100 protein-coding genes and 2 tRNA genes (2 of these 102 cut by a window edge) are annotated in these 115343 nt (G+C 71.4%); 30 read left to right on the top strand and 72 right to left on the bottom strand.

The genetic code is table 11. The features are described 5' to 3' along the window. The 4 genes from ACWDZ7_RS06950 to ACWDZ7_RS06965 form a co-directional block, all read left to right on the top strand. On the top strand, window positions 1-795 hold the 3' portion of the coding sequence (locus tag ACWDZ7_RS06950; protein WP_451795476.1) for a metal ABC transporter substrate-binding protein. Its footprint begins 213 nt before the window's first position; 795 of the gene's 1008 nt are visible here — the last part of the coding sequence; its start codon lies off the left edge, out of view; the stop codon is at window positions 793-795. 32 nt (window positions 796-827) lie between these two features. Beyond that, window positions 828-1622, top strand: a complete 795-nt coding sequence (locus ACWDZ7_RS06955; RefSeq protein ID WP_451795477.1) for a metal ABC transporter ATP-binding protein — start codon at window positions 828-830, stop codon at window positions 1620-1622. An 11-nt stretch (window positions 1623-1633) separates the two neighbouring features. Next, complete coding sequence (locus ACWDZ7_RS06960) at window positions 1634-2524, top strand: metal ABC transporter permease (RefSeq protein ID WP_451795479.1); 891 nt, start codon at window positions 1634-1636, stop codon at window positions 2522-2524. A 71-nt stretch (window positions 2525-2595) separates the two neighbouring features. After that, a complete protein-coding gene (locus tag ACWDZ7_RS06965) occupies window positions 2596-2997 on the top strand; it encodes a Fur family transcriptional regulator (protein ID WP_451795480.1) in 402 nt (133 codons plus the stop codon). A gap of 63 nt (window positions 2998-3060) precedes the next feature. Here the strand turns inward: ACWDZ7_RS06965 and ACWDZ7_RS06970 are convergent, their stop codons facing one another. The 6 genes from ACWDZ7_RS06970 to ACWDZ7_RS06995 are packed head-to-tail and all read right to left on the bottom strand — an operon-like array spanning window position 3061 to window position 5892. Continuing rightward, window positions 3061-3882 (bottom strand): isoprenyl transferase, encoded by an 822-nt coding sequence (locus tag ACWDZ7_RS06970; protein ID WP_451795481.1) that lies wholly within the window; start codon window positions 3880-3882, stop codon window positions 3061-3063. A 17-nt stretch (window positions 3883-3899) separates the two neighbouring features. Beyond that, window positions 3900-4649, bottom strand: a complete 750-nt coding sequence (gene recO / locus ACWDZ7_RS06975; protein WP_451795482.1) for a DNA repair protein RecO — start codon at window positions 4647-4649, stop codon at window positions 3900-3902. 27 nt (window positions 4650-4676) lie between these two features. After that, complete coding sequence (locus ACWDZ7_RS06980) at window positions 4677-5129, bottom strand: PIN domain-containing protein (RefSeq protein WP_451795483.1); 453 nt, start codon at window positions 5127-5129, stop codon at window positions 4677-4679. Then, window positions 5122-5394, bottom strand: coding sequence for a type II toxin-antitoxin system Phd/YefM family antitoxin (locus tag ACWDZ7_RS06985; protein WP_451795485.1), 273 nt, complete (start codon window positions 5392-5394; stop codon window positions 5122-5124). The genes ACWDZ7_RS06980 and ACWDZ7_RS06985 overlap by 8 nt, the downstream gene beginning before the upstream one ends. 46 nt (window positions 5395-5440) lie before the next feature. Then, entirely contained in the window at window positions 5441-5671 is a 231-nt protein-coding gene (locus ACWDZ7_RS06990; protein ID WP_451795934.1) for a hypothetical protein, read from the bottom strand. Continuing rightward, window positions 5668-5892 (bottom strand): hypothetical protein, encoded by a 225-nt coding sequence (locus ACWDZ7_RS06995; RefSeq protein ID WP_451795487.1) that lies wholly within the window; start codon window positions 5890-5892, stop codon window positions 5668-5670. Before ACWDZ7_RS06995 ends, ACWDZ7_RS06990 begins: the two co-directional genes overlap by 4 nt. A gap of 116 nt (window positions 5893-6008) precedes the next feature. On the opposite strand from ACWDZ7_RS06995, the gene ACWDZ7_RS07000 reads away from it, so the two are divergent. From ACWDZ7_RS07000 to ACWDZ7_RS07010, 3 genes are read left to right on the top strand one after another with little or no spacing between them, the layout of a single operon-like run. Then, complete coding sequence (locus ACWDZ7_RS07000) at window positions 6009-6842, top strand: helix-turn-helix domain-containing protein (protein WP_451795488.1); 834 nt, start codon at window positions 6009-6011, stop codon at window positions 6840-6842. Continuing rightward, complete coding sequence (locus ACWDZ7_RS07005) at window positions 6824-7114, top strand: DUF397 domain-containing protein (protein WP_451795490.1); 291 nt, start codon at window positions 6824-6826, stop codon at window positions 7112-7114. The genes ACWDZ7_RS07000 and ACWDZ7_RS07005 overlap by 19 nt, the downstream gene beginning before the upstream one ends. 21 nt (window positions 7115-7135) lie before the next feature. Further along, window positions 7136-7813: an AIM24 family protein gene (locus tag ACWDZ7_RS07010; protein WP_451513066.1), complete on the top strand. Its 678-nt coding sequence runs from the start codon at window positions 7136-7138 to the stop codon at window positions 7811-7813. 1 nt (window position 7814) lies between these two features. Here ACWDZ7_RS07010 and ACWDZ7_RS07015 read toward each other — a convergent pair whose 3' ends face one another. Continuing rightward, on the bottom strand, window positions 7815-9110 hold the full coding sequence (locus tag ACWDZ7_RS07015; RefSeq protein WP_451795491.1) for an aminotransferase class I/II-fold pyridoxal phosphate-dependent enzyme: 1296 nt from the start codon (window positions 9108-9110) through the stop codon (window positions 7815-7817). A 260-nt stretch (window positions 9111-9370) separates the two neighbouring features. On the opposite strand from ACWDZ7_RS07015, the gene ACWDZ7_RS07020 reads away from it, so the two are divergent. The 5 genes from ACWDZ7_RS07020 to ACWDZ7_RS07040 are packed head-to-tail and all read left to right on the top strand — an operon-like array spanning window position 9371 to window position 15956. Further along, window positions 9371-10990: an ABC transporter substrate-binding protein gene (locus ACWDZ7_RS07020; RefSeq protein WP_451795493.1), complete on the top strand. Its 1620-nt coding sequence runs from the start codon at window positions 9371-9373 to the stop codon at window positions 10988-10990. Between the two features lie 28 nt (window positions 10991-11018). Next, the gene (locus ACWDZ7_RS07025) at window positions 11019-11978 is read left to right on the top strand and encodes an ABC transporter permease (RefSeq protein WP_451795495.1); all 960 of its coding nucleotides are present in this window, start codon (window positions 11019-11021) and stop codon (window positions 11976-11978) included. After that, complete coding sequence (locus ACWDZ7_RS07030; protein WP_451795497.1) at window positions 11978-13996, top strand: dipeptide/oligopeptide/nickel ABC transporter permease/ATP-binding protein; 2019 nt, start codon at window positions 11978-11980, stop codon at window positions 13994-13996. The genes ACWDZ7_RS07025 and ACWDZ7_RS07030 overlap by 1 nt, the downstream gene beginning before the upstream one ends. After that, window positions 13993-15027, top strand: coding sequence for an oligopeptide/dipeptide ABC transporter ATP-binding protein (locus tag ACWDZ7_RS07035; RefSeq protein WP_451795499.1), 1035 nt, complete (start codon window positions 13993-13995; stop codon window positions 15025-15027). Before ACWDZ7_RS07030 ends, ACWDZ7_RS07035 begins: the two co-directional genes overlap by 4 nt. Beyond that, window positions 15024-15956 (top strand): dihydrodipicolinate synthase family protein, encoded by a 933-nt coding sequence (locus tag ACWDZ7_RS07040; protein WP_451795501.1) that lies wholly within the window; start codon window positions 15024-15026, stop codon window positions 15954-15956. The genes ACWDZ7_RS07035 and ACWDZ7_RS07040 overlap by 4 nt, the downstream gene beginning before the upstream one ends. A gap of 209 nt (window positions 15957-16165) precedes the next feature. Here ACWDZ7_RS07040 and ACWDZ7_RS07045 read toward each other — a convergent pair whose 3' ends face one another. After that, window positions 16166-17308: an NAD(P)/FAD-dependent oxidoreductase gene (locus ACWDZ7_RS07045; RefSeq protein WP_451795503.1), complete on the bottom strand. Its 1143-nt coding sequence runs from the start codon at window positions 17306-17308 to the stop codon at window positions 16166-16168. Window positions 17309-17676: 368 nt separating this feature from the next. On the opposite strand from ACWDZ7_RS07045, the gene ACWDZ7_RS07050 reads away from it, so the two are divergent. After that, window positions 17677-18426 carry a helix-turn-helix domain-containing protein gene (locus ACWDZ7_RS07050; RefSeq protein ID WP_451795505.1) on the top strand — a complete coding sequence of 250 codons (750 nt, stop codon included), beginning with the start codon at window positions 17677-17679 and terminating at the stop codon, window positions 18424-18426. Window positions 18427-18710: 284 nt separating this feature from the next. On the opposite strand, the gene ACWDZ7_RS07055 is transcribed toward ACWDZ7_RS07050, so the two are convergent. The 7 genes from ACWDZ7_RS07055 to leuA all read right to left on the bottom strand — a co-directional run bounded on the left by ACWDZ7_RS07055 (window position 18711) and on the right by leuA (window position 26907). Then, window positions 18711-19160, bottom strand: a complete 450-nt coding sequence (locus tag ACWDZ7_RS07055; protein ID WP_451795507.1) for an SRPBCC family protein — start codon at window positions 19158-19160, stop codon at window positions 18711-18713. 134 nt (window positions 19161-19294) lie between these two features. Next, the gene (locus ACWDZ7_RS07060; protein ID WP_451795509.1) at window positions 19295-19570 is read right to left on the bottom strand and encodes a hypothetical protein; all 276 of its coding nucleotides are present in this window, start codon (window positions 19568-19570) and stop codon (window positions 19295-19297) included. Between the two features lie 482 nt (window positions 19571-20052). After that, a complete protein-coding gene (locus tag ACWDZ7_RS07065; RefSeq protein ID WP_451795511.1) occupies window positions 20053-20721 on the bottom strand; it encodes a response regulator transcription factor in 669 nt (222 codons plus the stop codon). Further along, a complete protein-coding gene (locus tag ACWDZ7_RS07070) occupies window positions 20718-21959 on the bottom strand; it encodes a sensor histidine kinase (RefSeq protein ID WP_451795513.1) in 1242 nt (413 codons plus the stop codon). The genes ACWDZ7_RS07065 and ACWDZ7_RS07070 overlap by 4 nt, the downstream gene beginning before the upstream one ends. Before the next feature lie 62 nt (window positions 21960-22021). Further along, window positions 22022-24115 carry an MMPL family transporter gene (locus ACWDZ7_RS07075; RefSeq protein WP_451795515.1) on the bottom strand — a complete coding sequence of 698 codons (2094 nt, stop codon included), beginning with the start codon at window positions 24113-24115 and terminating at the stop codon, window positions 22022-22024. A 158-nt stretch (window positions 24116-24273) separates the two neighbouring features. Continuing rightward, on the bottom strand, window positions 24274-25005 hold the full coding sequence (locus tag ACWDZ7_RS07080; RefSeq protein ID WP_451795517.1) for a TerB family tellurite resistance protein: 732 nt from the start codon (window positions 25003-25005) through the stop codon (window positions 24274-24276). A gap of 171 nt (window positions 25006-25176) precedes the next feature. Continuing rightward, window positions 25177-26907: a 2-isopropylmalate synthase gene (gene leuA, locus ACWDZ7_RS07085; RefSeq protein WP_451795518.1), complete on the bottom strand. Its 1731-nt coding sequence runs from the start codon at window positions 26905-26907 to the stop codon at window positions 25177-25179. Window positions 26908-27197: 290 nt separating this feature from the next. Between leuA and ACWDZ7_RS07090 the strand changes: the two genes are divergently transcribed. The 4 genes from ACWDZ7_RS07090 (at window position 27198) to ACWDZ7_RS07105 (ending at window position 31289) form a co-directional block, all read left to right on the top strand. Next, entirely contained in the window at window positions 27198-28274 is a 1077-nt protein-coding gene (locus tag ACWDZ7_RS07090) for a M4 family metallopeptidase (RefSeq protein WP_451795520.1), read from the top strand. A 43-nt stretch (window positions 28275-28317) separates the two neighbouring features. After that, window positions 28318-28584 carry a protealysin inhibitor emfourin gene (locus tag ACWDZ7_RS07095; protein WP_451795522.1) on the top strand — a complete coding sequence of 89 codons (267 nt, stop codon included), beginning with the start codon at window positions 28318-28320 and terminating at the stop codon, window positions 28582-28584. A 117-nt stretch (window positions 28585-28701) separates the two neighbouring features. Next, the gene (locus tag ACWDZ7_RS07100) at window positions 28702-30054 is read left to right on the top strand and encodes a GH1 family beta-glucosidase (RefSeq protein ID WP_451795524.1); all 1353 of its coding nucleotides are present in this window, start codon (window positions 28702-28704) and stop codon (window positions 30052-30054) included. Then, window positions 30051-31289: an MFS transporter gene (locus tag ACWDZ7_RS07105; RefSeq protein ID WP_451795526.1), complete on the top strand. Its 1239-nt coding sequence runs from the start codon at window positions 30051-30053 to the stop codon at window positions 31287-31289. Before ACWDZ7_RS07100 ends, ACWDZ7_RS07105 begins: the two co-directional genes overlap by 4 nt. Here the strand turns inward: ACWDZ7_RS07105 and ACWDZ7_RS07110 are convergent. The 4 genes from ACWDZ7_RS07110 to ACWDZ7_RS07125 form a co-directional block, all read right to left on the bottom strand. After that, a complete protein-coding gene (locus ACWDZ7_RS07110) occupies window positions 31273-31920 on the bottom strand; it encodes a TetR/AcrR family transcriptional regulator (RefSeq protein ID WP_451795528.1) in 648 nt (215 codons plus the stop codon). The genes ACWDZ7_RS07105 and ACWDZ7_RS07110 overlap by 17 nt on opposite strands. Window positions 31921-32137: 217 nt before the next feature. Continuing rightward, complete coding sequence (gene era / locus ACWDZ7_RS07115; RefSeq protein ID WP_451795530.1) at window positions 32138-33100, bottom strand: GTPase Era; 963 nt, start codon at window positions 33098-33100, stop codon at window positions 32138-32140. Window positions 33101-33174: 74 nt separating this feature from the next. Continuing rightward, window positions 33175-33546, bottom strand: a complete 372-nt coding sequence (locus tag ACWDZ7_RS07120) for a cytidine deaminase (RefSeq protein ID WP_451795532.1) — start codon at window positions 33544-33546, stop codon at window positions 33175-33177. Between the two features lie 37 nt (window positions 33547-33583). Next, window positions 33584-34504, bottom strand: coding sequence for a helix-turn-helix transcriptional regulator (locus ACWDZ7_RS07125; RefSeq protein ID WP_451795534.1), 921 nt, complete (start codon window positions 34502-34504; stop codon window positions 33584-33586). A 93-nt stretch (window positions 34505-34597) separates the two neighbouring features. Here ACWDZ7_RS07125 and ACWDZ7_RS07130 point away from each other — a divergent pair, with 93 nt between their 5' ends. Then, on the top strand, window positions 34598-36019 hold the full coding sequence (locus ACWDZ7_RS07130; protein ID WP_451795536.1) for an MFS transporter: 1422 nt from the start codon (window positions 34598-34600) through the stop codon (window positions 36017-36019). Between the two features lie 88 nt (window positions 36020-36107). On the opposite strand, the gene ACWDZ7_RS07135 is transcribed toward ACWDZ7_RS07130, so the two are convergent. From ACWDZ7_RS07135 to hrcA, 16 genes are all read right to left on the bottom strand, one after another. Beyond that, the gene (locus tag ACWDZ7_RS07135; protein WP_451795538.1) at window positions 36108-36464 is read right to left on the bottom strand and encodes an MmcQ/YjbR family DNA-binding protein; all 357 of its coding nucleotides are present in this window, start codon (window positions 36462-36464) and stop codon (window positions 36108-36110) included. Further along, window positions 36461-37765: a hemolysin family protein gene (locus ACWDZ7_RS07140; protein ID WP_451795540.1), complete on the bottom strand. Its 1305-nt coding sequence runs from the start codon at window positions 37763-37765 to the stop codon at window positions 36461-36463. The genes ACWDZ7_RS07135 and ACWDZ7_RS07140 overlap by 4 nt, the downstream gene beginning before the upstream one ends. 4 nt (window positions 37766-37769) lie before the next feature. Continuing rightward, on the bottom strand, window positions 37770-38267 hold the full coding sequence (ybeY, locus tag ACWDZ7_RS07145) for an rRNA maturation RNase YbeY (protein WP_451795542.1): 498 nt from the start codon (window positions 38265-38267) through the stop codon (window positions 37770-37772). Window positions 38268-38279: 12 nt separating this feature from the next. After that, window positions 38280-39296, bottom strand: coding sequence for a PhoH family protein (locus ACWDZ7_RS07150; protein ID WP_451795544.1), 1017 nt, complete (start codon window positions 39294-39296; stop codon window positions 38280-38282). Window positions 39297-39436: 140 nt separating this feature from the next. After that, window positions 39437-40540, bottom strand: a complete 1104-nt coding sequence (locus ACWDZ7_RS07155) for a carbohydrate kinase family protein (protein ID WP_451513100.1) — start codon at window positions 40538-40540, stop codon at window positions 39437-39439. 107 nt (window positions 40541-40647) lie between these two features. Then, a complete protein-coding gene (locus ACWDZ7_RS07160; RefSeq protein WP_451795546.1) occupies window positions 40648-41952 on the bottom strand; it encodes a glucarate dehydratase family protein in 1305 nt (434 codons plus the stop codon). Between the two features lie 67 nt (window positions 41953-42019). Further along, window positions 42020-43204, bottom strand: a complete 1185-nt coding sequence (locus ACWDZ7_RS07165; RefSeq protein ID WP_451795547.1) for a macrolide family glycosyltransferase — start codon at window positions 43202-43204, stop codon at window positions 42020-42022. 184 nt (window positions 43205-43388) lie between these two features. Further along, the gene (locus tag ACWDZ7_RS07170; protein WP_451795548.1) at window positions 43389-44390 is read right to left on the bottom strand and encodes an adenosine deaminase; all 1002 of its coding nucleotides are present in this window, start codon (window positions 44388-44390) and stop codon (window positions 43389-43391) included. 38 nt (window positions 44391-44428) lie between these two features. Then, window positions 44429-45334: a ribonuclease Z gene (locus ACWDZ7_RS07175; RefSeq protein WP_451795550.1), complete on the bottom strand. Its 906-nt coding sequence runs from the start codon at window positions 45332-45334 to the stop codon at window positions 44429-44431. A 15-nt stretch (window positions 45335-45349) separates the two neighbouring features. Beyond that, complete coding sequence (locus ACWDZ7_RS07180; RefSeq protein WP_451513104.1) at window positions 45350-45703, bottom strand: histidine triad nucleotide-binding protein; 354 nt, start codon at window positions 45701-45703, stop codon at window positions 45350-45352. A 77-nt stretch (window positions 45704-45780) separates the two neighbouring features. Then, window positions 45781-48996, bottom strand: a complete 3216-nt coding sequence (locus ACWDZ7_RS07185; protein WP_451795552.1) for a S41 family peptidase — start codon at window positions 48994-48996, stop codon at window positions 45781-45783. An 82-nt stretch (window positions 48997-49078) separates the two neighbouring features. Then, the gene (locus ACWDZ7_RS07190; RefSeq protein WP_451795553.1) at window positions 49079-49657 is read right to left on the bottom strand and encodes a hypothetical protein; all 579 of its coding nucleotides are present in this window, start codon (window positions 49655-49657) and stop codon (window positions 49079-49081) included. A 103-nt stretch (window positions 49658-49760) separates the two neighbouring features. Continuing rightward, window positions 49761-50501: a 16S rRNA (uracil(1498)-N(3))-methyltransferase gene (locus ACWDZ7_RS07195; RefSeq protein ID WP_451795555.1), complete on the bottom strand. Its 741-nt coding sequence runs from the start codon at window positions 50499-50501 to the stop codon at window positions 49761-49763. After that, window positions 50498-51571 carry a nitronate monooxygenase gene (locus ACWDZ7_RS07200; RefSeq protein WP_451795556.1) on the bottom strand — a complete coding sequence of 358 codons (1074 nt, stop codon included), beginning with the start codon at window positions 51569-51571 and terminating at the stop codon, window positions 50498-50500. Before ACWDZ7_RS07200 ends, ACWDZ7_RS07195 begins: the two co-directional genes overlap by 4 nt. Before the next feature lie 188 nt (window positions 51572-51759). Continuing rightward, window positions 51760-52899: a molecular chaperone DnaJ gene (gene dnaJ, locus ACWDZ7_RS07205; RefSeq protein WP_451795558.1), complete on the bottom strand. Its 1140-nt coding sequence runs from the start codon at window positions 52897-52899 to the stop codon at window positions 51760-51762. Next, entirely contained in the window at window positions 52900-53916 is a 1017-nt protein-coding gene (gene hrcA / locus ACWDZ7_RS07210; protein ID WP_451513110.1) for a heat-inducible transcriptional repressor HrcA, read from the bottom strand. 207 nt (window positions 53917-54123) lie between these two features. Between hrcA and ACWDZ7_RS07215 the strand changes: the two genes are divergently transcribed. Together ACWDZ7_RS07215 and ACWDZ7_RS07220 are read left to right on the top strand one after the other, a co-directional pair. Next, window positions 54124-54864: an MBL fold metallo-hydrolase gene (locus tag ACWDZ7_RS07215; protein WP_451795924.1), complete on the top strand. Its 741-nt coding sequence runs from the start codon at window positions 54124-54126 to the stop codon at window positions 54862-54864. Between the two features lie 35 nt (window positions 54865-54899). Next, complete coding sequence (locus ACWDZ7_RS07220) at window positions 54900-55736, top strand: DUF3097 domain-containing protein (protein WP_451795559.1); 837 nt, start codon at window positions 54900-54902, stop codon at window positions 55734-55736. Window positions 55737-55903: 167 nt separating this feature from the next. On the opposite strand, the gene hemW is transcribed toward ACWDZ7_RS07220, so the two are convergent. Next, the gene (gene hemW / locus ACWDZ7_RS07225) at window positions 55904-57136 is read right to left on the bottom strand and encodes a radical SAM family heme chaperone HemW (protein ID WP_451795560.1); all 1233 of its coding nucleotides are present in this window, start codon (window positions 57134-57136) and stop codon (window positions 55904-55906) included. 76 nt (window positions 57137-57212) lie between these two features. After that, a complete protein-coding gene (locus ACWDZ7_RS07230) occupies window positions 57213-59147 on the bottom strand; it encodes a SpoIIE family protein phosphatase (protein ID WP_451795561.1) in 1935 nt (644 codons plus the stop codon). Between the two features lie 978 nt (window positions 59148-60125). Here ACWDZ7_RS07230 and ACWDZ7_RS07235 point away from each other — a divergent pair. Together ACWDZ7_RS07235 and ACWDZ7_RS07240 are read left to right on the top strand one after the other, a co-directional pair. Further along, window positions 60126-64169: a HAMP domain-containing protein gene (locus tag ACWDZ7_RS07235; RefSeq protein ID WP_451795925.1), complete on the top strand. Its 4044-nt coding sequence runs from the start codon at window positions 60126-60128 to the stop codon at window positions 64167-64169. A gap of 33 nt (window positions 64170-64202) precedes the next feature. Further along, window positions 64203-64787, top strand: a complete 585-nt coding sequence (locus tag ACWDZ7_RS07240; protein ID WP_451795562.1) for a response regulator — start codon at window positions 64203-64205, stop codon at window positions 64785-64787. Window positions 64788-64821: 34 nt separating this feature from the next. Here ACWDZ7_RS07240 and ACWDZ7_RS07245 read toward each other — a convergent pair whose 3' ends face one another. Continuing rightward, a complete protein-coding gene (locus ACWDZ7_RS07245; RefSeq protein ID WP_451795563.1) occupies window positions 64822-66711 on the bottom strand; it encodes an AMP-dependent synthetase/ligase in 1890 nt (629 codons plus the stop codon). A gap of 270 nt (window positions 66712-66981) precedes the next feature. Beyond that, the gene (gene lepA / locus ACWDZ7_RS07250) at window positions 66982-68853 is read right to left on the bottom strand and encodes a translation elongation factor 4 (RefSeq protein ID WP_451795565.1); all 1872 of its coding nucleotides are present in this window, start codon (window positions 68851-68853) and stop codon (window positions 66982-66984) included. A 217-nt stretch (window positions 68854-69070) separates the two neighbouring features. Between lepA and rpsT the strand changes: the two genes are divergently transcribed. Beyond that, the gene (gene rpsT / locus ACWDZ7_RS07255; RefSeq protein WP_451513118.1) at window positions 69071-69337 is read left to right on the top strand and encodes a 30S ribosomal protein S20; all 267 of its coding nucleotides are present in this window, start codon (window positions 69071-69073) and stop codon (window positions 69335-69337) included. Window positions 69338-69695: 358 nt separating this feature from the next. Here the strand turns inward: rpsT and holA are convergent, their stop codons facing one another. Next, the gene (gene holA, locus ACWDZ7_RS07260; protein ID WP_451795566.1) at window positions 69696-70682 is read right to left on the bottom strand and encodes a DNA polymerase III subunit delta; all 987 of its coding nucleotides are present in this window, start codon (window positions 70680-70682) and stop codon (window positions 69696-69698) included. A gap of 57 nt (window positions 70683-70739) precedes the next feature. Here holA and ACWDZ7_RS07265 point away from each other — a divergent pair, with 57 nt between their 5' ends. After that, on the top strand, window positions 70740-70985 hold the full coding sequence (locus tag ACWDZ7_RS07265) for a hypothetical protein (RefSeq protein WP_451513120.1): 246 nt from the start codon (window positions 70740-70742) through the stop codon (window positions 70983-70985). A 39-nt stretch (window positions 70986-71024) separates the two neighbouring features. On the opposite strand, the gene ACWDZ7_RS07270 is transcribed toward ACWDZ7_RS07265, so the two are convergent. The 6 genes from ACWDZ7_RS07270 to leuS all read right to left on the bottom strand — a co-directional run bounded on the left by ACWDZ7_RS07270 (window position 71025) and on the right by leuS (window position 80965). Continuing rightward, entirely contained in the window at window positions 71025-71909 is an 885-nt protein-coding gene (locus ACWDZ7_RS07270; protein ID WP_451513121.1) for a YceI family protein, read from the bottom strand. Between the two features lie 175 nt (window positions 71910-72084). Continuing rightward, window positions 72085-74949 carry a ComEC/Rec2 family competence protein gene (locus ACWDZ7_RS07275; protein WP_451795568.1) on the bottom strand — a complete coding sequence of 955 codons (2865 nt, stop codon included), beginning with the start codon at window positions 74947-74949 and terminating at the stop codon, window positions 72085-72087. Beyond that, window positions 74946-76109: a helix-hairpin-helix domain-containing protein gene (locus tag ACWDZ7_RS07280; protein ID WP_451795569.1), complete on the bottom strand. Its 1164-nt coding sequence runs from the start codon at window positions 76107-76109 to the stop codon at window positions 74946-74948. Before ACWDZ7_RS07280 ends, ACWDZ7_RS07275 begins: the two co-directional genes overlap by 4 nt. Window positions 76110-76215: 106 nt before the next feature. Beyond that, window positions 76216-77061 carry a DegV family protein gene (locus ACWDZ7_RS07285; RefSeq protein WP_451795570.1) on the bottom strand — a complete coding sequence of 282 codons (846 nt, stop codon included), beginning with the start codon at window positions 77059-77061 and terminating at the stop codon, window positions 76216-76218. 109 nt (window positions 77062-77170) lie between these two features. Further along, on the bottom strand, window positions 77171-77905 hold the full coding sequence (locus tag ACWDZ7_RS07290; protein WP_451795571.1) for a hypothetical protein: 735 nt from the start codon (window positions 77903-77905) through the stop codon (window positions 77171-77173). Window positions 77906-78064: 159 nt separating this feature from the next. Further along, window positions 78065-80965 carry a leucine--tRNA ligase gene (gene leuS / locus ACWDZ7_RS07295; protein WP_451795572.1) on the bottom strand — a complete coding sequence of 967 codons (2901 nt, stop codon included), beginning with the start codon at window positions 80963-80965 and terminating at the stop codon, window positions 78065-78067. 396 nt (window positions 80966-81361) lie between these two features. Between leuS and ACWDZ7_RS07300 the strand changes: the two genes are divergently transcribed. Further along, complete coding sequence (locus ACWDZ7_RS07300) at window positions 81362-82411, top strand: hypothetical protein (RefSeq protein WP_451795574.1); 1050 nt, start codon at window positions 81362-81364, stop codon at window positions 82409-82411. Continuing rightward, the gene (locus tag ACWDZ7_RS07305) at window positions 82408-84000 is read left to right on the top strand and encodes an NADH-ubiquinone oxidoreductase-F iron-sulfur binding region domain-containing protein (protein ID WP_451795576.1); all 1593 of its coding nucleotides are present in this window, start codon (window positions 82408-82410) and stop codon (window positions 83998-84000) included. The genes ACWDZ7_RS07300 and ACWDZ7_RS07305 overlap by 4 nt, the downstream gene beginning before the upstream one ends. 75 nt (window positions 84001-84075) lie before the next feature. Here ACWDZ7_RS07305 and ACWDZ7_RS07310 read toward each other — a convergent pair. Next, window positions 84076-84148, bottom strand: a tRNA-Ala gene (locus ACWDZ7_RS07310). Between the two features lie 122 nt (window positions 84149-84270). Here ACWDZ7_RS07310 and ACWDZ7_RS07315 point away from each other — a divergent pair. Then, window positions 84271-85527 carry a glycosyltransferase 87 family protein gene (locus ACWDZ7_RS07315; RefSeq protein WP_451795578.1) on the top strand — a complete coding sequence of 419 codons (1257 nt, stop codon included), beginning with the start codon at window positions 84271-84273 and terminating at the stop codon, window positions 85525-85527. Here the strand turns inward: ACWDZ7_RS07315 and ACWDZ7_RS07320 are convergent. The 3 genes from ACWDZ7_RS07320 to ACWDZ7_RS07330 form a co-directional block, all read right to left on the bottom strand. After that, complete coding sequence (locus tag ACWDZ7_RS07320) at window positions 85496-85729, bottom strand: hypothetical protein (protein ID WP_030783413.1); 234 nt, start codon at window positions 85727-85729, stop codon at window positions 85496-85498. The genes ACWDZ7_RS07315 and ACWDZ7_RS07320 overlap by 32 nt on opposite strands. 3 nt (window positions 85730-85732) lie before the next feature. Then, a complete protein-coding gene (locus ACWDZ7_RS07325; RefSeq protein WP_451513130.1) occupies window positions 85733-85915 on the bottom strand; it encodes a hypothetical protein in 183 nt (60 codons plus the stop codon). Window positions 85916-85985: 70 nt separating this feature from the next. After that, window positions 85986-87452 (bottom strand): MFS transporter, encoded by a 1467-nt coding sequence (locus tag ACWDZ7_RS07330; RefSeq protein WP_451795580.1) that lies wholly within the window; start codon window positions 87450-87452, stop codon window positions 85986-85988. A 94-nt stretch (window positions 87453-87546) separates the two neighbouring features. On the opposite strand from ACWDZ7_RS07330, the gene ACWDZ7_RS07335 reads away from it, so the two are divergent. Then, window positions 87547-88545 (top strand): helix-turn-helix transcriptional regulator, encoded by a 999-nt coding sequence (locus ACWDZ7_RS07335; RefSeq protein WP_451795582.1) that lies wholly within the window; start codon window positions 87547-87549, stop codon window positions 88543-88545. Here ACWDZ7_RS07335 and ACWDZ7_RS07340 read toward each other — a convergent pair. The 8 genes from ACWDZ7_RS07340 to ACWDZ7_RS07375 form a co-directional block, all read right to left on the bottom strand. Then, the gene (locus ACWDZ7_RS07340) at window positions 88490-89923 is read right to left on the bottom strand and encodes a phosphatase PAP2 family protein (protein ID WP_451795584.1); all 1434 of its coding nucleotides are present in this window, start codon (window positions 89921-89923) and stop codon (window positions 88490-88492) included. The genes ACWDZ7_RS07335 and ACWDZ7_RS07340 overlap by 56 nt on opposite strands. Before the next feature lie 156 nt (window positions 89924-90079). Next, a tRNA-Ala gene (locus tag ACWDZ7_RS07345) sits at window positions 90080-90152 on the bottom strand. A gap of 131 nt (window positions 90153-90283) precedes the next feature. Beyond that, window positions 90284-90925: a histidine phosphatase family protein gene (locus ACWDZ7_RS07350; RefSeq protein WP_451795586.1), complete on the bottom strand. Its 642-nt coding sequence runs from the start codon at window positions 90923-90925 to the stop codon at window positions 90284-90286. After that, complete coding sequence (gene rsfS, locus ACWDZ7_RS07355) at window positions 90922-91365, bottom strand: ribosome silencing factor (protein ID WP_451513144.1); 444 nt, start codon at window positions 91363-91365, stop codon at window positions 90922-90924. Before rsfS ends, ACWDZ7_RS07350 begins: the two co-directional genes overlap by 4 nt. A 99-nt stretch (window positions 91366-91464) precedes the next feature. Further along, window positions 91465-93177, bottom strand: a complete 1713-nt coding sequence (locus tag ACWDZ7_RS07360) for an LCP family protein (RefSeq protein WP_451795588.1) — start codon at window positions 93175-93177, stop codon at window positions 91465-91467. 16 nt (window positions 93178-93193) lie between these two features. Then, window positions 93194-93832 carry a nicotinate-nucleotide adenylyltransferase gene (nadD, locus tag ACWDZ7_RS07365; protein WP_451795590.1) on the bottom strand — a complete coding sequence of 213 codons (639 nt, stop codon included), beginning with the start codon at window positions 93830-93832 and terminating at the stop codon, window positions 93194-93196. A gap of 70 nt (window positions 93833-93902) precedes the next feature. Then, a complete protein-coding gene (locus tag ACWDZ7_RS07370; protein WP_451513147.1) occupies window positions 93903-94067 on the bottom strand; it encodes a hypothetical protein in 165 nt (54 codons plus the stop codon). Between the two features lie 86 nt (window positions 94068-94153). Next, window positions 94154-94393 (bottom strand): hypothetical protein, encoded by a 240-nt coding sequence (locus ACWDZ7_RS07375; RefSeq protein WP_451513230.1) that lies wholly within the window; start codon window positions 94391-94393, stop codon window positions 94154-94156. Window positions 94394-94492: 99 nt separating this feature from the next. Between ACWDZ7_RS07375 and ACWDZ7_RS07380 the strand changes: the two genes are divergently transcribed. Then, the gene (locus tag ACWDZ7_RS07380; RefSeq protein WP_451795592.1) at window positions 94493-95620 is read left to right on the top strand and encodes a M48 family metallopeptidase; all 1128 of its coding nucleotides are present in this window, start codon (window positions 94493-94495) and stop codon (window positions 95618-95620) included. A gap of 71 nt (window positions 95621-95691) precedes the next feature. On the opposite strand, the gene ACWDZ7_RS07385 is transcribed toward ACWDZ7_RS07380, so the two are convergent. The 5 genes from ACWDZ7_RS07385 to proB all read right to left on the bottom strand — a co-directional run bounded on the left by ACWDZ7_RS07385 (window position 95692) and on the right by proB (window position 100822). After that, window positions 95692-96819, bottom strand: a complete 1128-nt coding sequence (locus ACWDZ7_RS07385; protein ID WP_451795594.1) for an SCO2583 family membrane protein — start codon at window positions 96817-96819, stop codon at window positions 95692-95694. 66 nt (window positions 96820-96885) lie between these two features. Further along, window positions 96886-97509: an SCO2584 family spore wall biosynthesis protein gene (locus ACWDZ7_RS07390; RefSeq protein ID WP_451795596.1), complete on the bottom strand. Its 624-nt coding sequence runs from the start codon at window positions 97507-97509 to the stop codon at window positions 96886-96888. Window positions 97510-97575: 66 nt separating this feature from the next. After that, the gene (locus ACWDZ7_RS07395) at window positions 97576-98868 is read right to left on the bottom strand and encodes a glutamate-5-semialdehyde dehydrogenase (protein ID WP_451795597.1); all 1293 of its coding nucleotides are present in this window, start codon (window positions 98866-98868) and stop codon (window positions 97576-97578) included. A gap of 120 nt (window positions 98869-98988) precedes the next feature. Further along, window positions 98989-99468: a hypothetical protein gene (locus tag ACWDZ7_RS07400; RefSeq protein ID WP_451795926.1), complete on the bottom strand. Its 480-nt coding sequence runs from the start codon at window positions 99466-99468 to the stop codon at window positions 98989-98991. 226 nt (window positions 99469-99694) lie between these two features. After that, on the bottom strand, window positions 99695-100822 hold the full coding sequence (gene proB / locus ACWDZ7_RS07405) for a glutamate 5-kinase (protein WP_451795599.1): 1128 nt from the start codon (window positions 100820-100822) through the stop codon (window positions 99695-99697). 283 nt (window positions 100823-101105) lie between these two features. On the opposite strand from proB, the gene ACWDZ7_RS07410 reads away from it, so the two are divergent. Continuing rightward, on the top strand, window positions 101106-103196 hold the full coding sequence (locus ACWDZ7_RS07410; RefSeq protein WP_451795600.1) for a hypothetical protein: 2091 nt from the start codon (window positions 101106-101108) through the stop codon (window positions 103194-103196). 104 nt (window positions 103197-103300) lie between these two features. Here the strand turns inward: ACWDZ7_RS07410 and obgE are convergent, their stop codons facing one another. From obgE to ACWDZ7_RS07455, 9 genes are all read right to left on the bottom strand, one after another. Next, window positions 103301-104740, bottom strand: coding sequence for a GTPase ObgE (gene obgE, locus ACWDZ7_RS07415; RefSeq protein ID WP_451795601.1), 1440 nt, complete (start codon window positions 104738-104740; stop codon window positions 103301-103303). Window positions 104741-104846: 106 nt separating this feature from the next. Continuing rightward, window positions 104847-105101, bottom strand: a complete 255-nt coding sequence (gene rpmA, locus ACWDZ7_RS07420; protein WP_010986870.1) for a 50S ribosomal protein L27 — start codon at window positions 105099-105101, stop codon at window positions 104847-104849. 14 nt (window positions 105102-105115) lie between these two features. Next, window positions 105116-105436 carry a 50S ribosomal protein L21 gene (gene rplU / locus ACWDZ7_RS07425; protein WP_451513155.1) on the bottom strand — a complete coding sequence of 107 codons (321 nt, stop codon included), beginning with the start codon at window positions 105434-105436 and terminating at the stop codon, window positions 105116-105118. Between the two features lie 197 nt (window positions 105437-105633). Beyond that, window positions 105634-106986, bottom strand: coding sequence for a phospholipase D-like domain-containing protein (locus ACWDZ7_RS07430; RefSeq protein ID WP_451795603.1), 1353 nt, complete (start codon window positions 106984-106986; stop codon window positions 105634-105636). A gap of 224 nt (window positions 106987-107210) precedes the next feature. Next, window positions 107211-111872: an Rne/Rng family ribonuclease gene (locus tag ACWDZ7_RS07435; RefSeq protein ID WP_451795604.1), complete on the bottom strand. Its 4662-nt coding sequence runs from the start codon at window positions 111870-111872 to the stop codon at window positions 107211-107213. 236 nt (window positions 111873-112108) lie between these two features. Continuing rightward, window positions 112109-112927, bottom strand: a complete 819-nt coding sequence (locus ACWDZ7_RS07440; protein ID WP_451795605.1) for a TIGR03936 family radical SAM-associated protein — start codon at window positions 112925-112927, stop codon at window positions 112109-112111. 47 nt (window positions 112928-112974) lie between these two features. Continuing rightward, window positions 112975-114327, bottom strand: coding sequence for a hypothetical protein (locus tag ACWDZ7_RS07445; protein ID WP_451795606.1), 1353 nt, complete (start codon window positions 114325-114327; stop codon window positions 112975-112977). 6 nt (window positions 114328-114333) lie between these two features. After that, entirely contained in the window at window positions 114334-114882 is a 549-nt protein-coding gene (locus ACWDZ7_RS07450) for a GNAT family N-acetyltransferase (RefSeq protein ID WP_451795607.1), read from the bottom strand. 18 nt (window positions 114883-114900) lie between these two features. Next, window positions 114901-115343 carry the final stretch of a TIGR03960 family B12-binding radical SAM protein gene (locus ACWDZ7_RS07455; protein WP_451795608.1) on the bottom strand. The gene runs 1480 nt beyond the window's last position, so the window shows 443 of its 1923 coding nt (coding positions 1481-1923); its start codon lies off the right edge, out of view; the stop codon is at window positions 114901-114903.

Genomic DNA, 115343 nt, shown 5'->3' on the forward strand with positions numbered 1-115343 from the left:
CCGCACGACCTCGACGTCTCCGCCAAGCAGCGCGGGCAGCTTGAGGAGTCCGACGTCGCGGTGTACCTCAAGGGCCTCCAGCCCGCCGTGGACGACGCGATCGACCAGTCCGGCATCAAGACCAAGGTCGACGCCGCCTCCCTCACCAGCATGGAGAAGCACGGCGACGAGGTCGACGGGCACGGCCACGAGGAAGAGGGCCATGAGGAAGAGGGCCACGAAGGCCACGACCACGGGCACGGCCACGAGGGCTCCGACCCCCACATCTGGCTGGACCCGGTGAAGTACGCCGAGGTCGCCGAGGGCGTCGGCAAGGCCCTGGAGAAGGCCGACCCGGACAACGCGGCGACGTACGAGAAGAACACCGCGAAGCTCGTGAAGAACCTCGATGGCCTGAACAAGCGCTTCGAAGACGGCCTGAAGAACACCAAGGACGCCAAGGGCGCCAAGCCGGACTCCAGGGTCTTCATCACCACCCACGCCGCCTTCGGCTACCTCGCCGAGCGCTACGGCCTCATCGAGGAGGCCATCAGCGGCCTGGACCCCGAGGCCGAGCCGAGCGCCAAGCGCGTCAAGGACCTCCAGAAGATGGCGGAGGAGGACGGCGTCACCACGGTCTTCTACGAGACGCTCGTCAGCGACAAGACGGCCAGGACCCTGGCGAAGGACGCGAACCTCAAGACTGATGTACTCGACCCGATCGAGGGCATCACCGACAAGTCCAAGGGCGACGACTACATCCAGGTCATGGAGTCCAACCTCAAGGCCCTGCAGAAGGCCCTGGGCACCAAGTGACCCCACCCCCTGTGGCTACGGAGGCACGAGCCATGACCAAGTCCCCTGATTCGTCCCGTGACTCGGGTGAGCCCGTCATATCCCTGCGCAAGGTGACGGCCGAGCTCGGCTCGCGCCCCGTGCTGCGCGGCATCGACCTCACCGTGGGGCGCGGCGAGGTCGTCGCCCTGCTCGGCGCCAACGGCTCGGGCAAGTCCACCGCGGTGCGCACGGTCATCGGCCAGGTCCCCGTCACCGGCGGTGAGATCGACCTCTTCGGCACCCCGCGCCGCCGCTTCCGCGACTGGGCGCGCGTCGGGTACGTCCCGCAGCGCACCACCGCCGCGGGCGGCGTCCCCGCCACGATCAGCGAGGTCGTCGCCTCCGGGCGCCTGGCCCGCACCCGCTTCGGCGTGCTCCGCAAGGCCGACCGCGAGGCCGTGGCCCGCGCCATCGACCTGGTGGGCCTCGCCGACCGCGCCAAGGACTCCGTGGACGCGCTCTCCGGCGGCCAGCACCAGCGGGTGCTGATCGCCCGCGCGCTGGCCTCCGAGCCGGAGCTGCTGATCATGGACGAGCCGATGGCGGGCGTCGACCTGGCCAGCCAGGAGGTCCTCGCGGCCACCCTGCGCCGGCAGGTGGCGCAGGGCGCCTCCGTGCTGCTCGTCCTCCACGAACTGGGTCCCCTGGAGCCGCTGATCGACCGCGCCGTGGTCCTGCGCGACGGCTGCGTGACGCACGACGGGCCGCCCCCGCACGCGGTCGGCCAGCACGCCCTGCCGGGCCACGACCACGTACACCCGCACACCGCGGACGCGGAGCCGGTCCGTACCGGCCTGCTCACCTAAGGATCACGGCGATGGAAATCCTCGACTACGCCTTCATGCAGCGGGCGCTGCTCGCCGCCGTCCTGGTCGGCATCACCGCGCCCGCCGTCGGCATCTACCTCGTCCAGCGCCGCCAGGCCCTGATGGGCGACGGCATCGGCCACGTGGCGATGACCGGCGTGGGCCTCGGCTTCCTGCTCTCGGCGTCGCCGGTGTGGATGGCGACGGCGGTCGCGATCGTCGGCGCCGTCGCCATGGAGCTGATCCGCTGGTACGGCAGGACGCGCGGCGACATCGCCCTCGCGATGCTGTTCTACGGCGGTATGGCGGGCGGTGTGATGTTCATCAACCTCGCCCCCGGCGGGTCGAACGCGAACCTCCAGTCGTACCTCTTCGGCTCGCTCTCGACGGTCTCCGAGGAGGACGTCACGGCGATCTGCCTGCTCGCCGCCTTTGTGGTCCTGGTCACGGTCGGGCTGCGCCGGCAGCTCTTCGCGGTCAGCCAGGACGAGGAGTTCTCGCGCGTGACCGGTCTTCCGGTGCGGGCGCTGAACCTGCTGACGGCGGTGACCGCGGCGGTCACGGTCACCGTCGCCATGCGGGTCGTGGGGCTGCTCCTGGTCTCGGCGCTGATGGTGGTGCCGGTGGCGGCCGCCCAGCAGCTCACCCGGAGCTTCAGGGCGACGTTCGTGGTCTCGGTGGCGATCGGCGTCGCGGTGACGATCGGCGGCACGGCGACCTCGTACTACCAGGACGTGCCGCCCGGCGCGACGATCGTGCTGCTCACCATCGGCGTCTTCATCGCCCTGACGGTGCTCGCGACGCCGCTGGCCAGGCGCAGGGCGCGGGCCGCGGCCGCCGCGCGGGCGGCCGGTGACCCCGCGGAGTGCTCGGCCCCGGCGCAGCCGATGGCCAGGACCTGACCCTGGTCCCTGCCGACCTGGCACAATGGCCCGGCAGGCCCAGACCAGAGCGCAGACGCGAGGAGACAACCGTGGGAGCCCCGGTTCGAGGCAGGTCCACCCGCCAGCGTGCGGCGGTGGCCGCGGCACTCGACGACGTCGACGAGTTCCGCAGTGCGCAGGAGCTGCACGACATGCTCAAGCACAAGGGCGACTCGGTCGGACTGACCACGGTCTACCGCACACTCCAGTCGCTGGCGGACGCCGGTGAGGTCGACGCGCTGCGCACCAGCGAGGGCGAGACGGTCTACCGCCGCTGCTCGACCGGCGATCACCACCACCACCTGGTGTGCCGCGTCTGCGGCAAGGCGGTCGAGGTCGAGGGCCCGGCGGTGGAGACGTGGGCCGAGGCGATCGCCGCCGAGCACGGCTTCGTGAACGTGGCACACACGGTGGAGATCTTCGGGACGTGCGTGGACTGCGCGAGCAAGTAGCGGTACGTACGTGAGTGAGGGGGCCCGCGCCATGTCGGCGCGGGCCCCCTCACTGTCGTACGCCTAGCTCTCGGCGATCTGCTGCTCATTGGGGATCGCCCCGCCGAAGCGCCGGTCGCGCGAGGCGTATTCGAGGCAGGCCCGCCACAGGTCGCGGCGGTCGAAGTCCGGCCACAGCACGTCCTGGAAGACCATCTCGGCGTACGCGCTCTGCCAGAGCAGGTAGTTGGAGGTGCGCTGCTCGCCGCTCGGGCGCAGGAAGAGGTCCACGTCCGGCATGTCCGGGTAGTACAGGTACTTCGCGAAGGTCTTCTCGCTGACCCTGGACGGGTCGAGCCGGCCCGCCTTCACGTCCTCGGCGAGGGCCTGGGCGGCGTCCGCGATCTCGGCGCGGCCGCCGTAGTTCATGCAGAAGTACAGGGTCAGCTTGTCGTTGCCCTTGGTCTGCTCCTGGGAGATCTCCAGCTCCTTGGCGACCGACCGCCACAGCTTGGGCATGCGGCCCACCCAGCGCACCCGGATGCCCAGCTCGTCGAGCTGGTCGCGGGTCTTGCGGATGAAGTCGCGGTTGAAGTTCATCAGGAACTTCACCTCGTCCGGGGACCGCTTCCAGTTCTCGGTGGAGAAGGCGTAGAGGGAGATCGCCCCGACGCCCATCTCGATGCCGCCCTGCAACACGTCGAGGACGCGCTCCGCGCCGACCTTGTGCCCCTCGGTGCGCGGCAGCCCGCGCTCCTTGGCCCACCGTCCGTTCCCGTCCATGACGATCGCCACGTGCTTCGGCACCAGCTCGCCGGGGATCTTCGGTGGCCGGGCGCCCGTGGGGTGCGGCTCCGGGGTCTTGTACTCACGGCGGGACCGTCCGAGGATTCCGCGTCGTGCCATGGGGCTCTCTCTCCTACTCAGCTTTTCTCTACGTACCGCAGAGAGCGCAGGCCGCGCTCCAGGTGCCAGTGCAGATAGGCCGAAACCAGCCCACTGCCCTCGCGTGCGTGCCGTGCCTCGCACGCGTCCGCCGTCGCCCAGTCGCCGGTGAGCAGCGCGCCGAGCAGGGTGAGGGTCTCCGCCGACGGTACGACGCTGCCGGGCACCCGGCAGTCGACGCAGATGGAGCCGCCCGCCGCGACGGAGAAGAAGCGGTTGGGGCCCGGCAGGCCGCACTTGGCGCAGTCGGTGAAGCTGGGCGCGTAACCGTTCACGGCGAGGGAGCGCAGCAGGAAGGCGTCGAGGACGAGGTGCGGCGCGTGCTCCCCGCGGGCGAGGACGCGCAGCCCGCCCACCAGCAGCAGATACTGCTGCACGGCCAGCTCGCCCTCGTTGTCGGTGAACCGTTCCGCCGTCTCCAGCATGGCCGTCCCGGCGGTGTAACGGGCGTAGTCCGTCACGATCGCGCCACCGTACGGGGCGATGGTCTCACTCTGCGTACACAAGGGCAGCCCGCGCCCGACCAGTTCGCTGCCGCGCGCGAAGAACTGCACGTCGACGTGGGAGAACGGCTCAAGGCGCGCCCCGAACTTCGACTTCGTCCGCCGCACCCCGCGCGCCACCGCGCGTACGCGCCCGTGACCGCGCGTGAGCAGCGTGATGATCCGGTCCGCCTCACCCAGCTTCTGGGTGCGCAGCACGATGCCGTCGTCGCGGAACAGGCTCATGGGGCCATTCTCGCGTACGGGACGACGTCACAGGTCCTCGGGGAGCAACCGGAAGGCGCCATGCGCGGTCAAGGGCCGCATCATGCGGAAGTGGGCGTCACTGGTCAGCATGTCGGCCGTCTGGAAGGACGCCGCGAGGGTGACGTTCATGGCGTCCGCCAGCCCGACACCTCTGCCGCCCGCCGCGTCCGCGTAGCCGCGCATCACCGCCATGGCGCCCCGCAGGTGCGGAGAGACCTCCGGGATCTCAAAGCGGCGGGTCTCCGCCTGCCGGGCGATGAACTCAAGGGCGGTCATGGACGCCGCGGCCCCGACCCGCGCGGTCAGCAGATAGTCGAGTTCGGTGAGCACCATGGGCGAGACCACCAAGTGCCCTACGCGAGCGAGCGCGTCCTTGTGAGCCGCGTGACGCGGGTCCTTCGGCGTGAAGAGAAGGTAGAGGGCGTTGGTGTCCGCGATCGCCACGGGGATCTCAGACACCGGCCTCCCCCATCCCGCGCAACGTCTCCTCGATCTCGTCGTCCGTGAGCACCGGCCCGCCGAGGTCCGGCAGGTCGATCGGCCCCATCGGGTCGGTGCGGAACGGATAGGAAGGCCGCCCCAGACTTCCGCCCCTGGGCACGATGTCCCCTATGGGTACGCCGTCCTTGGTGATGGTCACCGTCTCGCCTGCCTCGACGCGGGCCATGACACGGGACGTCTGCTGGTTGAGCTCCCTCAGCGGTACCTCGTTGGCGCTCTGCATACCTTCAGCGTACTACGCGTTCTACACCCTGGCCCGCTGACCACCGTCAAGGCACCTCCCCCCGACTCCGGGCATTCGCGTACGCCGTCGCCGCGCGCAGCCGCTCCTCCGTGGTCGCCGCGCGGATCGCCTCCAGGGTGCAGTCCCACTCGCGTCCGCCCCCGTAGGGGCGCAGCTGGACGTAGGGCCCCTCGTACCCCATGACCTGACCGAGGCGCCCGTTGCGCGTGTCGATGACGTACGAGCCGACGGGGAGGTCGTGCAGGGGAAGGTTCACGACGCACCCCTCAGCGCGGCGGCCAGCCGTGCCGCCACGTCGACGGAACAACCACCCAATTCGATGCGCGGACACGGCGCCTCCCTGGCGATCGTCGCCGGATCGATCCGCAAGGACGGCAAGGCAATTCCCGCTCGCGCGAGTGCGGCGTGCAATTCCCTCAATGTTTCCTCCGCCTGTTCGACGCATACCACTGCGTGGCGCTCTGACTCCGCCTTCACGGTGACTCCCCTTCGCTTCCTGATTCCACTCTTCGCACACCTACGGTGACGCACTGCACCTAGACTCGGCAGGAGTCTGTCCTCTACAACTTCGGGGCAGTGAAAGGCGGTTGGCCATGGCCAATGGTTCACGACAGGCAGCGTGGGAGTTCTTCGGCGCGGAGCTGAAGCGGCGCCGTGAGGAGGCGGGGTTCACCCAGTCGGCACTAGGAGTTCGGGTTTTCGTCTCCGGTGGTTACATCGGTCAGTTCGAACAGGCAATTCGTAAGCCGCAGTTGGATGTGGCGCAGCGGATCGACGAGGTCCTGCAAACCGATGGCTTTTTCGAGCGGATGTGCCGGAAGCTGATCGATGACAAGCGGTATGCGGATTACTTCGCCGCGGTGGTGGAGCTTGAGGCACTGGCCACGCGAATCTGCGAGTTCGCTCCGACGCTGATTCCGGGCCTGTTGCAGACTGCCGAGTACGCCCGCGCGGTCACGCTCGCGGCCAACCCGTTCGTCACGGACGAATACGTCGAGGAGATCGTGACGGCCCGCCTTGAGCGGGCGCGCATCCTCAATGACGCTGCACGGCCCGAGTATTGGGTGGTGCTGCACGAGAACGCGCTGCGCATCCCGGTGGGCGGCCCAGGCGCGATGGCGCAGCAGCTCGACCACGTGGCGGCGCTGATGCGGGAGCGGCAGGTGCTGGTGCTGGTGCTTCCGTACGAGGCGGGGGCGCACGCCTCCATGGGCGGAATGTTGACGCTTCTGGACTTCGAGGACGCGCCCCCAACCGCCTATACAGAGACCTCGTTTTCGGGAACCCTCGTCGACGAACCGGTAGTGGTGAAGCGCGCACAGCGCGCCTACGATCTGCTCAGGGGCGTCGCGCTGTCGCCGGAGGCGTCCCTCGCCCTGGTCGAGTCGGCGGCTGAGGACTACAGACGATGCACGAGTACGACCTGAGCAACGCCCGCTGGCGCAAGAGCACCTACAGCAACGGCGAGGGCGGCAGCTGCGTCGAAGTCGCCTACGACTTCATCGGCGCCGCCCGCTGGCGCAAGAGCACCTACAGCGGCGGCGACGGCGGCGAGTCCTGCGTCGAGGTCGCCGACGGAGTCCCCGGCGTGGTCCCCGTACGGGACAGCAAGGTCCCCCAGGGCCCCGCCCTGGTGTTCGGCGCCCCCGCCTGGCAGGCGTTCATCACCGGTGAGGGGATACGCTTCCGCGCGCGGTAGGCCTGGGCCCAAGATACGGACATGAAGAGTGACCTGTTCTCCAGTGACCACATGGCGCAGCCGGCCCTCGCCCCCGGGATGACCCTGCAGAACGCCAAGTCGATCAAGTACGCGGTGAACGGCGAGATGCACGCCCGGCAGGGCGCGATGATCGCCTATCGGGGTGAGCTCCAGTTCGAGCGCAAGGGGCAGGGCGTCGGCGGCATGCTCAAGCGGGCCATGACCGGTGAGGGGCTGCCGCTGATGGCCGTGCGGGGCCAGGGCGAGGCCTGGTTCGCGCACGAGGCGCAGAACTGCTTCATCGTCGATATCGAGCCGGGCGACGTCCTCACGGTCAACGGCCGCAACGTCCTGTGCTTCGACGCGACCCTCTCGTACGAGATCAGGACCGTGAAGGGCGCGGGCGTGACCGGGGGCGGGCTGTTCAACAGCGTGTTCACGGGCTCGGGCCGCCTCGGCCTGGTCTGCGACGGGAACCCGCTGGTGATCCCCGTCTCCCCGCAGCAGCCCGTGTACGTCGACACGGACGCGGTGGTCGGCTGGACCGCCGACCTCGCCACGTCCCTGCACCGCTCGCAGTCCATCGGCTCGATGATCCGCGGCGGCTCGGGCGAGGCGGTGCAGCTGATGCTGCGGGGTGAGGGGCACGTCATCGTGCGGCCCAGCGAGGTGACGCCGCAGAAGGCGCAGCAGCACTGAGTCAGACGGTCCGGCGGGCCCGCTGCTCGTAGCCGGCGAGGCGGACGCAGACGGTCAGGCCGTGGATGGCCTGCTCCAGTTCCGCGAGGCCCGGGTAGCTGGGGGCGATGCGGATGACGGCGTCGCGCGGGTCGTCGCCGTAGGGGTGCGTGGCGCCGGCCGGGGTCAGCACGATGCCCGCCTCGGCGGCGCGGCGCACGACCTCCTTGGCGCAGCCGTCGGGGACCTGGAGGGTGACGAAGTAGCCGCCCTTGGGCGAGGTCCAGGTCGCGAGGCCGCTCCCGCCCAGCTCGGCGTCGAGGATCCGCGCGACCGCCTCGAACTTGGGCTGGAGCAGGGCGCGCTGGCGCTCCATGTGGGCGCGCACGCCGTCGGCGTCCCGCAGGAACAGGACGTGGCGCAGCTGGTTGACCTTGTCGGGGCCGATCGACCGCTTGGAGTTGTTGGCGAGGAGCCACTTCACGTTGGCGGGCGAGGAGCCGAAGAAGGCGACGCCGGCGCCCGCGACGGTGATCTTCGAGGTGGAGCCGAAGACGAACGCCCGGTCCGGGTTCCCGGCCTCGGCGCAGGCGCCGAGCAGGTCGGCGAGGGGGGTGGGCTCGTCGGTGAGGTGGTGGACGGCGTAGGCGTTGTCCCAGAAGATCCGGAAGTCGGGGGCGGCGGTCTCCATGCGGGCGAGGCGGGCCACGGTCTCATCGCTGTAGGAGACGCCGTCCGGGTTGCTGTACTTCGGCACGCACCAGATGCCCTTGACGGCCGGGTTCTCGGCGGCGAGCCGCTCGACCTCGTCCATGTCCGGCCCTTCGGCGGTCATCGGCACGGGGATCATGTCGATGCCGAACCGCTGACAGAGCGAGAAGTGCCGGTCGTAGCCGGGCACCGGGCACAGGAACGCGATGCGTCCCTGGTCCACCCAGCGCGACTCGGCGCCGGGCACCTCGCCGAGGAGGGCGTGCACCAGGCAGTCGTGCATCAGCTCCAGGCTGGAGTTGCCGAGCGCGAGCAGCTGTCCCGCGGGCACCTGGAGCAGCCCGGCGAAGATCTCGCGCAGCTCGGGCAGGCCCTGGAGGCCGCCGTAGTTGCGTACGTCGGTGCCGTCGGCGGCGGTGTGGCGGCCGCCGGGCAGGCCGAGCAGATCCTCGCCGAGGTCCAGCTGCTCCGGCGCCGGCTTGCCCCGGGTGAGATCGAGGGAGAGGCCGCGTCCCGCCAGGTCGGCGTAGTCCTCGCGGGCCCCCTTGAGCAGTTCGGCCAGGGCGGCCGGGTCGGCCTGGGCGTCGGGGGTCAGCTCGGTGGTCATGGTGTTGCCTCTCGCAGGGGGCGCATCGGTGGGTGGCGCCTGCCGAGAATACAAACCGGGGTGCTTTTGCGGCATGGGGGCCCGGCCTGCGAGACCGTCCCTTGTCGGCCGCGGGTTCGTCGTGGCTGGTCGCGCGGTTCCCCGCGCCCCTGGCGGGGCGCCCTTGCGGGGGCCCTTGACCGGCCCCCGTGCCCCTCCTATGGTCGCCACGCCACCCATGACGTAGGACGTGGGATCTCCTCCAGGAACAAGGAGACACAGTGAGCGACCACACAGTGAGCGACCGCCGCTCCTTCCTCAGATACACCGGCGCGCTGGGCGCCGCCGCCGCCGTCACCTCCACGCTCTCCGCCTGCTCCTCGGGACCGGAGTCCACCAACGAGACCGGTGGCGGCGGGCAGGGCGGCGACTCCACGCTCACGGCTGTCATCGGCTACGGCAACGACGGCAGCTGGGACCCGACGCAGACCGCGTCGGCCTTCGCCATGGCGGGGAACGAGCACATCTACGAGGGGCTGCTCGGCACCGACCCGATCACCCGTGAGCCCTACGCCGCGCTCGCCACCGAGATCCCGAACGACCTCAGGGCGACCACGTGGAAGTTCGCCCTGCGGCCGGGCGCCAAGTGGCACGACGGGAAGCCCGTCACCGCCGACGACGTGGTGTTCGTCTTCGACCGGATTCTCGACCCGAAGACGCAGACCCTGGCCAAGGGGTTCTTCGCGAGCTGGCTGAAGGAGGTCAGGAAGGTCGACGCGACGAACGTGGAGCTGATCCTGAAGTTCCCCTTCCCGGACGGCGCCGCACGGCTCTCCCTCGCGAAGATCATGCCGAAGCACGTGTTCTCCAAGCCCGGCGCGTGGGAGGACGCGACCAAGGGCAAGGCGGTGGGCTCGGGACCGTACCGGCAGACCGCGCACCACGCGAAGTCGAACACCACCTTCGAGGCGTTCGAGGACTACAACGGCCCGCGCAAGGCGGCCTTCAAGAAGATGAACTGGCTGACGATCGTGGACGCCGCGCCGCGCGTCGCGAAGATCTCCGGCGGCAGCGCGGACGCGGAGATCGCCGACAACATCCCCTACGCCAACATCGAGCAGCTCAAGAAGAGCGGCATGACCGTCGAGGGCGGCGCCGGGATGAACAACCTCTTCCTGCTCTTCAACACCGCGCACAAGCCGTTCGACGACGTACGCGTACGCCAGGCGCTGCACTACGCCATCGACCGCGACAAGATGATCGAGGCCGCCCTCAAGGGCCACGGCAAGGCGTCGACGTCGTTCCTCAACGAGGCGAACCCCTCCTACCGGCCCGCCAGGACCGTCTACGCGTACGACCTGGCGAAGGCGCGAAGGCTTCTGAAGGAGGCCGGGGTCGGCAAGCTGACGGTCAACCTCATGGCGGTCAACGTGAGTTGGATCGTGGACTGTCTGCCGACCATCCAGGACGGCTGGGAGAAGCTCGGCGTCGAGGTCACCCTGGACCCGCAGGAGACCACCGCCGTCTTCACCAAGCTCGACCAGAAGAAGGACTTCCAGATCGTCGCCGCCGCCTCCAACCCGAACCAGTTCGGACTCGACGCCGACCTGGTCATGCACTACAACTACGGTGCCGAGAACCTGTGGATGGGGTACGCCCGCTGGGCCGGGAACCCCACCGCCAAGAAGCTCTTCAAGGACATGGAGCAGGCGACCCGCGAGCCGGAGGCGGGCCGCAAGAAGGCCATGATCCAGGAGTACATCGACGTGATCGCCGAGCAGGCGGTGCTGTACCCGGTCGTGCACAACGAACTCATGACGGCCTGGGACCCGAAGAAGATCACCGCGGTCCGGGCCCAGCCCTATCCCGGGATCAACCTCCTCCAGGCCAAGTGGGCCTGATCCGGGGCGAGCCGAGGAGTCGTACGCCGTGACCGCAGTCCTCAGGATCCTCGCCCGCCGCCTCGCCCTGCTCGTGCCGCTGCTGCTCGGCATCGTGCTCTTCGTCTTCCTCGTGATGCGGTTCTCCGACGTCGACCCGGCCTCCGCGTTCTTCCAGGGCGCCAACCCGACCCCCGAGCAGCTGCACCGGTTCCGCGAGGAGAACGGCCTCCTCGATCCGCTGCCCGTGCGCTACATCGCCTTTGTAGGGGATCTCCTCCAGGGCGACATGGGCATCAGCGTCCTCAACCGCTCCCCCGTCCTCGACCAGGTCACCACCGCGCTGCCGCTCACCATGCAGCTGACCTTCCTCGGGCTCGGCATCGCGGTCGTTCTCTCGCTCACCCTCGGCGTGACCGCCGCCATCCACCGCGACCGGCTGCCGGACCAGCTCATCCGCGTCATCTCCCTGACCGGCGTGGCCGCGCCCGGCTTCTGGCTGGCGCTGCTGATGATCCAGTACCTGGCGGTGGACCTCGGCTGGTTCCCGACCGGCGGCTACATCAACCCCGCCGACTCCTTCACGGGCTGGCTCAAGACCATGACCCTGCCCGCCCTCGCGCTCTCCCTGCCGGTGGCGGCGGGCCTGACCCGCATCATCCGCACGGCCGTCGTCGAGGAGCTGGACAAGGACTACGTCCGTACGGCCATCGGCAGCGGCCTGCCCCCGGTGGTGGTCGTCGGCCGCAACGTGCTGCGCAACGCCCTCATCAACCCGCTCACCGTGCTCGGCCTGCGCGTCGGCTATCTGCTGGGCGGCGCCGTCGTCATCGAGACGATCTTCTCGCTGCCGGGCATGGGCAAGCTGATGATCGACGCCGTGAAGAACGGCGACCCGGCCGTCGTGCAGGGCGTCGTCATCACGACCGCCGTCGGCTTCGTGGTCGTCAACCTCGTCATCGACATCCTCCACCTTCTGGTCAACCCGCGCCTGAGGGGGACGAGTTGATGTTCACGTCACGCAAGGCGCTGACCGAGCGCCTGTCCGTGCCGGGCCTGCGGATCCGCTCCTTCCGCAAGCTGCCCGTCCTGTCCCGGGTCGCGGTGGGCGTCATCGCCCTGGTCGTCCTGGTGGCGGCCCTCGCACCGCTCATCGCCCCGCACGACCCGCTCGACCAGCAGAGCCAGACCGACGGCACCGGGCACCCCTCCGCCCGCCACTGGATGGGCCAGGACAGCCTCGGCCGCGACATCCTCAGCCGGCTGATGTACGGGGCGCGCTGGTCGCTGGCCATCGGGCTCGGCGCCACCCTGCTCGCCCTGGTCGTCGGCGCGCTCATCGGCGCGGTCGCGGCGACCTCCCGCAAGGCAGTCGACGAGACGCTGATGCGCTGCCTGGACGTCGTCATGGCGTTCCCCGGCATCGCGCTCGCCGCCGTCCTCGTCGCGGTCTTCGGCGGCGGCATCACCGTACTGATCTGCGCGATCGCCTTTCTGTTCACCCCGCCGATCGCCCGTGTCGTACGGGCCAACGTCCTCGACCAGTACGGCGAGGACTACGTCGTCGCCGAACGCGTCGTCGGCGCGCGCACCCCGCACATCCTCATCCGGCACGTCGCCGTGAACTGCGCGGCGCCCATCCTGGTCTTCTGCACCGTGCAGGTCGCCGAGGCCATCGTCTTCGAGGCGTCGCTCTCCTTCATCGGCGCGGGCGTCCGGCCGCCCGACCCGTCGTGGGGCAGCGTCATCGCCGACGGCAAGAACATGGTCCTGATCGGCGGCTGGTGGGCGACGGTCTTCCCCGGACTGCTCATGCTGATCACGGTCCTCGCCCTGAACATCCTCTCCGAGGGCGTCTCCGACGCGTGGGCCGCGCCCTCCACGCGCGATGTGCCGGGCGCGGCCCGCGACGAGGACCGCCTCGAAGCGCCCGAGCCGGGCACCGGCGAGATCCTGGAGCTGCCCGGCCTCGCCGAGGCCTCGTCACGGCTGCGGGCGCGGGCCCGGCCCCTGCCGTCCGGCGCGCCGGTCCTGAACGTACGCGACCTGCGGATCGCCTTCCCCGGGCGGCACGACGGCGTGGACATCGTGGACGGCATCTCCTTCCGCCTGCGCCCCGGCGAAGTTCTGGGCCTGGTCGGCGAGTCGGGCTGCGGCAAATCGCTGACGGCGCTGACGGTGATGGGCCTGGAACCGAAGGGCGCCCGCGTCCGGGGCAGCGTCATCCTCGACGGGCAGGAGCTGATCGGCCTGCCCATGCGGTCCCGGCGCCGACTGCTCGGCCACGACATGGCGATGATCTACCAGGACGCCCTCTCCTCCCTCAACCCGGCGATGACGGTCCGCTCCCAGCTCAAGCAGGTCGTACGAAGGGGAGGGCGCCGCACCTGTGTCGAACTCCTCGAACTGGTGGGCCTGGACCCCGACCGGACCCTGCGCAGCTACCCGCACGAACTCTCCGGCGGCCAGCGTCAACGCGTACTGATCGCCATGGCTCTCTCCCGCGACCCGAAGCTGATCATCGCCGACGAGCCGACGACGGCGCTCGACGTCACCGTGCAGGCGCAGATCATCGAACTCCTGCTGCGGCTGCGCGAGGAGCTGGGCTTCGCCCTGATCCTCGTCTCGCACGACCTGGCGCTCGTCGCCGACGTCACCGACCGGGTGGCGGTGATGTACGGCGGCCAGATCGTCGAGACGGGCGTCACGGCCGACCTGGTGGACGCCCCCGCCCACCACTACACGCGCGGTCTGCTCGGCTCGGTGCTCTCCCTGGAGTCGGCGGCGCAACGACTCACACAGATCAAGGGCGTGGTCCCTTCCCCCGCCGACTTCCCCCCGGGCTGCCGCTTCACGGACCGCTGCCCGATGGCCTCGACGGTCTGCCGGGACGTGCCCCCCGCGCTGGTGGGCCCCGCGACCCACGAGACGGCATGCCACCACCCGGCGGAAGAGGAAGCGCCCCGAAGGGGCGCGGGGAACGGCGCGACCAGCCCGGACGAGCCCGCACACGGAGAACCGAGATGACCACCCCCCTCATCGACCTGAGCGACGTGCACGTGACCCACAGGGCCCGCTCCGGCGGCCTCCTCTCCCGCGACCGCGTCCACGCCCTGACAGACGCGACCCTGTCCATCGCCCCCGGCGAGACCCTCGGCGTGGTCGGCGAGTCGGGCTGCGGCAAGTCGACCCTCGCGAAGGTCCTCGTAGGCGTACAGCGCCCCACCACCGGAACGGTGTCGTTCAGGGGCAGCGACCTGTGGACGATGAGCCCCGCCGCCCGGCGGACGGAGATCGGCACCCGCACCGGCATGATCTTCCAGGACCCGTCGACCGCGCTGAACCGCAGGCTGTCGATCAGGCAGATCCTCCGGGACCCCCTGGACGTCCACAGACGCGGCACCTCGAAGGAGCGGGAGGACCGGGTGCGGGAGCTGATGTCCCTGGTCGGCCTGCCCAAGGTTCTCGCGGACGGCCTGCCCGGCCAACTGTCCGGCGGACAGCGCCAACGCGTCGCGATCGCCCGCGCGCTGGCGCTCGAACCGGAGCTGGTGGTCGCCGACGAGCCGACGAGCGCGCTGGACGTATCGGTCCGCGCCCAGATCCTCAACCTCCTCCTGGACCTGAAGGAACGCCTCGGCCTCGCCCTCGTCTTCGTCTCGCACGACATCCAGACCGTGCGCAGGATGAGCGACCGCGTCATCACCATGTACCTCGGGCGGATCGTGGAGGAGTCCCCGGCCGCCGACATCCTGGACCGCGCCCGGCACCCGTACACGCGCGCGCTGTTCTCCGCCACGCCGGGCCTGCTCGATCCCATCGACCCGATCCCGCTCTCCGGGCCGGTCCCGTCGGCGACCCGGCCGCCGAGCGGCTGCCCGTTCCGTACGCGCTGCTGGAAGGCGGACGACAGGTGCGCGGAGGTGATGCCGGGTGTCGAGACAGCGGGCACGGGGCATCGATTCCGCTGCCACCACCCGGTGGACGAGGGACAGTCGACCCACGATCTCGCCACGCAGGCCGCCGCCACGGCCCGAGCACCCAGGGAGCGCCCATGACCCTTCCCACCTTGTTGACCGGTGTCGTCCCGCCCGTCTGCACCCCGCTGACACCGGACCGCGAGGTGGACACCGCCTCCCTGGTGCGGCTCGTCGACCATCTGGTCGCGGGCGGCGTCGACGGCCTCTTCGTGCTCGGCTCGACCTCGGAGGTCGCGTACCTGACGGACCGGCAGCGAGCCCTGGTCCTCGACACGGTGGTCCGCCACGTCGGCGGCCAACTCCCGGTCCTCGCCGGGGCCATCGACATGACGACGCCCCGGGTCCTCGACCACGTGCGGACGCTCACCGAGGCGGGCGCGGACGCCGCCGTCGTCACGGCGCCCTTCTACACGCGCACCCACCCGGTCGAGATCGCCCGCCACTTCCGCCTGGTCGCGCGCGGCTCGGCGGTACCGGTCATCGCGTACGACCTGCCGATGTCCGTCCACACGAAACTGCACCCGGATCTGCTCCTCGAACTGGCCGCGGAGGGCGTGCTGGCCGGCCTGAAGGACTCCAGTGGCGACGCGGCTGCCTTCCGGAGCGTGCTCCTCGGCAGGCGGTCGGCGGCGGCGGACGGCTTCAGCGTGCTGACCGGTTCGGAGACGACGGTCGACTCGGCGCTCGCGATGGGCGCGGACGGGGTCGTGCCGGGCCTCGGCAACGTCGACCCCGAGGGGTACGTACGCCTCTACGCCGCCTGCCGCGCGGGCGACTGGCAGCGGGCGCGGGCCGAACAGGAACGGCTGTGCGGCCTCTTCGGAATGGTGCGGGCGGGCGCCCCGTCCCGGATGGGCGCCAACTCGTCGGCGCTCGGCGCCTTCAAGACGGCGCTGCACCTACGCGGCGTGATCGCCTGCCCGGCAACGGCGGAACCGCAGATTCCGCTGTCGCGGCAGGAGACGGAGGCGGTGGGCAAGCGACTGGCGGCGGCGGGGCTGCTGTGAAGGTCTGCTCTCGGTTCTGCACAGGCCGATCGACGAAGCCCAGGGTCAGAGCAGTGCTGGCTACCACCAGGTTGGCTGTGGTGAGCAGGGGATACCACATCAGCCGACCCGCCGGTTCGCGAAAGCGGAAGTGAGCGTAGGAAGTGGTGGCCGCTGATGCAGTCGCCCACGCGGAACGCTCGGCTGTATCCCCACGGCTAAGGGTTGGCTCAGGAGTCGGGCTCGTCGCTGTCTGATGCGCGGCGCCGATCGGAACGTACCGTGCTTCGTACGACAGCCTCCTTGAAAGCCGCCGCGGCGCGTCCTGTCAGGACGAGCCTGCGCGGGCGGTCATCGGCATGGGTGAACTGGACGACACCGTCACGCCGGCCAAGGCTGATGTTGGTGAAGGCGTAACCGATCCGGACGGGCCCGGGTTTGCGGCCTGCCAGCCGAGCCGCGACGACATCGGCCACACCTCGGCCCATGGGCAGGGCCGCCTGGCAGGACATGCGGCTCGGTGCCCCGCTCACCGACACCCCGGCAGCCGCGTCGCCGATGGCGTACACCTCGGGGTGTGAGACCGAGCGCAGGGTGGCGTCGACGAGCATCCGGCCGCTGTCATCCGTGGCGAATCCTGCCGCGCGCGCCAGCTCCGGCGCGCGGAACCCGGTGGTCCACACAACGGCGTCAGCGGTGAAAGGCACGCCGTCGCGGGTGTCCAAGCCGTCCTCACGCACCGCTGTAGCACTGGTCTGGGGGTGAACCGTGACGCCCAGCCGCTCAAGGGCGCGCCGCAGGTGGGTCCGGGCGCGCGGCGCGAGCCAGGACCCCACGTCATCGGCACCGGTCAGCAGCTGGACTCGCAGCCCGGGATAGCTTTCGGCCAGCTCGGAGGCGGTTTCCAGGCCGGTCAGTCCTGCGCCGACCACGGCGACAGTGCCGCCTGACGCCATCTGCGCAACCCTGTGCCGCAACCGCGTGGCCTGCTCGGGGCCGGCGACGGCATACGCGTGCTCGGCTGCCCCCGGGACATCGTCGAGCCGCGCCTGGCTGCCCACCGCGTACACCAGGGTGTCGTAGCCGATCGCTTTGGGTGCGACGTCCACACACACCGTCCGGCCAGTGGGGTCGATCGAGGTTACCCGTCCGACGACCAGCTGGACCGATGTGCCGCTGAGCTGCTGGCGCAACGACGGTGCCGCCCATCGCTGCCCGGCGGCCAGCTGGTGGAGCCGGACCCGTTCGATGAACCGGTCCGAGGCATTGACCAGCGTGATGGTGACATCGCTGCGGCGCAGCTGGCGGGCGAGGCGCTTGGCCGCCAGCAGACCGGCGTAACCGGCGCCGACGACGACGAGGCGATGGTTCATGGCATGACTTCCTTGGGGAGTAGGGGCAGCTTCGGTGCCACCGCGGACAATCGGCCGCACATCGGTGTCGGGCTGCTGATCTGGCCACGGCGACCGCCCAGGCGATGTACAGGAGGTTCACCACCAGCCGGGCCACCGGACAGCAGGTGATCAGGACGGCGGCGGTCCAGCCCCCGGCCGACCGGGGCCCGCGACGCACCAGCGCACCCACCACGGCCTTCGCCGCCCCCGTGACGGCCACGAGAAGCCTCTTCCGGCGCAGCCGTGCGGGCCGGCAGGCGGAAGCAGCCGGGAATCAGAGAACGCATGACCCCCGTGACGGCCAGGAACACCGCCAGGGCGGCGGTAGCGATAGCGTGCATGGCACCATGATCCGTTCACCTCGCGCCTGGGCACTTGAACAAAACGATCGCCGCACTGTGTTCGCCTGCGGCCCCGAGGCGACGATGTTCGCCGAGTCCCGCCCGTTCCGTGTCGCCCAACACCGGCTGCCCGCGTGGAAGGCGGTCCTGCCGATCGGCGGCCACGCCGAACTCCGCCAGCCGGGACGGCCCATGGTGGCGGCGCCCGGGCTGATCGTTCCGCCCCAGCTGGCCCACCGCTGTGCAGCGACCTCTGCCTACATCGCCCTGTTCATCGACTCCTGGCTGCTGCCCTCCGGCCCGGGACCGATACGGCTCGATGCCGGCGAGATCCGCCGCCTGCTCGCCGCGCTCGGCACCACCGATTCCGACGGCCCCGGCACCGGTGTGGACCTGGCTGCGGGATACACCGAGCTGCGGGCACTGGCCGGGGGCCCGACTCCGCTCGATCCGAGAGTCGCTCACGCCGTCCACCTGTGCACATCGCGCGATCCGGACATGCCCATCGCCTCCATCGCCGGTGAGGTCGGCCTGTCGGCCCCGCGGCTGCGCGCCCTGGTCCGGCAGGACGTGGGGATCGCGCTTGCCCACTTGCGCCGATGGGGCCGGCTCCGCACCGCGATCGCTGACCTGCCTGATTCGACGGCCGCTCTGGCGGCAGCCACCGCAGGCTTCGCCGACCAGGCCCATCTCGCCCGTACTGCGCGGGACTTCACCGGGCGTACGCCCGCCTCTCTGCGACGCGCTGAAGCGTAGGGCGGCCCTCCCTTATGGGCTGTGCTGCCGGATCCGCCGTTGATTAGACACTCCCCACGCCGCCGACCCCACCGCCTGGACCCGACAGACCTGCGGCCACCTGTAGCGCCGCACTGGACCGGATGAAAGTCGGCGACCACGTCCAGCGCACGACCGGGTTCGAGGAGCGCCTGGGCAAGCCATTGGAGGCACCGATCAGGCCGAGCAGATCACCGTGCTGCGGACGTTCCTCCCTACAGATGGGGCAAGTCGGCCGCGCGAACCCGGTGATCATCCATCTGGGCTCAGCGCAAGGCGCCGGCGAGATAGGCGTTGCGGGTTCTGATGAGGCGGGGCATGTACCAGCTCAGGACTGTGCGGTCGGCGATGCGTCCGAGAAGTCCGAACGGCGAGGCAAATTCGATGATGTCCCTCATAACGGTGCCGCCGCTGCCGTCCGGCTCGAAGTGATGACTGTGATGCCATCGCTTGAAGGGACCGGTCTCCTGCTCGTCCACGAAGCGCCGGGGCGGGTCATACGACGTAATGCGGGCGGTGAGTCGCCAGGTCAGGCCGAAGTGGCGGGCTTCGAAGGTCACCGTGTCGTCTAGCGAGAGGCCGCCTCGGGTCCTGCCGCCGACTGCCCGCTCCGACGAATCGGCCATCGACTGCGTGTGCGCCTCCACGTCAAGGCACGCCTCGAACACCCGGTCCGGGGACGCGGCGACGGCTGTGACGATTTCGAAGTGCGGCACCGGGCCATCCTAGAGGGGCGGGATGGGTCACGCACCTTCGGACACCGCCCACCCGGACGATGCCCCTCAGGGCATCACCCGAACATCCAATACCGCACAACCGAACGGATTCCTACGGTGGTTGACGTCCAAGATCACACCAGCAAGGAGCAACCGTGCGCATCCGCACCGCAGCCGTAGCCGTAGCCGTAGCCGTAGCCACTATCGCCGCCCTCGCCGTCGCGGCCCCCGCCGGCACCGCCTTTGCCGACGCCCCCACCAGCGGTTCCCCCGCCGCCTCCGCCATGGCCAAGAAGCCCGCAGAGCGTCAAGCTGCTCAACTTCCCTGTCAAGATCACCCGCAGCACTGTGGTGACCAAGAAGGGCAAGTCCGGCCAGCGCGCCGTCACCTTCACCGTGACCGAGCGCATCTACGGCATCCCCGTAACCAGCGAGCGGATCTCCGTCAGGTACACCCTCAAGGGCACCGCTCCACGATCAGGGCCACCGGAACCGTCAAGTCGTTCGGCAAGGGCAATGTCACCAAGAAGGCCAACAGCCGCATCGGCCTGAGCTCCTACAGTGCCTCAATCGCCACCCGATAACGGGCTCTCCTGCCGTATGAGTGGGCGCTCTGACCTGCCCTGATAAGAAGCTGCATCTCATCGGTCATGGAGTGGGCAGACCGAACAGGGTTCCTGGTCGGGTGATCTCCCGGCCGGACGCGCAGCAAGACACGCCTCTCGGTAGCTCGGGGATGCGAATCCGACCGAGCAACGCCGGGAGGCCGTGTGCCGGAAAGGCGCGGGGCGGTGTCGGTGCCGCGGTCGCGGAGAATCTGTCCGACCGTGCGGCAGCGGACGCGGCCCGCACGTGGATCGACTGGACGTATGCACGGCCTCACCTGCCCCCCTCACACCCCCGGCGCCACCAACCCCGTCTCGTACGCCACGATCACCAGCTGCGCCCGGTCGCGGGCGCCCAGTTTGCCCATGATGCGGCTCACGTGCGTCTTCGACGTGAGCGGGCTCAGGCTCAGCGTCTCGGCTATCTCCGTGTTGTTCAGGCCGCGTGCGACCAGTGCCAGGACCTGCCGCTCGCGGTCCGAGAGGCCGGCGGGGCCGGCGGTCGTCGTCAGGCCGGTGGTGTCCGGCGCCCGCAGTACCCGAGCGATCAGCCGCGACGTGGGGCCCGGCGAGAGCAGGGACTCGCCGGCGGCGACCGTGCGGATGGCGTCCAGGAGTTCGGCGGGCTTGGTGTCCTTGACGAGGAAACCGGACGCCCCCGCGCGCAACGCGTCGACGACGTGCTCGTCCGTGTCGTACGTCGTCAGCATCAGCACCTTCACGCCCGCCAGGTCCTCGTCCGCCGCGAGCAGCCGCGTCGCCTCGATGCCGTCGAGGTCGGGCATGCGGATGTCCATGACGACGAGATCGGCCCGCTCGGAGCGGGCCAGGTCGACCGCCGAGCGGCCCGTGCCCGCCTGCGCCACGACCTCCATGTCGGGCGCCGAGTCGACGAGCATCGCGAACGCCGCGCGCACCAGCGTCTGGTCGTCGGCGAGCAGCACACGGATCGTCATGCAAGGCCTCCCGGGGACGCGGGCGCGAGGGGCAGCACCGCGCACACCATGAAACCCCCCTCGGACCGGGGCCCCGCCTCCAGGGTCCCTCCGACGGTACGGGCCCGCTCCCGCATCCCGACGAGGCCGTACCCGGGGGTGCCCGCGTTCTCCCGCGCGCCGACGCCGTCGTCGGTGACCGTCACGTTCAGCGCGGCGTCGGCGGTACGTATGTCCACCCGGACGGTGGGGCCGGGGCCCGCGTGCCGCACGGCGTTGGTGAGCGCCTCCTGCACGATGCGATAGGCGGCGACGTCCACGGCGGGCGGCGCGTCGCACCGGGCCACGCTCAGCTCGACGCGGGCTCCGGCCGTTCGGGCGGCGTCGGCGAGGTCGGGCAGCGAGCCGAGGCCGGGCAGCGGGCCCCTGGCCTCGTCGTCCGTACCGGATCTGAGCACCTCAAGGGTGGCGCGCAGTTCACCGCGGGCGGTGCGGCACGTCTCGGCGACGTCGTCGAGGGCCTTGGCGACGGCGGCCCGGTCCAGGCGGTCGGGGTCGGCGGCGAGGACGTGCGCGGCGACGGACGTCTGGACGCCGACGAGGGTGATGCTGTGCGCGAGGAGGTCGTGCAGGTCGCGGGCGACCCGCAGCCGCTCCTCGGCGACCCGGCGGCGCGCCTCCTCCTCGCGGGTGCGCTCGGCCCGTTCGGCGCGCTCGACGACGGAGGCGACGTACTGGCGGTGGATGCGCACGTACACGCCGAGCAGCAGGAAGGAGACGATCCAGCCGGAGATGCGCAGCGACTCGGCGCCCTCGGCCATGCCCTCGGAGAACTTGACGCCCAGCATGACGCCGATGACCCCGGCGCCGAAGAGGACGGCGTTGCGCGGCCGGGTCCGGGAGGCGACGGTGAACAGGCCGACCATGGACACGGCCATGGGCGCGGTGTGGTTGAAGTCGAGGGAGTGGTAGGTCAGCACGATCGCGATCAGGACGGCCATGACGCGCATCGGGGCGCGCCGCCGCCACACGATCGTGACGTGCGCGGCGAGCAGCAGCGCCCAGCCGAGGACGCCGGGCGGGTCGCCGTTGTCCCGTACGACCTGCACGATGACGACGGCGCTCGACGCCATGGCGAGGGCGAACAGGACGTCGGTGCGCAGCCGTTCGCCGGGGGCGGCGGGTCCGAGGACCCGCTCGATGAGGTTGCGGCGTGCGGCGCCCGGTGCGGTACGCGAAGCTGTCGCGGGAGATTCCACCGGTTCATCTTCCGGTACGCGGGCGCCCCTCCGGGAGAGAAGGGGCGCCGTAAAGGACGGGATCAAGGCGAGGGCACCCGGACGCGCTCCGCCTCGGGGGCGGGGGCCGCCGCGCGGGGCCGGGAGAGCGGGCCCGGCCACCACACCTTGCGGCCGAGCGCCACACTCGCGCTGGTCACCAGGTACGTACGTACGAGGAAGGTGTCCAGGAGCACGCCGACCGCGATGACGAAGCCCAGCTCGACGAGTTGGACGAGCGGCATGTTGGTCAGCACGGCGAACGTCGCGGCGAGGACGAGGCCGGCCGAGGCGACGACGCCGCCGGTGGTGCGCAGCGCGGTGAGCGCGCCCGCCCCCGGTTCGGCCCCGTTCAGGCACTCCTCGCGCATGCGGTGCATGAGGAAGATCCCGTAGTCGACGCCGAGCGCGACGAGGAAGACGAAGGAGAGCAGCCCGAGCCCCGGGTCGGTGCCCTCGAACCCGAAGAGCGGTTCGAAGACGAGCCCCGCGATGCCCAGCGAGGCGCCCCAGACGGCGACGACCGCGCCGAGCAGCAGCAGGGGCGCGACGAGGCTGCGCAGCAGGACGACGAGGACCAGCAGCACGGCCGCGAGCACGAGCGGCACGACGATCATCCGGTCGCGGGCGTTGGTGTCCTTCAGGTCGAGTTGCTGGGCGCTGGCGCCACCGACGTACGACTCGTCGAGTCCGTCGCGCAGCGCCTCGATGGTGGCGCTCTCCCCCGCGGACTCGGGCGCGGACGAGGCGATCACGGAGATCTCGGTCCATCCCTTGGCGGTACGTCCCTTCTCCGCGCTGTCGACGCCCTTGGTGCCGCGGATCTCGGCGAGGGCGTCGGTGGCGCCGCCGGCCGGGGTCATGACGGTGATCGGCTGGGCGCCCCGTTCGGGGTAGGCGGCGGCGAGGGTCTTCATGGCCGCGACGGAGTCGGGGGTCTTGGTGAAGGAGTCCTCCTGCTTGAGGGAGCCGGGCAGGTTGAACACGCCGAGCGCGAGCGCCCCGAGCAGGACGGCCCCCGAGGCGAGGACGGCGAACGGCCTGCGCCCGGCCGAGCTGCCCATCGCGGCGAAGAGGGAGCGCCGCTGCTTGGGCGTGCTGCCGAAGGCGGGGACGAGCGGCCAGAACACGCGCCGCCCGAGGAGCACCAGGACGGCGGGCAGCAGCGTCAGCATGGCCAGGAGCGCGCACAGCACGCCGAGGGCGCCGAGCGGCCCCATGCCGCGGCTGCTGTTGAGGTCGGCGGCGAGCAGGCAGAACAGTCCAGCGGCGACGGTCCCGGAGGAGGCGAGCACGGCGGGCCCGCAGCCGCGCAGTGCGGCGACCATGGCGTCGTAGGGCTGTTCGATCCCGCGTAGCTCCTCGCGGTAGCGGGAGACGAGGAGCAGGGCGTAGTCGGTGCCCGCTCCGAAGACGAGGATGGTCATGATGCCGGAGCTCTGTCCGGTGACGGAGGTCCCGAAGGCCTGGTGGAGTCCGTACGCGGCGGCCATGGCGAAGTAGTCCGCGATGCCCGCGACGGCGAGCGGCACGAGCCACAGGAACGGGCTGCGGTAGATGAGGATGAGGAGCAGCGCGACGACGCCGGCGGTGGTGTAGAGCAGGGGCCCGCCCAGCGAGTTGTAGACCTCGCCCGCGTCGGTGTCGAACGCCCCGCCTCCTCCGACGTCGACGCTCAACCCGCCCTCCCCTTGGGCGACTTCCCGCACGTCCCCGACGAGGGCGTCCCGCTTCTCCTCGTCCTGGCCGGGCTCGGTGGTCGCGACGGGGTACATCAGGGTGGTGCCGTCCTTGGAGGGCACGCCCTTGGGCTCGGCGACGAGCTTGTGGGCGCCCGCTATCTCGGCGACCTGCTCACCGGCGGTCTGCCGGTCGGCGGCGGTCAGCCCGCTGTCGCGGTGGTAGACGAGCACCAGCTCGGTGGCCTCGCCGCCCGGCAGCTGGTCCTGGATCTCGGTGACCTCGGTCGAGTCGGCGCTCGCCGGGAGGTAGTCGACGGGCCGGTCCTTCTGGACGTCGGAGAGCTTGGCCGCGAAGGGCGAGGCGAACGCCAGGACGGCGATCCACAGCCCCAGGAAGACCCAGGGCACGGTGCGTCGTCGCCGTCGTGGCGCGGTGGTGGTCGGTGCGGCGCCCATGACGGGCCTCCTTCGGCAGGGGTGACATGTTCGGGGTCAACCCTTCCTGGAGGCGGCCGCCGATCCGTCGGGCGCGGGACGGAGTTGGCGGTTACACCGCGGGGAGGCCGGGAGCGGGGATTACTCCCGGCGGAGTACGCGCGTGGGGCTCGGGCCCCTCAGGACGGCGTCCGCGCCGCCACGAGCAGCCGGGACACGTCCTCCGCGCAGATCGTGAGCGCGCAGCCCGCCGTGGTGAGCACGTCGCGCTCGGCGGGGGTGTAGGGCCCGTCGGCCAGGGCGATCCTGGCGCCCTGGAGGAGCAGCGCCTCGCGGCCCGCGGGGGCGAGGTGCGGGGCGAGGGGACCGAGCGCCTCGTGGAGTTCGATGGCGAGGCCGGGGCCGCAGTCGGGCTCGGTGGCGCGGCCGGTGTCGGCGGCGAGCGCGTCGACGAGGGCGAGGAGCTGCTCCTCGGTGCAGTCGTCGTAGCCCGCGGCGCGCAGTGTGCCGACGGCCGTGTCGAGGGTGGGGCGCGAGCCGGCGCCGCCGGTGGACAGGACGGCGAGGACGACGGTGTGGACGGCGTCGCGGAGCATCGCGGAGAGCCGGGTGGTGGTGGGGTGGTCCAGGACATCGGGGTCGAACAGGTCCTGGCAGGCGGCGCACCGGATGACGGGCCCCGCCGCGCCGCGCGGCACGAGGGGCAGGCCGAGCAGGACGAAGCGGCGCCGGCCGGTGAGCCGCTGGTAGTTGCGGTCGCCGCCGCAGGCGGGGCAGAAGAACTCGCCGTCGCCGGCGGCGTCCCAGGCGGTGTGCATACCGATCACCCGCCTGCTCAGGGCCCGTCCGCGTGAGACGGGCCGTGCGGAGATGCGGGCATGTCGGCCGTCTTGTCCCCGTTCTGGCAGCACCACGCACCTCCGTAACTCCCCGGCTGCATTGCCGCGTTGGCGTGATGTTAGCCACATCGGTGATGCGGCGTCAGCACCTCGCACAGGAGAGCGAGCCGGACATGGCCGGGAGACGACGCGGCCCCGCCCGCCAAGAGGACGGGCGGGGCCGGTGCGGCACCAGGGGACGGACTAGCGCGCCGCGCGGTTGACGGCCGACACGACGGCCTTCAGCGAGGCGCGTGTGGTGTTCGCGTCGATGCCGATGCCCCACAGCACCTTGTCGCCGATCGCGCACTCGATGTACGAGGCGGCCTGCGCGGACGCGCCCTCGCTCATCGTGTGCTCCTGGTAGTCCAGGAGGCGTACGTCGATGCCGATGCCCTGCAGCGCGTCGAAGAACGCGGAGATCGGGCCGTTGCCGGAACCGGTCAGCACGGTGTCCGCGCCGTCCAGCGTGGCCTCGACGGTGAGGGTGTCGACGCCGTCGGTGTCGGTCGTCGTCTGGCCGTTCTTGACCTGAATCCGACCCCACTGGGCCGCGGTGTTGCCGGGGTTGGGCAGGTACTCGTCCTGGAAGACGCTCCAGATCGCGGCCGGGGTGACCTCGCCGCCCTCGGCGTCGGTCTTCGCCTGGATGATCCTGGAGAACTCGATCTGCATGCGGCGCGGCAGGTCCAGCTTGTGGTCGTTCTTCAGGACGTACGCGATGCCGCCCTTGCCGGACTGGGAGTTGACGCGGATGACGGCCTCGTAGGAGCGGCCGACGTCCTTGGGGTCGATGGGCAGGTACGGCACGGCCCACTCGATGTCGTCGACGGTCCTGCCCTGGTCCGCGGCCCGGGTCCGCATCGCGTCGAAGCCCTTCTTGATGGCGTCCTGGTGGGAGCCGGAGAAGGCGGTGTAGACGAGGTCGCCCGCGTAGGGGTGGCGGGGGTGGACCTCCATCTGGGTGCAGTACTCGTACACGCGGCGGACCTCGTCGATGTCCGAGAAGTCGATCTGCGGGTCGACGCCCTGGCTGAAGAGGTTCATGCCCAGGGTGACCAGGTCGACGTTGCCGGTGCGCTCGCCCTGCCCGAACAGGCAGCCCTCGACGCGGTCGCCGCCGGCCATGACGGCCAGCTCGGCGGCGGCGACGGCGGTGCCGCGGTCGTTGTGCGGGTGAATGGACAGGCACACGTACTCGCGCCGGGACAGGTTGCGGGACATCCACTCGAAGCGGTCCGCGTGGGTGGAGGGCGTGGAGCGCTCGACCGTGGCGGGCAGGTTGAGGATGATCTCGCGCTCGGCATCGGGCTGCCAGACGTCCATGACGCCCTCGCAGACCTCCAGGGCGAAGTCCAGCTCGGTGTCGGTGAAGATCTCGGGGCTGTACTGGTATCCGAAGGTCGTACGGTCGTCCAGCAGCTTGTCGGCGTACTCCATGACCAGACGGGTGCCGTCGACGGCGATCTGCTTGACGGCGTCGCGCGAGCCGCGGAAGACGACGTCGCGCCAGACGGGCGCGGTCGCGTTGTACAGATGGACGGTCGCGCGCCGGGCGCCCTTGAGGGACTCCACCGTGCGCTCGATCAGCTCTTCGCGCGCCTGGGTCAGGACGGAGATCGTCACGTCCTCGGGGATCGCGTCCTCGTCCTCGATGATCGAGCGTACGAAGTCGAAGTCGGTCTGGCCCGAGGAGGGGAAGCCGACCTCGATCTCCTTGTAGCCCATGCGCACCAGCAGGTCGAACATCGCGCGCTTGCGGGCCGGGGACATCGGGTCGATCAGCGCTTGGTTGCCGTCGCGCAGGTCGGTGGAGAGCCAGCGGGGAGCGACCGTGATCCGGTTGTCAGGCCACGTGCGGTCGGGAATGCCGACCTGCTCGTACGGCCTGTACTTGTGGATCGGCAGGGACGTGGGGCGCTGGAAGTTCGGCATCTGCGGGCTCCTCGGAAGTGTCCTGAAGGACGGCCGACGGTCTTGGCGCAACGCCGAACTCCGCGGGGAGGGGGTCGGCCTCGACTACAGGCCCTCGCCGCGGCGGCTAAGGAGAAGCAGCCCGCATCGCATGATGTGCCGCAGCCTAGCCGAGCCGCGCTCTGTGCGCGGGCCCGTATCACTATGCGGGACCACGCCGAACCAAACCCCCAGCGGTGATCAATCCCTCTATTTCAGCAATCATGGTGGCAGGTAGTGACAGCGGCATGACCCAGTGCCACATTGCCGCCATGACCGCCAACCCGACGGGCTTCGAGCCCGTCTTCTGCACCATCGTGCCGCCCCACGTCCTGGACACCCTCGCGCAGAGCCAGGACCCAGCGCTGGCCGTGCCCGCCCGCCGCACCCTGGAGCGGGACGCCGTCGAGCGCACCCACCGCCGCCTGACGACCGTCATCGGCGCGCCCAGCGTGGCCCCGCCCAAGGGGGCCGTGGCGGACAAGCCGCACCGCACCGTCTACGACGCCAAGCAGCGTACGCAGCTCCCGGGCCGCAAGGTGCGCGCCGAGGGCGACAAGCCCGGCAAGGACGCCACCGTCAACCGCGCGTACGCGGGGCTCGGCGCGACCTTCGAACTGTTCCTGAAGTCGTACGAGCGCAACTCCATCGACGGCAACGGACTGCCGCTGGACGCGACCGTGCACTACGGCGAGGACTACGGCAACGCGTTCTGGAACGGCGAGCAGATGGTCTTCGGCGACGGCGACCAGGAGATCTTCCTGGACTTCACCATCCCCGTGGACGTCATCGGCCACGAGCTGACCCACGGCGTCGTGCAGTACACGGCGAACCTCACGTACTTCGGCCAGCCCGGCGCCCTGAACGAGTCGATGGCGGACGTCTTCGGCTCGCTGATCAAGCAGTACACGCTGGGCCAGACCGCGCACGAGGCCGACTGGCTGATCGGCGCCGGTCTGCTCGCCCCGCGCGTCACCGGCAAGGCGCTGCGCTCCATGAAGGAGCCCGGCACCGCGTACGACGACGACGTGCTCGGCAAGGACCCGCAGCCCGCCGACATGGACCACTTCGTGAAGACGGGCCGCGACAACGGCGGCGTGCACATCAACTCCGGCATCCCCAACCGCGCGTTCCACCTGGTCGCCGACGCGCTCGGCGGCCATGCGTGGGAGCGGGCGGGACAGATCTGGTACACCGTCCTGACCGGCGGCGAGCTGGCGCAGGACGCGTCGTTCGAGGACTTCGCGAAGCTGACGGTGGCCGCCGCGCGCCAGAAGTACGGCGACGGCGACGAGCTGAAGGCCGTCGTCGACGCGTGGTCGACGGTCAAGGTGCCCGCCAACGGCTGACGGCGCGCTACCGGCCGCCCACGCGGTGGAGTAGACAGGACCCATGCGTATCCAGGTGAAGCGCACGGGAGGTTTCGCGGGCATCGACCGGCACGCCGAGGTGGACACCTCGCAGTTGGCCGATGCCCCCGAATGGCACGCGCTGGCCGAACAGGCCTTGGCCGAGGGCCGCGGCACGCCACCCATCGGGGTGCCGGACGGCTTCAACTACCAGCTGACCGTCGACGGGCGCACGGTGTACTGCTCCGACCCGCGGCTGACCGAGGCGCAGCGGAAGCTGATCTCGCGGGTCCTGAAGGAGGGGACGTAGACCTGGAAAGGAGGGCACGTAGACCCTGAACGGCTGAGCCGAGAAACCTGAGCGTTGTTCACGTTTTCCGCGCACGCCCATTGACTTCCGAACTCGGCGGTACGGAAGATCCCGCCCATGGCAGCGACTGCGGCGAGCCCGGTATCCCAGTTCCCCCGCGACTTCCTGTGGGGCGTCTCCACATCGGCCCACCAGATCGAGGGCGCCGCCGACGAGCGCGGCGCCTCGGTGTGGGACGCGTTCACGGCCGTGCCGGGGAACGTGAAGGACGGCACGACTGCCGCCGTCGCCTGCGACCACTACCACCGCTACCGCGAGGACGTGGCGCTCATCCGTGAGCTGGGCGTGGGCGCCTACCGCTTCTCCCTCTCCTGGCCGCGTGTGCTGCCCACCGGCGCGGGCCCGGTGAGCGCGGCGGGCCTGGACTTCTACGACCGCCTCGTGGACGAGCTGTGCGCGGCGGGCGTGCGCCCCGTCCCCACCCTCTTCCACTGGGACACCCCGCTGGCCGTGCAGGAGGCGGGCGGCTGGCTGAACCGCGACACCGCCGAGCGCTTCGCCGAGTACGCGGCCGTGGTCGCGGCCCGCATAGGCGACCGCGTCCCGAAGTGGATCACCCTCAACGAGCCCGCGGAACACACCCTGCTCGGCCACGCGCTCGGCCGGCACGCCCCCGGACAGCGGCTCCTCTTCGACGCGCTGCCGGTCGCCCACCACCAGCTCCTCGCGCACGGCCTCGCGGTACGGGCGCTGCGCGCGGCCGGGGCGCGGGACATCGGCATCGCCAACTCGCACGGCCCGACCTGGCCCGCGTCGGCCGCCGAGGAGGACACGGCCGCCGCCGACTTCTACGACGTACTCCTCAACCGCCTCTTCGCCGACCCGCTGCTCCTCGGCCAGTATCCGGAAGGCCGCGGGGAGTCGATGCCGACGGACGACCTCGACGCGGACCTGAAGGTCATCTCCGAGCCCCTCGACTGGTACGGGATCAACTTCTACCAGCCGACGAAGGTGGGCGCCCCGCTCCCGCACACCACCGAGTTCTCGGGCCTCACGCTCCCGCCCGAACTCCCCTTCTCACCCGGGGAGATCGAGGGATACCCGGTCACGGACTTCGGCTGGCCCGTCGTCCCCGACGCCCTCACCGAACTGCTGACCTCCTTCCGCGACCGCTACGGCGACCGCCTCCCGCCGCTCGTCGTCACCGAGAACGGCTGCTCGTACGAGGGCCTCGACGACCAGGAGCGGATCACCTACCTGGACGGCCATCTGCGGGCCCTGCTGCGGGCGTTGGAGGCGGGGGTGGACGTACGCGGCTACTTCGTCTGGTCGCTGATGGACAACTTCGAGTGGGCGGAGGGCTACCGGCAGCGCTTCGGCCTCGTCCACGTCGACCACGCCACGCTCGAACGCACCCCGAAGGCGTCCTACCACTGGCTGCGCGAGGCCCTGCGGGCGCGGCGCGCATGACCGCCACCGCGCTGCGGGAGCCCACCGAGCGGGTCGGCCGGGGCTGGGTCGGCTCGCTGTCGGTGGCCAACGGCGCGATCTGGGTCGGCTGGTACGGCCCCCTTCAGATCCTGCTCGCCCTCCAGGCCGAGGATCTCGCCCCGGCGGGCACGTCGAAGGAGACGGTGCTCGCCTGGGTGACGGGCGCGGGCGCGGTCGTCTCGCTCATCGCGAACCCCCTCTTCGGCGCGGTGTCGGACCGTACGACGTCCCGCTGGGGCCGGCGCACCCCGTGGATCGTGGCGGGCACGGCGACGGGCGCCGCCGCGCTCCTGCTCCTCTCGGCGGCGGACTCCGTGTGGGGGATGGCGGCGGGCTGGTGCCTGGTCCAGCTCACCCTGAACGCCGCGTTCGCCGCGGTCACCGCCGCCGTGCCGGACCGGGTGCCGCGCCTCCAGCGGGGTTCGGTCGGCGGCTGGCTCGGGGCGGCGCAGCTGCTCGGCGTGGTCGTCGGGACGGGGCTCGCGACGGTGGCGGGCGGCACGGTCGCGGGGTACGCGGCGTGCGCCGTCTTCACGGTGGCGGGCGTGCTGCCCTATGTCGTACGCCATCGGGATCTGCGCCTGGCGGCCGCCGACCGCCCGCCGTGGAACCGGCGGGCCTTCCTGACCGGCTTCTGGCTCAGCCCGCGCCGCCACCCCGACCTGGGGTGGGCCTGGCTGACCCGCTTCCTGATCAACGTCAGCAACTCCGTGGTGCTGCTCTATCTCCTGTACTTCCTCCGGGACCGCCTGCACCACGCGGACCCGGAGGGCGGTGTGCTGATCCTGACCGCGGTGAACGGCGCGACGATGCTCGCCACCGTCGTGGTGGGCGGCGCCTGGTCGGACCGGGTGGGCCGCCGCAAGCCCTTCGTGATGTGGGCGGGCACGCTGATGGCGGTGGCGACGGGGCTGCTCGCCCTCTGGCAGACCTGGCCGGGCGCCATCGTCGCGGCGGCGGTGCTCGGCGTCGGCTTCGGCGTCTTCACGTCGGTGGACTTCGCGCTGATGACGGACGTCCTGCCGAAGGCCATGGACCGCGGCAAGGACCTCGGCGTCATCAACATCGCCAACTCCCTGCCCCAGGTGGCCGCCCCGGCGCTCGCGGCGCCCGTCGTCACGCACCTCGGCGGCTACCGCGTGCTCTATCTGGCGGCGGCGGTGATCGGCCTCGCGGGAGCGTTCCTCGTGCGGCGGATCAAGGGCGTGGAGTGAGCCCCGCGGCGACGGACGCGGCGGCCTCGGACGGCGCGTCCCCTGCCGCCACGGCGAAGTCCCGCAGCGTTCCGGCGAGCACGTCGTCCGGCGTGTACTCGCCCATGAGGTAGCCGGCGCGCGCCAGTTGGGCCAGCCCGTGCATGGAAGCGAAGAGCTGGCGCACCAGCAGATCCGGGTCGGCGTCGGCGCGGAAGCGGCCCGCCTCGACGCAGCGGCGGATCGCGTCGCGCGGGAAGCGCAGCATGAACGTACCGATCCGCCGGTCCTCGTCGGACAGTTCGAACCCGGCGAGTACGGAGCCGCCGAACATCACGGCGTACACATCGGTCTCGGCGCGTGCGAACTCCTGGTAGACGCGGCACAGTCCGGCGAGTTCGGCGACGGGGTCGGTGGCGCGCTCCACGTCGCGGACCCGCGCGCTGAGGCGTTCGAAGCCCTCGCGCATCACCTGGCGCACGAGGCCGGGCATCGAACCGAAGTGGGTGTAGACGGCCATCGTCGACGCCCCGACCTCTTTGACCAGGCGCCGGGCGCTCAGCGCGGCGGGACCCTGCTCCGCGAGGACGCGTGCGGCCTCGTCCAGGAGACGGCGGCGGACATCGGCCGGTTCTCGTTTGCCGGTGGACACCAGGGCAGCATAACGCCGTTATGGCCATAACGGCGTTATGCTGCACTCGCACGGACTCGCATGCCCGTACGGGAATGCGGGAGCGTCCGGTGCGGTTGCGAAGGCAGCGGGGCCGGGGTCCCGGGGTCGGGGGCGGCGGGGCGCAGCGACGGGACGGGGGTCCACCGCTGCGATCCGCCGCCCTCGGCGACACCGCCGGGGCCGGGCCGGGTTGGGCCTAGAAGCCGAGCTTGCGCAGCTGCCTCGGGTCGCGCTGCCAGTCCTTGGCGACCTTGACGTGCAGGTCCAGGAAGACGGGCGTACCGAGAAGGGCCTCGATCTGCTTGCGGGACTTGATGCCGACGTCCTTGAGCCGCTTGCCCTTGGGGCCGATGATGATGCCCTTCTGGCTGGGCCGCTCGATGTAGACGAACGCGTGGATGTCAAGCAGCGGCTTGTCGGCGGGCCGGTCCTCGCGCGGCAGCATCTCCTCGACCACGACGGCGATGGAGTGCGGCAGCTCGTCCCGTACGCCTTCGAGCGCGGCCTCGCGGATCAGCTCGGCGACCATGACCTGCTCGGGCTCGTCCGTGAGGTCGCCCTCGGGGTAGAGCGCGGGGCCCTCGGGCAGGAGGGGGACGATCAGATCGGCGAGCAGGCCGACCTGCTGGTCCCCGACCGCCGAGACCGGGATGATCTCGGCCCACTCGAAGCCCAGCTCCTTGCCGAGCTGGTCGATCGCGATGAGCTGCTCGGCGAGGGTCTTGCTGTCGACGAGGTCGGTCTTCGTGACGATCGCGATCTTCGGCGTCTTCTTGATGGAGGCCAGTTCCTTGGCGATGAACCGGTCACCGGGGCCGAGCTTCTCGTTCGCCGGCAGGCAGAAGCCGATGACGTCGACCTCGGCCCACGTGGTGCGCACGATGTCGTTCAGACGCTCACCGAGCAGCGTGCGCGGCTTGTGGAGCCCCGGGGTGTCCACCAGGATCAGCTGCGCGTCGGGGCGGTGCACGATGCCGCGCACGGTGTGCCGCGTGGTCTGCGGCTGGTCGGCGGTGATCGCCACCTTCTTGCCGACCAGAGCGTTCGTGAGGGTGGACTTGCCCGCGTTGGGGCGGCCGACGAAGCAGGCGAAGCCGGCGCGGTGGGCGGCCTCGGACGGCTCGGCTGATGACGGGGTACGAACGCTCATGGCGCCCATTGTCCCTGATCCCGCGACCCCCGCCGCACCGCGCTGCCCCCGGGGCCGCCGAAACCGCTCTCGGCCCGCCACTCTCAGCCCGCCGCGAGCCGCTCCCGTACCTCCCCGTCGGGACCCGCCAGGAGGACCGGCGTACCGGCCCCGCCGAGATCCCGCACGGCGGCGAGATCCTCCGCGGGCAGCGCCTGCGCCCCGGAGACGACGGCCGCCGCCTCAAGCGACTCGGCCCCCGAGGCGACGGCCATCGCCACGGCGGTCCGCAGCGCGGACAGCTTCAGCGACTCCAGCTCCACCGTCCCCGCCACATACGTACGCCCCGTCTCGTCCCGCACGGCCGCCCCCTCGGGCACGCCGTTACGGGCCCGGGACGAACGGGCGAGGGTGACGATCTTCCGGTCCTCGGGACCGAGGTCGGTGCTGTCTGCGCTGCCGGTGCTCTGAGTCATGGCACGAGCATAAAGAGCACCGCACCCGGGCCCGGAGTCACCCCGCGACGGAGCGGATCGCCTCGCGCCGCCCCTCCGCCGAGGCCAGCCACGCCAGCTTGGCCGCCGTGTCGGCCTCGGCGTGCGGCAGCGGTGTGTGCAGTACGACCGTGAGGTCGGGCCTGGCGGGCACCTTCAGCTGCGTCGACTCCAGGAACAGGGCGCCCGCGACCGGATGCTCGATCTCCTTGGTGACCTGCCCGGCGGGCCTGACGTCCCGCCGCTCCCACAGCTCGGTGAACTCCGCGCTCAACGCCTTCGCCTCGGCGATCACCGCGGCGAAGCCGTCGTCCTCGGGGTGGTCCGAGCACGCGGCCCGGTACATCGCCACCAGCTGCGGCGCGTTGCGCTCCCAGCTGCTCGCGCGGGCACGGTAGAGGGAGTCGGCGAAGAAGGTGAGCAGACAGTTCTCGGAGGTCTCCGAGCCCATACCGAGCACGGACACGGCCGCGTCGTTGCACATGACGCAGTTCCAGTACGCGTCCATGATGTGCGCGGGGTACGGCATCCACGCGTCGATGAGCCGGTGCAGCCCCTCGCACATGTCCCGGCCGTCCCGCTCGGCCTCGGGCGGGGGTGGGTTGAGCCCGGCGAGCACGTACAGATGGCGCCGCTCGGCGCCGTTCAGCTTGAGGACGCGCGCCACGGAGTCCAGGACCTGCGGCGACACGGAGATGTCGCGGCCCTGCTCCAGCCACTGGTACCAGGACGCCCCGACGCCGGCGAGCACGGCGACCTCCTCGCGGCGCAGACCGGGCGTGCGCCGACGCCCCCCGCCGCCCGGAAGACCCACCTCCGCGGGGGTGACCCTCGCGCGGCGGCTCATCAGGAACTCCCTCAGCTCCCCGAGCCTGCGCGCCTTGGAGGCACCCGGAGTGTTCGAGGTGTCCCAGGTGTCCGCGACCGACGCTGATGACATGTGTGGTGCTCCCCCAAGCCCTGACTGGTGTTCCGGCCACCAGCATAAGTACCCGCTCCCCACGTCTGTTCCGGCCGCCGCACGCTCATGACCATGGCGATCGACAGCTCACCCGCTTCCTCCCTCCAGGCCGCTCCCCCGGCGCCGCGCCCCCACAACCCCAAGCTCTCTCCCCGCGACAAGCTCGTCCTCTTCATCCTGTGCGCCGCGCAGTTCATGGTCGCGCTGGACTTCTCCGTGCTGAACGTGGCGCTGCCGGTGCTCGGCGCCGACCTGGGCATGAGCCACTCAGCGCTCCAGTGGGCGGTCACCGCCTTCGCGCTGCCCTCGGGCGGCTTCCTCCTCCTCTTCGGCAGGATGGGCGACCTGTTCGGGCGGCGCGGACTGTTCCTCGCCGGGCTCGCGCTCTTCGGTCTGTCCTCACTGCTCGCCACGTTCGCGTGGGATCCGGCGTCGTTCCTGACCGGGCGGGCGCTGCAAGGCGTGGGCGCGGCGGCCATCGTGCCGACCGGCATGTCCCTGCTGACCACGACCTTCCCCGAGGGCCCGCAGCGCGACCGGGCGCTCGGCATCTCCGGCACGCTGCTCTCGCTCGGCTTCACGGTCGGCATGGTGCTCGGCGGCGTACTGACCGACACCTTCGGCTGGCGCTCCACGATGGGCCTGCTGACCCTCTTCGCGCTGCTCGTGCTGCCGTTGGCGCCCGGCCTGCTGCGGGAGTCCCGCACCCCGGACCGCCGGCGCCTGGATCTCCCGGGGGCCGTGACGGTCACCGGCGGACTGCTCGCCCTGATCTACGCCCTGTCGACAGCCGCCGAGCGCGGCTTCGGCGGCACCGACGTCATCGTCACGCTGGCGACGGGCGTCCTGCTGCTCGCGGCGTTCGGATACGTCGAGTCGCGTGCCGCGGCTCCGCTGGTCTCGCTGCCCATGCTGCGGAGCCGCACGGTGGCGTGGGGCAACGTGGCCGGCCTGGTCACCTTCTCGATGATGACGACGGTCGTCTTCGTGCTGACCCTCTACCTCCAGGAGGTCCTGCGCCTTTCGGCCTTCGAGACGGGCATGGTCTTCGGTGTGCAGGGCGTCCTGTCGGTGGTCGCCGGGGCGTACGCGCCGAAGGTCATCGGCCGCTTCGGGGCGCACCGCACGCTGGTCGGCGGGCTGCTCGGCCAGGGCGTGTTCGTGGCGGCGCTGCTTGGAATCGGCGAGGGCGGCCGGTCGGTGTACCTCGCCACGGCGGCGGTGTCGGTGGCGAGCATGTTCCACCTGGGCGCCATCGTCGCGTACGGCGTGACGGTCACCTCGGGGGTCCCCGACGGGGAGCAGGGTCTGGCGACGGGCCTGGTCACCTCGACGCAGCAGGTGGGCATCACGATCGGCATCCCCCTGCTCGGCGTCCTCGCGACGACCACGCCGGACCTCCTCGCGGGCACCCGGACGGTCCTCGCGATCGACGCGGCGGTCGTTCTGGCGACCGCGACCCTGACCGCCATCGGCCTACGTCCCCGAAGGTGACGCCTCCCGCGCCCCGTCAGGAGCGCGGGGAACCGCGCGGCCGGCCACCGACGACCCGCGGCCGGAATGCAGTCCGAAAGCCCCCGCCTCAGGGCCGGTCGAGCCGCAGCCGCTGTGCCCGCGGGAGCCCCGCGACCACCAGGTCGTACGAGTCCTCGATGAGTTCCCTGAGCTGCTCGTCGGGGAGGTCACCGTCAGCCGTGACGGTGTTCCAGTGGCGCTTGTTCATGTGCCAGCCCGGCACGATCTCCGGGTGCGCGGCCCGCAGCTGCACCGCCAGGTCCGGCTCGCACTTGAGGTTGACGGTGAGCGGGCGTCCGCCGAGGGCCGAGAGCGCGAACATCTTTCCGGCCACCTTGAAGACCGAGGTCTCCGGTGTGAAGGGGAAGTCCTCCACCGCGTCGTTGAAGGACAGGCAGAACGTCCGCAGTTCCTCGGGTGTCACCCGGGCTCCCCCTCCTTGTGCGCGCTCTCGGACGCGACCGGCTCCACGAGCACCGTCACGATCTTGTTCCGGCGGCCGGCGGCGGACTCCGCGGTGAGCGTCAGCTCGCGGCCGTCCGGCAGCGGCACGACCGCCGAGGCCCCCGCGATCGGGACGCGGCCCAGCTGCTTGGCGAGCAGGCCGCCGACCGTCTCGACGTCCTCGTCGTCGAACTCGTCGAACCCGAACAGCTCCCCGAGGTCACCGATGTCGAGCCGGGCCGTCACGCGGTAGCAGCCGTCCACCAGCTCCTCCACGGGCGGCAGCTCACGGTCGTACTCGTCGGTGATCTCGCCGACGATCTCCTCCAGGATGTCCTCGATGGTGACGATGCCGGCCGTGCCGCCGTACTCGTCGATGACCACGGCCACGTGATTGCGCTCCTGCTGCATCTCGCGCAGCAGATCGCCCGCGTTCTTCGTGTCGGGCACGAACGTCGCCGGGCGCATCGCGGTCGAGACCAGTTCGGACTCGCTGTCGCGGTTGATGTGCGTCCTGCGGGCCAGGTCCTTCAGATAGACCATGCCCACGATGTCGTCCTCGCTCTCCCCCGTCACGGGTATGCGCGAGAAGCCGGAGCGCAGCGCGAGGGTGAGGGCCTGGCGGATCGTCTTGAAGCGTTCGATGGCGACCAGGTCGGTGCGGGGCACCATCACCTCACGCACCAGCGTGTCGCCCAGCTCGAAGACCGAGTGCACCATGCGGCGCTCGTCGTCCTCGATCAGGGACTCCTTCTCGGCGAGGTCGACCATCGCGCGCAGTTCCGCCTCGGAGGCGAACGGGCCGCGCCGGAAGCCCTTGCCCGGCGTGAGCGCGTTGCCGATGAGGATCAGCAGGGGCGGGATCGGGCCCATGACGCGGGCCAGCGGGAGCAGGACGTACGCCGCCGCGGTCGCGGTGTTCAGCGGGTGCTGGCGGCCGATGGTGCGCGGTGAGACGCCGACGGCGACATAGCTGACGAGGACCATCACGCCGATGGCGAGGGCGAGGGCCTCCCAGGTCTTGTCGAACTCCTTCAGGCAGGCGTACGTCACCAGGGACGCCGCCGCCATCTCGCACGCCACGCGCACGAGCAGCGCCACGTTGAGATAGCGGGTGGGGTCGGCGGCGACCTGCGCGAGCTTCGCGCTGCCGCGCCGCCCCGCGCGGACGGCCTCCTCCGCGCGGAAGCTGGAGACCCGGGCGATGCCCGCCTCGGCGCAGGCCGCGAGCCAGGCCACGACGACGAGGGCGACGGCGCCCGCGATCAGCTGGAGGCTCACGGCGCTACGAGACGGTCGGCGCGGGAGAGGGGCCGGTCAGGCCCTTCTCGGCGCGCCAGCCGTCGACGATGGCTGCCTGGAGGCCGAACATCTCGGCCTTCTCGTCGGGCTCCTCGTGGTCGTACCCGAGCAGGTGCAGCACCCCGTGGACGGTCAGGAGCTGGAGCTCCTCGTCCATGGAGTGCTGCGTCGGCGCGTCCTTGCCCTGCTGGGAGGCGACCTCCGGGCAGAGCACGATGTCACCGAGGAGGCCCTGCGGGGGCTCCTCGTCGTCCTTCGAGGGCGGCCTCAGCTCGTCCATCGGGAAGGACATGACGTCCGTGGGCCCCGGCAGGTCCATCCACTGGATGTGCAGCTGCTCCATGGCGTCGGCGTCCACGACGATCACCGACAGCTCGGAGAGCGGGTGGATGCGCATCCGCGCGAGGGCGTGGCGGGCGATGTCGAGGATCGCCTGCTCGTCGACCTCGGTTCCGGATTCGTTGTTGACGTCGATCGACATGGTGGTGCTGGTCTACTTCCCGTCGCGGCTGTCGTGCTGCTCGTACGCGTCGACGATACGGCCGACCAGCTTGTGCCGTACGACATCGTGGGAGGTGAGCCGCGAGAAGTGGATGTCCTCCACGCCCTCCAGGATCTTCTGCACCTCCCGCAGACCGCTCTTGGTGCCGCCGGGCAGGTCGACCTGGGTGACGTCACCGGTGATGACGATCTTCGAGTCGAAGCCGAGGCGGGTGAGGAACATCTTCATCTGCTCGGCGCTGGTGTTCTGCGCCTCGTCGAGAATGATGAACGCGTCGTTGAGCGTGCGGCCACGCATGTACGCGAGCGGCGCCACCTCGATCGTGCCCGCCGCCATCAGGCGCGGGATCGAGTCGGGGTCGAGCATGTCGTGCAGGGCGTCGTAGAGCGGGCGCAGGTACGGGTCGATCTTCTCGTACAGGGTGCCCGGCAGGAAGCCGAGCCGTTCGCCCGCCTCGACCGCGGGCCGGGTCAGGATGATGCGGTTGACCTGCTTGGACTGGAGCGCCTGGACGGCCTTGGCCATGGCCAGGTACGTCTTGCCCGTGCCGGCCGGGCCGATCCCGAAGACGATGGTGTGCTGGTCGATCGCGTCGACGTACCGCTTCTGGTTCAGCGTCTTGGGGCGGATGGTGCGGCCGCGGGACGAGAGGATGTTCTGCGTGAGGACCTCGGCGGGGGTCTCCTGGCCACCGCCGCCGTTCTCGTCCGCCCTGAGCATGGCGATCGAGCGTTCCACTGCGTCCTCCGTCATCGGCTGACCGGTGCGGAGCACCAGCATCATCTGGTCGAACAGGCGTTGGATGAGGGCGACTTCGTGGGCCACGCCCACGGCGCTGATCTCATTGCCCCGGACGTGGATGTCGGCCGCCGGGAAGGCCTTCTCGATCACGCGCAGCAGGGCGTCGCCGGACCCGAGGACGGTCACCATCGGGTGCTTCGCCGGGACCGTGAAGTGCGCTCGCGCCTGGTCCTGTGCGGCGGTGTGAGTTGTGGGTGTCTGAGTCATGGGCCGGCTCTGAAGGCCTGCTCATCCTCCTCGTGCGGGGCTTGGTGGCCGCGAAGCCTTGCGCTTCCAGAGTACGACGGCGGTGCCGCTGTGCCGTAGGGCTTTTCCGCCGGGGACTCAGCCGTTGCCCTGCGGCGCCACTACGCCGACCGGAAGCCGATCGTCGGTACCGCCCGCCTCAAGGGCCACGGGCGGCTCGCGGCCGGGAGCAGGGCCTCCAGGAAGCTGTAGCGCCGCAGCGCCGTCGGGTCCTGTTCGTCGAACTCCCGCACGCGCCGCCACCAGCCCCCGACCTCCGCCCATCCGGGCGCGGACAGGGACCCGCCGAACTCCTGCACGGAGAGCGCCGCGGTGAGCCCGGCGAAGGCCAGCCGGTCCGCCAGGGGCCAGCCCGCCAGCGTCCCGGTGACGAAGCCCGCCACGAAGACGTCACCCGCCCCCGTCGGATCGAGCGCCTCCACCTCGATCGCGGGCACCTCCGCGGTCTCCCCGGTCCGCCTGTCCACCGCGTACGCGCCCTCCGCGCCGAGGGTCACCACGGCCAGCGGGACATGCTCGGTCAGCGCCCGCGCCGCGGCCCTGGGACACGACGTACGCGTGTACCGCATCGCCTCTTCCGCGTTCGGCAGGAACGCCTCGCAGTGCCGCAGGTCGGGGAGGGCGGCGAGGTCCCACTGTCCGGTGTCGTCCCAGCCCACGTCGGCGAAGATCCGGGTGCCGCTGCGCGCGGCCTGGGCGATCCAGGGGGCGCGCGTGCCGGGCGTCAGCGAGGCGATGGCGGCACGCGCGCGTGGCGGGCAGGAGGGAGCGCCGCCGTCCGGCGCGCCGGCGTCCGGCGGCGGCTCGTGGCCGTGGCTGACCATGGTCCGCTCGCCCTCGTACGCCATGGAGACCGTCACCGGGGTGTGCCAGCCGGGCACGGTCCGGGACGACGTGAGGTCGATGCCCTCGCCGCCTTCGAGGGCGTCCCAGCAGTACTCCCCGTAGTGGTCGTCCCCGAAGGCCGCGGCGAGCGAGGTGTGCAGGCCGAGCCGGGCGAGCGCGGTCGCCATGTTGGCGACGCCTCCGGGGCTCGACCCCATGCCGCGCGCCCAGGACTCGGTGCCGCGCACCGGCGCCGAGTCGAGGCCGGTGAAGATGATGTCGAGGAAGACCGTGCCGGTGAGGTAGACGTCGCAGTCCGGATCACCGGCTCTGCGGGCCGCCTTCAGCGGGTCGACGATGGGCTGTACGGGTACGACCATGGAGGCAACGTAACGGACGAGGCGCGCGCGGGCCCGGGGTTCCCGGTCCGGCACGTCGCGAGGTGCTGGTCATGGGGTGCTCGTCGTGACGTGCTGGTCGCGGGGTGCTACCAGCGCGGCACCGCCGGAGTCACCCACTCCGGGTCGGCCACCCGCATCGCCGCCGCGTCGTCCCGCTCCCGCATGGCGCGGAAGTCCGCGTCCAGCCAGCGCGCGTGCAGGGCGGCGAGCCTCTCCCGGTCGAGCTCGACGCCGAGCCCGGGGGTGTCGGTGACGGCGATCCTCCCGTCCACGAAGCGGAGCCGTGAGGTCAGTACGTCCTCGGCCTGCCAGGGGTAGTGCGAGTCACAGGCGTGGTCGAGTCCGGGCACGGTCGCCGCCACGTGTGTCATCGCGGCGAGGCTGATGCCCAGATGCGTGTTGGAGTGCATGGACACCGCCACGCCGAACGTCCGGCAGACCGCGGCCAGTTCGCGCGTGCGCCGCAGCCCGCCCCAGTAGTGGTGGTCGGAGAGCACCACCTGCACGGCGCCCTTTGCGAAGGCCGCCGGTATCTCCTCGAAGGTCGTCACGCACATGTTCGTGGCGAGCGGCACCGAGGTGCCCGCCGCGACCTCCGCCATGGCGGGCGTACCGAGCGCCGGGTCCTCCAGGTACTCCAGTACGTCGCCGAGTTCGGCCGCGACCTTCAGTGAGGTCGCCACGGACCAGGCACCGTTGGGGTCGAGCCGCAGCGGCCTGCCCGGGAACGCCTGTGCGAGGGCGCGGATCGCGGCGATCTCCTCGTCCGGCGGGAAGACACCGCCCTTGAGCTTGAAGGACCCGAAGCCGTGGCGTTCGACGAAGAGACGGGCCTGGGCGACGACCCCGGCCGGGTCGAGTGCGGCGCCCCAGCCCTCGTCCGGTTCGCGGGCGCGGCCCGCCGGGTGCTCGGCCCACTTGTAGAACAGGTACGCGCTGTACTCCACGGCGTCCCGCACCTTGCCGCCGAGCAGCGCGTGCACGGGCAGGCCGAGCGCCTTGCCGAGCGCGTCCAGGCACGCCACCTCGAACCCGGAGACGACGGAGAGCCGCAGCTTGCCGGCGCTCTGCACGCCGCGCAGCCCTCCGACGTCCACGGCGTCGTCGACCCGCGCGGCGTCCACGGCCATCTCGTCCGCCAGTGTGAACAGCCGGTTCAGATCGGAGACGGCGCCCCCGACCAGCCGCCCGGCGAGCGGCCGCGCGATCTCCAGATACTTCCCGTCCCCGTACGTCTCCCCGATCCCGACGGCACCCCCGGCCGTGACCACCTCGATGATCAGCCGGGGCGTATAGGGCTGATGGACGCCCTGCGTATTGAGCAGCGGCGGATCGGCGACGAGGACGGGCGTGAGTCGGACGTCCGTGATGACCAGGCTCTGTCCATACATGAGAACGGAGACTAGGTATGCGAACCGTTCACGGTCAATGCCCCGCACAGCGCCCGCGCCGCGTCAGCTAAAGCTCCGCCTCGATCAGATCCGCCGCACGCGAGGTGCCGCCCTCGTCCCGGACCTCCGCCTTCAGCTCCGCACACCTACGGGCAACGGCGGGGTCGGAGGTCAGCCCGAGCAACGCCGCTCGCAGCGCCCCCGCGTCGGCGTCCGCCGTGTCCAGCCGATGTGCGACGCCCAGCTCCACCAGCCGATCGGCGTTCATCGGCTGCTCCGCCCCCTGCGGCACGGCGATCATCGGCACCCCGCAGAAGAGGCCCTCGGAACTGCTCCCCATGCCCGCATGGGTGACGAACGCGTCGGCCTGCTCCAGGATGGCCAACTGCGGCACCCAGGAGCGGACCTCGATGTTGGAGGGGAGGCTCCCCAGCTCCGCGGGGTCGACGTGCTTGCCGATCTGGAGGACGACGTGCCACCCCGCCAGATCGCCGAAGGCACCCACGCACTGCCGGTAGAACTCGGGCTGCTTGGTGTACGCCGAGCCGAGCGAGACCAGAAGCACCTTCTCGGCACCCTCCGGACGCGTCCAGCTCCCCTGCTTGGCACGGTCCCCGAAGCAGGGCCCGACGAAGTCGATCCGGGGGTCGACGGTGTCGGCGTACGGCTGCATGGCCCGGGGGATCGTGGCGAGGGCCCTCGGCGGGACGCCGGAGAACTCCCCGACGTCGAGCGTGGTGGCTCCGCACCCGGCGAGCCAGTCCTTGAAGCGGGCCTCCAGGACATCGGCGCCCGGCAGCCGCGCGAGCTGCGCGCCGATGTCCTCCTGGTAGCCGCCCCAGGCCACATAGGTCGGCGACAGCTGCACGAGCGGCCGCTCCTGCGCCTCGGCGAGCGCTCGGGCGACGTACGCGCCGATGTCGTAGAGGTACAGGTCGGCGGGGTCGTCGTCGTACGCCGCGTGGAGCCGTGGAAGCACCGCCATCGCGTCGTCGAGGAAGAGCGCGCTCGCCTCGATGGGGTCGTCGGGCCAGAGGTTGTCGCGGTGCGGGAGCGTCGAGTCGTACGGGACGAGTTCGGCGCCGGTGGGTTCGATCAGCCCGGCGGCGGCCGGGTCGTTGGCGTACGTCACGCGGTGGCCGCGTGCGGCCAGCTCACGGATGATCTCCAGGCTCGGCAGCACGTGGCTGACCATCGGAACGCCGATCATGGCGATATGGGCACGGCGGCGGGAGAGTCGACGGGATGACATGAGAGTTCCTTCGCATGCAGAAAGCTACGAGAGCTGAGAGCTACGAGAGCTGAAAGCTACGGATGACGGCACGGCGGGCCGCCGCCTCGGCCCCGGCGAGGGGCGGGCGGGGGCCACAGAGGCCCTGTCAGCCGTAGATCTGCGCGATGGAGTCCATACCGGGACGGTAACCCGGCACCCGCCGTCAGTCGAACGAATAGGCCTCTACCTCGGCGAGGTACTTCGCGCGCAGCGCCTCGTCCGCCGCGTCCCGGTCCAGGAAGGCCGCCTCGAAGGAGTTCCGCGCCAGGGTCCGCAGCCGCTCCTGGTCGATGCCGAGCGCCTCGCGCACGGCGTGGAAGGTGTCGTCGACGTATCCGCCGAAGTAGGCCGGGTCGTCGGAGTTGACCGTGCACATCAGCCCGGCGTCCAGCATCCGCGCCAGCGGGTGCTCCTCGAGGAGGTCGATGGCGCGCAGCCGGACGTTGGAGAGCGGGCACAGGGTGAGCGGCACGCGCTCGCGGACCAGGCGTTCGACCAGCTCGGGGTCCTCCATGCAGCGCAGGCCGTGGTCGACGCGCTCGACGCGCAGCACGTCCAGGGCCTCGGTGATGTAGGCGGGCGGGCCCTCCTCGCCCGCGTGGGCGACGAGCCGCAGACCCAGGGCGGCGGCGGCCTCGTATACCTCCTTGAACTTGGCCGGCGGGTGGCCGACCTCCGCCGAGTCGAGGCCGACGCCGATGATCCGGTCGAGGTGGGGCTCGGCGGCCCTCAGGGTCTCCATCGCGGACTCGGCGGACTCGTCGCGCAGGAAGCACATGATGAGCCGGGTGGAGACGCCGTGCCGCTCCTCGCCGCGGTCCAGCGCGCGGGCCAGGCCCTCGATGACGGTGCCGATGGGGACGCCGCGCGCCATGTGCGCCTGCGGGTCGAAGAAGATCTCCGCGTGCCGTACGCCCTGGGCGGCGGCGCGTGTGAGGTAGGCGTCCGCGAGTTCCTCGAAGTCGGCCTCGGTGCGCAGCACGGCCATCAGGCCGTAGTACAGGTCCAGGAAGGACTGGAGGTCGTCGAAGAGGTAGGCCTTGCGCAGCTCTTCGGTGTCGGCGTAGGGCAGGTCGACGCCGTTGCGCGCGGCGAGTTCGAAGGCCAGCTCGGGTTCGAGGGTGCCTTCGATGTGGAGGTGGAGTTCGGCCTTGGGGATCGGCATGGTGCGGTCTCGCTCGGGTTGTTCCGGTGGGTGGGGGGTCAGGTCCGCTTGGGCAGCGGGACGCGCAGCAGGTCGCGGGCGATGGTGAGTTCGCCGTCGTATCCGGCGGCGCGGGCCTGCTGTTCGTAGACCGCCGGGTCGGGGTAGCGCTGACTGAAGTGCGTCAGTACGAGGTGCCGCACGCCCGCGTCGATGGCGACCCGGGCGGCCTGCCCGGCGGTCAGGTGGCCGTGGTCGGCGGCCAGTTGCTCGTCCTCGTCGAGGAACGTCGACTCGATGACCAGCATGTCGCAGCCCTCGGCGAGCGCGTGCACGCCGTCGCAGAGCCGGGTGTCCATCACGAAGGCGAACCGCTGTCCGCGCCGCACCTCGCTGACCTCGTCCAGCGTGACGCCGCCGAGGCCGCCCTCCTTCTGGAGCCGCCCGACGTCGGGCCCCTTGATGCCGCGCTCGGCGAGCAGGCGGGGCAGCATGCGGCGCCCGTCGGGTTCGGTGAGGCGGTAGCCGTACGACTCGACGGGGTGGGAGAGCTTCATCGCGTCGAGGGTGTACGAGGGCGTGGCGGCCAGCGGTCCGTCGGCGGCGACCGGGGCCTCGGTGAGCCGGACGGTCTCGCGGTAGGCCGTCGCGTACCGCAGCCGGTCGAAGAAGCGCTGGCCGGAGGCCGGGTAGTGGGCGGTGACGGGGTGCGGGACCCGGTCGAGGTTGATGCGCTGGATCACCCCGGCGAGGCCCAGGCTGTGGTCGCCGTGGAAGTGCGTCACGCAGAGCCGGTGCAGGTCGTGGGCGGCGACCCCGGCGCGCAGCATCTGGCGCTGCGTGCCCTCGCCGGGGTCGAAGAGGATGCCCTGGCCGTCCCAGAGCAGGACGTAGCCGTTGTGGTTGCGGTGCCGGGTGGGGACCTGGCTGGCGGTGCCGAGCACCACCAGTTCTCGTACGGACAAGGGGGGTTGGCCCCGCTATCCGGGAGGCCACTGGAGGCCGCGGCCGCCCAGGACGTGTGCGTGGGCGTGGAAGACCGTCTGTCCGGCGCCGGCGCCGGTGTTGAAGACGATGCGGTAGCTCTCCGACTTCTCCTCGGCGGCCACCTCGCCCGCCTCGCGCAGCACGTCCGCGGCGATCTGCGGCTCGGCGGCGGCGAGCGACGCGGCGTCGGGGTGGTGTGCCTTGGGGATCACCAGGACGTGCGTCGGCGCCTGCGGGTTGATGTCGCGGAAGGCGAGAGTCGTCCCGGTCTCCCGGACGATGGTCGCGGGGATCTCCTTCGCGACGATCTTGCAGAACAGGCAGTCGCTTTGCGGTTCGCCCGCCATGGGCCGGCCTCCTCGTTCGCAGTGATCGGTCTGCCCGGAATGCTATCCCTCCGCACCGCGCGGGGGCGGCGGCGGGCCTACGGCGTCCCGGGCAGCCGCGGCGCGCTCTTCGCCGGGTTCTCCTCCAGCGCGGCGAGCGCGATCCGTACCGCCTCGTCCAACTGCGGGTCGCGGCCCGCCGCGTAGTCGTCCGGGGTGGTCACGACCTCGACGTCGGGGGCGACTCCGTGGTTCTCGACGCCCCATTCCTGGCCCTCCATCCAGAACGCGTACTTCGGCTGCGTGACCAGCGTCCCGTCGACCAGGTGGTAGCGGTTGTCGACGCCGACGACGCCGCCCCAGGTCCGCGTGCCCACCACGGGGCCGATGCCGAGCACCCTGATCGCGGCGTTGACGATGTCACCGTCGGATCCGGAGAACTCGTTGGCGACGGCGACGACGGGTCCGAGCGGCGCGTCCAGAGGGTAGCTGAGGGGCCGCGAGCCGCGCGGCAGGTCCCAGCCGACGACGCGGCGCGCCAGCTTCTCCACGATGAGCTGGGAGGTGTGCCCGCCGCGGTTCTCGCGGACGTCCACGACCAGGCCCTCGCGGGCGACCTCGACGCGCAGGTCCCGGTGGATCTGCGCCCAGCCGGGCGCCTGCATGTCGGGGACGTGGAGGTAGCCGAGGCGGCCGCCCGAGCGCTCGTGGACGTACGCCCGCCGGTCGGCGACCCAGGCGTGGTAGCGCAGCGGCTCCTCGTCGGCGACGGGGACGACCACGGCGTGCCGCGGGTCACCGCCGCCCGAGGGCGAGACGGTCAGCTCGACGGGTTTGCCCGCGGTGCCGACGAGCAGTGGTCCGGGGCCGGTGACGGGGTCGACGGGCCGGCCGTTGACCTCGATCACCGCGTCGCCGGGACGGACGGCGACGCCGGGCGCCGCCAGCGGGGACTGCGCGGAGGGGTCGGAGGTCTCGGAGGGGAGGACGCGGTCGATGCGCCACTGGCCGTCCTCGCCGCGCGAGAGGTCGGCGCCGAGGAGGCCCTGGCGGTGCGTGCCGCCCGCGCCGCCCGGGATGACGTACGCGTGCGAGGTGCCCAGTTCGCCCTGCACCTCCCAGAGCAGGTCGACGAGGTCGTCGTGGGTGGCGACGCGGTCCAGGACGGGGCGGTAGCGATCCAGTACGGCGTCCCAGTCGACGCCGCCCATGTCGGGCCGCCAGAAGTTGTCCCGCATGAGGCGGCCCGTCTCGTCGTACATCTGGCGCCACTCGGCGGCCGGGTCGACGGTGTGGCGGACGCGGGAGAGGTCGACGGTGATGTTCGAGTCGCTGTCGTCGTCGCCGGACGCGCGCCGGTCGCTGGGGACCACCTTCAGCTTGCCGTCGGTCCACAGCAGGACCCGCTTGCCGTCGCCGGTGACCGCGAAGTGGTCGGCGTCGGCGGCGAGTTCCTCCACGCGGCGCTGGGCGAGGTCGTACCGCTCCAGTTCCGTGTGCGGCTCCGGGTCGGACGGGGTGGCGCGGGAGGCGCCGAGCACGCCGCGCACCGGGTGGCGCAGCCAGAGCAGGCCGTCCTTGGCGGCGCGCAGCGTGGTGTAGCGGGCGGCCTCGACGGGGAACGGCACGATGCGGTCGGCGAGTCCGTCGAAGTCGATGCGGGTGACGGGCGCGCCCTCGCTTTCGGGCGTCTCGGCGCCGGGGCTGTCCTGCCCCTCGAAGGGTCTGCCGTGCCGCTGCGGCCCGAACGGGGACGGCGTGGTCGCGGCGAGCGTGATCAGGTACGGCCGTGAGCCGCCGACGAAGGCGAGGTCGAAGACGTGCTCGTCGTAGACCGGGTCGAAGGCGCGCGCGGACAGGAAGGCGAGGTGCTTGCCGTCGAGCGTGAACGCGGGCGCGTAGTCGCGGAAGCGGAGCGGGGTCGCCTCGGACACCGACAGGTCGGCGGTGTTGGCGAGCTTGAGCTGGCGCAGCGGGCGCGGGCCGGGGTGCGACCAGGCGAGCCAGGCGGAGTCGGGTGAGAAGACGAGCCCGGTGGCCTCGCCGTCCTGGCTGCGGTCGACCTGGCGGACCTCGCCGCTCTCCCGCTCGACGAGCAGGACACGGCCGTCGTGCGAGGCGACGGCGGCGCGGCTGCCGTCCGGCGACATGGCGAGCGCGAGGACCCGGCCGAGCTGTCCGACGGCGAGCCTGCGGGGCGTCGCGCCGGGCGCGGGGCCGGTGGCGGGGGCGAACTCCAGCGCCTCGTCGCCCTCGGCGTCGGTCACCCACACCACGTGCTCCTCACCGGCCACGCGGAAGGTGCGGGGCAGCCGGGCGCGCACCCCGTGCGTGGCGGCGAGCGCGCGGGCCGGTCCCTCGCGGTGCGTGATCCAGTGCACGGAGCCGCGTACGGAGACGGCGCTGCCGCGCCCGGTGTGGTCGGGCGCGGCGGCCCCGAACCAGCGGGCGGCGGCCACGGGGTGCGGCTGGAGGTCGGTGCGCTGCCCGCCGAGGCGGATGTCGAGGCGGCGCGGCTCGGCGCCGGTCAGATCGTCCAGGAGCCACAGCTCACCGGCGGACGCGTAGACGACGCGGGCGCCGTCGGTGGCGGCGTGCCGGGCGTAGAAGCCGTCGGTGGGGGTGTGGCGGCGCAGGTCGGAGCCGTCGGGCAGTGAGGAGTAGAGCGCGCCGACGCCTTCGTGGTCGCAGAGGAAGGCGACGCGCTCCCCCACCCACAGCGGGTACTCGATGTTCCCGTCGAGCTCTTCATGCAGGCGTACGAAGGGACGGTCGCCCCGCGCCCGGTCCGTGCGGATCCACAGCTTGCCCGCGGTGCCGCCGCGGTACCGCTTCCACCAGGCGGCCTCGCGTCCCATGGGGGCGGAGAGCAGCAGGATCTGACCGTCGGGGCCGTGAGCGACGTCGCCGACCACGCCGTAGGGGAGCGTGGCCGCGGGTCCGCCGTCCAGCGGCACGGCCCGCGCCCAGGTGCGGCGCAGGGAGGCCTGGCCCGCCGCGCTGACGGCGAGGACCTGCCCGTCGGGGGTCCAGCCGCGTACGCCGGTCTTCCAAGTGCCCCAGTACGTAAGCCTTTTGGAGGGCCCGCCGTCGATGGGCGCGATGTGCACCTCGGGCGCCCCGTCGCGGGTGGACGTCCAGGCGACGGTGGTGCCGTCCGGGGAGACGCGGGGGTGGTTCACGGGCATGTTGTCGGCGCTGACCCGCCAGGCGCGGCCCCCGTCGAGGGGGGCGACCCAGACGTCGTCCTCGGCCGTGAAAGTGGCCAACTCGCCGTGGAGGTGCGGATACCGGAGGTACGCGGTCTGAGTCACGCCACCCAGCCTAGGCAGGCGCCGGGCGGCCCGGCAGCGGTTCGGATCACTTCGTCCGGAGCCGTCCGACCGTGTCGCCGGGTCACTTGCCGGGGGCGCAGTCGCAGGTCGCGGGCGGCGGCGGGTCCGGGGTGACGGTCACGGTGACGGTCGTGGTGGGTCCGGGCTCCGGCTCGTCGTGGGAGGGCGGCGGCTGGTGGGAGTCGGGCGGCGGGGAAGGCGTGCCGCCACCGTCGCCGTCGCCGTTGCCCTCATCCGCCCCGCAGTTGCCGAGGACGTCGACCTGGAACCACTCCTTGCCATCGACCTTCGCGGTGAGGTTCCCGCGTACGCACCGGCCGTCGACGACGGCGTGCACCTTGCCCTTGATGGTGATGTCCTGGCCGTCGCCGGAATCGCCCTGGCAGTCCACCTCGACGACGGCCTCGGGCGTCGGAGCGCCGCTCTTGGGAGTCACCCGGTCCTGGTAACGGGCCGTACAGCTGAGCCACGCCACGTCGAGGCGCTGCCGCTCCAGCTCCTTGGTGCCCATCTCGTCGGTGGTGAGCGCGACCGCGGAGGTGTTCAGGTCACCGTTCACGGGGTCGCACGCGGTGACGCCGAGCGCCGCGGCGCCGGCGAGCCCGACGGCGCACAGGATCGGCGTACGCCGTTTCCACACGTTCCGCTGCTGTAACCGCCTCAATGCCCCCATAGGCGGCAGGGTGCCACCCCGTGCGCCGGTGCGGTAGACCGCTTGCGGCCATCTGTCGAACCGCGCGCTGTCAGGACCAGCGGCCCGTGCGCCCCAGGAGCAGCGCGGTCGCCGCCGTCCCCGCGGTCGACGTACGCAGCACACTGCGCCCGAGGCGGTACGGCTTCGCACCGGCCTCGGCGAAGGCCGCCAACTCGTCCGGGGAGACACCCCCTTCGGGCCCGACCACCAGCACGATGTGCCCGGCCGCGGGGAGATCCGCCGTGGCCAGCGGCTCGCTGCCCTCCTCGTGCAGGACGGCAGCGAAGTCGGCGCCCGCGAGCAGGGCCGCGACCTGCTTGGTCGACGCCGCGTCGGCCACCTCGGGGAAGCGGACCCGGCGCGACTGCTTGCCCGCCTCGCGCGCGGTGGCCCGCCACTTGGCCAGCGCCTTGAGGCCGCGCTCGCCCTTCCACTGCGTGATGCAGCGCGAGGCGGCCCACGGCACGACCGCGTCGACGCCGGTCTCCGTCATGGTCTCGACGGCGAGTTCACCGCGGTCGCCCTTGGGCAGCGCCTGGACGACGGTGATCCGCGGCTCCTCCTCGGGCTCCTCGGCCACGGAGTCCATGTGCACGACGAGCCGGTCCTTGCCCTCGGTGTCCACGACCACGCACTCCGCCCACCGTCCGGCACCGTCGGTCAGGACGACGTCCTCACCGGCGCGCAGCCGCTTCACGGAGACGGCGTGCCGCCCTTCGGGGCCGTCGAGTACGTAGCGTCCGCCGGCACCCGCGTCGAAGTGCTCGACGACGAAGACGGGGGCGGTCACGCGGCGCCCCCCTGCGTCAACGCACCCCTGGCCTCGGCCAGTTCGGCCGCGAGGACCTCCACGAGCTGCCCGGCGGGCAGCTCCCTGGCGAGCCGGTGGCCCTGCCCGGCCCAGAGCGCCATGCCCTGCGCGTCACCGGCCTTCGCGGCGGCCTTGCGCAGGCCGCTGGTCAGGTGGTGCACCTGGGGGTAGGCGGCGGGCGCGTAGGGGCCGTGCTCGCGCATGAAGCGGTTGACGAGGCCGCGCGCGGGCCGCCCGGAGAACGCCCGGGTCAGCTCGGTCCGCACGAACAGAGGATTGGTCATGGCCTGCTTGTGCAGGACGTTGGCGCCCGACTCCGGGGCGACCAGGAACGCCGTGCCGAGCTGCGCGGCGTCCGCGCCCGCCGCGAGCACCGCGGCGATCTGCGCGCCGCGCATCAGGCCGCCCGTGGCGACGAGGGGGACCCGCACGGTCTCGCGGACCTGCGTGACGAGGGAGAGCAGCCCGATCCCGGCGCCGTCGGCCTCGGGGTTGTCGCGGTGGGTGCCCTGGTGTCCGCCCGCCTCGACGCCCTGTACGCACACGGCGTCGGCGCCGGCCCACTGGGCGGTCCGCGCCTCCTCCGGCGTGGTGACGGTGACGACGGTGAGGGTGCCGACGCGCGCGAAGGAGTCCAGGACCTCGCGGGTGGGGCACCCGAAGGTGAAGGAGACGACCGGCACCGGGTCGTCGAGCAGGATCGCCAGCTTGGCGTCGTATCCGTCGTCGCGCCCGCTGTCGGGGTCGCCGAGCTGAGTCTCGTACCAGGCCGCCTCACCGGCGAGCTGGCTGCGGTACACCTCGACGGCGGCGGCGTCCGCGGTGTCGGGCTGCGGCATGAACAGATTGACGCCGAAGGGCCGCGAGGTCAGTCCCCGCACCTGCTTGATCTCCTGGTACATCCCGTCGGCGGTCTTGTACCCGGCGGCGAGAAAACCCAGACCACCGGCGTCCGAGACGGCCGCGGCCAACTGCGGACAGGAGGCACCGCCCGCCATGGGAGCCTGCACGATCGGATGGCGGCAGAGATCGGTCAGCGCGGAGGACATAACGGCATCGTGCCACGCCCTGCCCGACCAACCGAATCGCACCCTCGCACCCCACGGAGACTCGGGGAAGCCCCGTAAGGGGCGCGGGGAACTGCGCGAGCAACCCAAAACGACCCGCAGAGGGCAGACGGCGAAACGCCCCCGGCACGGGACAACCCGCCCCGGGGGCACCGGCACCGCCCAAGGCGCTACCGCCCGTTGAACGCGTCCTTGAGGCGAGAGAACAACCCCTGCTGCCCCGGCTGGAACTGCCCCGTGGGCCGCTCCTCCCCGCGCAGCGCCGAAAGCTCCCGCAGCACCCGCTCCTGCTCGGCGTCGAGCTTCGTCGGCGTCAGGACCTCCACGTGCACGATGAGGTCACCGCGCCCGCCGCCCCGCAGATGCGTGATGCCACGGCCGTGCAGCGGCACCGACTGACCGGACTGCGTGCCCGGCCGGATGTCGATCTCCTCCAGGCCGTCCAGCGTCTCCAGCGGCACCTTCGTGCCGAGGGCCGCCGCCGTCATCGGAATGGTGACGGTGCAGTGCAGATCGTCGCCGCGCCGCTGGAAGACGGCGTGCGGCAGCTCATGGATCTCCACATACAGGTCACCGGCGGGACCGCCACCGGGCCCGACCTCGCCTTCACCGGCGAGCTGGATCCTGGTGCCGTTGTCGACACCGGCGGGGATCTTCACGGTCAGCGTCCGGCGTGACCGGATCCGTCCGTCGCCCGCGCACTCGGGGCAGGGCGTCGGGACGACGGTCCCGAACCCCTGACACTGCGGGCACGGCCGCGAGGTCATGACCTGGCCGAGGAAGGACCGCGTGACCTGCGACACCTCACCGCGACCGCGGCACATGTCACACGTCTGGGCGGAGGTCCCCGGCGCGGCACCCTCACCGCTACAGGTCGTACACACCACGGCGGTGTCGACCTGGATGTCCTTGGTGGTCCCGAAGGCGGCCTCGTCGAGGTCGATCTCCAGCCGGATCATGGCGTCCTGGCCGCGGCGCGTGCGCGACCGGGGGCCGCGCTGCGACGCCGTTCCGAAGAACGCGTCCATGATGTCGGAGAAGTTGCCGAAGCCACCGGCGCCGAAGCCGCCCGCGCCCCCGGCGCCGCCCGCCTGGGACAGCGGGTCGCCGCCGAGGTCGTAGACCTGCTTCTTCTGCGGGTCCGACAACACCTCGTAGGCGGCGTTGATCTCCTTGAAGCGCTCCTGAGTCTTCGGATCCGGATTCACGTCCGGGTGAAGCTCACGGGCCAGCCTGCGGAAGGCCTTCTTGATCTCGTCCTGGGAAGCGTCGCGGCGCACGCCGAGTACGGCGTAGTAGTCCGTGGCCACTTACGACTCCGCCAGGATCTGTCCGACGTAACGTGCCACTGCGCGTACTGCTCCCATCGTTCCCGGATAGTCCATGCGGGTCGGTCCGACCACGCCTAGTTTCGCGACTGCCTCGCTGCCCGAACCGTAGCCGACCGAGACCACGGAAGTGGAGCTGAGGCCCTCATGGGCGTTCTCATGACCGATCCGTACGGCCATGCCCGAATCCTGCACCTCGCCGAGCAACTTGAGGAGCACGACCTGCTCCTCAAGGGCTTCCAGCACGGGGCGGATCGTGAGGGGAAAGTCATGTCCGAAGCGGGTGAGATTGGCGGTACCGCCAATCATCAGCCGCTCCTCGGTCTCCTCGACAAGTGTTTCGAGGAGGGTGGAGAGGACCGTCGCGACAGTGCCGCGGTCCTCGGCCTCGAAGGCCTCGGTCAGGTCCTGCACCAGCTGCGGCACGTCCGCGAAGCGGCGGCCCGCGACCCTGCTGTTGAGCCGCGCCCGCAGATCGGCGAGCGACGTCTCCCCGAAGGGCGCCGGACAGTCGATCATGCGCTGCTCGACCCGGCCGGTGTCGGTGATCAGTACGAGCATCAAGCGCGCCGGAGCAAGGGACAGCAACTCCACATGACGCACGGTCGAACGCGTCAGCGAGGGGTACTGCACGACGGCGACCTGCCGGGTCAGCTGCGCGAGCAGCCGCACCGTACGCCCCACCACGTCGTCGAGGTCGACGGCGCCGTCGAGGAAATTCTGGATGGCGCGGCGCTCGGGGGCGGTCATCGGCTTGACGCCCGCGAGCTTGTCGACGAACAGCCGGTAACCCTTGTCCGTCGGGATGCGCCCCGCGCTGGTGTGAGGCTGGGCGATGAACCCTTCCTCCTCCAGCGCCGCCATGTCGTTGCGCACCGTGGCCGGGGAGACGCCGAGGCTGTGCCGCTCCGTGAGCGCCTTGGAGCCGACGGGCTCCTCCGTCCCGACATAGTCGTGGACGATGGCGCGCAGCACTTCGAGCCTGCGTTCACTGAGCATCGCGCACACCTCCAGCCGTCATCCGTCGCGGTGAGTCCCCTGCCTGGCACTCAACGTGGGTGAGTGCCAGGCTGTCAAAAAGTCAGTGTACGGCCGTGAGGTACGGGCCCGGCAAGGCCGGACCCCTCTCGGTCTGCTCTCGGTCTGCTCTCGGCCCGCTCCCGGTCTGCCGAGGGGTATCGCAGCGGCTAGCGTCACCGTATGGATGTGGAGCCGACATGGGAAGCGGCCGGCTGGGAGCGACTCGCGCCGCGTGTGGGGCGGTGCCGCCTGCCGGTGTGGGACTGCACCGCGGGGCTCGTCGTCGGGGACGACGCGGCCCTGATGATCGAGGCCGGGTCGGGCCTGGCGGAGGGCGCGGCGCTGCGGACGCGGGCCAGAGACCTTCTCGGCGGGAGCCGCCGCGTGACGCATCTCGCTCTGACGCATCCGCACTTCGACCACGTCCTGGGGGCGGCGGCCTTCGCGGGCGTGGAGGTGTACGGCGCGGTCGGCATCGACACGGTCTTCGCCAAGGGCGGCGACGAGCTGCGCGCGGACGCGGTGCGGCACGGGGCGGACCCGGAGGCCGCCGCGGAAGCGGCCGACCTGCTGGTGCGCCCGCACCACCTGGTGTGCGGGGAGTGGACGCTGGACCTCGGCGGCGGCGTCCAAGTGCTCCTCGCGAACGTCGGCCCCGGCCACTCGGGCCACGACATGGCGGTCCTGGTGCCCGCCGCCGCCGGTGACGGGCGGGAGATCGTCTTCTGCGGCGACCTGGTCGAGGAGTCGGGCGAACCACAGGCCGGCCCGGACGCCGTGCCCGGGCGGTGGCCGGCGGCGCTCGACCGGCTCCTCGACCTCGGCGGCGAGGACGCGCTGTACGTCCCGGGGCATGGCGCGGTGGTCGATGCGGCATTTGTCCGTACGCAGCGGGCCACGTTGGCGGCCCGTTTCGGCGTGTCGTGACGGACGTCCCGCGTCTTCTTCCTATCGTTGGCAGGATGCGCCAGTACTCCGCCGATCTCACCCCGCCCTGGAAGAAGCCGAAGCCCGTACCGGAGGTGGCGGCCGACGCCGGCCTCGTGGTCGAGGAGCTGGGCACCGGTTTCTGCGGGGCGGTGATCCGCTGCGAGAAGACGGCGCAGGGCCCGACGGTGACGCTGGAGGACCGCTTCGGGAAGCAGCGCGTCTTTCCTATGGAGCCGCGGGGATTCCTCCTGGAAGGCAGGACGGTCACTCTCGTCCGCCCGGTCGCCGACTCGGCTCCTCCTGTACGTCCTTCCCGTACCGCATCCGGCTCGGTGGCCGTCCCCGGAGCGCGGGCCAGGGTCGCCCGCGCGGGACGCATCTACGTCGAGGGACGCCACGACGCGGAACTGGTCGAGCGGGTCTGGGGCGACGACCTGCGCATCGAAGGCGTCGTCGTCGAGTACCTGGAGGGCATCGACGACCTGCCCGCGATCGTCGCGGAGTTCTCCCCCGGCCCCGACGCGCGGCTCGGCGTCCTGGTGGACCACCTCGTCCCCGGCTCCAAGGAGTCCCGCATCGCGGCGCAGGTCACCGGCGCGCACGCCCTGGTGGTCGGCCACCCCTACATCGACGTGTGGGAGGCGGTGAAGCCGGCCTCGGTGGGCATCGAGGCGTGGCCCCGGGTGCCGCGGGGGCGGGACTGGAAGACGGGGGTGTGCGAGGCGCTGGGGTGGCCGGTGAACACGGGGGCGGCGTGGCAGCGGGTCCTGGGCTCGGTGCGCAGCTACAGGGACCTGGAGCCGGCGCTGCTGGGCAGGGTGGAGGAGCTGATCGACTTCGTCACGCTTCCGCCGGCCCCTGGGCCTTGACCAGTACGGACGGCGCCGCCCCTCACCGCTTCGCGGCGGTTCCCCCGCACTCCCCCGCCCCGCCGACCTCGCTCACCGCACCCCGCCGCTCCCTGGCGGTTCTCCCACCCACCCACTCGTTTACCGGGCACCACCCTCCGGCCACCGGGCGCCCCCGCCAGCCGGACTCAGTCGACCAAGCCCCGCACCACCGCGTCCGCCAGCAACCGCCCGCGCAGCGTGAGGACCGCCCGCCCTGCCTCGTAAGGGCCGGCCTCCAGCAGGCCATCCCCCAGCGCCTTGCGCGACGCCGCGAGCCCGGCCTCCCGCAGGAGAGACAACGGGCAGCCCTCACGGAGCCGCAGCTCAAGCAGGATCCGCTCGACCCGGCGGTCCTCCGCGGAGAGGATCTCCCGCCCGGCCCCGGGCGACCTGCCAGAAGAAAGCGCGGCAGCGTACGCCCCGGGATGCTTCACGTTCCACCACCGCACGCCCCCGGCATGGCTGTGCGCCCCGGGCCCGGCGCCCCACCAGTCGGCGCCGCGCCAGTACAGCTCGTTGTGAAGGCACCGGCCCGCCTCGGACGTGGCCCAGTTGGACACCTCGTACCACTCGAAGCCCGCGCCGCCCAGCACCTCGTCGGCGATCAGGTACCGGTCCGCGTGGACGTCGTCGTCCGTCATCGGGACCTCCCCGCGCCGGATCCGCCGCGCCAGCTGCGTGCCCTCCTCGACGATCAGCGCGTACGCACTGATGTGGTCGGGCCCGGCCCCGAGCGCCGCGTCCAGCGTGGCCCGCCAGTCCTCGTCCGTCTCCCCGGGCGTGCCGTAGATGAGGTCGAGGTTCACGTGGTCGAACCCGGCCTCCCGCGCCTCGGCGACGCACGCCTCGGGCCGCCCGGGCGTATGCGTACGGTCGAGGACCTTCAGAACATGCTGCTTCGCGCTCTGCATGCCGAAGGAGACCCGGTTGAATCCGCCCTCCCGCAGCTCGGCCAGGTAAGCGGCATCGACCGACTCCGGGTTCGCCTCGGTCGTGATCTCCGCGTCGTCCGCCAGCCCGAACTCGTCCCGCACGGCCGCCAGCATCCGCACGAGGTCCCCCGCGGCGAGCAGCGTCGGCGTACCGCCCCCGACGAAGACGGTCCGCACGGGTCGCGGGTCGTCCCCGAGGACCTTCCTGGCGAGCCGCACCTCGTCGACGAGGGTGTCCGCGTAGTTGTCGCGGGAGGCGAGCACACCGCCGGAGCCGCGCAGCTCGGTCGCGGTGTAGGTGTTGAAGTCGCAGTAGCCGCAGCGCGTGGCGCAGTACGGGACGTGCAGGTAGAAGCCGAGGGGGCGGGAGGCCGCGCCGTCCAGGGCGGACGCGGGCAGCGTCCCGTCCTCGGGCATGGGCTCACCATCGGGCAGTGCGGAAGGCATGCCTTCCATTGTCCCGCACCACGGCAACGTCCGACGCCGTCACGGGATGCCCCCACCACGACACCGCCCGGCGCTCTCACCGGGCCTGCAGCACCAGCAGCGCCAGGTCGTCGTCCGGCGGCCGCTCCGAGAATTCGTGCACGAGCCTGCGGATCCGCTCCGCCACCAGGCCCGCGTCGAGGCCCGCACAGCCGGCGAGGGCCTGGGCGAGGCCGTCGCCGTCGTCGAACTGGAGTTGTCCCGAGCGGCGCTCGGTCACGCCGTCCGTGACGCACAGGAGGGTGTCGCCGGTGCGCAGGTCGAAACTCTCGCTCGTGTACGTCTCGTCGTCGACGACCCCGAGCAGCATCTGCGGGGTCGCCGCCGCCCACACCTCCCCCTCGGGGGAGAGCAGGAGCGGCAGCGGATGTCCGGCGCACGCGATGGTGCAGCGCACGCCTCCTTCGTACGGGGTCAGCTCGCCGTAGAGGAGGGAGAGGAAGCGCGAGGTCGGACCGTCGGGGGAGACGCCCTGGCCGCCCGCGACGGCGACGACCGCGGCCGCCGCGTCCGCCGCCTCGGTCGCGTCGTCGAGGAGCAGTTGGTTGAGGCGGTCGAGGACCTCCGCGACCTGGTAGCCCTCGCGGGCGAGCAGCCGCAGCCAGGGGCGGGCGAGGCCGATGACGACGGCGGCCTCGGGCCCCTTGCCCTGGACGTCGCCGAGCGCGAAGCACCAGCGTCCCTCGCCCGCCTGGAACACGTCGTAGAAATCGCCGCCGGGCCCGCCCTTGTCCCGCGGCTCGTACACCAGGCCGCTCTGCACGCCGGGGATCTGGGCGACCTGGCTGGGCAGCAGTCCGCGCTGGAGGATGCGGCTGATGTTGGCCTGGCGCTGATAGCGGCGGGCCGTGCTGACGGCGAGCGCGACGCGGCGGCTGAAGTCCTCGATGAGGCCGGTGACCTCGTCGGGGAAGGGGGTCTCCCCGGCCCGGCCGCGAGCGAGGGGGTGGACGAAGCCCGCCCGGCCGATCACCAGCGTGCCGAGCGCGCGCCCTCCGGCGATCAGGCGGTACGCGAGTGCCGTGCCGGACGTCTCGCCCGCCAGCGCCTCGCCGGGCCAGCGGACGGGGATGGCGCCCGTGCCCGCCGCGTCGGGCAGCTGGGGAGGGTCCTTCTCCAGGACGCGGCGCAGCTCCTCTATCCGGTGCTCGCTGGTGTGCCAGACGCGGGCGAGGCGTGCGCCCGGTGCGCCGGGTGCCGCGCGGGACGGGCCCTCCGACGCGTCGTCGAGCCAGACCGCGCACCAGTCGGCGAGCCGCGGCACGAGCAGCTGTCCGGCGAGGGCGGCCACGAGGTCCTCGTCGAACTGCCCTGCCAGCAGGTCGGACGCCTCGGCGAGGAAGCTGAGCGCGCCGCGGTTGACCCACTCCGTGTCGTGCGTGACGCGCTTGGGCAGGGGCGCGAGGATCTCGGCGGCGCTGAGGCCGCGCTGCAGCGCCTGTTCGCTCGCGTACGACTCGATCTCCTGGTCGGCCTGGACTCCCTCGACGGGGAGCCGGGCCCAGACGGTCTTGGTGCCCGTGCGGTAGGTGATGCCCCAGGACTCGGAGAGGGTCGCGACGAGTTGCAGGCCTCGCCCGTATTCGGGGGTGCCGACGGGCGGTGGGCCCTGTTCACCGCGGACGGCGCGGGAGGGGTGGTGGTCGGAGACCTCGATGACGAGGGTCTCGGTGTCCTCGCCCGGTCCGCCCTCGTCGAGGCGGCACAGCAGTTCGACGGCCGTGCCCGCGTGCACGACGGCGTTCGTGACCAACTCGCTCACCAGCAGCACCGAGTCGTCGGCGAGGCGGTCGGTGATGCCGGCCGCCGCGGGCACGGCGAGCCGGGTCCAGTCGTCGAGCGCCGCACGCACGAATCGGCGCGCGGCGGCGGGCGCGAGCGGGTTTCCGGGCAGGGACGTGCGCACCACCGCCGGTGGGCCGGGGCGGCCCCGGTCCTTGGCGGAGCCACGGAATTCGGTCTCCCGTTGCATCGGAATGGACCCCACGGTTCGGCTCGTGAGCAGTTCGGGTGAATACGCCTCAGGCGACACCGACAGAGTGACAGACTGGCCGCGCCCATAAGCACCGAGTTACCGAAGTGGGCCGCTATGAGTGATGACCGTGCTGTGCCCGCGCCGGGATCCGGCCGAATCCCGGCCCCGACGCACTCCCCCACGCCCGCGGCACCGAAGCCCACCCCAGGGACCGCCCCAACGCCCACCCCGACGCCCGCCCCGGAGCCCGTCCCGGGAGCCGCCCCGGAGCCCGTCTCTGGAGCCGCCCCGAAGCACGTCCCGGGAGCCGTCCCGGAATCCATCCCGGAGGTCGCCCCGGAGCCCGCCCCAAAGGCTGTCCCGGAACTCATCTCGGGGGCCACCCCGGAGCCCGCGCGGGAGCACGTCCCAGGGACCGTGCCGACACCTGCCCCAGAGACCGTCTCAGGGAGTGCCCCGAAGCACCTCCCAGAGACAGGCCCAGAGGCTGTCCCAGAACCCGTCGCGGAGGCAGTCTCAGAGGCCGTCCCGAAGCTCGTCCCAGAGCCTGCGCGGGAGCACGTCCCAGGGACCGTCCCGACACCTGCCCCAGAGACCGTCTCAAGGAGTGCCCCGAAGCACCTCCCAGAGACAGGCCCAGAGGCTGTCCCAGAACCCGTCGCGGAGGCCGTCCCAGAGGCCGTTCCAGAGGCCGTTCCAGAGGCCGTTCCAGGGGCCGTCCCAGAGGCCGTTGTGGAGGCCACCGCCCCGGCACCTGACCTAGAGCATGTCCCAGGGGCCGCTCCGGCGCCCGCCCCAGAGCCCGCCCCAGGGGTCATCCCGGCACCCACCCCGAAGGCCGCCACCGGGACCATCGCCACCACGCCCGCCATTCCCTCGCACGCCACCCCCGCGCACGTCACCCCCACGCCCGCCACCCCCACACACCCCACCCCCACGACCGCCGCCACCGAGCTGCGTCCCCTGCTCGCCGCCATGCGGGCCGCTCGGGACGGGGATTTCACGAAGGTCGTGCCGGTCGGTGAGGGGATCACCGCTGAGCTGTACGCGGTCTTCAACGAGATGCTCGACCGTTCGCTCCACTTCGACAGCGAACTGGTCCGCGTACGCCGGGAGATCATCCGGCACGGCCGCCTCGACGAGCGGTTCGCGGCCAGTCCGGGGCAGGGCAGGTGGACCGACCGTGTGCAGGAGGTCAACACCCTCCTCGACTCCCTGGTCGCCCCGGCCGCCAACGCCACCCGGGTGCTGAACGCGGTGGCGGGCGGTGACCTCACGCAGCGCGTCGACCTGCACGACGGCACCCGCGAGCTGAGGGGCGATCTGCGCCGGCTGGGCCGCGCCGTCAACACGATGGTCGATCAGCTGTCCCTCTTCACGGGCGAGGTGACGCGCGTCGCCCGCGAGGTCGGCACGGAGGGGCGGCTCGGCGGGCGCGCCAAGGTGCGTGGGCTCTCGGGGAGTTGGCGTGACGTGACGGAGGCGGTCAACACGATGGCGTCGCGGCTCACCGCCCAGGTGCGGGACATCGCTCTGGTGACCACGGCGGTCGCGCAGGGCGACCTGACCCGCACGGTCACCGTCGAGGCGACCGGTGAGCTGCTGGAACTGAAGCTCACCGTGAACACCATGGTGGAGCAGCTCTCCGCGTTCGCCGCCGAGGTGACGCGCGTCGCCCGCGAGGTCGGCACCGAGGGCCAGTTGGGCGGCCGCGCCCAGGCGCGCGGCGTCTCGGGCGTGTGGAAGGACCTCACCGACAACGTCAACTTCATGGCGTCGAACCTCACCTCCCAGGTCCGCAACATCGCCCAGGTCACCACCGCCGTCGCCAACGGCGACCTGAGCCAGAAGATCACCGTCGACGCCCGGGGCGAGATCCTGGAGCTGAAGTCGACGGTGAACACGATGGTCGACCAGCTCTCCGCCTTCGCCGACGAGGTGACGCGCGTGGCCCGCGAGGTCGGCACGGAAGGGAATCTCGGCGGGCGGGCCCAGGTGCGCGGCGTGTCCGGCGTATGGAAGGACCTCACCGACAACGTCAACTTCATGGCGGACAACCTCACCTCCCAGGTGCGGAACATCGCGCTCGTGTCGACGGCCGTCGCCCAGGGCGACCTCGGCAAGAAGATCACGGTGGAGGCGAAGGGCGAGATCCTGGAGCTGAAGTCGACGATCAACACGATGGTCGACCAGCTCTCCGCCTTCGCCGACGAGGTCACCCGCGTCGCCCGCGAGGTCGGCACGGAAGGGAATCTCGGCGGACAGGCCCAGGTGCGCGGCGTGTCCGGCGTATGGAAGGACCTCACCGACAACGTCAACTTCATGGCGTCGAACCTCACCTCCCAGGTCCGCAACATCGCCCAGGTCACCACCGCCGTCGCCAACGGCGACCTCTCCAAGATGATCACGGTCACCGCGCGCGGCGAGATCCTGGAGCTGAAGGACACCGTCAACACGATGGTGGAGCAGCTGCGCGCCTTCGCCAACGAGGTGACGCGCGTGGCCCGCGAGGTCGGCACGGACGGACGGCTCGGCGGCCGCGCGCAGGTGCTCGGCGTATCGGGTGTGTGGAAGGACCTCACCGACAACGTCAACTACATGGCGGACAACCTCACGGGTCAGGTCCGCAATATCGCGCAGGTCGCGACCGCCGTGGCCCAGGGCGACCTCTCCAAGAAGATCGACGTGGACGCGCGCGGCGAGATCCTGGAGCTGAAGACCACCATCAACACCATGGTGGACACGCTGTCGTCGTTCTCCTCCGAGGTCACCCGCGTGGCCCGCGAGGTCGGCTCCGAGGGCCAGCTGGGCGGTCAGGCCCGGGTCGAGGGTGTGTACGGCACGTGGAAGCGACTGACGACGAACGTGAACGAGCTGGCGCTGAACCTCACCACGCAGGTCCGCGCCATCGCCGAGGTCGCCTCCGCCGTGGCCCAGGGCGACATGACCCGCGCCATCACGGTCGAGACGCGCGGCGAGGTCACCGACCTCAAGGACAACATCAACCTGATGGTGTCCAACCTCCGCGAGACCACCCGTGCCAAGGACTGGCTGGAGTCCAACCTCGCCCGGCTGGCGGGTCTGATGCAGGGCCACCGCGATCTGATGGAGGTCGCCGACCTGATCCTGCGCGAGCTGACCCCGCTGGTGAACGCGCAGTACGGCGCGTTCTTCCTGGCCGACCCGGACACCGCCGAGAGCCCGGCGCCCACGCAGGTCACGGCGAAGGGGCTTGCCTTCATCGCGGGGTACGGCGCGGCGCAGGGCTCCGTCGTCGACACCGGCGGGATGCCCGCGCAGGGCCTGGTGCGCCAGGCGGCGCTGGAGAAGAAGCGCATCCTCGTCGAGGAGGTCCCGCCGGAGTACATCAAGATCCATTCGGGGCTCGGCGACGCGGCTCCCGCCACCGTCGTGATCATCCCGATCCTCTTCGAGGACAAGCTGCTCGGCGTGATCGAGCTGGCCACGTTCTCCCGCTTCTCCGATGTCCACCTGGCCTTCTTCGACCAGTTCGTGAACACCATCGGCGTCGCGATCAACACCATCATCGCCAACTCCCGTACGGAATCGCTGCTCGGCGAGTCCCAGCGGCTGGCCACCCAGCTCCAGGAGCGCTCGGACGAACTCCAGCGCCAGCAGGCGGAGTTGCGCCGCTCCAACGCCGAGCTGGAGGAGAAGGCGGCGCTGCTCGCCACCAGCTCCCAGTACAAGTCGGAGTTCCTGGCGAACATGTCGCACGAGCTGCGTACGCCGCTCAACTCCCTCCTCATCCTCGCCCGGCTGCTCTCCGACAACCCCGACGACCACCTCTCCGACCAGGAGGTGCAGTTCGCGACGACGATCCACCGCTCGGGGTCCGACCTGCTCCAGCTCATCAACGACATCCTGGACCTGTCGAAGATCGAGGCGGGCCGGATGGACGTACGTCCCAAGAAGCTCCCGCTGATCAAGGTCCTCGACTACGTCCACGCGACGTTCCGCCCGCTCACCCTCGACCGGGGGCTCGCCTTCGACGTGTCGGTCGGCGAGGACGTACCGCGTGAGATGTTCTCCGACGAGCAGCGCCTCCAGCAGATCCTGCGCAATCTGCTGTCGAACGCGGTCAAGTTCACCTCGGCGGGCAAGGTCGAGCTGCGGGTCAGCCGCGTCAAGGACACCGCGTGCGACCGGCTGACGCACGACAACGACGACCTGCTCTGCTTCGCCGTCAGCGACACCGGCATCGGCATCCCGGCCGAGCAGCTTCCGGTGATCTTCGAGGCTTTCCAGCAGGCCGACGGCACCACCAACCGCAAGTATGGCGGCACCGGCCTCGGCCTCTCCATCAGCCGGGAGATCGCGGGCCTGCTCGGCGGCCGCATCACCGCCGAGAGCCTCCCCGGCGAGGGTTCCACGTTCTCGTTGTACGTCCCCGTGGTGCACCCGGGTCACGGCGCGGCCGCCGTCGCGTACGCCGCGTCCCACACCCAGCATCTGCCGGAACCGCAGGAGCACGCCGTGCTGCGGCCGCACACCTCCCTGGAACCCGACGACAGCTGGCCCACGCCCACCAAGCTGGAGGAGTGGAAGGAGGGCCGCGCGGGCCGCTTACTGCCGGGCCGCAAGGTGCTCATCGTCGACGACGACATCCGTAACGTCTTCGCGCTGACCCATGTGCTCAGCCGTGTCGGCATGCCCGTCCTGTACGCGGAGAACGGCCGCGAGGGCATCGAGACCCTGGAGCGCAACCCGGACGTCGACATCGTCCTGATGGACATCATGATGCCGGAGATGGACGGCTACGAAACCATGGCCGCCATCCGCCGCAGCCCCCGGTGGCGGGGTCTGCCCATCGTCGCCCTCACCGCGAAGGCCATGCCGGGCGACCGCGAGAAGGCCATCTCCCGGGGCGCGACCGACTACGTACCCAAGCCCGTGGACGTGGATCAGCTCCTCGGTGTCGTCTGTTCCCTCCTCGACCCCGAAAGCGGACAGTCCGGCACCTCAGCACAGAACACTGTTCCGCCGACCACTGATTGAGGCACATTCGGCCACTGATTGAGGCACTTTGACATGAGCGCAGAGCCCGTTACCGACCACCGAGCGAGCATCCTCCTCGTCGACGACATGGAGGACAACCTGATGGCACTCGAAGCAGTCCTGGCCTCCCTGAACGAGCCGTTGGTGCGCGCCCGTTCGGGCGAGGAGGCGATGAAGGCCATCCTGCGGCAGCGGTTCGCCGTGATCCTGCTGGACGTACGGATGCCGGGCATGGACGGCTTCGAGACCGCGTCGAACATCAAACGCCTCGACCAGACCAAGGACGTGCCCATCATCTTCCTGACCGGCACCGACAACGACGCCGGCTACGCCTTCCGGGGCTACGCGACGGGCGCCGCGGACTTCCTCACCAAGCCGTTCGACCCGTGGGTGCTGCGCGCCAAGGTCACCGTCTTCCTCGAACTGCACCGCAAGAACCGGCAGCTGGAGCGGATCCTGGCCCGTGAGCAGCTCCAGTTCGACGAGCTGGCCGCCCGCCTCTCCGCGATCGAGACCCATATGGCGGCGAGCAGCCTCAAAGACGTCCTGGAGCTGCGCCACCATGTGACGCACATGGAGGAACTGGTGCGGGAGATGCGCCACGGGCGGGACCGCTAGGCCGTGTCCGCGACGTCCCGCCCGTCCGGCGGGCTCAGGCCTCGCGTGAGCCCGCGTACATCTCGTCGATCAGGTGCTTGTACTCCCGCTCGACGACCGGGCGCTTCAGCTTCAGGCTGGGCGTCAGTTCGCCGTGTTCGACATCGAGGTCGCGCGGCAGGAGGCGGAACTTCTTGATGGTCTGCCAGCGCTGCAGCCCTTCGTTCAGCTCGCGCACATAGCCGTCGATGAGCTTGACCGTGGCGGGGTCGGCGCAGACCTCGGCGTAGGACTTGCCGCCCTGGCCGTTCTCCTCGGCCCAGCCGAGGATCGCGGGCTCGTCGAGGGAGATCAGCGCGGTGCAGAAGTTCCGGTCGGCGCCGTGCACCAGGATGTTGGAGACGTACGGGCACACGGCCTTGAACTGGCCCTCGACCTCGGCGGGCGCGATGTACTTGCCGCCGGACGTCTTGATGAGGTCCTTCTTGCGGTCGGTGATCCGCAGATAGCCGTCGACGGACAGCTCGCCGATGTCCCCGGTGTGGAACCACCCGTCGGACTCCAGGACCTCGGCCGTCTTCTCCGGAAGGCCGTGGTAGCCCTCCATGATGCCGGGGCCGCGCAGCAGGATCTCGCCGTCGTCCGCGATGCGCACCTCGGTGCCGGGCAGCGGCTTGCCGACGGTGCCCGTGCGGTAGGCCTCGCCGGGGTTCACGAAGGAGGCGGCGGAGGACTCGGTCAGGCCGTACCCCTCCAGGATGTGGATGCCGGCGCCCGCGAAGAAGTACCCGATGTCGGGCGCGAGGGCGGCCGAACCGGAGACGGCGGCGCGCAGCCGCCCGCCGAAGGCCTCACGCAGCTTGGAGTAGACGAGCGCGTCGGCGGCCTTGTGCTTGGCGCGCAGACCGAAGGGCACCGAGGCGTTGCCGGTCCTGCGGAAGTTGTCCTGGCTGACCTTCGCGTACTCGCGGGAGATCTCGGCGGCCCACTGGAAGATCTTGTACTTGGCGCCGCCACCGGCCCGCGCCTTGGCCGCGACGCCGTTGTAGACCTTCTCGAAGATGCGGGGCACGGCGGCCATGTACGTCGGCTGCACCACCGGCAGATTCTCGATGATCTTGTCGACGCGGCCGTCGACGGCGGTGACGTGCCCCAGCTCGATCTGCCCGGAGGTCAGCACCTTGCCGAAGACGTGCGCGAGCGGCAGCCACAGGTACTGCACGTCGTCGGGGCCGAGCAGGCCGGTCGCCGCGATGGCCTTGGCCATGTACGACCAGTTGTCGTGCGGCAGGCGCACGCCCTTGGGCTTGCCGGTGGTGCCGGAGGTGTAGATGAGCGTCGCGAGCTGGTCGGCGGTGATCGCCGCGATCCGGTCCTTGACGAGCCCCGGGTTCTTCTCCAGGTGCGCGGCGCCCCGGGCCTCCAGGTCGGCGAGCGTGAGCACCCAGCCCTCGGGGTCGCCCTCGGCGGCGCTCGCGCCCTCGGCGTCGATCACCACGACGTGCCGCAGCTCGGGCAGGTCGGCCCGCTTCTCGCGCGCCTTGGCGAGCTGGGCCGCGTCCTCGGCGATCAGCACCCGGCTGCCGGAGTCGGCGACGATGTACGCGGACTCCTCGGCGTTGGTCTGCGGATAGACGGTCGTGGTGGCCGCGCCGGCGCACATGATGCCGAGGTCGGACAGGATCCACTCGACGCGCGTGGAGGAGGACAGGGCGACCCGGTCCTCCGGCTCGAGGCCGAGCTCGATCAGCCCCGCCGCGATGGCGTGGACGCGGTCGGCGGCCTGCGACCAGCTGAGCGCCTTCCAGTCGTCGGGCCCTTCGCCCGAGGCCGCCGGGACGGGGTAGCGATAGGCCTCGGCGTCCGGCGTGGCCGCCACGCGCTCCAGCAGGAGGTGCGCCACGGAAGGCGGACGGTTCTCGATCAAGGTCTGTGTGTCGCTCACGACATCCTCCGGGCCCACGACGGTGCGGCGAACTGGCTGGCGGCTGCTTCTGCTTCTGCTTCTTACATCCCTGCGGCTACTTGTTTAACTTGCGAGTAACCTACGAGTGGTGATCAGAGTAGAGCGCCGACGCCCGGTGCGTAAGGGGCATCTGCCTGTCACTTCCTACAGACACCCAAACGGAACGCGCCCGCGCGCCGAACGCGCCGCGGGCCCCGTGCGTATGCGCACGGAGCCCGCGTGGCAGCGGCCGAGCCGCGACCGGAAAAGCTACTTCTTGGCCTTGCCGGGCCCGCTGTCGTCGCTGGAGAGCACCGCGATGAAGGCTTCCTGCGGCACCTCGACGGAGCCGACCATCTTCATCCGCTTCTTGCCCTCCTTCTGCTTCTCCAGGAGCTTCCGCTTACGGGAGATGTCACCGCCGTAGCACTTGGCGAGGACGTCCTTGCGGATGGCGCGGATCGTCTCGCGCGCGATGACCCGGGAGCCGATCGCCGCCTGCACGGGGATCTCGAAGGCCTGCCGCGGGATGAGCTCGCGCAGCTTGGCGACGAGCCGCACGCCGTACGCGTACGCCGCGTCCTTGTGCGTGACGGCGGAGAACGCGTCGACCTTGTCGCCGTGCAGCAGGATGTCGACCTTGACGAGCTGCGCGGACTGCTCGCCGGTGGGCTCGTAGTCCAGCGAGGCGTAACCACGCGTCTTTGACTTCAGCTGGTCGAAGAAGTCGAAGACGATCTCGGCGAGGGGCAGCGTGTAGCGGATCTCGACGCGGTCCTCGGAGAGGTAGTCCATGCCGAGCATGGTGCCGCGCCGGTTCTGGCACAGCTCCATGATGGAGCCGATGAACTCGCTGGGCGCGAGGAGCGTGGCGCGCACGACGGGCTCGAAGACCTCGTCGATCTTGCCCTCGGGGAATTCACTCGGGTTGGTGACCGTGTGCTCGCTGCCGTCCTCCATGACCACGCGGTAGACCACGTTGGGGGCGGTGGCGATCAGGTCGAGCCCGAACTCGCGCTCAAGGCGCTCGCGGATCACGTCGAGGTGCAGCAGCCCCAGGAAGCCGACGCGGAAGCCGAAGCCGAGCGCGGCCGACGTCTCCGGCTCGTACACGAGCGCGGCGTCGTTGAGCTGCAGCTTGTCGAGGGCCTCGCGCAGGTCCGGGTACTCCGAGCCGTCCAGCGGATACAGCCCCGAGAACACCATCGGCTTGGGGTCCTTGTAGCCGCCCAGCGCCTCGGTCGCGCCCTTGTGCAGGGAGGTGATCGTGTCACCGACCTTGGACTGACGCACGTCCTTCACGCCGGTGATGATGTAACCCACCTCACCGACGCCGATGCCGTCGGCCGGGGTCATCTCCGGCGACGAGACACCGATCTCAAGCAGCTCGTGCGTGGCGCCGGTGGACATCATCCGGATCCGCTCGCGCTTGTTCAGCTGGCCGTCGACCACTCGTACGTACGTCACGACGCCCCGGTACGAGTCGTACACCGAGTCGAAGATCATCGCGCGGGCGGGCGCGTCGGCGACGCCGATCGGGGCCGGGATCTCGGCGACGACCTTGTCGAGCAGCGCCTCCACACCCACGCCGGTCTTCGCGGAGACCTTCAGGACGTCCTCGGGCTCACAGCCGATGAGGTTGGCCAGCTCCTCGGAGAACTTCTCCGGCTGCGCGGCCGGCAGGTCGATCTTGTTCAGTACGGGGATGATCCTGAGGTCGTTCTCCATCGCCAGGTAGAGGTTGGCGAGAGTCTGCGCCTCGATGCCCTGGGCCGCGTCGACCAGGAGGACCGTGCCCTCGCAGGCCGCGAGCGAACGTGAGACTTCGTACGTGAAGTCCACGTGGCCCGGGGTGTCGATCATGTTGAGGATGTGGGTGCTGCCCTGGTCCGGGCCCTCGCTCGGGGCCCAGGGCAGACGCACCGCCTGGGACTTGATCGTGATGCCGCGCTCGCGCTCGATGTCCATCCGGTCGAGGTACTGAGCACGCATCTGCCGCTGCTCCACCACCCCGGTGAGCTGGAGCATGCGGTCGGCGAGCGTGGACTTGCCGTGGTCGATGTGCGCGATGATGCAGAAATTGCGGATCAGAGCCGAGTCGGTACGGCTCGGCTCGGGCACATTGTTAGGGGTCGCGGGCACGCAGGGTCCTGTCTCTTGAGGCGCCTGTAGCCTCGGGTCGGATCTATACGTAGCTTCCATGGTCCCATGGGTGGGGCACTGCGCTCGGTTTGGGCCGGTAGGACGGCGGCTGGTACCGTGGACAGCTGTGTCTCGTATGCCCTCTCAGCATCGAGACGCGTGTCATAACACTCATCTGCAGATCCTCTGCAGTACCTGAACCTGAAAAGGCTCTTTCGTGGCGAACATCAAGTCCCAGATCAAGCGGATCAAGACCAACGAGAAGGCGCGTCAGCGCAACAAGGCGGTCAAGTCTTCTCTGAAGACCGCGATCCGCAAGGCCCGCGAGGCCGTTGCCGCCGGTGACACCCAGAAGGCCGCCGAGCTCACGCGTGAGGCCACGCGCCAGCTGGACAAGGCCGTCTCCAAGGGCGTCATCCACAAGAACCAGGCCGCCAACAAGAAGTCGGCGCTTGCGACGAAGGCCGCGACCCTCAAGGGCTGAAGCCCTTACCCCGGCTAACTGGCTGGTCCAGTCCGCCGGGGCGCTGATCAATCCTCCCGCGAGGGTAATTCGAGCCCTCTACCTCGAATCGCGGACAGACCACGCAGTACGCCACGCTGCGCCAATGCCTCCGGACCCACTCCGGGGGCATTGCTGTATCCCCGACGGGACCCGGCACGGTGCCCCGCAGGCCCCGTTCCCAGGGGCGCGGGGAACTGCGCGACCAGCCACGAGCCACCCGCAGACAAGGTCGGCGACTGGGCAGGCGGTACGGCCTGTAAAGGGGGCGCGGGGAGCCGCACGGCCGGGCCAAGAAACCTGCCCGCAGATACAAAGGCCGCCCACCCCAGCGGAGCGCTCAGCGGCGGCCGGAGCGCGCGGCACGGGCAACAGCGACCACGGCCTTCTCCAACGCGTACTCAGGGTCGTCGCCCCCGCCCTTGACCCCCGCATCGGCCGCCGCGACAGCGGCGATCGCGGCAGCCACCCCGTCAGGGGTCCACCCTCGCATCTGCTGGCGCACCCGGTCGATCTTCCAGGGCGGCATGCCCAGCTCACGGGCGAGGTCGGCGGGACGCCCACCGCGCGCGGAGGAGAGCTTGCCGATGGCGCGGACGCCCTGCGCGAGGGCGCTGGTGATCATGACGGGAGCGACACCGGTCGACAGGGACCACCGCAACGCTTCGAGCGCCTCGGCGGCCCGCCCCTCCACGGCCCGATCGGCGACCGTGAAGCTGGAGGCCTCCGCCCGGCCCGTGTAGTACCGCCCGACGATCGCCTCGTCGATCGTGCCCGCGACGTCCGCCGCCAGCTGGGACACCGCGGAGGCGAGCTCGCGCAGATCACTGCCGATCGAGTCGACCAGGGCCTGGCACGCCTCGGGAGTCGCCGAACGTCCGAGGGCACGGAACTCGCTCCGTACGAACGACAGCCGGTCCGCGGGCTTGGTCATCTTGGGGCAGGCGACCTCACGCGCCCCCGCCTTACGGGCCGCGTCGAGCAGGCCCTTGCCCTTGGCGCCGCCCGCGTGCAGCAGGACGAGCGTGATCTCCTCGGCGGGCGCCCCGAGATACGCCTTCACGTCCTTGATCGTGTCCGCCGACAGATCCTGCGCGTTCCGCACGACCACGACCTTGCGCTCGGCGAAGAGCGAGGGGCTGGTCAGCTCCGCGAGTGTGCCGGGCTGCAACTGGTCGGAGGTGAGGTCGCGCACGTCCGTGTCCGCGTCGGCGGCGCGGGCGGCCGCCACCACCTGCTGCACGGCGCGGTCGAGGAGCAGGTCCTCCTGCCCCACGGCGAGCGTGAGGGGAGCGAGCGGATCGTCGTTAGCTGTCTTCCTGGCCATCGCGGTCAAGCATCCCACGCGGCACTGACAGCCCGTCCCCTGTCGGAGAATAGGCAGGTGACCGACGTACGACATGTCCTGGTGCTGCCCGACCGCGATGCCGCGGAGGCAGTGTCCGAAGAGCTCCCCGACCGTTTCGGCGTGGCCGAGGAACCCCAGCTGGTCCGCGACGCACTCGCCGGTGAGGACGACGCCGAGGACGCCCAGTGGCTGGTGGTCGTCGAGGACCCGGAGTCCCGCCTGGACCGGGCGGCGCTCGACGAACTGGCCGCCGAACACGAGGGCTGGCTGGAGGCCCCGTAGCGGAGACCGGCCGATCGCGGGACCGACCCGGCGGCGAGGTCAGCCGCTCTTGGGGACGACCTGGATGTCGAGGTCGATCGTGATGCTGTGCCCGACGGCCGCGATACCGCGCGCCAGCATCGTCTGCCAGGTGATCGTGAAGTCGTCGCGGTGCAGCTCGGTGGTGGCGCGGCAGGCGACGCGGGTCTCGCCCTCCAGCCCCTGACCGATCCCCAGGTACTCGGTGTCCAGCGTGACCGTGCGCGTCACGCCGTGCAGCGTCAGGCCGCCCGAGATGGCCCAGCGGCTGCCGCCCTTGTGCACGAAGCGGTCGCCGTAGAACTCCATCGTCGGGAAGCGCCCCACGTCGAGGAAGTCGCCGGAGCGCAGATGGTCGTCGCGCATCTGGACCCCGGTGTCGATGGAGGCCGCGTCGATGACGACGTGCATCGCGGACTCCTCCATCCGCTCGCCCACCCGTATGGCACCCGCGAAGCTGTTGAACCGGCCGCGGATGCGGGCAAGCCCGATGTGCCGCGCGGTGAAGCCGACGGAGGAGTGCAGGGGGTCGACCTCCCAGTCACCGGGCTCGGGAAGCGCCGGGGGCTGGGCGACCTGGAGCGTGACATCACCGAGCGAGGCGTGCGTGTCCTGGCCGACGGTCGCGCTCCCCCGGTACGGAGTGAACCCTTCCGCCGAGACCACCAAGCGGTACTCCCCCGCCGGAACCGTCGTGACGAACGACCCGTAGGGGTCCGTGCCACCGCCGACCACCTTGCGGCCCATGGCGTCACTGACGGCGAACTCCGCGTTCCGCACGGGCTCGTTGACGGGGTCGAGCACCCGACAGCTGAGCATCCCCGCGTCCGGCGGAACCCTGAACGCCGACATGGGTCCCGTCCGTCCCACCCGATTCGTACGGTTTCCCAGCCAACGGCCGAACACCTGTGACCCACCCCCACGACACTTGACACCACCTGCAAACTGCAACGAATAGGCATTCGATCACCGTTGCGGCATTCGATGCAACACGGCCGCACATCGCGGGAATGCTGGCGATGCGCTGGAACTGTCGCGAGTAGCCCGAATTGATCGCCCCCTTCGGGGCGGCACGGCACCGCTAAGGCGGCCGGGTAGCGGCTTCGAGCCGGGGCGCCGACTTCGGCCCGGAACCCACCACCGCGATCGATCCATCCACGTCCGTCCGCAGCACCTTGGCCCCTTCGGCCCGCAGCGCCGCGACCGTGACGGGAGACGGATGGCCATACGAGTTGTCCGCACCGCAAGAGATCAACGCCAGCCTCGGCGCCGCCCTGCGCAGGAGCTCCGGATCCTGATGGGCCGAGCCGTGATGGGCCACCTTCAGCACGTCCACGGAGGCGAGCGACACGGCTGCCGGAGTGCGCAGCAGGGCTCGCTGGCCCGGCGGTTCGAGGTCCCCGAGGAGCAGCAGGGTCAGCCCTCCGGTCCGCACGAGCAGCGTGACGCTCGCGTCGTTCGGCCCCTCGGGTCGCGGCACCGGACCTGGCGGGGGCCAGAGCACCTGCCACTCCAGTGGCCCCGCGCGCCGCCGCTCCCCCGCCACGGCCCGGGCCACCGGAACGCGCTCGGCCGCCGCCTGCTCCCGCACGAACTCCGCCTGCTCCGGCGGTTCCTCGAATCCCGTCGTCTGGATCACTCCCACCTCACGCCCCCGCAACACCCCCGGCAGCCCCGCGACATGGTCGGCGTGGAAGTGGGTGAGCAGCACCAGGGGCACCCGGGTGATCCCGAGCGAACGCAGGCACCGGTCGGCCGCCACCGGGTCGGGCCCCGCGTCGACGACCACCCCGGCGTCTTCGCCCGCCGCCAGCACCGTGGCGTCGCCCTGCCCCACGTCGCACACCACCATGCGCCACCCCGGCGGTGGCCATCCCGCGATCACCCTCGTGAGGGGCGGCGGCTGGACGACCACCAGGAGGAGCAGCAGGGCACAGGCCGCGGCGAGCCACGGATGCCGCGCGAGCCTGCGGCCCGCCAGGACGAACGCCACCGTGGCGAACGCGAGCAGCAGCCCGCCACGCCACCCACCCGGCCAGTCGACCCCGCTGCCGGGCAGCGCCGCGCCGGTGCGGGCGATCTCCGCGATCCACTCGGTGGGCCAACCCGCGCACCACGCCAGCGCCTCGGCGACCGGCATCGCCACCGGCGCCGACGCCAGCGCGGCGAAGCCGAGCACGGTGGCGGGCGCGACGGCGAACTCCGCGAGGAGATTGCACGGCACCGCCACCAGGCTCACCCGGGCGGCGAGGACAGCGACGACGGGCGCGCACACCGCCTGCGCCGCGGCCGCGGCGGCCAGCGCGTCGGCGAACCTCGGCGACATCCCACGCCGCCGCAGCGCCGCACTCCAGCGCGGCGCGAGGGTGAGCAGGGCGCCGGTGGCGAGGACGGAGAGCAGGAAGCCGTGGCTTCGGGCCAGCCACGGGTCGTACAGGACGAGCAGCAGCACGGCGGCGGCGAGCGCCGGGATCAGCGACCTGCGCCGCCCGGTGGCGATGGCGAGGAGCGCGATGAGCCCGCAGGCGGCGGCCCGCAGCACGCTCGGATCCGGCCGACAGACAATGACGAAGCCTAGAGTGAGCAGCCCGCCGAGCAGCGCGGTTGAGCGCAGCGGAATGCCCAGCCTCGGTGCGAGGCCCCGCCGCTCGGCACGCTGGGCGGTGCCCGGTGGGCCGATGAGCAGGACGAGGACGATTGTGAGGTTCGCCCCGCTGACGGCGAGCAAGTGCGTCAGGTCGGTCGCCCGGAACGCCTGCTCCAGCTCGGCGGGCACCCGCGAGGTGTCCCCGACGACCAGCCCCGGCAGCAGCGCGCGGGCATCGGCCGACAGCCCGTCCGTGGCCTCCCGCAACCCGCCCCGCAACTCCCCGGCGAGCCGCTGTGCCCCGGTCGGCGCCCCGACCACGCGCGGCGCCCGCTGCCCGGACACCCGGAGCACCGCCGCGACCTTGTCCCCCTCCGACAGCGGTGGCGCCATCCGTGCCTGCACCCGCAACCGCGTGGACGGCAGCAGGGCGAGCCAGGCATCGGCGGAGCTGGTGGCGCCGGCCGACCGCACCCCTGCTCCTGCTTCCGGTGGCGCCTTACCGCGACTTCCCGGAGCGCCCAGTGACCTCGCGGAGCCGGAATCCTCCCCGCGCACGACGGCCAGAACCGGGGTCCGCGTCACGCTCGCCGTGCCGTCCGTCTGCGTGACGCGGACGACATCGGCGTCCAGCACGACCGCGGGCGGCATCGCGTGCGCGCTCGCGACCCGGGGTCGGGTGCGCCGGGGATCAGACGTGACCTCCACCTCCGCTTCCACTTCCGCGTACTCGCCGGCCAGCGCCGGAACCGGGCCACGGTGCAGATCCGCCCCGTGCAGCGCGGCGGAGCCTGCCGAGGCGGCGACGCAGAGCAGCGTCGCAGCCACGGACAATCGCCCCCACGGGGGTCGCCGTCCCCGCAACTGCCCCTGCGGCAACTGCCCTGGCCGGGCGGCCCACCGAGCCTGGCGCCCAGGGCCAGTACCAGAGCTGCCGCTAGGCCCAGTGGCACCGGCAGCAGCAGCGGCAGCAGCGGCACTACCAGTACCGCCAGTACCGCCAGCAGCGGCAGCGGCAGCAGCGCCAGCACCGGCAGTGGCAACGCCTCCAGCAGCACCGACGCCACTCCGACTCCCAGCGCCAACCGCAGCCGCGCCCCTCGCCCGCCATCCCCGAGCCGTCCACGTCACCAGCAGCGCACCGGCCACCGCCACACAGACCGCCACCGTGGCGACCGCCCACCGAGGCGGGGCGTCCAGCATCAGTGCGGCCGCCGCCCACGCCGCCAGCGCGGGAGGAACCAGCCGGAGGTCGACCGGCCCCTCCTGCCGGGGATGCGAAGCACCGAGAGGGTTTCCCGACGAGGCGTGAACCGCCGCACGCGCCGCCCCCGCCCTGCTCCGAGACCCCGGCGTCATGGCCGTACGAGATCCTGGAGATCGGCGAAGCGCCGATCACCGATGCCGTTGACCTCGCGGAGTTCTTCGACGGAGCGGAAACCTCCGTGCTCGCTGCGGTAGTCGATGATGTGCTGTGCCAACACGGGGCCGACGCCCGGCAGTTCGTCGAGCTGCTCGGCAGTCGCCGTGTTCAGGCCGACCAGGCCCGTGGCGGTAGATCCGGCCCCCGCCGTTCCCGCGCCGCCCGCCGCGACACCGGCACCGGCACCGCCGGGTCCGGCAGCCGTAGCCAGCTCTCCGACCACCACCTGCTCACCGTCCATCAGGAACCGCGCGCGGTTGAGACCGCCCATGTCGGCACCGGGCCGCGCCCCTCCCGCGGCACGCAGCGCGTCAGCCACCCTGGACCCCGCGGGCAATCGGTGGACACCGGGACGGCGGACCTTCCCGCTGACGTCCACGACGATCCCGCCACCACCCGCACCGGCCGCCGCGCCCGTCGCACCGCTCCCGCCCGCCGACGCCCGACCCGCTTCGGCCGGAGACCCCGGCGAGGGAGCCGGTTCCGCGCCTCGCTCAGCGGGCGCGGCCGCCTCGCGCAACACGTCCGGCGCCTGCACGGGCCGGGTCCGCCCCTCCCAGAAGTGCTGCGCGGCGAAGACCGAGGCGACGGCGAGGACCACGACGAGCGCGACGACGCCGCGCCGCTCCAGCCCACATCTCGACTGAAGCCACACCGGCAGCCGCTCCCGCAGAGCCAGCCCCATCCGCTCCCGCCGCGAGGGACAGGCCTGCGCCTTCCGATCCGGGGCGGGCTCCACCTCCGCCTCCGCACCCGCTCCCGCTCCCGCTCGCGCTCCCGCAGCCTCTGCCTCTGCCTCTGCTCTGGTCTCTCCCTGCCGTGCCCACCCAGGTGGCACAGGCACCCCGCGACTGGCCTCGCGCTTCGGCAGAAGCTCCACGTCAGCAGCCGCGACGTCCAGCCGCGGCGAAGAAGGGGGTGGCTGCGGCTCGGCGAAGAGGCTCTCCGCGCGCAGTCGCACCGCCTCCGACGAGGCATGGCTGTGCCGGACCCGGCTGCGGGCCTGACGGCGTCGCGCACGGCCGTCGGATGCGGGGCCCCGGCCGGGGCCGCTCGTCGCGGATGTTGTTCGAGAAGGTGATCGAAGTGAGGTCATGCCGACGACGGTAGACATCGCGGCGACATTGTGTTGATCTTGGGCAATTCCCGTGGATTACCCGGCAGTTGTGGATAACTCCGTCACCCGCACGAGCGAAAAGACCTCACCGCGGCGAGACCACGGCCCCCAGCAGCCCAGGCCCCGTGTGCGCCCCGATCACCGCGCCCACCTCGCTGACGTGCAACTCCCCCAGGCCCGGCAGCCGCTCGCGGAGGTGGTCCGCGAGGGTCGACGCCCGGTCCGGCGCCGCCAGATGGTGCACCGCGATGTCGACCCGGCCCGTCCCGGCCCGTTCGACGACGATCTCCTCCAGCCGGGCGATCGCCTTCGACGCCGTCCGCACCTTCTCCAGCATGTCGATGCGGCCGCCGTCCAGCTTCAGGAGCGGCTTCACGGCGAGCGCGGAGCCCAGCAGGGCCTGCGCGGCGCCAATACGGCCGCCCCTGCGCAGATAGTCGAGGGTGTCGACGTAGAAGTACGCGGACGTGCCCGCGGCGCGTTTCTCGGCGGCCGCCACCGCCTCCTCCACCGCATCCCCCGCCTCCACGGCCTCCGCCGCCGCGAGGGCGCAGAAGCCGAGGGCCATCGCGACCATGCCGGTGTCCACCACCCGCACCGGCACCGGCGCGTCCTTCGCCGCGAGGACCGCGGCGTCGTACGTACCGGAGAACTCGGCGGACAGATGCAGCGAGACGATGGCTGTCGCGCCGGCCTCGGCGACCTTCCGGTATGTCTCCGCGAAGAGCTCGGGACTGGGCCGGGACGTGGTCACCGACTTCCGCTTCTGCAGCGCCAGGGCGAGGGAGCGCGCCGAGATCTCGGTGCCTTCCTCCAGCGCCTGGTCACCCAGGACCACGGTCAGGGGCACCGCGGTGATGCCGTGCTGCTCCATCGTCCGCTGCGGCAGATAGGCCGTTGAATCCGTGACGATCGCGACATGGCGGGACATGGGCTGGAGATTACCCGCCCCAGCCGCAGGACGGCAGCCCGGCCCCTGCTCGTCCTGTGCGCCGTGCTCGCCCCGTCCCCTGGTAGCTTCCCTTGTCACGGGCGGCGGCTCAGGTCGTGCTCTCGGGCTTGGCCTTCTTCTCCCACGGATACGTGGGCGTCGCCGCGGGCGGCGTGATCGCGGGCCGCGTGGGCTCCTGGGATGTTTGCGCGGAAGGCTCGGACCAGGTCTGCTCGGCGTCCTTGGCGGGCTGCGCGGCGGGCTCGGGCCAGGCGGCGGGGGCCTGCGCGGGCGCCGGCTCCGTCGTCCAGTGCCGCAGGGCACCCGCCTCCATGTCGATCTGCGTGCTCAGCGAGTCCAGGTCGTCGCCCGCGAACCGGCGGGCCCGGTCGCGCGCCGACCACCGCAGCGAGTCCGCCGCCTTGGTGATCTGCTCCGTGCGTTCCCGCAGCTCGGGGAGTCGCTCGGCCAGGGCCGCCTTGTTCGGGTCACGCTCCAGACGGCGCAGCTCGTCGTCCAGCTCGTGCCCATGGGCGCTGAGTCGGTCGAACAGCAAGAGGGACTCCTTCAGGGAGGCGTCCTCGACGGCGCCCGCCTGCAGCACGTCCTGTGTGGACCTCATCGACGTCCGCAAGGACAGTCGCAGCTGGGCCAGTTCACCCGCGGCGCCGACCTGGGCGAAGCTCCTCGCGCGAAGGGTGGTGTCCTCCACCGTGCGGCGGGCTTCCGTGATGGTGCGGTCCACGCCCCGCTTGGCCGCTTTGACGACCTTCACCGTGGCATACACCCCCAGCACCAGGAACAGCACCACGAGCAGCGCCACGATTGCGCCCACGGCTTCCATGACGCTCCTCTCCGACTTTTCGACTCATTGACTCTTTGACTACACCAAGTCCGTCCGCGCCAGCGACGGCTCTTCCACCGTAAACGGAGAAGGCAGGCCGGAGGTTCCATCGGAACCCCCAACCTGCCCGTAAGGGAAGACCCCTATACCGCTATACCGCTACGCCGGAACGATGTTCACCAGCTTCGGCGCCCGCACGATCACCTTGCGGATGCCCGCGCCGTCCAGCGCGGCCACGACCTTCTCGTCGGCCAGGGCCACCTTCTCCAGCTCCTCGTCGGAAATCGACGGGGAGACCTCCAGGCGCGCCTTGACCTTGCCCTTGATCTGCACGACGCAGGTCACGGACTCGTCCACGACGTACGCCGGGTCGGCGACCGGGAAGTCCTGGTGGACGACCGAGTCGGTGTGACCCAGCTTGCGCCACAGCTCCTCGGCGACGTGCGGGGCCAGCGGCGCGATCAGCAGCACCAGGCGCTCGGCGACCGACCGCGGCACGGGCCCGGCGGCCTTCGTCAGGTGGTTGTTCAGCTCGGTGATCTTGGCGATGGCGGTGTTGAACCGCATGCCGTCCAGGTCCTGGCGGACGCCGTCGATCGCCTTGTGCAGGGCGCGCAGGGTGGCCTCGTCGATGTCTGCCTCGGCGACGTCCGCGACGGTGACCTCACCGGTCGACTCGTCGACGATCAGGCGCCACAGCCGCTGCAGCAGGCGGTACTGGCCGACGACCGCGCGGGTGTCCCAGGGGCGCGACACGTCCAAGGGGCCCATCGCCATCTCGTACAGCCGCAGGGTGTCCGCGCCGTACTCGTCGCAGATCTCGTCCGGCGTGACGGCGTTCTTCAGGGACTTGCCCATCTTGCCCAGCTCGCGCTTGACCGGCTCGCCCTCGAAGAAGAACCTGCCGTCGCGCTCCTCGACCTCGGCCGCCGGCACCGGGAAGCCGCGGCTGTCCCGGTAGACGTAGGCCTGGATCATGCCCTGGTTGTACAGCTTGTGGAACGGCTCGGCGGACGAGATGTGGCCCAGGTCGAACAGGATCTTCGACCAGAAGCGCGCGTACAGCAGGTGCAGCACCGCGTGCTCGGCGCCGCCCACGTACAGGTCGACGCCGCCGGTGGGCTGTCCCGCGCGCGGGCCCATCCAGTACTGCTCGACGGTGGGGTCGACCAGCTGCTGGTCGTTGCGCGGGTCCAGGTAGCGCAGCTCGTACCAGCACGAGCCGGCCCAGTTGGGCATCGTGTTGGTCTCGCGGCGGTACTTCTTGGGACCGTCGCCCAGGTCCAGCGTGACGTTGACCCAGTCCTCGTTGCGGGACAGCGGCGTCTCCGGGGAGGTGTCCGCGTCGTCCGGGTCGAAGGTGCGCGGGGAGTAGTCGTCGACCTCCGGCAGCTCCAGGGGCAGCATCGACTCGGGCAGCGAGTGGGCGATGCCGTCCTCGCCGTAGACGATCGGGAAGGGCTCGCCCCAGTAGCGCTGGCGGCTGAAGAGCCAGTCGCGCAGCCGGAAGTTGACGGTGCCCTCGCCGATGCCGCGCGTGGCCAGCCAGCCGGTGATGCGCGCCTTGGCGTCGACGACACCCAGGCCGTCCAGGGTGATCTCCTCGTTCGCGGAGTTGATCAGCTTCGCCTCGTACGAGGAGAAGGCGTCGTCCCACGTCGTGGTGTCGGTGCCGCGGTCGTCGGACGGCTCCACCACGCAGCGCATCGGCAGGTGGAAGGCGCGCGCGAAGGCGAAGTCGCGGCTGTCGTGCGCCGGGACGGCCATGATGGCGCCGGTGCCGTAGCCCATCAGTACGTAGTCGGCGATGAAGACCGGGACCTGCTCGCCGCTGACCGGGTTGGTGGCGTAGACGCCGGTGAAGACGCCGGTCTTCTCCTTGGCGTCGGCCTGCCGCTCGACGTCGGACTTCGAGGCGGCGAAGGCGCGGTACTTGGAAACGGCCTCGGTGGGGGTGGCGTGGCCGCCGGTCCACACCTCGTGGGTGCCCTCGGGCCAGGCCGCGGGCACGACCTTGTCGACCAGCTCGTGCTCGGGCGCCAGGACCATGTAGGTCGCGCCGAACAGGGTGTCCTGGCGGGTGGTGAAGACGGTGATCGCATCGCCTTCGGTGCCCACGGGGAAGTCGACACGCGCGCCTTCGGAGCGGCCGATCCAGTTGCGCTGCTGCAGCTTGATGGCCTCGGGCCAGTCCAGGGCGTCCAGGTCGTCCAGCAGTCGGTCGGCGTACGCGGTGATGCGCATGTTCCACTGGCGCAGCTTGGACTTGAAGACGGGGAAGTTGCCGCGCTCGGAGCGGCCGTCGGCGGTGACCTCCTCGTTGGCCAGGACGGTGCCCAGGCCGGGGCACCAGTTGACGGGCGCGTCGGAGGCGTAGGCCAGGCGGTACTGGCTCAGCACGTCCGCGCGCTCGGAGGCGTCCAGCTCGCTCCACGCGCGCGTGGTGCCCGGTACGGCGCGCTCACCGCCGGCGAACTGCGCGACCAGGTCGGCGATCGGGCGGGCCTTCTTGGCGTCGGCGTCGTACCAGGAGTTGAAGATCTGGACGAAGATCCACTGGGTCCACTTGTAGTACTCGGGATCGATCGTCGCGAACGAGCGCCGCTTGTCGTGCCCCAGGCCCAGTGCGCGCAGCTGGGCCTTCATGTTCTCGATGTTGGCCTCGGTGGAGACGCGCGGGTGGGTGCCCGTCTGCACGGCGTACTGCTCGGCGGGCAGGCCGAAGGCGTCGAAGCCCAGGGTGTGCAGGACGTTGTGGCCGGTCATGCGCTGGAAGCGCGCGAAGACGTCCGTGGCGATGTACCCCAGGGGGTGGCCGACGTGCAGGCCCGCTCCGGAGGGGTACGGGAACATGTCCATGATGAACTTCTTGGGCTTGGCGACCAGCGCGGTCTCGGCCTCGTCCCGCGCGGCCATGTCGCCGCTCGGGTTCGGTGCCTCGTAGGTGCCCCGGGCATCCCAGAAGTCCTGCCAGCGTGCCTCGATCTCAGCGGCCAGAGCGGCCGTATAGCGGTGCGGCGCGGCCACCTCGGAGGCGGCAGCAGAATTCGTCTCGCTCATGATCCTCAAAGCTCCATCGATCGTCTCTGCCTACGGAATTGACCGTGCTGGCCAAATAAAAATGCCCCTCGCACAGGAGGGGACGCCGCGCCGATTCCGACCACGATTCACCGGCGGTCGGGACTGATCAGCGCGGCCCGCTAAGCAGAAGGCGTACGGCACGCATGGCGTCAGGGTACCGCAGCCCTCCCGCGACCCGCGACGAGCTTGTGCGCCGGACGCCCGGAGCCCCCACTTCCCAGCTTTGGCCAAGGGTTACTCCGCGTACCGCCCACTATCGGGGCAACACCAAGATCGCGTCGCACTTTGATAACAACGCAATAACTGAAACCCCGTACCCACCGGTATGGAGCGACTTAGCATGCGGCGGGACCGAACCATTTCGGAGCCGCCCCCATGAACCCTCCGCACCGTCTGCACCCCGATCGCCGGAGCCGACTGCTCGGCACCGGAGCCCTGCTCCTGATACCCCTGTTCGTCTTCGCGGGCAGTGACGGCTTCCGGGCCGCCCTGGACTTCACCACCGGCGTCCTGTGCCTGGTCTCCCTCACCGCCTCCGTGGTCTGGGGCCTGGTCGCCACCGACCGCCTCTTCCTGCGCTCGCGTCAGCGACTGCTCGCCCAGGCCGTGCACCGGGCCACAGCGGTCGCCTCCGTCGGCTTCCTGCTGCTCCACGGCACCGTCAAGGTCGCCCTCGACCACGTGTCGCCCCTCGGCGCCCTGGTGCCCTTCGGGCTCGGCGTCACCGGCAGCGCCGGACTCATCGGCCTCGGCTCGCTCGCCGGCCTCCTCATGGTGGCCACGGGCGTCACCGGAGCCCTGCGCAGCGCCTTCGCCTCCCCCGCGCGGATCGCCTCGCGCTGGCGGGCGCTGCACATGCTCGCCTACCCCGCCTGGTGCGCGGCGCTGATCCACGGCCTGTACGCGGGCCGCCCGCCGAAGCCCTGGGTGATCGCCCTGTACTGCCTGTGCCTCGTCGCGGTCGCCGGGGCCGTCACGCTGCGCGCGGCGCCGCCCCCGGTCAAGCGGAAGGTCGCCGCCCACATCCTGGCGCTGCTCGAACCGGAGCGCGGCGCCCCACTGCGCGAACGCCCTCCCGCGCGGGACACCACGTCCGCCCCCCTCCCCGGCACGGCCCCTGACGTCACCCCCCTCCAGGACCCGGTCGTCGGCATCTCGGCGGCCTACCGCGCCCTGACCGAGCCGCTTCCCCCCATGCCCGACGCCGCACCCGTGAACCGCTGGCCCACCCCCTGCCCGCCGCCGCCCGCCGAGTCCCCCTACGTGGCGCCCCAGCCCACCTATGACACGACACCCCAGCCCGTCCATGACCCCACCTACGACCCCGCGTACGACATCGGCCCCGCCACCGAACCGCTGCCCCGGCCCTTCCAGGCCCCCAGCTCGGGCGAGCCCTGGAACGCCGCCACCGGAGGCCACCCGTGAACGCGTCACTGCCCGACGTCCCCGAAGTCCGCGTCGTCGGCCTCCCCTTGCTCACGTCGGGCTTCGACCTGGTCGAACGCCTCGATCTGACCATGCACCTGAAGGTGCACGGCCCCCTGGAACCCATGGCGGGCGAACCGCTCGCCCGCCTCGCCGAGCACATCGGGCTGCGCGGCCGGGGCGGCGCCGGCTTCCCGTTCGCGCGGAAGCTGCGGGCCGTCGCGGACGCGGCGATACGTCGCGGGGTGCGCCCCGTGGTGGTCGTCAACGGCAGCGAGGACGAACCGGCCTGCCGCAAGGACACCGTCCTCATCAACCGCGCCCCGCACCTCATCCTGGACGGCGCCCTGCTCGCCGCGGAGGCCCTCGGCGCCCGCACCCTGGTCATCGGCGTGACCCGCGACTCCACCGAGGCCTCGATGCGCACCGCCCTCGCCGAGCGCGGCCTCGGCGACCGGCGCGGACCGGCCCTCCGCGCGCGCGTGCAGCGCAATCCGGTGCGCATGGTCACCGGGGAGTCCTCCGCCCTGGTCCGCTCGGCCGACGGCGGCCCCCCGCTGCCGCCGGGCCGCAAGACGCGTACGTCCGACTCCGGAGTGGGCGGCGCCCCGACGCTGCTCTCCAACGCGGAGACGTTCGCCCAGCTCGCCGTCGCCGCGCGGATCGGCGCCGACCGGTACTGCCGCACCGGGCTGCGCGACGAACCCGGCACGGTCCTGCTGACCCTCTCCGGAGCGGTCGCCCGGCCGATGGTCGTGGAGGCCCCCACCGGAGTGCCCTTGCGGTACGTCCTTCAGCTCGCCGGCGCCCCACCGCTCCCCCAGGGCGTGCTGACGGGCGGCTACCACGGCAAGTGGCTGGACAGTGTCACAGCGCACGACGCGGTCGTCTCCCGCGCCGCCCTGGAGGCCTGCGGGGGCGCGCTCGGCGCGGGTGCGGTCCTGCCGATCGGCGAGGGCACCTGCCCGCTCGGCGAGTCGCTGCGCGTCGCGCACTGGCTGGCGGCGGAGAGCGCCGGGCAGTGCGGCCCCTGCTACCTCGGTCTGCCCGCGGCGGCCCGCGGCCTCGCTGACGTCCTCCAAGGGGGCGGCCCGACCGCCCTGGAAGCGCTGCGCGAGGTGACCCGGGCGGTGAAGCGGCGCGGCGCCTGCAAGCATCCGGACGGCTCCGCGGCCTTCCTGGAGTCGGCGATCGCGGCGTTCACGGACGACCTCGCGGCACACGTCCTGGGCGGCGGCTGCGGCCGCCCCGTCGAGGGCGTCCTGCCTCTCCAGACGGACGCTCCCCCGGCGGAAGCCCCTACCGGCCGCAAGCTGGCCGTCGACTGGACCCTGTGTCAGGGCCACGGCCTGTGCGCGGACATCGTCCCGGAGCTGATCCAGCTGGGCCCGGACGGCTTCCCCTCGGTGGCGGAGGCCTCCGTACCGCGCTACTCCGAAGCGCGTGCCTCCCGCGCGGTGCGCCGCTGCCCGGCGCTCGCCCTGCGCATCGAGGAGGACCCGAAGGCGGCGGCCCCGGCGCGTCCGGCTCTGCCCGCCGCGCTCCCCTCGGGCCGGCGCCGCAGGGCCCTGGGCAGCGGACGGCAGTGACAGGAAGAGAAGGGGGAAGGGAGAAGAAAGATGAGAGCGGGCCACCCGATCCGGGTGGCCCGCTCTCATCTGCTGTGGAGCTAAGGAGAATTGAACTCCTGACCTCCTGCATGCCATGCAGGCGCTCTACCAACTGAGCTATAGCCCCTTGCTGTGTCCGCCCGGTTTCCCCGGCGGCTCCGCCAACATTACACGGTCCTACCCGTGCTCCACCAAATCGATTCCCTTCTGGGCCTATACCGCCCGATAAGGCCGGTACTGTCAGCCTCCGTGACCGTGATCGCGTCCGCCGCCGCCCGCCGCCACGCACCTCTGGCCGCCGGCGCCTGCCTGCTCTCCTTCACGGCCTTCTGGCTCGCCCAGCGCGCCGCCGACGTCTCGATGATCGACCTGATGGTCTACCGGGCCGAGGGCGAGACCGTACGCGCGGGCGGCGACCTCTACGCACTGCGCACCACCGAAGCCCACCTGCCGACGACCTACCCGCCCTTCGCCGCGCTTCTGTTCACGCCGCTGACGCTCCTGGACACGTCGGACATGCGCACCCTCGCGACGCTGGGGAACCTGCTCCTCCTGGTGGTGTTCGTGGCCCTCTCCCTGCGGTTCGTCGGCGAGACCCGGCACGCGCGCGTGGAGGAGAGGCATGCGCGCGTGGAGGAGAGGCATGCGCGAGTGGAGAGCGCTCTGTGGGCGTCCGCGCTCGCCGTCTGGTGCGAGCCGGTGTGGACGACGCTGCGCTACGGGCAGATCAACCTGCTGCTCGCCGTCCTCGTCCTGTGGGACCTGTCCCGGCGCCCCGGCCACCGCTGGGCGGGCCTGGGCATCGGCATCGCCGCGGCGATCAAGCTGACGCCCGCGCTCTTCACCGTCCTCCTGCTGCTGACCGGGGCCGCCGAGGCCCTGCGGCGCGGTGTGTGGCGGCCCGCCGTGCGGCACGCGTGCGTGGCGGCCGTCTCGTTCGCCGGTGCGACGCTCCTCGCCGCCGCCGTCCTGCCCTACGACTCGTGGCGGTTCTGGACCCGGATGGTCTTCGAGGCGGGCCGGGTCGGCCTGGCGGAGGACACCGCGAACCAGTCGCTGCGCGGTGTCCTCGCCCGCCTCCTGCACACCGCGGAACCCGGCGCCTGGTGGGCGGTGGCAGCGGCGGCGTCCTGCGCGCTCGGCCTCGCGGTCGCGGTGGCCGCCGCGCTGCGCGGGGACCGGGCCTGGGCCGCGCTGTGCTGCGCGGCGACGGCACTCCTGGTGAGCCCGGTGTCGTGGTCGCACCACTGGGTGTGGTGCGTGCCGATGGTGCTGCTCCTGGGGGCCGAGGCGGCTCACCGGGGCGGCCGCGCCCGGTGGGCGGTCACCGCGGCCACGTGCCTGGTCTTCTGCTCGTACGCCCTGTGGTGGGTGCCGCATGGAGTGGGACGGCTGGAACTCAGCCAGAACTATGGCCAGATGACGCTGTCCGCCCTCTACGTAGTGACCGCTTTCGGTTTCCTGCTGGCAGGAGTCATGCGGTGGCGAACGAGTAGAACCGCTTGAGGGTGCAGTGCTCGTCGAGCAGTCGGCCGTAGATCGGCTCCCCTTCGAGCTCGCGATAAGTCTCGATGGGGTCGCCTTTTATGATCAGCGCCCTCGCGCATTCCTCGCACCAGTACTGGTACTCGTTGTTGACCGGCTCCATGTCGCGGACGATCGGTGTGCCACTGCCGCACCAGTCGCATTTCCGCCTGTGTGCACCCATCGATCAGCTCCAGCTGTGGCCGCAGGCGGTGCAGACGTAACTGACTCCGCCGTTGTCACCGAGAACTTGGGCGACGTGGGCAGAGCCGCAGGAAGGGCACTTGAGGAGCGTGCGGAGCGCGGCACATTCTCGTATCGCCGCCGCGTCGAAGAGGCGGTCGACCTCTTCGAGGATGCTCGCAGGCATCACGCTCTCCCTCCCGTCGGGCTGCGTCCCCTTCCGGCCGTCCGATTCTGCCACGGTCTGAGCGGGCCGGTCAGCGACGCATTCGTACCAGTCCGGACACGGCGGCGAGTGCGGCCACGGCAGCGAGCGCATAGCAGCACACCAGGAGCGCGTCCCCGGATGAATACGCCCGGGAGCCCCCTCCCGACTCAAGCCGGTTCAAGAAGAGCGCCCCGAAGCAGGCGACTCCGGTCAGCTGGCCGATCTGTGTGACTGTGGCGAGAAGGCCGCTGGCGTCCGCCGCGTCCTCGGCACGCACCGCGGCGAGCGCCCGCGTGAGCGTCGGACTGAAGCCCAGGGAGAGCCCCGCTCCCGCACCGACGAAGGCCACGTACAGCCAGATCCCGCCGTCGCCACCGTCACGCAGCAGCAGCCCCACGGCGGCCGTCGACACCGCGCTCAGCGCGAACCCGCCGGGGATCAACGCCCGTTGGACCGCCTGTGGCCAGCCGCGCCAGGTCAGGCCGACCAGGCCGAAGACCACGGCGGTCGGCGCGAAGGTGAGACCGGCGCGCAGCGCGCTGTAGCCGAGGCCGCCCTGGACGTGCAGCGTGAGCGCGAACAGGAAGCCGGCGTTGACGGCCATCACGGCGGTGACCCGGAAGACCGCGAGGCCCATGCCAGGCGTTCGCAGCACCCGTGGCGCGATCAGCGGCGTGCCGCCCCGCCGGGCGAGCCGGGACTCGTACACGCAGAACAGCGCGAAGAGGCACGCGGCGACGGCCAGCGACAGCCAGGACCACAGCGGCCAGCCCTCCTGCTGCCCGAGCACGAGCGGCACGGTGAACAGCGACACCGCGGCGCCGAGCAGCACGGATCCCACCACGTCGAGCCCGCGCGCCCGCGCCGCCGCCCGCCCCGCGTCGTCGTCGCGCGGCAGCACGCGCACGGCGAGGACGAGCAGGGCCACGCCGACCGGCACGTTCACCAGGAACACCGGACGCCAGCCGGTGCCGAACAGATCGGCGCTGACGAGGACCCCGCCGAGCACCTGCCCGGCGGCGGCGCCGGTCGCGAGGACCGCCGAGTACGCGCCGAGCGCCTTCACCCGCGCCTCGCCCGCGAAGTTCCGCTGGATCAGGCTGAGCACCTGCGGGATGAGGACGGCGGACCCCGCGCCCTGCAGCAGCCGGAAGGCGATCAACCCGCCCGTGCCCTGGGCGAGTCCGCAGGCGAGCGAGGCCACCGTGAAGACCGCGAGGCCCGCGAGGTACACGCGGCGGTGCCCGAGGAGGTCGCCGAGCCGCGCGCCGGTGATCAGGAGCACGGCGTACGTGATGGTGTAGCCGGCGATGACCAGCTGCAGTCCGGCGCCCGACGCGTGCAGTTCGGTGCGGATGGTGGGCGCCGCGACATTGACGATGAAGACGTCGAGCAGCGCCATGAACTGGGCGGCCAGCACGACCGCGAGCAGCCGTCCACGGCGATTGTCAGTGCCGGGGGCTTTACTGGTTGTGGGAGTTGGACCCGCGGGGGCGGGAGAGGTGGTCGTCGTCATGCCATCGAGCGTGCGGGCGGCCGGGTACGGGTAACGAGAGCCCGCTGATGCTGGTACTGACAGCACCTGGCAGCGGTCGGGGAGGACGCGGACGATGGGGGACGTGACGACGATGACGGGGATCCGAGGACGGACACGGGAGCGGACGCAGCCGGCCGCGGCCCAACAGCCGCACCCGAAGCGGACGCCGGCTGCAACGACCAGGACGGCCGCCGTCCAGCGGCGGCGGCCCGAGCTCGCCGCCTTTCTGCGCAGCCGCAGGGCCCGCGTGACGCCGGCCGACGTGGGCATGGCCCCGGGGCTGCGCCGCCGCACTCCGGGGCTGCGTCGCGAGGAGGTCGCCCAGCTCTCCGGAGTCGGCGTCACCTGGTACACGTGGCTTGAGCAGGGCCGCCCGATCAACGCCTCGCCCCAGGTCCTGGACGCCGTGGCCCGCACCCTGCGCCTGGACCGCCCGGAGCGCGAGCATCTGTACCACCTGGCCGAGGTGCCGTACGCCCCCGCCCGCGAGGCCGCGGCGGGCGCGGTGGGCCCGGAGATCCAGGGCATCATCGACGCCGTGGACCCGCACCCCGCGGTGGTCTACAACGCGCGGTACGACATCCTCGCCACCAACCCCGCCTACCGCGACCTCTTCCTCATCGCACAGCCGCCCGCGACCGGCGTCGCGAACGTGCTGTGGTCGCTGTTCACCGTGCCCGCACAGGAGTGCCCGCTGGTCTTCCGCGACTCGGAGCTGCCGGTGATGGTGGCGACCCTGCGCAGTGCGTACGGCCGGCATGTGGGCGAGCCCGAATGGGAGGGCTTCATACACGGGCTGTCCGCCACGAGCCCGCACTTCGCGAAGCTCTGGGACAGCGGCGACGTACTGCCGCCCGGACCGCGGGTGAAGACGTTCCGGCACAAGGCGATCGGCGAACTGCGCATGACGTCGGTCTCCCTGAGCATCAACGGCATGCCCGAGTCCCGGATCGTCGTCTACACCCCGGACGACGAGGAGAGCAGACGGCACACGGCAGAGCTGCGGGCGCGACGGCTCAGGACGGAGGCGGGAGCGGCGGCCGGGGCGGCACCAGCACCTTCCGCTCCCTGACGGGGACGGAGATCCCGGGCTGCCGGCCCGGGGTGGCCTCCGCCTCCGCCTCCGCCTCCCAGAGTCTGGTGGTGCGTACGTAGCCGTAGATCACTGAAGTCATCGCCAGGATGAGGAGTGGTCCGAACACCCACGGATGCCTGGCCATTTCCATCGGCAGATAGCGATAGGACACCAAGAGCGCGGCGAAGACGGTCGCGCCGTAGGCGACCAGTTGGACCCCTGACCGACCCCAGCCGCGGTCGTACGCGCGCAGAGCCGCCTCGATCGTGAGCGCGAACACCACACCGGCGATCAGGTCCACGCCGTAGTGATAACCGAATCCCAGCGTCGCGCCGAGCGTGGCCATCAGCCAGAACGCGCCCGCGCATCGCAGCATCAGTGGGCCCTTGCGGGAATGAATGAAGATCGCGGTGGCCCACGCCGTGTGCAGGCTGGGCACGCAGTTGCGAGGGGTGATCCCGTCGTAGGGCACCGGGTGCGGGGTACTGATCGGCAGCGGCGTGTGCGGCCACAGATTGGCCACCGCCCACTGCACTCCGCCGGTTCCGGAGGTGCCCGGCCCGTAGGCGAAGATCGGCCCGACCACCGGGAAGATCATGTAGATGCCTGGCCCGAGGAGGCCGATGAGCAGGAAGGTGCGCACCAGGTGGTGGCGCGGGAAGCGGCGCTCGACGGCCACGTCGCGCAGTTGGTAGAGCGCGACGACGATCGCGGCCACCGCGAGCTGGGCGTACACCCAGTCGAGAAGATGGGTGCCGACCGGGCCGGTGGCGTGGAGTATCCGGCCCGCCAGCCACGACGGGTCGCCGAGCGCGTGGTCGGCGATCGCCACGTACGGGTCGAGCACGGTCGGGTGGGTCTTCGCCGTGATGAGCAGCCAGGTGTCGCCGGTCTTGCGGCCGGCCACCAGCAGCAGGCCGAGGCCGACGCCCTTCAGCAGCAGGCTGCGTTCCGGGCCGGTGCGGCGCGTGAGGGCGATGACCGCGCAGCCCAGCATCACCCACAGCGCACCGTTGCCGAAGTAGTGGTCCTCGGGCGTCTCGGCGCCGACCGCCCACCGCACCAGCACGAAGACGACGTCGATGCCGATCGCGGCACCGGCCGCGATGAACCGCTCCCGCCAGGTGAGCACCACCATCATCAGCGCCATACCGCCGTACAGCGGCCCCGGCTTGGGAGGGAATATCACCTCTCGCACCTGGTTGGTGATCGGCCCCGGCCGGCCGGCGTAATGACGCGCGGCGATCTCCAGCGCGATGAGGAATCCGAATGCCACCGCTCCCGCCGTGACCCACAGGATCACCCGTGGTTCACGCCACGCGGTGAAGGCGAGAGCGAAGGCGGACTTGATCCTGCGGTGTATTCGCGAAAACACCCGCGGTGTTGTGGGTATCAATTGTTTGACCGATTTGTTAGGCGAGATCCAGTGAGGTCGTTAGGTCACCCTGGAAACTGCAAGATCCCGCCCGATCGAATCGATCGGACGGGATCTCTGAGACGATCCTGAGCGGACTCAAGAACGTCACTGCTGTGGAGCTAAGGAGAATTGAACTCCTGACCTCCTGCATGCCATGCAGGCGCTCTACCAACTGAGCTATAGCCCCTTGTGCCATGCGGCCGAGCCGCACGGTGTTTCGCCCCGCTCTGCGGGGCGAACAAGAAGAACTTTAGCCTGCGACCAGCCGGAATGTGAAATCCGGGTCCCGGCCGCCCCCCCGGAGCTTCCCGGGGACGCTCAGTCGTCGTCGCCGAGCACCGGCTCCGGCAGCGTGCCGGCGTTGTGCTCCAGCAGGCGCCAGCCCCGCGCGCCCTGCCCGAGGACCGACCAGCAGCAGTTGGAGAGACCGCCGAGCCCCTCCCAGTGGTGGGACTCCAGACCGAGGAGGCGACCGATCGTGGTGCGGATGGTGCCGCCGTGGCTGACCACCACCAGCGTGCCGTTGTCGGGCAGCTTCTCGGCGTGGCGCAGGACGATGGGCGCGGCCCGGTCGGCGACCTCGGTCTCCAGCTCACCGCCGCCGCGGCGCACCGACTCACCGCGCTTCCACGCCGTGTACTGGTCGCCGAAGCGGGAGATGATCTCCTCGTGCGTCAGGCCCTGCCACTCACCGGCGTACGTCTCCTGGAGGCCCTCCTCGTACGTGACGGGGAGGCCGGTGACGGCGGCAAGCTCGCCCGCCGTGGCCGCCGCCCGCTTGAGGTCGGAGGCGACGATCGCGTCCGGCTTCAAGGAGGCGAGCAGCCGGGCGGCGCGCCTGGCCTGGCCGACGCCCGCCCCGGTCAGCTCGATGTCCGTGGAACCCTGGAAGCGGCGCTCCAGATTCCAGGCCGTCTGGCCGTGCCGCCACAGGATGATCCGGCAGCCGCGGTTGTTCACCGAAGCTCACCGTCCAGGTCAGCCTCCTCCGCGGCCCGCTGATCGGCGTGCTCGGCGCCCTTGCCGCGGGTCGCCGTGGCGTCCTCGGGCAGCGCGATCTCGGGGCAGTCCTTCCAGAGGCGCTCAAGAGCGTAGAAGACCCGCTCCTCGCTGTGCTGGACGTGCACCACGATGTCCACGTAGTCGAGGAGGATCCAGCGGGCGTCGCGGTCCCCCTCGCGGCGGACCGGCTTGGTGCCCAGCTGCTTGTTCAGCTGCTCCTCGATCTCGTCGACGATCGACTTGACCTGGCGGTCGTTGGGCGCGGAGGCGAGCAGGAAGGCGTCGGTGATCGACAGCACGTCGCTGACGTCGTACGCGATGATGTCGTGCGCGAGCTTGTCGGCAGCCGCCTGGGCGGCGACGTTGATGAGCTCGATGGAGCGGTCCGTGGCGGTCACTGGTGAGCTTTCCTTCAGATGGTCAAGACACCTCAAGGGTCTCACGGACCGCCGTCCACACCCCAGACGATTACGTCACCGCCTCCGCCGGCCCCCGTCTCACCCCGTCCTGTAGTCCTGGCCGAGGACCACGGACACGTCCGCGTTGGGCGCCGTCCTGCCCTCGCGGACCGCGCTCGTCGGCAGGCCGAGGGTCTTGGCGACCTCGGTGGCCTGCGCCTTCCTCGCCTCGTCGGCGTAGGTGACCTGCGAGGTGGGCCGGGCCGCCGATCCCGCGCCGCTGTCGACGAAGGTGTAGCCGCCGTTGACCAGCGAGACCCGGGCGTCCTGTACCGCGTCCTTCGCCCCGGAGGCGTTCTTGACGCCGACCCGTACGGCCGCGCCCTTCTCCGGGCTCTTCACCGCACCGCCGAGGACGTCCTTGACCACGCTGTCGCCTGCCTTCTCGGTCAGCGTGCCGTCCGGACGCACCGGCAGCAGCGTCGTCTCGTAGTCGCCGCCCTTCGCGCGGTCGGCGAGCTTGGCGAGGAAGGCGCCGAGATCCTTCTCCTTCAGCGAGGGGTCGAGGATCTGTGCGAGCGACTCCACGGTGGTCGTGGCCGCCTTCGGGTCCGAGGAGAGCTTGCGCAAAATGCCCTGCATGACCTGGCCGAAGCGGTCCAGCTGCGCGCTCTCGCTCTCGTCGGCCGCGCGGTAGGTGGCGTACGCGACGGCCATCGCGCCGCTCAGCGTCTGCTGCTCGCCCTTCTTCACCAGGGGCGCTTCGCCCTTCTCGGCCTTCGGGTCGGGCACGTCGGCGTCCGTGTCGATGTCGATGTTGCCGACGAGTTCGACGAGGTTGTTCAGGTACGGGGTGTCCAGACGCCAGGTGCCCTCGACCTCGGTGCCGAGGACGGTGTCGATCGACTCCCGGGTGCCGGTCGAGCCGTCGTCGTCGACGGACTTGCCGAGCGTCGTCGCGCTGCCGTCGTCGTCCGACACGGCGAGGGAGTTGGGCAGCAGGACGGTGGCGCCCCGCTCGGTGGTGGTGTTGTCGACCAGGAGCGCGGTGGAGGTGCCGCCGCCCTTGGTGTTGTGCAGATGGACGACGATCACGTCGCGCTTCTGCGGTCCGGCCGCACCGGCGGCGCCGCCCTCGCCGTCCGACTGGCCCGGCAGCTTGCCCGCGAACCACAGATAGCCGACACCGCCCGCGATCACCAGCGCGAGGACCACGACGAGCGCGACGACGCGGGAACGCCCGCGCCGCTTGGCCTCCTCGCGCCGCTCGGTGCGGCTCTCGGTGAACTTCAGCCAGTCGATGACGTCTTCGGAGTCCTCGTCCGGCTCCTCGATGAAGGAGAACTGCTCGGTCTTGTACTCGGGCTGCGGCTCGGGTTCCGGTTCCGATTCCGGTCCCGGCCCAAGGGGCTGAGCTTGCTGCTGCTGAGGGACCCAGGCGGTCTCGGTGCCGTAGGAGGTGGCTGCCGGGGCACCGCTGTACGAAGCGCGTGAGTCGTACGAAGCGCGTGAGTCGTACGACCCGTACGAGTCACGCGCACCCGTATCCGTACCCGTACCGGCTCCCGTGCCGTAAGCACCGGCGTCGTACCCCTGCTGCTGCCCGCCCGCGTACGGGTCGTAACCGTACCCCTGAGCCTGCTGAGGCTGCTGGGCCTGCTGCTGAGGCACCTGCGGCTGCACCTGCTGGTACACCGGCCGCCCGTACTCGTCGTACCCGACGACCTGGTACTGGTCGGCCGCGTACTCACCCACGTACTCGCCCGCATACGGGTCGCCGCCCGCATAAGGGTCGTACTGTCGGTCGTTCACCGGTGCCCCTCTCGGCTCATTCGCCGCGGTACAGCTCGCGCTTGTCGATATAACGCACCACGCCGTCCGGCACCAGGTACCAGACAGGATCGCCCTTGGCGACCCGCGCGCGGCAGTCCGTGGACGAGATGGCCAGGGCCGGGACCTCCACCAGGGAGACGCCGCCCTTGGGGAGCCCGGGATCGGTCAGGGTGTGGCCGGGCCGGGTGACCCCGATGAAGTGCGCGAGGGAGAACAGCTCTTCCGTGTCCCGCCAGGTGAGGATCTGGCCGAGGGCGTCGGCGCCCGTGATGAAGAACAGGTCCGTGTCGGGGTTGAGGGCGCGCAGATCGCGCAGCGTGTCCGTGGTGTACGTCGCTCCGCCGCGGTCGATGTCGATGCGGCTCACCGAGAACTGCGGGTTCTCGGCGGTCGCGATGACCGTCATCAGATAGCGGTCCTCGGCCGGGGACACCCGCTTGTCGCTCTTCTGCCACGGCTGCCCGGTCGGCACGAACACCACCTCGTCGAGGTGGAATTGCGCGGCGACCTCACTGGCCGCCACGAGGTGTCCGTGGTGGATCGGGTCGAACGTTCCGCCCATGACACCGAGGCGGCGCTTGCCGTTGCTCACCGGACCGGTCCCCGGACCGGTAGGCATGTCCTGCTCTCCCATGCGTGCAGACCCTACCGGCCCGGTCGGCGGGCTCCGTTTCGGCGGTCCCCGCAAGGACCCCCGGGGGCGCTCAGCGGTCGCGGTTGAAGCGCGTGGTGATCCAGAGGAGCAGCAGAAGGGCGAGGAACGCGCCGCCGCCGGTCAGGAGGGGGCTGAGGCTTTCGTGGTCGCCGCCGTGCTCGCCGCCCTCGGAGGCGAGAGTGACCAGCTGGGCGGCGGTGCTGTGGAGGCTCATCTCAGGCAGGACCTATCCGGGGGTGGGATGGACATAGGGACTTCCGGCCCATCGTAAGCGGGGGCCCTGCCCCGGCTCACGTCGACTCAGCTCTTGGTGTCCTCGTCGCCACCACGCCGGCCCTCGTCGGGGCCCTGATGGCTCACGTCGCGGCCCTGCTGACCCGCGTCGCCGTCCCGCCGGTACCCGCGCAGCAGGAACCAGCCCACCAGCACGCATCCGACGACCATGACGATCAGCACGATCCGCAGCAGATTGCCCGGCCCTTGCTGCTGCGCGGCCCGGGCCGCTTCCGTGAGCCAGACGGCCCCAGGGTTGTGCTCCATGACGGAAGACTCCTTCTGTGTGCTGCCCTGTCACGGTATCTCCGCCTAGGCTGGACTCCACCTCGGGGGCACAAGAGGACGAGACATGGGGGAATCGGCATGACGGACGGCAACCACCACAGCGGCGGCGGGGACGGGGACGGCGGCGCCAACGGCGCCGGCCACGGCGCGGGCCACGAGCACGTGCCGAGCCGGCAGCGCAGGCGCTTCCCCGGCATCTCGTCGCGTGCCTACGAGCATCCGGCCGACCGCTCGGCCCTGGTGGCCCTGCGCAGGCTCACCGGATTCGACACGGTCTTCAAGGCGCTCAGCGGCCTGCTGCCCGAGCGCAGCCTGCGGCTGCTCTTCCTGTCCGACTCCGTACGGGTCTCCGACGCGCAGTTCGCGCACCTCAACACCATGCTGCTCGACGCCTGCTACATCCTGGACCTGGAGAAGGTCCCGCCGATGTACGTCAACCAGGACCCGAATCCGAACGCCATGTGCATCGGCCTTGACGAGCCGATCATCGTGGTGACCACGGGCCTGGTCGAGCTGCTCGACGAGGAGGAGATGCGGGCGGTCGTCGGCCACGAGGTGGGCCACGCGCTCTCCGGCCACTCCGTCTACCGCACGATCCTGCTCTTCCTCACCAACCTCGCGCTGAAGGTCGCGTGGATCCCGCTGGGCAATGTCGCGATCATGGCGATCGTGACGGCGCTGCGCGAGTGGTTCCGCAAGTCGGAGCTGTCCGCCGACCGCGCGGGCCTCCTGGTCGGCCAGGACATCAAGGCCTCCATGCGGGGCCTGATGAAGCTCGCGGGCGGCAACCACCTGCACGAGATGAACGTGGACGCGTTCCTGGAGCAGGCCGAGGAGTACGAGGCCGGGGGCGACCTGCGCGACTCGGTCCTGAAGATCCTGAACGTACTGCCGCGTACGCACCCCTTCGCCACCGTGCGCGCCGCCGAGCTGAAGAAGTGGGCCGAGTCCCGCGACTTCCAGCGGATCATGGACGGCCACTACCCGCGCCGCGACGAGGACAGGGACGCCTCGGTCTCCGACTCCTTCCGGCAGTCGGCTTCCTCGTACGCGGACGACGTACGCAACAGCAAGGACCCGCTGATGAAGCTGGTCAGCGACATCGCGGGCGGCGCGGGCGACCTGGGCGGCAAGCTGCGCGGGAAGTTCACGGGGCAGGGCGGTCAGGGCGGGCAGGACAGCGGCGGCCCCTCGGACGGCAAGTAGCCCTCAGGACCTCGGGACCGACCTCAACACCTCAAGACCTCAACACCTCAGGACCTCAACACCTCAAGACCTCAGGACGGAGACAGCGAAGGCTGGGCGGAGGCCGCCAGCGAGCCGCACAATGCCGTCACCTCACCCGTCGCGTACGGGTCGGTGCCGGCCGGACCGCCCGGCTTCGCCCGCTGCCCCGCGAGCAGCGGCCGCAGATGGTTCGCCGATTCGGCGGCGCAGGTGAGCGGCCCCGCCTGGGTGGTGGAGGAGATCAGCTCGGCGCGGTGCATCCGCAGGTCGTCGCGGTCGAAGCGGAAGTGCAGCTCGCGGCGGACGGTGAACAGGGAAGCCTTCGCCTCATCCCCGGATTCGGCCCCAGACCTGGATCCAGCCTCATCCTCAGCCCCGGCGCCGTCCTCGGCCACGGGACGCAGCGCGTATACGAACGTATGGTCCGAGGTCACCTCAAGCGTGTTCTTGTCCGTCTCGACGAGCCTCAGCGTGCCCTGGGTCCTGACCCTCTTGTCGGCGAGCGCGGTCTTCGTCGGGTCGAACCGCACCAGCCAGCCGGTGGGCGCGTGCCGCCCGTCGGCCGCCGGGTGCGCGAAGCTCCGGTCGAACTGGCTGTGCTGATCCGGATCGAGCAGCAGCCGTACGGAACTCGGCGAGCCGCCGGTGAGCGTGTCCGGATCGAGCGAGGACTCGACCAGGTAGTCCTTGGCGGCGGTCAGGGCGGCCGTCACCTGGCTGTCCGAGAAGTGCGCGGTGCGGCGCGCGCCGGGGAGGTTGATGCCGGCGGCGCCCATCCGGAACTGCGCGGCGGGGCTGCGCGCGTACAGATCGGCGACCCTCGTGGAGCCGGGCACGCGGCCCTGCGGGGCGAGCGGTACCACCGTCATCCGCAGTGGCTCCGGGCGCTTGGCCGCGGGGCTCTGGTAGGGGTGCCGGATGCCCATGAAGATCGCCGTACCGAACGCCAGAGCGATCAGTACGACGAGAAGTACCACCTGCCGGGACAGGCCGCGGTGGAGCGCGGGACGGCGGCGCACGGCGCGCGCGTGGTCGCTCATGCGCTCCTGCGCGGAGAACTCCTGGAGACGGGCAGCCCGCACGAACGACTCGTCGAAGACAACGGATCGGTACTCGTCCTCACCACCGCTGGGAGCGCCCTCGGGTGTCCCCGCGGGTGGGTCTCCTGGCCCGCCCATACTTTCAGAGTAGGTCTCCGGGCCGCCAGGTAAACGCCCTGGTACGGGACAACTTCTGACGGCTTCTCACGGTGTGCGCGGCTCAGCGGGCACGGCCGACTGGCCGAATTCGGCGGACGCCGAGGGGCTGGACGAGACCTCCTTGTCGGCGCTCTGGCCCACTTCGGTGGAGGCGGGCGCGGGCACGCGGTCCTGGCGGCCCGAGGAGGCTCCGCGGTAGACAGCGGTGAAGGCGAGGGCGACCATGCCGATGCCCATCAGGAGGGCGAGCATCCAGGCGACGGGGCGGTGCCAGCGGGCGGGGCCGGGGTGGCGGCCCGGGCTGCCGTACCGTCCGTAGCGCCCGTCCGAGGCGTCGTGTTCGTAGGCCTCGTCGAACGCGTCGTCGTGGCCGAATTCACCGCCGTCGTCGGGGTCGAAGCCGTCGTCGTAGAAGTCGTCGTCCGCCGTGTCTCCGCCCGCGCCGCGGGTGCGGGCCCGGCGCGCCTCGGCCTCGGAGGCTTCCGCGCGCGCCTGGGCGGCGGCCAACAGCCGCTCCACCGCGGATGGTTCGTGTATTTCGGCGGCCCGTACGAAGTCCTCGTCGAAGACCACGGAGGCGAACTCTTCGTCCGCGCCCCCGCGGTCGTGGTCGTCGTCGGGCTCCCAGCCGTCAGGGAACGACGGCGTGCCCCCCACGTCCTCCGGCACCCTCCCAGCGTAGCCCTGGAAGGGGCAATTTGGGCAGACCGCAAGGCAATTCGGCGGACGCTGCCGTCACCGCACGTGGCCGTCGCCCGTCACGATGTACTTGGTCGAAGTCAGCTCGGGCAGGCCCATCGGCCCCCGCGCGTGGAGCTTCTGCGTGGAGATGCCGATCTCGGCGCCGAAGCCGAACTGTCCGCCGTCGGTGAAGCGCGTCGAGGCGTTGACGGCGACCGTCGTGGAGTCGACGAGCTGCGTGAAGCGGCGCGCCGCCTGCTGCGAGGTGGTGACGATGGCCTCCGTGTGCCCGGAGGTCCACAGCCGGATGTGTTCGACGGCCTGCTCCAGGGTGTCGACGACGGCGGCCGCGATGTCGTACGAGAGGTACTCGGTCTCCCAGTCCTCGGTCGTCGCGGCCACGACGGTGGCCTTCGTCCCGTCGGCGTACGTGAGGACGCGCTCGTCGGCGTGGACGGTGACGCCCGCCTCGGCGAGGGCGTCGAGCGCGCGCGGCAGGAACGCGCCGGCGATGTCCTTGTGCACGAGCAGCGTCTCGGCGGCGTTGCAGACGCTGGGGCGCTGCGCCTTGGAGTTGATCAGGATGTCGACGGCCATGTCGATGTCGGCCGCGGCGTCCACGTAGACGTGGCAGTTGCCGGTGCCGGTCTCGATGACCGGAACGATGGACTCCTCGACGACGGTCTTGATCAACGAGGCGCCGCCGCGCGGGATGAGCACGTCGACGAGGCCGCGGGCGCGCATCAACTCCCGTACGGAGTCGCGGCTTTCGCCCGGAACGAGCTGGACGGCGTCCGCGGGAAGACCCGCGCCGTGCACCGCGTCACGCAGGACGCGCACGAGCGCCGTGTTCGATTCGTACGCCGATGACGAGCCCCGCAGGAGTACGGCGTTGCCGGACTTCAGGCAGAGGGCGGCCGCGTCCACGGTGACGTTCGGGCGGGCTTCGTAGATGATCCCGACGACGCCGAGGGGGACGCGGACCTGGCGCAGGTCGATGCCGTTGGGAAGCGTGGAACCGCGGACGACCTCGCCGACCGGGTCGGGCAGGGCGGCCACGTCGCGCACGTCGGCGGCGATGGCGCGGACCCGCTCGGGGGTGAGGGTGAGCCGGTCGACGATTGACTCGCTGGTCCCGGCCTCGCGGGCGCGCGCGGTGTCCTTGGCGTTGGCCTCGACGATCTCGGCGGTCCGCACCTCCAGGGCGTCGGCGATCGCGAGCAGCGCGTCGTCCTTGGCGGCACGCGGCAGCGGCGCGAGCGTGGCGGCGGCGCCGCGGGCGCGGTAGGCGGCCTGGGCGACCGGCGAGAGGTTGTCGTAGGGCGAGACGGGAGAGAGCGACGTCATGCCCGCAGGGTAATCCCCGCGGGCGGGGCGTCCACTCCGTATCCCAGTTGCCGAGACCGGGCGGGGGCGGTGGGCGGCGGTGTGGGCGGCTCCGGGACGACGGCTTGAAACAGACGTTCCTTAGAACGGATGTACGCCAACCGGCGTAGCCGGCAGCGGCCCGTACCCCTCCGCGACCCGTTGGTGATAAGTGTCGCGGTCGATCACTTCGAGCCCCACGATCTCCCACGCGGGCAGCCGCGCGCTCTGCCGGTGCTCGCCCCAGAGCCGCAGCGCCACCGCCGCGGCGTCGTGCAGATCGCGGGCCTCTTCCCAGTAGCGGATCTCGGCGTGGTCCGGCGCGTACCGGCTGGTGAGCAGGAAGGGGTGGTCGTGGGCGAGCTGTTCGAGACCTCGTCTGAGCTCCTTGAGCGGGGCCTCGGCGCCCGAGACGCTCAGCGTGACGTGCCAGAGCCGGGGCGCCTCCACCGTCTCGCCCTCCCCGCTCTCGCGCGCCTCCCCCTCGTGCCCGGCGTGCGCCTCGCTCTCGTACGCCTCTCCCGCGGCGATGCTCGTCAGCGCCCGCTCAGCCGAGCCGCGGGACGCCGCCCCTGGGCGCACTCGTCTCACGACGGCCTCCTTTACGCAGTGTCGGTGCGGATACGCGCAACGGTCATGCGGAACTGTCTTCAACAAAGTTGAGCAGGCCAAGCGGTCCCGCGGGGCGGTTTTGGGGAGTTTCACCTCACGCGGACCGCGCGTCCGCCGCCGCCCGCGATCGTTTTCAGCCGGGGCGCGTGGGACGCGTGGGGCGGACGGTCCGACGCCACCTGCGGCTTCCGGAGCGCTATCCGTGGAGCGGGACGAGGTCGTCGCGGTGGACGACCTCACGCTCGTACGCAGGTCCGAGCTCGCGTGCGAGATCCCGCGTGGAGCGGCCGAGGAGCTGCGGAAGCTCCTTGGCGTCGAAGTTCACCAGGCCGCGCGCGACGGCCCGCCCCGCGGTGTCCCGCAGCTCGACGGGGTCGCCCGCGGTGAAGTCGCCCTCGACGGCGGCGATGCCCGCCGGCAGCAGCGACTTGCGCCCCTCGACGACCGCGCGCACCGCCCCGTCGTCGAGGGTGAGCGCGCCCCGCGGCTCGGAGGCGTGCTGGAGCCACAGGAGGCGGTCGGCGGAGCGGCGTCCCGTGCGGTGGAAGTACGTGCCCGTGGCGCGGCCCGCGAGGGCGTCGCCGGCCTGGCTCGCGGAGGTCAGGACGACCGGGATGCCGGCGGCGGCGGCGATCCGCGCGGCCTCGACCTTGGTGACCATGCCGCCGGTGCCGACGCCGGCCTTGCCCGCGCTGCCGATCTGGACGTGCGCTATGTCGGCGGGCCCTGTCACCTCGGAGATCCTGGAGGTGCCGGGCCTGGCCGGGTCACCGTCGTACAGACCGTCCACGTCGGACAGGAGTACGAGGAGGTCGGCGTGGACGAGATGGGCGACGAGGGCGGCGAGCCGGTCGTTGTCGCCGAAGCGGATCTCGTCGGTCGCCACCGTGTCGTTCTCGTTGACCACGGGCAGCGCGCCCATGGCGAGCAGCTGGTCCAGGGTGCGGGAGGCGTTGCGGTGGTGGGCGCGGCGTGCCATGTCGTCGGAGGTGAGGAGCACCTGGCCGACGCGTACGCCGTAGCGCGCGAAGGAAGCGGTGTAGCGGGCCACGAGCAGGCCCTGGCCGACGCTGGCGGCGGCCTGCTGGCGGGCCAGGTCCTTGGGGCGCCGCACGAGGCCGAGCGGGGCGAGGCCCGCGGCGATCGCCCCGGACGAGACGAGCACGATCTCGCGCTCACCGCCGCCGCGGCTCTTGGCCAGCGCGTCCACGAGGGCGTCGACGCGGTCGGCGTCCAGGCCCCCCGACGCGGTGGTCAGGGACGAGGACCCGACCTTGACGACGACCCGCTTGGCCTCTGCCACCGACTGCCTTGCCGCTGTCACGCGCTTCCCCACATGGTCCCGATGTTTCCGAACCTGCAATCTACGCGAGTGCGTCCGCGGGGCGCCTGCTCATTCCGAGGGGCGGACCCGGATCTTCCGAGCGGCGGACCCGGAGCGCCCGACGGAGGGGCCGAGGGGAAAAACACCCCCGAGGTTCAGTCTTCTTTGCCCCTTTTTCCGGTGATTGTTGTCACGGAAGATTGCTACGGAGCCACCGCGCGTCATACGGTCAGTGGTCGACTTCCCCCCATTCCCTCATCATCCCCGCCAGGAGCCCACACCCGTGCCCTCTGCCGGACTCGTCCCCCGACGCATCGTGCAGCTCTCCGCGCTGTTCACGATGCTCGCACTCTTCACGACCCAGCTCGTGACCGCGCTGCTCCCCTACGTCCCGGTGTTCATCGCCGCGGCCGCCGCGAACCTCGCGCTCGACATCTATCTGCAGTACAAGCAGCCGGGCCTCCTGTCGCTCCTCGGCAAGATCCGCTTCGACGTCACGGTCCGCCAGCTCCTGCGCGACATGCTGGTCCTGGTCGGCCTGCTGCGCATCGACGGCATAGAGCCACTGGCCGAGCAGTCGCCGCTGACGATCACGCTGCTCGCGTTCTACGCCCTGCACTTCGGCTGCCAGGCCGTCGCCGTGATGGTGCGCCGCACGCGCGCGATGCCGATCGTCACGCGCAACATCGACGCCTCGGCGCTGCACCTGACGGCCGCCCCGCCGCGGATCCTCTCCCGGCGCCAGGCCCACCGGCTGCTGACGTTCTCGGTGCCCACGACGGTCGGTCTGCTGCTCACCGCGGCCACCACGGACGCGTACTGGGGCGGCATCGGCCTCGGCATCTCGATCGCGCTGATCGGCGGCGGCGCCCTGTACCTCGCCACGTGGCTGCTGCCCAAGAAGCGGGCGAAGAACGACGAGCGGGTCATGGAGTGGCTCGACCAGTGGCTGGCCGACTACAAGCCGACGGTCGCCATGTACTTCTCGGGCGGCACGACGTCCGCGTACCAGGCGAACATGTGGCTCTCCACGCTCTCCAAGCTCGACGGCAAGCCGCTGATCGTGCTGCGTGAGCGGTTCATGGTGCAGAAGATCGACGCGACGGACGTCCCGATCATCTGCTTCCCGAAGGTGGCGACGATGTTCTCCCTGGAGACGTCGACGCTGAAGATGATGCTGCACCCGGCGAACGCCGCGAAGACCTCGCAGGTCCTGCGCATCCCGACGATCAAGCACGCCTTCATCAACCACGGCGAGAGCGACAAGCTGTCCTCCTGCAACCCGTACGCGAAGGCCTACGACGAGGTGTGGGTGGCGGGCCCCGCGGCCCGCGACCGCTACCAGCTGGCGGACATCGGCGTCGAGGACAAGGACGTCGTCGAGGTGGGCCGCCCCCAGCTCTCCCCGATCCTGCCGTTCACGGGCGCGCCCACGGGCCCGTACACGACCGTGCTGTACGCCCCCACCTGGGAGGGCTGGGACGGCAACCCGGGCAACACCTCGGTGGTCCTGGCCGGCGAGAACATCGTCCGCGAGCTGCTCGCCGACCCGACCGTGCGTCTGCTCTACAAGCCGCACCCGATGACCGGCTCGCAGGACCCGCGCGCGGGCGCCGCCAACGAGCGCATCAAGGCGATGATCCTCGCGGCCAACACCAAGCGCTCCGGTGCCCGCCCCGGCCCCGAGGCCGTGGCCGAGCTGACGCGCCGCGCCGCGGAGCTGGACAGGCTGACCGCGACCGCGTTCCGCAAGAGCTCGGACGAGCAGGAGCGGATGATGCTCCAGGGCTCCCCCGACGGCGACCAGCAGACCGCCGTGGCCGAGGCGACGGCCGCGTGGGAGGCCGCGTTCTGGGCATCCTTCCCGGAGTGGGAGCACCAGATCATCACGGGCGCGCGCCCGGCGATCTTCTCCTGCTTCAACCAGGCGGACCTGCTGATCAGCGATGTCTCCTCGGTCGTGTCCGACTGGCTGAGCAGCGAGAAGCCGTACGCGGTCGCCAATACGTCGGGCATGTCCGAGGCGGAGTTCCGGGCGAGCTTCCCGACGGTGTCGGCGGCGACGATACTGGCCCCCGAGGCGGACGGCGTGGCGGCCCTCCTGAAGTCCGTGCGCGCCCCGGAGCTGGATTCCCACGCGGAGGCCCGCGCGGAGCTGAAGGAGCACCTCCTGGGCCCCTCGGACCCGCCCTCCCTGGCCCGCTTCAACGCCGCGGCCCTCGCCCTGTGCGCGAAGTCCGACGCCCGCCGCGCCCGCATGGCGTCCCGCATCGACGCGGAGATCCCCGGCCAGCGCGTCGCGGAGGAGGCGGCCGAGGAGACGGCGCAGGACCCGACGGAGTCGAACGGCGCGGAGGACTCGGTCACGGCGTGACCACCACCGTCTGACGGTACGTACGAGGAAGGGCCCCGGAGCTTGTGCTCCGGGGCCCTTCCTCGTACGTGGGGTGACGTACTGCGCGGGGTGACGCGTCCAGCCTAGAACGGCTCGAAGTCGTCGTACGCGCGCTGTGCCTCGTCCCGCTCCGCCTCGCGGTCCCTGCGCCGCTGGGCGGCGGGGCGGGGAGCCTCCAGGCGGTGGTCCTCGCCGCGGCGGCCGAGCATCTCGGCGCCGGCCATCATCGTCGGCTCCCAGTCGAAGACGACCGCGTTCTCCTCGGGGCCGATGGCGACGCCGTCGCCGCTGCGCGCGCCCGCCTTCATCAGCTGGTCCTCGACGCCGAGGCGGCTGAGCCGGTCCGCGAGGTAGCCCACGGCCTCGTCATTGTTGAAGTCGGTCTGGCGCACCCAGCGCTCCGGCTTCTCGCCGCGCACGCGGTAGATGCCGTCGTCCTCACGGGTGACGGTGAAGCCGCTGTCGTCGACGGCCTTGGGGCGGATGACGACGCGGGTCGTCTCCTCCTTCGGCTTCGCGGCACGCGCGGCGGCGACCAGCTCGGCCAGACCGAAGGACAGCTCCTTGAGGCCCTTGTGGGCGACGGCCGACACCTCGAAGACGCGGTAGCCGCGCGCCTCCAGGTCGGGCCGGACCATCTCGGCGAGGTCCTGTCCGTCCGGGACGTCGATCTTGTTGAGGACGACGATGCGCGGACGGTTCTCCAGGCCCGCGCCGTACTGCCGCAGCTCCTCCTCGATGACGTCGAGGTCGGAGACGGGGTCGCGGTCGGACTCCAGGGTCGCCGTGTCGAGTACGTGTACGAGGACACTGCACCGCTCGACGTGCCGCAGGAATTCGAGGCCGAGCCCGCGGCCCTGGCTGGCGCCGGGGATGAGGCCGGGCACATCGGCGACGGTGTAGACGGTGGATCCCGCCGTGACGACGCCGAGGTTGGGGACGAGTGTCGTGAAGGGGTAGTCCGCGATCTTCGGCTTCGCGGCGCTCAGCACGGAGATCAGCGAGGACTTGCCCGCGCTCGGGTAGCCCACAAGGGCGACGTCGGCGACGGACTTGAGCTCCAGGACGAGGTCGCGCTCCTCACCGGGCACGCCGAGCAGCGCGAAGCCGGGTGCCTTGCGCCGGGCGGAGGCGAGGGCCGCGTTGCCGAGGCCGCCGCGGCCGCCCTGGCCGGCGACGAAGATGGTGCCCTGGCCGACCATGTCCGCGAGGACGTTGCCCTGCCCGTCGAGGACGACGGTGCCGTCGGGGACGGGCAGGACGAGGTCCTGGCCGTCCTTGCCGGAGCGGTTGTCACCGGCGCCGGGCTGGCCGTTGGTGGCCTTGCGGTGCGGGCTGTGGTGGTAGTCGAGCAGCGTGGTGACGTCCTGGTCGACGACCAGGATGACGTCACCGCCACGGCCGCCGTTGCCGCCGTCCGGGCCGCCGAGCGGCTTGAACTTCTCACGGTGAACGGAGGCACAGCCGTGGCCTCCGCTACCCGCGGCGACATGCAGCTCGACGCGGTCCACGAAGGTGGTCATGGTTCAGTGCCTCCAGAAACGTGCGGGAATGTCTCTTACGTAACACGCGAAAGGCGGACCCGCTTCCCCGACGGGGAAGTGAGGTCCGCCTCGCGAAAGGAACCGATCAGGCGACCGGAACGATGTTCACGACCTTGCGGCCACGGTGGGTGCCGAACTCAACCGCACCGGCGTCGAGCGCGAACAGCGTGTCGTCCTTGCCGCGGCCGACACCCGAGCCCGGGTGGAAGTGCGTACCGCGCTGGCGGACCAGGATCTCACCGGCGTTGACGACCTGACCGCCGAAGCGCTTCACGCCGAGCCGCTGAGCATTGGAGTCGCGACCGTTCCGAGTGGACGATGCGCCCTTCTTGTGTGCCATCTTGTCTCAGTCCCTTACTTCGCAGCCGTGGGGATACCGGTGACCTTGATCGCCGTGTACTGCTGGCGGTGACCCTGGCGACGGCGGTAGCCGGTCTTGTTCTTGTAGCGAAGAATGTCGATCTTCGCGCCCTTGTGGTGGTCCACGACCTCGGCCGTGACCTTGATACCGGCAAGCACCCACGGGTCGCTCGTCACGGCGTCACCGTCGACAACGAGCAGGGTCGAGAGCTCGACCGTGTCGCCAACCTCGGCGGTGGGAATCTTGTCAACCTCAACGATGTCGTCGACAGCAACCTTGTGCTGGCGACCACCGCTGCGCACGATGGCGTACACGCGGATCTCTCTTTCGCTCGGAACGGGACCCCCGCAGTCCAGCCACCCACGAAAGCAGGCGGCCTCTCCCGACCCGGAAGCAGTGCCCGCGGCTCAGGAGGAAAAGGGTTTACAGGGGGCGGGCGTGCATAGGAACACGCCGACAGTCAAGGTTACGGGGCCCGGACCGAAGGGTCAAACCGGCCCCGCACCCCCGCTCACGTGGTCGGCTTCTCACCGTCCGGCGGCAGCGGCTTGACGCCCTTGCACAGGTCGGTCCTGTCGGAGGTGCCCGGCCAGGCGACGGCCCGCGTGCGGTTGAAGTGCGAGCGGTAGGTGTCGTGCACCGAGTCGTCGTCGACCTTGACGATCGCCTCGTCGTTCTCGCGCAGGGCGGGCGCCGTGTAGTTCTGCGAGCCCGTGAAGGAGACCTTGTTCCGCTTGCCGTCGTACATGCCGTCGATGAGCAGGTACTTCGAGTGGATGATGTAGGGCGTCGTCAGCCTGGCGCCGGGGCGCAGCGGGTCCCTGTCGTCGTTGTAGCAGCGCACGGAGGGGCCGCCGGACTTGTGGAGCTGCTCCCAGGTGCCGGGGGTGCCGCCCTGGCTCTTGGCGCTGTCCGTCTCGGCGTACAGGATGCTCACGTCGCAGCCGGCCTTCTTCAGCGAGACCAGCTTGTCGGCGATCTGCTTCCGCGTGATCTTGAAGATGGCGGCGCGGACCTTGGTGCGACGCGTCACACCTGCCGAGTCCTTGTAGGTGCACTTGATGTTGTTCATGACCGAGTACATGGTGTCGGTCTCGTTGACCGTGCCGTTGCGCGGGAAGAAGTACGTCTTGTAGCGGCCGCTGCTGACCGTGCGGTAGTCCCAGTCCTGCCAGCGCTTGCCGAGCATGTCGGCGAAGTAGTCGGCGTACGCGTCGTACATGGCGGGGTTGTTCGGCAGGAGCAGCGCGTCGTTGAAGAACTTCGTGTGCGCGGACGGCGTCGAGTTCGACGTGGTCTGTACGACGACGTCCCTGGCGCCCTTGACCTGCGAGAACAGCCAGAACTTGTTGTGCATGATCGACTTGCCGTACCGCGGGTCGCCGAGGCAGGACTTCCCGGTCGGGCAGAGCGTCACGAAGGACGGCCTGCTCTTGCTCGTGCCGAGCGCCTGCATGAGCCGGGGGAACGAGTTGTTCGTGGGCCGGTCGCTCTTGCTGGTCTCGTCGAGCAGGACCTGGACGTGCACACCGCGCTTCTTGGCGGCCACGAGCGCGTCGACGATCGGGGCCTCCCACACGTGGTAGACCGCGACCTTGATCGTCGAGCCGGGCACCGCCGCGTTCGTCAGCTCGATCAGCCGGGTGCGGATCGCGTGCTGCTGGTCGACGCCGCCCTTCGGATCGTTGAAGATCGGACCTTCGGTCCAGGTGGGTGACGTGTCCGCCGACGCGGTCCCCACGGAGCCCGCCGCCTGGATCCCCGCCGCCGACAGGACCGTGGCCAGCGCCACCGCCTGGCGTCCGCCCTTGGCCGGCTTCGCCGCACGGTGCCGTCCCGTGCCTCGCAGGCGCGCGTGCGCCATCTGTCATCCCTCCCTGACGCCGGCGCGCGGGCTCCCCACGCGCGCGCTCACGTCTCTGTTCACCCGTCAGACCGCATGAGTTTTACAGGTAGTTGTCCCTTACTCAAAGACCATGGTGGCCGGTTCACGCTTTCGAGCTGTGGTGCGCCGTTTCCCGGACACAGCGGTGCCCCCCTGTCCGGCCATTCCGGCCGGACAGGGGGGCACCGGGTCGCGAAGAGCGGTCAGCTCTCGTCGGCGGCGGTCGCGGAGACGCCGGACGGCGCCTGCTCGGCCGCCGCGGCCTTCTTCGTCGTCGCCTTCGACGCCTTCTTGGCCGTCGTCTTCTTGGCAGCCGTCTTCTTGGCCACGGTCTTCTTGGCGGCGGCCTTCTTCGCGGGCGCCTTCTTGGCGGCCTTACGCGCCGTCTTCTTCGCCGGAGCGGCTTCCTCGGCGGGGGCCTCGGCCTCGGCCGCGGGCTTCTCCGACTCCGCCTTCTCCGACTCCGCCTTCACCGGCTCGGCCTTCTCCGCCGACGGGACGACCACGACGGCCGCCTCCTCCGACGCGGTCGGCGCGGTGGCCTTGCGCACCGCACGGCGGCGCGGACGGGCCGGAGCGGCGTCGGCGACGGGCGCCTCGGCCACCGGCTCGGCGACGGGCTCCGCCACCGGCTCGGCCTTGGGTGCCGGAGCGACGACCACCTCGGCGGCCTCGGGCTCGGTCTCCGCGGCCTTCGGCGAACCGGCGGGCGACGTCGCCTTGCGGACGGCGCGACGGCGCGTACGTCCCTTCGGCGCGGCGTCCTCCGCGGGGGCCGCGGGGACGTCGTGCGCCGCGTGGACGGCCTCAGGGGTGCCCACGATCGGGTCCTCGGCGGCCGGCGCCTCGGTGCGCGCGACGTCGGACTCGACGACGGGGACCTCGGCCCCGGCGGTCTCCGCCTCGGCCCTGGCGGCCCTCTCAGCGGCCCTCTCGGCCGCCTTCTCGGCAGCCCTGGCCCTCTTGCCCGACCGCTTCGGCGTCTCCGACCTGGGGGCCTCCACGGCCTCCACGGCCTCCTCGGGAGCGGCTTCGGCACGGGGAGCGCCCGCCGGGGCCGAGGCCCGCCGCGTCGCCCTGCGCCGGGAGCGGCCACCGCGCGAAGCGGCGGCCTCGGCCTCGGCCGCGCTGCTGTACAGCTCCTCGTCCGGGACGAACTCGGGCTCGGGCAGCGCCACCGGAGCGGCGATCTCCGCCGCGAGGTCGGCCTCGGTCTCGGCGATGTCGGCGACATCGACGCCGTCGGCCTCGTGCTCGTGAGTGTGCTCGTGACCGTGGTCCTGCTGGTCCGCGCCGCCACGCCCGCGCTTCTTGCGCTTGCCGCCGCCACCGGCGGAGGTCGGCTGCTCCATGTGGACGATGACGCCGCGGCCGTTGCAGTGCACGCACGTCTCGGAGAAGGACTCGAGGAGGCCCTGACCGACACGCTTACGGGTCATCTGGACCAGGCCGAGCGAGGTGACCTCGGCGACCTGGTGCTTCGTACGGTCGCGCCCGAGGCATTCGAGCAGACGGCGCAGGACCAGATCGCGGTTGGACTCCAGGACCATGTCGATGAAGTCGATGACGACGATGCCGCCCAGGTCGCGCAGGCGCAGCTGGCGCACGATCTCCTCGGCCGCTTCGAGGTTGTTCCTCGTCACGGTCTCTTCGAGGTTGCCGCCCTGACCGGTGAACTTGCCGGTGTTGACGTCGACGACGATCATCGCCTCGGTCTTGTCGATCACCAGCGAGCCGCCGCTCGGCAGCCAGACCTTGCGGTCCAGGGCCTTCGCGAGCTGCTCGTCGATGCGGTACGTCGCGAAGACGTCGACCTCGGACGTCCACCTGGAGAGGCGGTCCGCCAGGTCGGGCGCGACGTGCGAGACGTATCCGTGGATGGTCTCCCACGCGTCGTCACCGCTGACGATGACCTTGGAGAAGTCCTCGTTGAAGATGTCGCGGACCACGCGGACGGTCATGTCCGGCTCGCCGTACAGCAGGCCCGGCGCGCTCGTGGAGGCCGCCTTCGCCTTCTTCTGGATGTCCTCCCACTGGCCCTGCAGACGCTCGACGTCGCGGCGCAGCTCGTCCTCGCTGGCGCCCTCGGCGGCGGTGCGCACGATGACGCCCGCGTCCTCGGGGACGATCTTCTTGAGGATGGTCTTCAGACGCGCGCGCTCGGTGTCGGGCAGCTTGCGGCTGATACCGGTCATCGACCCCTCGGGGACGTAGACCAGGTAACGGCCGGGCAGCGAGACCTGGCTGGTCAGGCGGGCGCCCTTGTGGCCCATCGGGTCCTTCGTGACCTGTACGAGGACCGACTGGCCGGACTTCAGGGCGGACTCGATACGCCGGGGGCCGTTGGCCATGCCGAGCGCCTCGAAGTTGACCTCACCGGCGTAGAGCACCGCGTTGCGGCCCTTGCCGATGTCGATGAACGCGGCCTCCATGGACGGCAGTACGTTCTGGACCTTGCCCAGGTAGACGTTGCCGACGTAGCTGGTGGCCTGCTCCTTGTTGACGTAGTGCTCGACGAGCACGTTGTCCTCGAGGACGCCGATCTGGGTGCGCTCGCCGTTCTGGCGGACGACCATCACGCGCTCGACGGCCTCGCGGCGCGCCAGGAACTCGGCCTCGGTGATGATCGGCACCCGGCGGCGGCCCTGCTCGCGGCCCTCGCGGCGGCGCTGCTTCTTGGCCTCCAGGCGCGTCGAGCCCTTGATGGACTGGACCTCGTCGGCGCCGGTGCCGAGCTCGCGCTCCTCCTTCTTACGGGGCTCGCGGACCTTCACGACCGTGCGCTCGGGGTCGCCGTCGGCCGGCTCGCCCTCGGGGGAGTCACCGGCGCGACGGCGGCGGCGACGGCGGCGACGGCTGCTGCTGGAGCCGGCACCACCGGCATCCGAACCCATGTCGTCCGCGTCCTCGGCGTCCTCGGCGGCCTGCTCGGCGGTGTCCTCGGCGTCCTGCTCCGCCTGCTCGGCGGCGACGGTGTCGTCGTCGGCCTCGGCCGCGGTGTCGTGCTGCTCGCCGTCCTGGTCGGCCAGGTCACCGCGGCGACGGCGACGGCCACCGCGGCGGCGACGGCGGCCCTGGCGCTCGCCGGACTCCTCCGTGTCGTCGTCGGAGCCGTCGGAGCCGGCCTGCTCGGCGGCGACGTCCTCGGCCTCGTCGGCCGGCTGCTCCTCGACGGCCTTGACGGGCTCCCGCTCCTCCACGGCGGCGGGCTGCTCGTCCGCGGCGCGACGGCGGCGGCGACGGCGCGGGGCCGTCTCCTCCTCGGCCACGGGGGCGGGGGCGGGGGCGGCGGTGGGCTCCTCGACGGGCTCCTCCGCGGCCTCTGCGGCGGCCGCGGCGGCGGCGCGCTCCGGGGTCTGGAACATCGGCGCGGCGAACACCGGCGCCTGGAACACGGCGACGGCGGGGCGGGCGGGCTTACGGCCGCCCTCACCGGACTCGTCGGCGACCTGGGCCTTGCGGGCCTTGTGACCGGCGGGCGCGGAGAATCCGGCGGCCGCGGTCTTGCGGGTGGCGCGACGGCGACGGCCACGGGGGGCGTCGTCCTCGACGGGCTCGGCGGGGGCCTCCTGGACGGGGGCGGGCTGCTCGACGGCCTTCTCCGCGGCCTTCGGCTCACCGGCGGGCGCGGAGGCCCGACGGGTGGCACGACGGCGCGCACGCGGCGCGGGAGCACCCTCGTCGACGACCGGCTCGGTCTCGGCGGCCGCGGTGGCGGCGGGCGCCTCCTCGACAGCGGCGGGCGCGTCCTCCGCGGCGCCCTGGGGCGCACCGGCGGGCGCGGAGGCCCGACGTGTCGCACGACGGCGGGCACGCGGCGCGGGCGCGGCCTCCTCGGCCTCTTCCGCCTCTACGACGGCGGGCGCCGACGCCTCGACAACAGGCTCCGCCACCTCGGCGGCGACCTCCGGCGCACCTGTGGGCGCGGAAGCACGACGCGTCGCACGACGGCGCGCACGGGGCGCAGACGCGGCCTCCTCGGCCTCATCAGCGTCGGGCACGGAAACCTCGACGGCCGGCCGCTCTACCTCGGCGGCGGCTTCCGGCGCGCCAGCGGGCGCGGAAGCGCGGCGGGCGGCACGACGGCGGGCAGGCGCAGCCTCCTCGGCCTCATCAGCGGCGGGCGCGGACGTCTCGGCGACCGGCTCCGCCACCTCGGCGGCGGCTTCCGGCGCACCAGCGGGCGCGGAAGCGCGACGGCGCGCACGCGGGGCAGGCGCGGCCTCCTCGGCTTCTTCGGCCTCTTCAGCGGCGGGCGCGGACGCCTCGACGGCGGCTTCCGGAGCACCAGTGGGCGCGGAAGCACGACGCGTCGCACGGCGGCGCGCACGCGGAGCGGGTGCGGCCTCCTCAGTCTCCTCAGCCTCTTCGGCCTCTTCGGCCTCTTCGACGACGGGTGCGGGCGCCTCGGCGGCGGCTTCCGGCGCACCAGCGGGCGCGGAAGCGCGGCGGGCCGCACGTCGGCGGGCACGCGGGGCGGGCGCGGGCTCCTCAGTCTCTTCGGCCTCTTCAGCGGCGGGCGCGGGCGCCTCGGCGACCGGCTCCTCGGCGGCGGCCTGCGGCGCACCCGTGGGCGCGGAAGCATGACGCGTCGCACGGCGGCGCGCACGCGGGGCGGGCGCGGCCTCCTCGGCGACGGGTTCGGCGGCGGACTCGGCGCCGGACTCGGTGGCCTCGGTCAGCTCTTCGGTCTCTTCGACCTCTTCGGCAGCGGGGGTGGCCGGTATGGCCGGCGCCGCGGCTTTCGCGGTCCCCGCGGGCGGGCCCGCGGGGCGCGATGCCGCGCGGCGCCGACGGCGCGGCGGAAGGGTGTCGCTGGGACTGTTGTTCTGCGAGCCCTCAGTGGGTTCGTTCGGCTCAAGCATGCGGGCGGTTCTCCCGTCACGCTCCCGGGCGCCGCGCCTGGTCCGGTGATGTACGCGGCTCGCGCTAGATGCGCGGGGCCGCCATCCGGGGGCGTGGGCGCCGCACGGGAGCTCTCTATGTCTTGTCTCGCCGGTTCCGTACGCCCAAATGCGAACGGCCTGGCGAAAGTCTCGGTCAGTGCGCTGCCCGACCCAGGTGGCTCCCGAGTACGAGGGCTGCGCTTTGACGTACGTCCTTAACGGGGGCCTTCCGGCGCCGGCGCCTTCGCGGCGGCAGAGACGGCGGCCGTGGGTGTGGCGGCCGTGACTGCCTCGCGGTCGGGCGCGAGCGGGTCGGTCACCGTGCCGGTCTCTTCATCGAAAAGCCCCTGCGCCAGCCTGGTCACCGCTGCGGGGACCGGCGGCGCCAGGTCGGCCACAGCTCGGAGACCGGACAGGACGTCGTCAGGTCGTACGGCAGGTGTCACGTGCCGAACAACCAGCCGCAGTATCGCACAGGGCTTGTCGCTCGGCCTATCGGTGTCGCGCGTGATCACTTCACCGTCAGTGATCGCTTCACCGTCGTTGATCGCTTCCAGGCCGACGACCGCCGCGCGCGCGTCGAAGGTGCGCATGCCGTTCTTCGTGCGGCGCTGCACCTCGACCGTCTCGGCGGCGCGGAACAGCTCGGCCGCGCGCTGGGCCTCCGCGGGCTCCACGCCGTCGAGGCGCAGCTCCCAGATGGAGGCGGTGAGCCGGTCGGCGAGGCCCGAGGTGCGGGACTCGACGGCGTCGGTGATGTCCAGACCGTCCGGCAGCGATTCGTTGAGCAGATCGCGCAGTCGGTCGGGGTCGCGCGGTGCGGTGAGCGCGATCTCCAGATACTCGGCCTCGCTGCCCGTGCCGGTGGGTGCGGCATTGGCGTACGACACCTTCGGGTGCGGGGTGAACCCCGCCGAGTACGCCATGGGCACCTCGGCGCGGCGCAGCGCACGCTCGAAGGCGCGCTGGAAGTCACGGTGGCTGGTGAACCGGAGGCGGCCGCGCTTGGTGTAGCGCAGTCGGATGCGCTGCACCGCGGGTGCGGGCGGCGGGCCTTCGGGCTGTCGCTTGCCCAGTGTCGTCAGTCCTTCGTGAGTGCGGTCGTACTGCTACCTAGAGTACGTCCCCCGGGCGTGTCAGGTTCCCGCCGGGCCACCGGTACGGGGACGGGCTCCCCCGGCGTCGCCGCCACCGGCACCGGCTGCCTCTGTGCTCCGAACAGCATGCGCCGCACGTCGGCCCGCGCCTGGCGCACGCTCTCGCGTGCGGCGGAGAGGGCCTGCCGGGTGGCGCGGCGGGCCTCCTTGACGGCCTTGGCGGCGGGGCGCCACACCGCGTCGCGGACGACGTGTCCGACGGGTGTGAGGACGGATCGGTACGCCCACCGCACCGGCTCTACGAAGATCCACCGAAGGAGTTCGGCCAGGAAGCGGCCGACGACGAGGGAGATGTGCCCGGCGATGCGCCAGGCGTGTCCGAGCGCGTCGCCGATCTCACGCGCGACGACGGCGACGGCCCGTCCGACGGGCGCGAGGACCCAGCGCCACACGGCGACGGCGGGCGCGACGAAGATCCAGCGGCACAGCGCCGAGACGACGGTCCAGATGCCGCGTGCCAGCCAGTCGACGCCCGCTCCGATGCCGCGCGCGAGCCAGGCGATGCCGTGCCCGATCGGGGTCAGGACGGCCTCGTACAGCCACACCGCCGGGACGACGATCAGGACCCGGCCCAGCCAGGCGAGGGCGATGCCGACCGGCACGACCACGTACCGCCACAGGCCCACCCACGGCCACACGAAGACCGCCTTGAACAGCCAGGTCAGGACGGCGCCGATGCCGCGTCCGGCCGCCGCCGCTCCGGTGCCGACGGCCCGTGCGAGCCAGGCGATGCCATGGCCGATCGGGGTCAGCACGCGCGCGTAGAGCCACGCGGCCGGGATCGCGACGAGGTGGCGCCACAGCCACGCGCAGCCCGCGCCGATGCCGAGCGCCAGGGCTGTGACGCCCCGGCCGATGCCCAGCGCCAGCCAGGCGATGCCGTGCCCGATCGGCGTCAGGACAGCCTCGTACAGCCACACCGCCGGGACGACGATCAGGACCCGGCCCAGCCAGGCGAGGGCGATGCCGACCGGCACGACCACGTACCGCCACAGGCCCACCCACGGCCACACGAAGACCGCTTTGAGCAGCCAGGTGAGGACGGTGCCGATAGCCCGTCCTACCGGGCGCAGGGCCCTGAAGTAGAGGAAGCGGCCGCAGACGGCGAGCGCGTCCCAGACCAGGCGCACCGGCACGACGAATACCAGCACCACGATCCGCACCGGCAGGCGAATGGCGACGGCGAGACAGCCTTCGGCCTGCTCGGGCCGGCGCTCGGCCTGCCCCGGCGGCGGCTGACGCACAGCCTCGTGGGGAGGGCGTTTTTCCAGGTCCATGTCGTCCTAGACGCGTGGGAGTCCGGTTCGGATCCAGTACCGCAGCTTTCCGCCCCGCTCGTCCTCGAATACGCCGCCCGCGGCCTCGATGACCTTGCGTGAACCGGTGTTGTCGGTGTCGCAGGTCACCAGGACGGTTTCCAGGCCGAATCGGGCGGCGTACGGCAGGCAGGCGCGCAGCATCTCGGTGGCGTGGCCCCGGCGGCGCGCGGTGGGGCGGACGTCGTAGCCGATGTGGCCGCCGTACTCGCGCAGGAAACGGGTGTTGATGCTGTGGCGGACGGCGACGCGGCCGAGGTAGTCGGTGCCGTCGACGTACCAGAGAGTCGTGACGGGGACGGCGAGCGGCCCGTCGGTGTGCTCGGCGGCGCGGCGCGTCTCGGCGACGTACCGCTCGAAGACGACGGGGTCGTGCCACTTGTCGCCGTAGTCGCGCAGGGTGCGGCCGAGCGTCGAGTCGTCGTCGGGCCCGCCCCGCCCCTCGGCCCGGAACTCCTCCATCGCGGCGATGTAGGAGCGGTGCACCAGGACGGTGGGCGGGGTGAGTCGAGGCATGTGTCTGTGCCGCTGCCTTTACTTCACGACCGTGAGCGGCAGCAGCTTCTTGCCGGTGGGGCCGATCTGGATGTGCGTGTCCATCTGCGGGCAGACGCCGCAGTCGAAGCACGGCGTCCAGCGGCAGTCCTCGACCTCGGTCTCGTCGAGCGAGTCCTGCCAGTCCTCCCAGAGCCAGTCCTTGTCGAGACCGGAGTCCAGGTGGTCCCAGGGCAGGACCTCTTCGTACGTACGCTCGCGCGTGGTGTACCAGTCGACGTCGACGCCCATCTCGGGCAGCGTCTTGTCGGCGCACCGCATCCAGCGCTCGTAGCTGAAGTGCTCGCGCCAGCCGTCGAAGCGGCCGCCTTCCTCGTAGACGGCGCGGATGACGGCGCCGATGCGGCGGTCGCCGCGCGAGAGGAGGCCCTCGACGATGCCGGGCTTGCCGTCGTGGTAGCGGAAGCCGATCGAGCGGCCGT

The organism is Streptomyces sp. NPDC003032, from assembly GCF_053591415.1.

Bases quoted from the DNA above. Each gene is read 5' to 3' on its own strand.
- ACWDZ7_RS07275 (WP_451795568.1), bottom strand. From the start codon at position 74,949: ATGACGCCGGGGTCTCGGAGCAGGGCGGGGGCGGCGCGTGCGGCGGTT.
- ACWDZ7_RS07130 (WP_451795536.1), top strand. From the start codon at position 34,598: ATGGCGATCGACAGCTCACCCGCTTCCTCCCTCCAGGCCGCTCCCCCG.
- ACWDZ7_RS06985 (WP_451795485.1), bottom strand. From the start codon at position 5,394: ATGCAGAGCGCCAACGAGGTACCGCTGAGGGAGCTCAACCAGCAGACG.
- ACWDZ7_RS07330 (WP_451795580.1), bottom strand. From the start codon at position 87,452: ATGACGACGACCACCTCTCCCGCCCCCGCGGGTCCAACTCCCACAACC.
- nadD (WP_451795590.1), bottom strand. From the start codon at position 93,832: ATGGGAGAGCAGGACATGCCTACCGGTCCGGGGACCGGTCCGGTGAGC.
- ACWDZ7_RS07065 (WP_451795511.1), bottom strand. From the start codon at position 20,721: ATGACGATCCGTGTGCTGCTCGCCGACGACCAGACGCTGGTGCGCGCG.
- ACWDZ7_RS06955 (WP_451795477.1), top strand. From the start codon at position 828: ATGACCAAGTCCCCTGATTCGTCCCGTGACTCGGGTGAGCCCGTCATA.
- ACWDZ7_RS07125 (WP_451795534.1), bottom strand. From the start codon at position 34,504: ATGTCATCAGCGTCGGTCGCGGACACCTGGGACACCTCGAACACTCCG.
- holA (WP_451795566.1), bottom strand. From the start codon at position 70,682: ATGGCCAGGAAGACAGCTAACGACGATCCGCTCGCTCCCCTCACGCTC.
- leuA (WP_451795518.1), bottom strand. From the start codon at position 26,907: ATGCCGAACTTCCAGCGCCCCACGTCCCTGCCGATCCACAAGTACAGG.
- era (WP_451795530.1), bottom strand. From the start codon at position 33,100: ATGGGCGCCATGAGCGTTCGTACCCCGTCATCAGCCGAGCCGTCCGAG.
- ACWDZ7_RS07285 (WP_451795570.1), bottom strand. From the start codon at position 77,061: ATGTCCCGCCATGTCGCGATCGTCACGGATTCAACGGCCTATCTGCCG.
- leuS (WP_451795572.1), bottom strand. From the start codon at position 80,965: ATGAGCGAGACGAATTCTGCTGCCGCCTCCGAGGTGGCCGCGCCGCAC.
- ACWDZ7_RS07045 (WP_451795503.1), bottom strand. From the start codon at position 17,308: ATGAACCATCGCCTCGTCGTCGTCGGCGCCGGTTACGCCGGTCTGCTG.
- rpmA (WP_010986870.1), bottom strand. From the start codon at position 105,101: ATGGCACACAAGAAGGGCGCATCGTCCACTCGGAACGGTCGCGACTCC.
- ACWDZ7_RS07100 (WP_451795524.1), top strand. From the start codon at position 28,702: ATGGCAGCGACTGCGGCGAGCCCGGTATCCCAGTTCCCCCGCGACTTC.
- ACWDZ7_RS07280 (WP_451795569.1), bottom strand. From the start codon at position 76,109: ATGACCTCACTTCGATCACCTTCTCGAACAACATCCGCGACGAGCGGC.
- ybeY (WP_451795542.1), bottom strand. From the start codon at position 38,267: ATGTCGATCGACGTCAACAACGAATCCGGAACCGAGGTCGACGAGCAG.
- ACWDZ7_RS07445 (WP_451795606.1), bottom strand. From the start codon at position 114,327: ATGGACCTGGAAAAACGCCCTCCCCACGAGGCTGTGCGTCAGCCGCCG.
- ACWDZ7_RS07090 (WP_451795520.1), top strand. From the start codon at position 27,198: ATGACCGCCAACCCGACGGGCTTCGAGCCCGTCTTCTGCACCATCGTG.
- ACWDZ7_RS07335 (WP_451795582.1), top strand. From the start codon at position 87,547: ATGGGGGACGTGACGACGATGACGGGGATCCGAGGACGGACACGGGAG.
- ACWDZ7_RS07000 (WP_451795488.1), top strand. From the start codon at position 6,009: ATGGCCAATGGTTCACGACAGGCAGCGTGGGAGTTCTTCGGCGCGGAG.
- ACWDZ7_RS07290 (WP_451795571.1), bottom strand. From the start codon at position 77,905: ATGGAAGCCGTGGGCGCAATCGTGGCGCTGCTCGTGGTGCTGTTCCTG.
- ACWDZ7_RS07010 (WP_451513066.1), top strand. From the start codon at position 7,136: ATGAAGAGTGACCTGTTCTCCAGTGACCACATGGCGCAGCCGGCCCTC.
- ACWDZ7_RS07050 (WP_451795505.1), top strand. From the start codon at position 17,677: ATGATCCGTTCACCTCGCGCCTGGGCACTTGAACAAAACGATCGCCGC.
- ACWDZ7_RS07030 (WP_451795497.1), top strand. From the start codon at position 11,978: ATGTTCACGTCACGCAAGGCGCTGACCGAGCGCCTGTCCGTGCCGGGC.
- ACWDZ7_RS07320 (WP_030783413.1), bottom strand. From the start codon at position 85,729: ATGGGTGCACACAGGCGGAAATGCGACTGGTGCGGCAGTGGCACACCG.
- ACWDZ7_RS07375 (WP_451513230.1), bottom strand. From the start codon at position 94,393: ATGGAGCACAACCCTGGGGCCGTCTGGCTCACGGAAGCGGCCCGGGCC.
- ACWDZ7_RS07200 (WP_451795556.1), bottom strand. From the start codon at position 51,571: ATGTCCTCCGCGCTGACCGATCTCTGCCGCCATCCGATCGTGCAGGCT.
- ACWDZ7_RS07060 (WP_451795509.1), bottom strand. From the start codon at position 19,570: ATGCGCTCGGTCACGGTGAAGGTGACGGCGCGCTGGCCGGACTTGCCC.
- ACWDZ7_RS07300 (WP_451795574.1), top strand. From the start codon at position 81,362: ATGAACCCTCCGCACCGTCTGCACCCCGATCGCCGGAGCCGACTGCTC.
- ACWDZ7_RS07240 (WP_451795562.1), top strand. From the start codon at position 64,203: ATGAGCGCAGAGCCCGTTACCGACCACCGAGCGAGCATCCTCCTCGTC.
- ACWDZ7_RS07395 (WP_451795597.1), bottom strand. From the start codon at position 98,868: ATGACGTCGCTCTCTCCCGTCTCGCCCTACGACAACCTCTCGCCGGTC.
- ACWDZ7_RS06960 (WP_451795479.1), top strand. From the start codon at position 1,634: ATGGAAATCCTCGACTACGCCTTCATGCAGCGGGCGCTGCTCGCCGCC.
- ACWDZ7_RS07325 (WP_451513130.1), bottom strand. From the start codon at position 85,915: ATGCCTGCGAGCATCCTCGAAGAGGTCGACCGCCTCTTCGACGCGGCG.
- ACWDZ7_RS07385 (WP_451795594.1), bottom strand. From the start codon at position 96,819: ATGGGCGGGCCAGGAGACCCACCCGCGGGGACACCCGAGGGCGCTCCC.
- ACWDZ7_RS07035 (WP_451795499.1), top strand. From the start codon at position 13,993: ATGACCACCCCCCTCATCGACCTGAGCGACGTGCACGTGACCCACAGG.
- ACWDZ7_RS07105 (WP_451795526.1), top strand. From the start codon at position 30,051: ATGACCGCCACCGCGCTGCGGGAGCCCACCGAGCGGGTCGGCCGGGGC.
- ACWDZ7_RS07370 (WP_451513147.1), bottom strand. From the start codon at position 94,067: ATGAGCCTCCACAGCACCGCCGCCCAGCTGGTCACTCTCGCCTCCGAG.
- ACWDZ7_RS07095 (WP_451795522.1), top strand. From the start codon at position 28,318: ATGCGTATCCAGGTGAAGCGCACGGGAGGTTTCGCGGGCATCGACCGG.
- ACWDZ7_RS07430 (WP_451795603.1), bottom strand. From the start codon at position 106,986: ATGGCGCACGCGCGCCTGCGAGGCACGGGACGGCACCGTGCGGCGAAG.
- ACWDZ7_RS07235 (WP_451795925.1), top strand. From the start codon at position 60,126: ATGCGGGCCGCTCGGGACGGGGATTTCACGAAGGTCGTGCCGGTCGGT.
- hrcA (WP_451513110.1), bottom strand. From the start codon at position 53,916: ATGCTCAGTGAACGCAGGCTCGAAGTGCTGCGCGCCATCGTCCACGAC.
- ACWDZ7_RS07450 (WP_451795607.1), bottom strand. From the start codon at position 114,882: ATGCCTCGACTCACCCCGCCCACCGTCCTGGTGCACCGCTCCTACATC.
- ACWDZ7_RS07015 (WP_451795491.1), bottom strand. From the start codon at position 9,110: ATGACCACCGAGCTGACCCCCGACGCCCAGGCCGACCCGGCCGCCCTG.
- ACWDZ7_RS07120 (WP_451795532.1), bottom strand. From the start codon at position 33,546: ATGACTCAGAGCACCGGCAGCGCAGACAGCACCGACCTCGGTCCCGAG.
- ACWDZ7_RS07180 (WP_451513104.1), bottom strand. From the start codon at position 45,703: ATGGCGGGCGAACCGCAAAGCGACTGCCTGTTCTGCAAGATCGTCGCG.
- ACWDZ7_RS07165 (WP_451795547.1), bottom strand. From the start codon at position 43,204: ATGTCATCCCGTCGACTCTCCCGCCGCCGTGCCCATATCGCCATGATC.
- ACWDZ7_RS07040 (WP_451795501.1), top strand. From the start codon at position 15,024: ATGACCCTTCCCACCTTGTTGACCGGTGTCGTCCCGCCCGTCTGCACC.
- ACWDZ7_RS07380 (WP_451795592.1), top strand. From the start codon at position 94,493: ATGACGGACGGCAACCACCACAGCGGCGGCGGGGACGGGGACGGCGGC.
- ACWDZ7_RS07005 (WP_451795490.1), top strand. From the start codon at position 6,824: ATGCACGAGTACGACCTGAGCAACGCCCGCTGGCGCAAGAGCACCTAC.
- ACWDZ7_RS07075 (WP_451795515.1), bottom strand. From the start codon at position 24,115: ATGGGCGCCGCACCGACCACCACCGCGCCACGACGGCGACGACGCACC.
- ACWDZ7_RS07150 (WP_451795544.1), bottom strand. From the start codon at position 39,296: ATGACTCAGACACCCACAACTCACACCGCCGCACAGGACCAGGCGCGA.
- ACWDZ7_RS07435 (WP_451795604.1), bottom strand. From the start codon at position 111,872: ATGCTTGAGCCGAACGAACCCACTGAGGGCTCGCAGAACAACAGTCCC.
- ACWDZ7_RS07155 (WP_451513100.1), bottom strand. From the start codon at position 40,540: ATGGTCGTACCCGTACAGCCCATCGTCGACCCGCTGAAGGCGGCCCGC.
- ACWDZ7_RS07160 (WP_451795546.1), bottom strand. From the start codon at position 41,952: ATGTATGGACAGAGCCTGGTCATCACGGACGTCCGACTCACGCCCGTC.
- ACWDZ7_RS07170 (WP_451795548.1), bottom strand. From the start codon at position 44,390: ATGCCGATCCCCAAGGCCGAACTCCACCTCCACATCGAAGGCACCCTC.
- obgE (WP_451795601.1), bottom strand. From the start codon at position 104,740: ATGACCACCTTCGTGGACCGCGTCGAGCTGCATGTCGCCGCGGGTAGC.
- ACWDZ7_RS06970 (WP_451795481.1), bottom strand. From the start codon at position 3,882: ATGGCACGACGCGGAATCCTCGGACGGTCCCGCCGTGAGTACAAGACC.
- hemW (WP_451795560.1), bottom strand. From the start codon at position 57,136: ATGCCTTCCGCACTGCCCGATGGTGAGCCCATGCCCGAGGACGGGACG.
- recO (WP_451795482.1), bottom strand. From the start codon at position 4,649: ATGAGCCTGTTCCGCGACGACGGCATCGTGCTGCGCACCCAGAAGCTG.
- ACWDZ7_RS07230 (WP_451795561.1), bottom strand. From the start codon at position 59,147: ATGCAACGGGAGACCGAATTCCGTGGCTCCGCCAAGGACCGGGGCCGC.
- ACWDZ7_RS07220 (WP_451795559.1), top strand. From the start codon at position 54,900: ATGCGCCAGTACTCCGCCGATCTCACCCCGCCCTGGAAGAAGCCGAAG.